Genomic DNA, 115,343 nt, shown 5'->3' with positions numbered 1-115,343 from the left:
ATATGGCGCATACGGCTCCTTCCAACGCCATTACCCGCATGACCACCCAGCCAGTTCCGCGAAATCAATGGATCCAGCTCACCATCACCTATGATGGTTCTTCCAAAGCCAATGGTTTAAAGTTATATATGAATGGTAATGAGGCTGCTATGGAGACTACCATGGATCAACTCACGAAAGATATTTTGTTCAAATCACCAGTTGAGCCTGGTTTACAGATCGGTGCCTGGTGGCGCGGACTGGGATTTACAGGTGGCAAAGTGGATGACATTTTAGTTTATAATCGTGCATTAACTGCCTTTGAAGCCGGAATTTTGGCTCGAAAAAAGACCTGGTCAGCGATTGCAGCGAAACCATTTGTTCAACTATCGGCAGCAGAAACCGGCCCGATACGAGACTACTATTTGTCAGTAGTAAATCCGGAAACCAGTTTGGCACGCCGGGAGCTGCAAATCGCGCGCACCGTGCAAGCAGACTCTACCGAGCGCATTCCTGAGCTCATGGTGATGCAGGAAATGCCAAAACCTAAGCAGGCGCACGTTTTGCTTCGTGGAAATTATGATGCGTTGGGCGAGAAGGTGTTTCCCGCTACCCCTCAGTCGATTCTGCCATTTCCCAAAAATCTACCCAAAAACCGCTACGGCCTCGCACAGTGGCTTACAAATTCTGATAATCCGCTCACGGCACGCGTGGAAGTGAACCGTTTGTGGCAAAATTTCTTTGGTACCGGGCTTGTCAAAACCACAGAAGATTTTGGAAACCAGGGAGAAATGCCAAGCCACCCGGAATTACTGGACTGGTTGGCGGTAACATTCCGAGAATCGGGTTGGGACATTAAAAAAATGAATAAACTGATCGTCATGTCGGCAACCTACCGCCAGGATTCCCGGACCAGCAAGGATGTTCGCGAGAAAGATCCCGAAAACAGATGGTATGCTCGTGGGCCAGCCAACCGAATGTCTGCCGAAATGATCCGAGACAATGCATTGATGGCCAGTGGCTTGCTCAATAAAAAAATTGGCGGTAAAAGCGTAAAACCTTACCAGCCGGAAGGATTATGGTCAATCAATAGTACGAACTACGAACCGGATTCGGGAGAAGCCGTGTACAGAAGAAGCCTCTATGTCATTGTAAAGCGATCGGTACCCAATCCTACATTGGCCACATTTGATGCGACTACCAGAAGTTATTGCGTCGTGCGCAGGCAAAAAACCAATACGCCTTTGCAAGCCCTGGTTACATTGAACGACCCAACTTTTATTGAGGCGGCGAAAGTGCTGGGCGAGCAAATGACCAGATCAGGAGATGAGAAAACAGCAATTATCGATACCTACAGAAAATTGACCGGCAGGAAACCGCCAGTTAAAGAGTTAGAGTTACTGATGACCTTGAAGAAAATAGAGGAAAACAAATTCAGAAAAAATCCGGAAAAGACTGCGGGCTGGCTGGACTCGGGTCAGTACCGTGTTACTAAAAAACTTAACCCGGCCGCGGTTGCTGCGAACAGCGTGGTAGCCAGCACGATCCTTAATTCTGACGCGAGTTTAACCAAAAGATAGGCGATGCACCACCACGACGAGGAGTACAGATTACATACCCCCGAGTTTGACCAGCTGCATAAAAAGCTGGACAGGCGAAGCTTCCTGACCAAAACATCATTAGGATTGGGTGCGATGGCCATGGGATCACTATTCGGAATCGATAAGCTGTACGGATCTGGTTCACGCCAGTCTCCCGCACCGGGTAATATGGAAGAGGAGATCCTGAAAGCATTGCCACACATTGCGCCAAAGGCTAAAAAAGTGGTTTACCTTTTCATGGCCGGAGGACCCTCGCAGTTCGAAACATTCGACTACAAACCTGGGCTGGTCAAAATGGCCGGACAAAACTTGCCGGACTCAGTACGAAAAGGACAGCGACTGACAGGAATGAGCGCTAATCAGAGCACATTGCCCATGGTACCGTCCTTTTATCAGTTCAACCAGCACGGCAAAAACCAGACCTGGGTGAGCGAGCTCCTGCCTTACACAGCCAAGGTCGTCGATGACCTCTGCATTGTGAAATCCATTTACTCCGAAGCCATTAACCACGATCCGGCCCAAACTTTTTTCCAGACCGGTAACCAGCTTCCCGGCAGGCCGTCGATCGGCTCATGGGTGAGTTACGGCCTGGGTTCTGACAATAACAATCTGCCTACATTCATTGTCCTGATTTCCAAAAATGCGGCGAAGGATCAGCCGTTGTACGCGCGGCTTTGGGGAAATGGTTTTCTGGAATCACGGCACCAGGGCGTGCAGTTTCGCTCGGGTAAAGATCCCGTGCTTTTTTTGAACAATCCGGAAGGCTACGACGGCGCCGACAGAAAGGAAATGTTGCAATACCTTTCCCAACTGAATCAGCTGCAAAATGACTCCTATGGCGATCCTGAGATCAGTAACCGCATTGCCCAGTACGAAATGGCCTTCCGCATGCAAACATCAGTGCCCGAGGTAATGGACACCTCCGACGAGCCCGACGAGGTTTTTGAACTTTACGGACCCGACAGCCGCGACTCAGGTAGCTATGCCGCCAATTGTATCCTGGCCAGGAAGCTTCTGGAAAAAGACGTGAAATTTGTGCAGCTATACCATCAGGGCTGGGACCAGCACGGCGACTTGCCGAAAGGTATCGCCCGGCAATGTAAAGACGTGGATCAGGCGACAGGCGCACTCATTATGGATCTCAAACGGCGCGGTATGCTCGATGATACACTGGTAATCTGGGGAGGAGAATTCGGCAGGACGGTTTATTCACAAGGCAAATTGACCGCCAACGATTATGGCCGCGATCACCACCCGCGCTGCTTCACCATGTGGATGGCCGGGGCTGGCGTGAAGGCCAGTATCAGTTACGGTGAAACGGACGATTTTAGCTACAATATTATCAAAAATCCGGTGCACGTACATGACTTCCACGCCACGCTCATGCATCTCATGGGCGTTGATCATGAACGGCTTACTTATAAATTTCAGGGTCGACGTTTCCGTCTGACGGATGTGCATGGCAATGTGGTCAAAGATATTCTAACCTAACCATATTATTTTTTCAATCGCCATGGTAGGTATCCCTGCTATTCTTGCGTCTTTGTTATGGGTTGCGTTGCTCCATCGAAGCACTTTTAAGCAGCGTAGCTAAACTGATTCATAATGAAACATTTAAAATACAACTTTATAATTTCCGCCTTGATCTGGGCAGCTGCTCCATTTGCATTTGCGCAGCAGGCCAATGTGAACCTGGACTGGGATCCACAAAAAAATACTGAGAAGCTTGTTCCCTATGGCGGTAATGTGATTTCTCCCGAAGTGCATGATGACCATACCATTACATTTCGTCTCAAAGCCCCGGAAGCACAAAAAGTAGAACTGACCGGCGGGCCCATTCTGCTGGCATTAAAAAGCAAGACCAATATTCCCTTTGTGAAAGACGGCGAAGGTTTATGGTCACTCACAGTTGGCCCGGTAATGCCGAATATTTATGTGTACCGGCTGCTGCTCGACGGCGTGGCGATTGCCGATCCGAACAATACATTAGCCGGTACTTCCAACCAGCCAGCGTACAGCAATGTGGTGGTGCACGATAAAAAAGGAGCTTACTATGATGCATTGAATGTACCTCACGGCAATGTTACCAGGCATATTTATCATTCCAAAGTGTTGAATGGCGAGCGCGAAATGTTTGTCTACACGCCGCCAGGTTACCTGCCTGTAAAAAAGTACAAGGTGCTGTACCTGCTTGGAGGAAGCGGTGAACTGGCCTCCGGTTGGACGCTGGATGGCCGAGCCAACTTCATTGCTGACAATTTGTTGGCGGAGGGAAAAATGCTTCCGACGATCATCGTGATGCCTAATAACCAGGTTATCCATAGAAATGACCCCAAGCACCTTGAAAAAACTTACCAACTGTTCGAGCAGGAATTGAGAAAAGAGATTGTTCCTTTTGTTGACAGCCATTATAGTACGGTTAAAAATAGAGACGGACGGGCGATAGCGGGCCTCTCGATGGGCGGGCGTCACACGCAGGCAGTAGGTTTCAATGCGCTGGACTTGTTCAGCTCTTTTGGAATCCTGAGCGCAGGCGATCTTGAACCTGAAAAACTCAATCCCTCTTTTTTCAATGATCCTCAGGTCAAATCAAAAGTGAATTACCTGCTCATCGGTCTGGGCAGTGGAGAACTTGATTTTGTAGGTAAGAGATCCGAAGCGACGCATAAGGCGTTAGAGAAAATTGGGGTCAAACATGAGTATTTCATTGGAGGCGAGGGTGCACATGACTGGGGAACCTGGCGCATGCTACTGCATGACAAGCTGCTTCCGAATGTGTGGCACATAGAGCCTTCCAGTAAGTAAAGATTTAATTCAGATATGGCAAATTTCAATATAGATTCAGTAAAAGAACGCACTTTTGATGCGATCGTGGTGGGGACAGGCATCAGCGGCGGATGGGCAGCCAAGGAGCTGACGGAGAAGGGTTTAAAGACGCTGATCCTGGAACGTGGACGAAATGTAGAGCATATTAAAGACTACCCGACCACGAACATGCAGCCATGGGAATTTGAGCATCTTGGGCAACCTACGCTGGCCATTCGCGAGGCTAACCCGATCGCCAGCTCGCATTACATTTTCAGAGAAGATGCGATGCATTTCGTAGTCAAAGATGCGGAACATCCTTATGTGCAGGACAAACCATTCACCTGGATGCGGGGTTACCAGGTCGGCGGGCGGTCGCTGCTATGGGCGCGGCAGACCCAACGTTGGTCAGATTTCGATTTCGAAGGTCCCGCAAGAGACGGTTTTGCCGTTGACTGGCCGATCCGATACAAGGACATTGCACCCTGGTACAGCTACGTGGAGAAATTTGCGGGTATTTCGGGAAATAAAGACGGTCTTCCGCAGCTGCCCGACGGCGAGTTTCTGACGCCCCACGAAATGAGCTGCGTAGAAAAGCATTTCAGCCAGCAAACTGCCAAAAATTACAACAATACCCGCCCCGTGATCATCGGTCGCGCTGCGCATATCACTGACCCGCAACCCATACATACAGAGCAGGGGCGCGCCAAATGCCAGCACCGGAATATGTGCCAGCGTGGCTGTCCGTTTGGCGGCTATTTCAGTACGAATGCCTCGACCTTGCCCTGGGCTGAAAAAACAGGCAATCTGACATTGAGGCCTCATTCCGTGGTACATTCTGTGATTTATGACGAGAAAAAGAAACGGGCGACGGGCGTGCGGGTAGTGGATACTTTGACCAAAGAAATGACGGAGTACTATGCTAAAATCGTTTTCGTAAATGCCTCGGCCATTAATTCGAACCTGATATTACTGAACTCAAAGTCAAGTCGCTTTCCGAACGGTTTGGGTAACGACAATGGTTTACTGGGCAAATTCATCGGGTTTCATAATTACCGTGGCAGGGTCAGCGCTGAATATGATGGGTTTCATGACAGTACGGTGGATGGAAGACGGCCTAATGGCGCTTACATTCCTCGCTTCCGCAATGTTTTCAAGCAGGACACTGATTTTCTGCGTGGGTATGCGACATCCTTTTCCGCTTCTAAAATGGGCAATGCAACCTCGGGATTAGGTGAATCTTTAAAGGAGTCATTATTTGGCCCGGAAGAAAGCGGATGGAGCCTGGGCGCACAGATGATGGGCGAGACCTTGCCGAAAAAGACCAATTTTATAACACTCGATCAAGATAAGAAAGATGCCTGGGGCATTCCGCAGCTTCGCATGTCGGTGGATTTCGATGAGAATGATATGAAAATGGTAAAGGATTTTTACAATGAGCTGAGTGAAATGCTGCAAAAATCCGGTTTTACCAACATTAAGACATCCGATACCAAACGTAACCCTGGCAGCGAAAATCATGAAATGGGCGGCATACGCATGGGTAACGACCCTAAAACATCGCTGCTCAACAAATGGAACCAGATGCACCAGGTGCCTAATGTATTCGTAACCGACGGAGGCTGTATGACTTCCACCTCTACGCAAAATCCGTCACTAACCTACATGGCGCTTACGGCGCGCGCGGTGGACTACGCTGTGAAGGAAATGAAGAAAGGAAACATTTAGAGCATCACGTAATTGGCGGGAAAGCCCGCTTAGGGAGCGTACTTAGTTTTACTATCTTTGTCCCGGAAATTAAAAACAGGATGGCAGTACAGAAATTTTTTGACCGTACCAAGGTCACAATCAAAGGACAAAAGGGGATTTGGGTGATTTTAAACCACGAATCCATTCAAAAAGGTGCGACGACCAAAATTACCGGAAAGGTCAAATGTAGGAATGAGGAGACTGGCGAGGTTAAATTTTGCAACGAGAAAAACTGTGAGCTGGCTTAGGAACACTAGTCTTCCACTTTCTCAAATTCATAGTTATTTTTAATGTGTGTATTTAAAAAAATCCCCTTGGAACCCGAGCTTTTCATGGCTTCGTATACTTCCCAGGGGACTTTTTTATAGTCATACACCATCCCTGAAACATATACGATTCGCAATGTTTCTGTTTCCTCTTTGTAAATGATTTTGGAAACAACGGATGATGGCATAACTACTTTTTTTAGTTCAATGCATCCAGCTTATCTCTGAGCTCGTCGATGGCGCCGTTTGAAATTTTAGAATTTTCAAAAACATTGTTAGCATTGGTAAAATCACTATAAAACGTACTGTTTGCCTTGGTATCCACGGACAATGCAGCCCCATTCAATGTAATTCCGGCAAACAGTCCTTTGCTTCTTGAATAGGAATAAACTTCTGCCTCCAACTTATAATCGGTACTAGCCGAAGAGCTTCTGCCCATCGGACCGGCTGCTACCGAAAGATCACCGCCCAACGTAAAGCTGCCCTTCCCGATCTCTGTAAGTGTCTTGCTGCTTTTAAAAACCAATACCAGGTCTACTGCCTGCACACCAATCTGTGCACCGAAACTGCCACCGGTAATGCTGACAAAAACAGGATCGCTCCATTCGCCATTGTCTTTCTTAACCATTGCAATGCCTCTGCCATGCTTCCCTCCTACTACCAGGCCCGCATTGATCATTTTCGGAACGATGATAATGCCTTTTGAAATAGCCAGTAATTGTGAAGGGATATTTTCCTGCATTTCACTGAAATCGTTGATCACAGCCGCCGCAGCCTTGATCTTGTCAACCTCTTTGTCCTGGGCAAACGATGCGCCAGACAAACACATCCCTACAATAAACATGAACTGAAACGGGAGTAATCTTAACTTTTTAATAAACATAACTGGATTGATTAGTGGGATTAACATCAGCCTCAAAGTATCGTGCCTGAACGGTCTCATCATTGAAAATGGACAACAAAAACGTGCATTCCGACAACTTTTAAGCCTATTCGCAAGAATTAACGTATATATCAGGTAATTCTGATTTTGTGGTATAGTTTTGGTGAAAAAAGATCAGTATATCAACCCAATTCAATAATACTATGGATGCCAAAGCAATCAGCCTGAGTGAAAAGGAAGTAAAACCCGTTGTGGATCTTTTAAACGATTACCTTGCCAACTACCACATTCATTATCAGAAATTAAGAGGATGTCACTGGAATATCAAAGGCCAGAACTTCTTCACATTGCACGTAAAATTTGAAGAACTATACACCAATGCACAGCTCACCATCGATGAAATTGCCGAGCGTGTGCTCACATTAGGCAAGCCGCCGCACAGCCGTTTTGCAGATTATATCAACGAGTCGTCGATCAAGGAGATCGATACCATTGGTTTAAAAGACCTGGATATGGTAGATGCCATTCTGGATGATATGGCGAAACTCATCAGCCTGGAAAGAGAATTACTGGAAGCCAGTGACAAGGCGAGCGACGACGGTACCAATGATATGGTAAATCGTTTTATGCAATTCAAGGAAAAGAACACCTGGATGCTGCGCTCGTTTGCAGGAAAAAAATAGCGTTTTTCTAAAACCGGAGATTACTCGAAAGAAACCATTCCTAAACGGGGTGGTTTTTTTGTGTGTTATCACTTATTTGCATAAATTCTCTTAAAAACCGGAACAATGCGTCCTATTCCCGAGTTCAGGATCGGAAAATTCAGTTTGCTGGCAGCCTTCAAATTTGCAGGTGACCCTTTGCATTTCCTCCAACAAGGCTTTGATAACTGCGGCGATACATTCCGTCTGAGATTGTTCCGCGAGTTCGTGGTGAGTCGTGACCCGGCTTTTTTCAGGCACGTTTTGCAGCAAAATAACAAGTATTTCAAAAAAGGAAATTCGGCCAAAATGCTGCGCCCGGTGCTTGGCAACGGGCTCGTGACGAGCGACGGCGATTTCTGGCTACGCCAGCGCAGACTGGTACAGCCCGCTTTTCACCGCGAAAGGTTGCAGGATCTTTTTATAGAAATGGGCAAGCTCACGGCTTCGTTTCTGGACGAGATGGAAAGTTTTAGGGGCCAAGAGGCGGTTGATATTGACGCCAAAATGATGAGCATTACCTCTGATATCGCGCTCAAAACGCTTTTTGGAAATATGACCACAGAGGATAAGGCGCAGATATACAAGCAGGTAAGCAGGACACAGACGTATCTGGTTACCCGCGTAAGAAAACCTTACCGGCGTCCATGGATGGCTGTGAATGGGGAAGACAAACGCTTTCGCACCGACCTGGCCTACTTCAACCAGCTGGTATTTGAGTTCATCAAACAGCGCCGCATTTCCGGTGATAGGCCCAATGACCTTTTGCAGTTGCTTCTGGATAGTGTTGATGAGGAAACCGGAGAGCAGATGAATGACCAGCAGATCCGCGATGAAGCGATCACTATGTTCGCGGCGGGGCATGAAACTTCCGCTACGGGGCTGAGCTGGTTGCTTTGGGAACTGTCCAGGCAACCCGATATCGTTACTAAGATCAGACAGGAAGCGGCGATATTCGACAATGTCCCCACATTTCAGCAACTCATGCAAATGCCTTACACGCGCCAGGTCATAGAGGAAGGCCTGCGCCTGTACCCGCCTGCGTGGACGATGACGCGTGAGGCTATTGTCGATCATGAAGTGGAAGGTTACCAGTTGGTCAAAGGAAATTCAGTGTTCATGTCGGTGTTTGAACTGCACCGAAATCCCAATCTCTGGAAAGACCCCTTGACGTTTAACCCTGCTAATTTCAACCCGGAAAATGTTAAAAACCGGGCTAAATTCAATTACCTGCCTTTTGGTGCGGGGCCGCGGATCTGTATTGGTCAGCAGTTCGCCATGATGGAAATGCAGCTGATCCTGGCTGCATTGGTGAAAAGGTTTACATTCGAAACAGACCCTTCCCATTCGGTGGGAATGCACCCGCAGATCGTACTTAAATCGACAAATGGTATTAAATTATACATCCGGTAAAACCAGTCTCTACCTGAACATTCTTTATGCATAGCACCATTATCCTTTACATTTCGCTGATCGTCGCAATTCTTTTTCTTGTCATGTTGGCGCAGCGTATCAAAGTTTCATATCCCATTGTGCTGGTACTCGGCGGACTCGCATTGAGTTTTGTCCCCGGCCTTCCTACCGTCGCTATCAATCCCGAACTGATATTTCTAATCTTTCTGCCGCCCCTGCTCTATGAAGCAGCGTGGCAGACTTCCTGGAAAGATTTCTGGAAGTGGCGGCGCGTGATCGGCTCGTTCGCCTTCGGGATCGTCATTTTCACTTCCTGCGTCATAGCCTATGTGTCCAATTCCATTATCCCTGGCTTCACATTGCCGCTGGGCTTTTTGCTGGGCGGGATTATTTCACCTCCCGACGCGGTCGCTGCTACATCCATTCTAAAAGACATTAAGGTTACCAAGCGGCTGATTACCATTGTTGAAGGCGAAAGCCTGCTCAATGACGCATCGAGCTTGATCGTCTTCCGCTTTGCGCTGACGGCCATTGTTTCCGGCACATTCGTTTTTGCAGACGCAGTGTCCAGCTTCTTTGTTGTCATCATCATGGGGTTTGCGACCGGAATGATCATTGCGCTGGTCTTCTACGCCATTCATCGATGGCTGCCCACTACACCGAGTATGGACACGATATTGACTTTCGTAGCACCCTACACGATGTACATTACCGCAGAAGAGTTTCATTTTTCAGGAGTGATTGCGGTGGTGACGGGCGGGCTTTTCCTTTCTAAAAACAGCCACAGCATATTGAGCCACCTCAGCAGGATTCAGGGCGTGAATGTATGGGATACCATTGGTTTTGTCTTAAATGGAATCGTTTTCATGCTGATAGGGCTCGAACTTCCCGTGATCGTGAATGGACTGGGGGATACCTCGTTATATGCGGCTATTAAGTACGGGATGATCATTTCAGTGGTCGTGATCATTACCCGGCTCGTCAGCGCATTGGGCGCTTCTGTTTTCACGGTACTGATCAGTAATGTGATCAAAACTGCCGACAGCAGGCCTGGTTTTCGCATGCCCATTATTTTCGGATGGACGGGTATGCGGGGAGTGGTTTCGTTGGCATCCGCTTTATCCATTCCCTTGCTGATCAATGGTGGCCAGTCATTTCCTCAGCGGAATATGATCCTCTTTATTACATTCGTGGTGATCTTGGTTACGCTTGTATTTCAGGGCCTTACCCTTCCATTGGTGATTAAATGGATGAATGTGAACGAATTGGATTATGCTGTTTCTTCCCAGGAGCAAGATATGATGATCCGAAGAAAATTAGCCGAAGAATCGCTGAACATGATCAATGAAAAGTACGCAGAGGAAATTCCGAAAAACGAGCTCCTGCAAAGCCTTAAATACAAACTGGAAAGTGACCTTGGTTTCCTGAACCACGTCCGCGAATCCGATCCGCTTCATTCAGGCCACGAATATGTTGAGAAGTATCAGCTGATTACCAAAGAGTTATTGGAACGAAAAAGAACCCTTCTTCACAAATTCAATAAAAAGGAAGCATTTGAAGAGGAAGTCATCAAGCAGCATCTTGCTCAGCTGGATCTGGAAGAAGAAAAGATCCGGCAGCAATTTCTGCACATGGACAGATCGCTGCCGGAATATTAAACCAGGCCGTACTCGTGAACAGGATACACCGAAGCGACCATTTTCTGTTTGCCAGAATCCCGGTTGAAAAAATAATCAAGTCGTCCTAGATTGATGCCTGCAAAACCTACCTGGTTGACAGTGGTGATCTTACCGTCCAGGTTCATAATATCCTCGGGTACCTTCATAAATGTATGGGTATGGCCGCCGATGATGAGGTCAATGTTCCGGGTGGATTTCGCCAGGATCTGGTCTGAAACCTTCTCCTCCTTGTATTTATATCCCAAATGCGACAGGCAAATAACCAGGTCGCAATGATGTTCGTTTTTTAGTAATGAAGCCATTTCATTGGCCTTGGCGATCGGTTCCAGGTAAACCGTTTCGCCATAATTCTTCTTGTTCACGATTCCTGAAAGCTCAATTCCCAATCCAAAAACACCAATTTTGATCCCCTGTTTTTTGAATATTTTAAAAGGCTGAGTCTTTCCTTTCAGCTCGGTATTGTCAAAGTTGTAGTTGCTGACGAGGAACGGGAAATTGGCGTGTGGAAGCTGTTTGGCAAAACCGGCCAGTCCATTATCAAAATCATGATTACCCATGGTCGCAGCATCATAACCCATGTCCGACATGACCGTCATTTCCACTTCACCGCCATACAAATTAAAGTAAGGCGTTCCCTGAAAAATGTCGCCAGCGTCCAGCAACAGCACATTTTTCTGTTCTTCCCTGATTTTCTTTACCAATGCAGCCCGCCTAGCCACGCCTCCCAGGCCCTGGTTACGAGAGCCGTCCATCGGAAATGGTTCAATGCGGCTGTGCACATCATTGGTATGTAAAATCGTGAGCTGTACGGCTGAATCTTTCCCAAAAGAATCGAATGGTGCCGAGCCCAATGCCAGTAATGCGGCACCAGCAGCGCCTTTTTGAAGAAAGCCCCTTCGGTCAATCCTTGACGATAATAATTCTTTCATCGAGTTGAGCATTTATTTTTTTACCCTGACTGGTCAGGTCCTGAATGTTTTCTAAAATAGCTTCCCTTACTTTCTGGTTGATTTCCCTTCTTTCAATCGGATTTCGCAGACATTCCAGATCGTCGCCTCCGTCAGCCAGATAATCGTAGGTCAGTAAGTTATAGGTTTTGTTAATATCAAAAGGCTGGCCGCCAATGGTGATGTCAAAGGCTTTGTGATCCTTGATTTTCATGCGGATACCCGAAACCGGCTCACCGTCTTTTTTCACAATGAAGTCGATCACCTGCTGCACATTCTGCCCGGTGAGTTTGAGTACAACCATCTCATTTTCAAACGGCATAAGCTCAAAGACATTGGAAACCGTGATATTACCTTTTGGAAAAGTAGTACGTAACCCTCCCTTGGTCGACAATGTAAACTGAATGGTAGGATCTTTTTTCAAACCTTCTTTCAGCATAGCATCCGAAAAGAAATTTCCCATCAGAGTCTCCGGGGTCGAAGGCTTAGTCAGCTCCTGCTCGGTTTGCCCGATTACCTTGCCCATTTCGGCCTGCATTTTCTCTTTGTAAGGCAGGTAATACTTCACAACCGCCGAATCCACAGCGAGTTGCGTATCCATGTTATATTGCTTGTAGTCACTTTTGGCGACTGACAAATGGCGATGGCAGGAAGGAAAAGCAAGCGGCGCTATGCTGAAAATCAGCGGCAGCGTCCCTTGCCAGCGTTTGAAGGAAATTGTCATAATGGCTATTTTGTGATAAAAATAGCGATTTTTTGCTCCCAAAAAAGGTGCCTTGAAACATCAAAGCACCTTTTTAAGAACCATGAATTGATTTCTCCTACCAGCCATCATTCTGACGCAAGTTGGGATTAGCGTCGATCTGCGACTGGGGTATGGGATATATTTCAAGCCTTTCCGAGTAGGGAACCAGCACATTGTCAACGATCTGTCCATCGGACATCGCCGCAATTTCTTCCTTTAATGTACCCCATCTCCTTATGTCGAAAACCGTGTTGAATTCCCCCGAAAGTTCCAGCCGTCGCTCATTGCGTATCGCTGCACGGAGGGCTGCCACAGTCGTTGCTTTCGAAGGAGTGGCTTTGGCCCTCGCGCGCACCCGATTGAGCAACGGAAGCGCCTGGGCTGTTTTACCGGTCTCGGTTAACGCTTCTGCCAGACTTAAAAGGACGTCTGAAAAACGCATTTCGATCAGGTCGGCGCTGTAACCTTGCACCGCTGCACCGGCTGGTCTGGCCGCACGCGCCAATTTTCCGAAGGCTATTCCGTATTTGAAATCATCGTGAGCGAAGGGTGCATTAGTACGCTTTACAATGTAGTTGCTAATAGTCGGGTTGTAAATAATGCTATCGCCCGGCTCCGCTCCTGCCCTTGCACCACCCTGAAAAACATACCTGTACACGAGTGTGAAATCCCGTCGGGTGTCTGTTTTTTCAAATAGTTTGTAAAAATCGTAGGTCAGACCATAATTGGTTTGCTCATCACCATTGACCAGCCCGGAAGGGAAAAGATTGAATGGAAGAATGTTGCCATTCGGATTAGAAGAATTGATAAAGTAGCCAAATGATAGTACTACCTCACGGTTTCTTTCATTGGACAATGTGAAGATGTCCGGAAAGTTAGGTATCAGCTCGAAATCGTACTTTTCTTCATTTTCAGCTCCTACCAGTTCAGCCAGTTTATCCGCAGCCTTTTGGTAATTAGCCGTCACATTCAATGGTTTTCCTGCCATCGTCAGGTATACTTTTCCGAGCATCGCTTTGGCTGTACCTGCGGAAACGCGCCCTAGCTCAGCTCCGCCACGGGAATCCGGAAGATTGGCTTCCGCAAATGTCAAATCCTCCAAAATCGCGTCGTAAACCTGCGCATTGGTAGATCTGGGGGCAAAAATTAGATCCTCATCGTCGAGTGAGTTGATTTCTTCCAATATCAGCGGCACTCCACCAAAGTACCTCACCAGATTGAAATAAGCATATCCTCTTAAAAACCGCGCTTCCGCAATGTACGGATCCGCTTCCTCCTCTTCACCTGGTACTGCCAGTTTTGCATTGGCGATCACCGTATTGGCCCGGAAAATAATTTTGTAAAACCTGGACCAGACCGATTCGAATGCGCCGGAAGTAGAAACGTGCCCAAACCTGTAATAAGGATCGGAGCCTGAGCCGGAAAGTCCCGCAGTTGCATAGCGATGGCCGGATTCGGTGAGGATAAACCTGCTGGTAATGTCCGTAAAATCCGGCGCGGTCCATGCGTGGTAAACGCCGATCGTGGCCTGGTTCAGGCCGTTTTCGTCTTTAAACACTACATCTTTGCTCAATGAAGAAAATGGTGATTCTTCCAAATTGTCTTTGCAGGAGAAAATTCCAAGCAAAAGCAGTACGGTAATTTTTATGTGATATTTCATAGGAATAATGCGTTGAGTCATGACTAAAAATTGCAGGAGAAACCAATGGTATAGGAACGTTGCGAAGGATAGGCACCGTAATCAATGCCCTGTTGCAGAAGCGATTGGCCATAGGAACTTACCTCGGGATCAAAACCTGTGTACCTGGTAAGCGTCCACAAATTGGTACCTGTTACAAAAAGCCGCGGATTTTGAACCGGTCCTAATCTTGGGAATGTATAGGCAAGACTGAGCATTTTGAGCCTTACAAAACTACCGTCTTCTAACATGGTCGAGTTAATGTCGCCGGAGGCAATTCCGCGCTGGATTCCCGGGTACTTGGGATCATTATGCGGATTGGATTCGGTGTAACGTTTGTCATACCATTCTTGCGACTGGTTGAAACCCACACCTCCGTAATCCACTACCCCATTCATAATGTAAAAATTAGTCAGGTTAAGCACATCATTTCCGACGGAACCGGTAAATAATGCATTGACCGAAAATTTCTTCCAGGTAATGTCATTGCTCCACCCAAATGTAAAATCTGGCGTGGATTTGCCCAATACTACGCGGTCATCGGCATTGATGAGGTTATCCCCGTTCTCGTCCGCGTAGATCCAGGCTCCATAGAAGGGTGTACCTTTCGTTCCGGGAGGCTTGGGGCCTTCGAAAGTTGCAAAGGTTGGGTTGCCATTGGCGTCAAAGTCGGTGGTTTGAGTTAATCCTGCTACTCTAAATCCGAAAAACCTTCCGATATCTTCCCCTGGCGTTAGAATGCCTGACACGCCTCCCAACAAATTACCATTGATGCTCACATAATCAGACTGCGTGCGATCTCCTAGATCGATCAATGTATTTACGTTCTTGGAAATGTTGAATCGAGACGAGAACGTTACATTTTTCTTTTGAATGATATTGGCCTGAATGCTCAGCTCTACACCCCGGTTGCGCATCGTTCCATAATTATCGATAATCGTCCCAACACCGGACTGGGTCGGCACTTTTCGTGGTTGCAGCAGATCTGAGGTTACCTTATTGTAGTAATCAAAGCTAAACACGAGCCTGTCTTTGGCCGTATTGAAATCCGCTCCGACATTGAACTGGCGCGTGCGCTCCCAGGAAAGATTAGGATTGGCAATGGTATTGGGATAAATGCCGGTATTGATCACGGCGCCGTCACCACCAGGTCCCATTTCGTAAAATCCGCTGCTGTATTGCGAAAGCGAAGAATAGGGCCCAATAGCCTGGCTGCCAGTTTCACCATACGACGCTCTCAGTTTGGTATTGGATACGAACGAGACGCTTTTCATAAATTCTTCTTCTTCCAGGTTCCAGGCCAATGCTACAGATGGAAAAACGCCGTACTTTCTATTGGCTGCAAATGGCGATGCTCCATCAATGCGTACCGATGTATTGAGAACATATTTGCCTTTAAATGAATAATTTGCCCGCAGAAATCCGGATTGCAGAATCCTTTTTTCTTTGAATGAACCGATGGCTTGCGACTGGGCGCTTCCTATATTATCTATTCCAAAAAACGGAACCGCGTAACCAGATGAATTGGTGTTGACGAATTCAACAGTCTGGTCGTTATATTCCACACCCAATGTCGAATTCAGGTAATGATTTTTCCTGAATGTCTTTTCATATTGCAGGTACGCATTGACATTATAACTGTAAGTGTTGGACGTATTGTTGCTCCCTTTTCCCTGAACGCCATTCCCTTCTGCTGTGGATGGCGGCAAAAATACCTTCCTGCGCGTCAGGTTCTGATTACCTCCCAGGCTCACAACGAGTTGCAGACCATCCACCAGTTTGAAATAGTTTTCCAGGTTAAGAATGGAGTAATCATTCTGGGTCACATCGGTTTTGGCCGTCAGCTCATTGTAAGGATTTGAAAAGTAATAACCCTGATAATTCGGAATGCCGAGACTATTATTGCCCAGATAGTCGAGACTAAGTGTAGGTGCAGCGCGCAGTCCGTCCATTAACCCGCCCGAGTTGGGCCAGGCGCGGGACGCGGTGACTGCCCGGTTTGACTTCTGACGTGTAAATGAAATTTGCCCTTTGACCGTGTACCAATCATTGATCTCGTTGTTCAGATTGACCCTGAGACTACCTCTGTTGTTATCTGAATTAATGATCGTTCCTTTTTCTTTGAGATAATTCCCTGAGATATAATACGATGATTTTGGGCTACCACCTGAAAGGCTCAATGTAACATCCTGTCGAAAACTTGGCTGCGTTACAGCCGCTACCCAGTCAGTATTCGTGAATGCACTGTCCAGATTTTCGAAAGGTGGATTACGGTCAGTTGCGATGAAACTTTCATTGATCGTCTCCGCGTATTGCCTGGAATTCATCATTTTAATGGGATTTCTGATCGAACCAAATGAAGTTTTGCTCACCAGATCTACACGACCTTCGCCCCGTTTGCCAGCTTTGGTAGTGATCAGAACAACGCCATTTGCTCCTCTTGAACCATAGATAGCGGTTGCAGAGGCGTCTTTTAATATTTCCATGCTTTCGATATCATTAGGATTGATACCGTACAGGCCATTTTGCGAAGATGCACCTGAGAAATTAGCCCCAGCCTCGCGGTAAGGTGGCATCGGGAAGCCATCAACCACATATAAAGGCTCATTGTTGCCGCTCAGTGAATTATTACCTCTGATCCGAACCACCGCTGCTGCACCGGGCTCGCCGGATGTTTCCACCACCTGCACCCCGGAAGTTCTTCCTTGCAATGCCTGATCTATCGTGTTAATCACAGCAGATTTGTATTCGGTTGCAGATACCCGGGAAGTGGAACTGGCAAGATCACGCTTGCTTTGGGCACCATAACCTACTACAACGACCTCTTTCAATGCTTTGGCCTCGGGCTGCAACTGTACATTGAATTGCGTTTTGTTACCGACCGCAATTTCCTGGGCTGTAAAACCCACAAAACTAAAAACCAATGTTCCTGACTGTGCCGGTACTTTCATTACAAAAGAGCCGTCAACCTCGGTAATGGCCTGTATTTGGGTGCTTTTTACCAACACACTTACACCCGGCAACCCGACGCCTTTTTCATCGACAACCGTTCCTTTGATCGCTTTGGCACCCGGTCCGGGGTCGCTGAGACCAGCTGCATTGGATTTCAAACCCTCGCTGTCCGCAGGTTGGGCGGCTGGTTGCGTGGTTTGAGCAGGAGCATTGTTTACAGGTTGACTCTTAGGAAGATTAGCGCTATCCGGCTTGCTGGCTGGTGTTACCGAAGAATCTGTCGCAGCTTTCGATTTTAATGTGTCAGGTTGCAAAGCAGGCTTCACCAGCGGATCGAAGCTTTGCGTCGGCTTGGCCAAAATCCCGGTATTGGCGGGTTTGGCTGTTGTGTCTGTGGTATTTTTAGGTTTGGGGAGGGTGTCGGTAGCCGGCTTGGCCGGGGTAGCAGTCGGTGGAGTAACCGGTCTGGGAAGCGTGTCCTGCTTTACTTTCCGGATGGTATCAGGTGCTGTTTGCTGCGCATAGGTAAAGGTGTAATTGCAAACGGTGAACAGCATCAGAAAGAAACCAATCCTCAAAAAAGTGAGCTTATCCGAACAGGGACCGGGCTCACTGGCTCGTTGAGTTTTTCGCATACTAATTTCTGGCTAGGTGATAGGACATTGTCCTGACTGAATTCTAATGAGCCTAGCCAGACAAAAACCGTACCCTATGTTTCCAACGGTTATAAATCGGGCACTTTCACGATCCATCCGCTAACCTGACCGACTATATGACGGCAGTTTGATACAGACCAAAAAAAATATTGGCATCTATTTGTTTATTTTCTAAATATTGATGAAACAGAAGTAAGAATCTTTGGAAACAACCTGCTTCCGATTACATTTGTCAAAATGCCAGAATGTGCTGGTGTTGAATTTTGAATTGAAAAAAGGAGCGCAAGAAAATAACTATGACCATGAGCCAGGAACAACTGCTAACCGCCGACTATATTGATTCTCAGATTGGAAATGTAATTGAGTACTACACTCGTTGGGAATTTGAAGAAGATCCTTTCTTCGGAAAAGCTAGGATCAAAGGCCTGGTGGACGATGATTTCGGCAAACTGAAAATAATATGTGATGTGATTGAAGGAAGCGATCTGGAACTGGCCTACGAGCTGGAAGAGGTATTTATGCTCTCCGATAACCACCCCATTTATTCAGGCACATTGCCGGAAATTTATTCGGCTAACTGGGTCAGCACGGACGGAAAAAAGAAAAAACAGATCTTCATTTCTCCACCTAATGAAAACGCAAAAGAATTCGCTATTGCTCAAACCAACAGCAAAGTCGTTGTCAAAAGGATCTATTAAAAAGAAAAACAGTTTAACCAATCCGACGATCTGAATTGGTTAAACTGTTTTTTTATGCCCTATTCTTAATTTTTGATGATTTTCTTCGTCAAAACCCTATCCCTGAATGTTGCTTTCACAATGTATAATCCGGCCGAATAATTGGTCAGGTTAAAGTCGTATACATTGGATGCCACATCTCCTGTGATTACTTTTTCAGTTACTTTTTTCCCTGTCGCATTATAGATTTCAACGGATTGCAACCCTTCCGGATGCGGATAGAATTGTACGGATACCAGTTCGCTGGTCGGATTTGGCGATACCAGGAAGCCTGCTTCTTTCAGGTTCGGATTGATGGTGACCGTCCTGATGTTAATGTCATCCAGGAATATATCGTTTTCGTTTCCATTGGTATTCAGGAATGCCACCAGCACTTCGCCCTGGCCTATATAGTTACTAATATTGATTTCCTCCCTTCTCCACTCATTCACAGTCGGCGTGAAGGCCGTGCGGGTGGCTGTGCTGCGGGTGACAAGGTCAGAACCCCATTTTTTGTAAACACTCGTGTAAGTCTGCCCGCAATCGGTACTGATCAGCACCTGCAATGTATCCCACACATTCCCCTGCGCCGAAGGTGTTGTGTAAGTAGCGGCTGCCACCTGGAACGAGACAAAAGCCGAGTCGGTACCGGCAATGGTTACTGTGGGTGATCTGAGGTAGTCTTTCCGGCCTATTTCCTGATTACCAAAGTTGGCGATTCGAACAGAAGCACTACCAGTTTTTGCGGCTGAGGTCGTTTTCTCCCAGGTTGTGCTGGCATCCTCATTCACAATGTCCCAGCCCTGGGGCGGGAATAAGCCTTCGAAGCTCTCGGTAACAGGCGCATTGAACGGTTTATAATAAATGAAGTCAAGGTTTTGCGAGTCATTGGACGTATCCTCATCGGATGCACCGTTGGGATTGCTGGTATAGATGCTTAAAATATGATTTCCCTCTACGGTAGACAGCTGTGGCAATGTAACGGTCGTTTCTGCAAAAGTGGCCAATGAACCTGTCCAGGTGAAATTCTGAACAGTCCCATTATCGATGACCGCATGAATGATCACCGAAGTAAGTGTTTCCTTTCCTTTGTTGACCAGCGTGACCTGCGGTGTCAGCGTATTGGTACAGATCCGCTGATCAGGCTGCCTGATCGATTTCAAGGACGCATCCTTATTTTTGACATCGACCGGCGTACAGCCATTGGACATGCTCAGCAGCGACCGGTAGGTTGTAAAAGCTGCTTCCATCCGGGCCACCTGCATTTTTGTAAACATTGACAAGCATCCGTCCGAAGTGTAATCCATGTAGTTTTGATACATGATACCGGGAGCAGTAGTAGTACATCTGTCTGTTACAATGCCTGTTGGGCATGTACCGGTACTATTGCTTTGGTTCGGCGTGTCATCCACCTGATCGCTACCAGAGCAGGTTCCGTTGTCGTCCCCCCATATATGGAAGAGGTTAAAATAATGGCCGATCTCGTGCGTCAGCGTTTTACCCTCATTGTAATTGGTGACATTGCCGCCAGGCAAGCTGCCATAGTCGACAGCCACTCCTTGCTCATCTTTTACGCCGTCGTCCGGGAAGGTCGCATACCCCAATGTTCCACCGGAAAGGTCACAGATCCAGATATTCAAATATTTATCCGTATCCCAGGCATCCGCTCCACCCGATTCGGCGTGCTTCACCTGATTGGTGGTATAATCAAAGGAAGTGCGTGTGGTCGTGTACCGCACGATACCGGTTGACGGCGCGTCCTCAGGTGTGCGTTGGGCGAGGCAAAACTGAATTCCTGATTGGCCGAATAATGATTTGAAATGAGAAGGAACTCTACTGGAACTGCCATTAGAACCCGCATAGTCTTTGTTAATGGTATCAAGTTGCGCCATAATCTGGGCGTCTGTTACCTGGGTTTGCCTGCTTAATACAACATGAAAAACAACAGGGATCGTCACCTCGGCATTCGTTTTGAGCGTTTTTCCTGATGCTACCCGTTGGCGGATCACTTCTTTTAATCGAAGCTCGCGTTGATCAAACATGATTTTGAGCGCGGGCTGTTTGCTAAATCTCTGGTTCAGCAGTTCCATCGTACCGCAACGTTCCTGCGCATGGGCCGGATGGGCAATAAAAAAGGCAATTGCTGCAAAAAGAACTAATATAGATGCTTTAAAAGAAGGTATAGTATATCGCATTATAAACGTCAGAAAGCTGTGTAATAGAATGGTTTCTATGTAAAATCAGAGAATGAACCGTAATTATTAGAGAACTACGAAAAAAAACTACTAAGTGATGCGAATTGTAAATTATTTAATTTGTTTTTAATTGAAATAAACGTTCCCGCATACGCACATAAAACAGGATCGCATGTCTGAAACTCCGCCGGTAACATTACGAAAGATCATTCACATTGACATGGATGCATTCTATGCGTCGGTTGAACAACGTGATTTTCCTGAGTACCGGGGCAAACCATTGGCCGTAGGAGGCTCTCCAACGGGTAGAGGAGTAGTAGCGACCGCCAGTTATGAAGCAAGAAAATTCGGCGTGAGGTCGGCGATGTCGTCCCGGAAAGCAATCCAGCTTTGTCCGGATATTATTTTTGTCTATCCAAGATTTGAAGTGTATAAATCCGTTTCGCGCAGTATCCGGGAAATTTTTTCCCGATATACGGATCTGATCGAACCCTTATCACTGGACGAAGCATTCCTGGATGTGACCGAGGATAAGTTACAGATCGGTTCTGCCATGGAGATCGCTTCCCAAATCAAAAAAGCGATCAAAGATGAATTAAATCTCACTGCTTCTGCCGGGGTTTCGGTTAACAAGTTCGTGGCCAAAATCGCATCGGACATTAACAAACCCGACGGGCTGACATTTGTTGGACCTTCCAAGGTGGAAAGTTTTATCAATAACCTTCCGGTTGAAAAGTTCTTTGGCGTAGGAAAGGTTACCGCCGACAAAATGAAAAGCATGCAGCTGTTTACAGGTGCGGATCTTAAAAAACTTTCAGAAAATGAGTTAGTAAAGCATTTTGGCAAGACTGGGCATTTCTTTTACAAAATCGTCAGAGGTATTGACAACCGCGAGGTGCAGACACACCGGGAAACCAAGTCGCTGGGTGCCGAAGACACATTTACGTACGACCTGACCACCCGGGAAGAAATGCATAAGGAACTGGACCGAATCGGAATGATCGTCTATAACCGCCTTACCAAAAACCAGTTGAAAGGGCGGACCATTACATTGAAAATTAAATATAGCGATTTCACTCAGATCACCCGAAACCTCTCCTTTGCTACGCCGGTAGGCGACATGGATACAATCACGGAAACTGCCAAGTCCCTGCTCGATAAGGTTGATCTGGCCGACAAACCCGTCAGGCTCCTCGGTATTTCGCTTTCTAATTTTCTGGAACCTGAAATCAGGTCCAGAAAGTACCGTGACCCTGAGCAGCTGGAACTGTTCCCTTGAAGCTAGGAACTATAAAAGCAATGCGTCGACCCTGTGCGCCTGCACTTTATTCTCGCATGGCGCCCACGAAAAAATCGTAAACCTGCCATCCTGAGAAGCGACCAATGCGATGGCGTCGCGCTGATCATAAACAAATTGGGCTGCCGACAAATGCCTCGTACCACCGTTTTGAACGGGATGTACCACCACTCCTTCATTGCCTATAATCGGCTCCGTTACCAGCATCTCCTCCACTGGCTGCCCTCCGGCTGCACGTCCTATCTTGGCTCCGAACGCCAGCAACTCGTAACTGTCATTGATAATGGTCGCACCGTCCACCGCCGTAAGCCCTGCCAGATTATTGATCGCCGAACTCAACTGACTTTGCCAGCTAATCGGATGCAGTTCGTTGATAAATTTACTATGCAGGTCAGCCAGTTCTGAAAAAGCAGGCTCCACATGATAAGTAATGGGGTGAATGATCGATTTGCGCCAGTTTTCTTTACCCTTCGGTACTACCAGCAAAATGCCGCCCCGTTCATGGCTACGCATCGAGACGGCAAGCTGAACGAGCAGATTGAGTGAATCATTCCACAAAGTAGAGGAAGTGAAGCCAATCATGGAATTGATCAGCGAGGGGCAATCCCTTACCTTTCCGCTCGCTTCATTAACGATCTTGACTTGATCACCTTTCAAAACCGCTACATTGACAAATTTCCCAAAACCATCGACCCTCCGATGCTTGATCACCAGCATACCCGGCTCGATCACTTCCAGCACGAAGCACAAACCCGGTATCACGCGTGTTGTTCCCCAGATCCTGAGCTCTCCATCTTCCAGCCACACGCCCAAATGAATCCCGGAACGCTCGACGGCAGGCGCAAGCTTGGTGAGCGTATTGGCAGTAAGGGATAATTTCTCACTAAATATCAGCGGGTGCTCGGCGCTTTCAGGCGGCAGAAAAGCAATGGATACTTTGGGTGATCTCCCCTCCTCTCTTCGCAGGCTTGCCCAGAAAGTGGTATCTATAATGGTCTCAATGATACGCGCATCAGGTTTGGGAGCGAGTTCTTGTTCATAGTGAACCTTTACCGAGTTATGGTGGCGCTCAAAATGGCCGGCAACAAACCCAGCAACCGAACGAGCTGCTTTGTAGGTAGTTACAGGAACTGTGTCGTGGGTCTGAATGTTTAAACGGGTATTATCAATCATTACAATGTGGTTTTATGCGCAAAATGCCAGGCTAAACTGATCAACAAAGTCTTTCTTTAAAAAGTTGGTGGAACATTCCGCGCTTTTAGATTCATGGTGACTCTCGCCATAATTTGTATACTTACCTGCGTATTTTTTTTCACACAACGAACATTTATTTTTTAATTCTGCGTTCACATTAGAAATTGATACAGAGGTATTTCCGTTTAATAAATAAATGGTCAATTTAAATTAATTACAAATTTTCAAAATTTTTTTCCAACCATTTTCCCCTAAGCGCATCTTATTACATGAAGCCGGATATACGATAGCCATGGAGCCAGCTCGCGAAAATAAAAAGGACGATAGTAATGATTGAACTGATAAATAATATATCTTGCCTGCAACGAAACCAGCATTTTTCAGGTACTGGAACACAAAATGGTTATAATCAAATAAAGTGTTTGGATAGTACTGAAAACAGCTTACCCATAATCTCTGAGAAGACCTAGTAGTCTCCGGACCTATTCTATTCCCCCCTCATCACTAAGATAAAGTTTGTAAGACAGGATCTGAGATCCTGAAAAAATTTTAGTGCCTAAACCAAAAAAGTTAACGTTTACAGTGCCTGCGTACCGCTCGAAGTGCTTGTGCTGTGACCAGCTCGAAACTGGCTCAATTATTGATATAAAGGCGTGGTTTTGCGCCTAAAACAATGAAGTAGGATTAACACCGTTTGAAATGCGGCTTATTTTTCTGGTTCTGACATTCAAATAACTAAAATTAGCATTATAGGAACACTATATACTCTACACTAAATTGTATAATTAATGAGAAGCATCTCAGTTGTAATTCCGAATTATAACGGAAAGCACTTATTCGAAAAGTATTTTGAGAATAATTACAAGATAATCAACGAGTTAGGAACAAACGTTCAGATCATTGTGGTCGATGATGCTTCCACAGATGATTCGGTGGCTTACCTTGAAAAACAGTATGGTAGCAACCTTACCATCATCCGCAAAGAGCAAAATTCGGGTTTCGCCCACACCTGTAACCTGGGTATCCAGCATGCTTCCAACGATCTTATTTTCCTTCTCAACACTGACGTAACGCTCGAAGAAGGCTATTTTGAAAAGCTATACAAATATTTTGAGCTAGAAGATACCTTCGGTGTCATGGGCCGGATTATCGGCATGAAAGACGACAACATTCTGGATGCGGCCAGGTCTCCACGGATTCTGGGCCGGAAAATAAAGCCTAATAACTTCTTTTATTTAAAGGATTCCGACGACAGTCTGACACCTACTTTTTATCTCTCCGGCGCTATTGCTTTGATGGATACGAAAAAGTTGAAAGAGATTGATGGTTTTAACGAAATGTTCAATCCCTATTACGGGGAAGATCAGGAAATGTCAATCCGGGCATGGAGATTAGGCTGGAAATGCTACTACGAGCACAATGCCGTGTGCCGTCATGAGGTTTCGGCTACTACGAAAGGTCACAAAAACCACTACTCCATCAAAAGGATCTATTTCCGCAACCGCTATTACATGCATCATCTGCATTTACAGGGAGCCGATCTGAAATTCTATCATGCTCAGGTCATTTTGAGTGATGTACTGCCCAGTATCCTCACCCTTCAGTTCTACAAAGCACAGGCTTACGTAGATTTTCTTAAAAATATGAGTGAACTGAAAGTGAAGAAGACTGCGTTTAAGAAGCAAATGAGTACGTATAAATCCACCATTGGTATCACCGACATCATCGAGAATATTCGTATCATGCTCAAATACAAGCAAGTCATTAAATTATAACCTCAAACTACACACTTTCCACCGATAAGCATTAATTTGCGTCCCCAACCGGAAGTTCTTTAATTTCCGGCTATTTTACTTTTAGGCATATGCAGTTATGCCATTTTTGGAATAATGAAAACATACTTCAGATTATTATCTTTTGCCCAACCCATTGCCAGATTTGCGTTTCCCTACATCGTTTTCACAGTTCTGGGGGTCATATTTAACACATTAAATCTGGCATTGCTCGCTCCCCTGCTCAGCACGCTCTTTACAACCCAGGGAGCGGAACTCATCGAAAAACCTGAAAGTTGGGTTGATGTTACAGGTTCTCTGAATTACTACGCACAACAGGTAAATCTTACCTATGGCGCGCATGGAGCGCTACAACTGGTCTGCGGGGTGATCGTAGGCTCGGTTCTTCTCTCCAATATATTCAAGTATTTTTCGCAGCGGGTCATGGAAAACCTGCGGATTCATACACTACTGAATTTGAGAAAAACCGTTTTCAACAATGTAATGAATATGCACGTCGGCTATTTCAGCAGCCAGAGAAAAGGCGACATCATTGCCAAAATTGCCTCAGACGTACAGGTAGTACAGTTTTCTGTCACGGGTACATTACAGGTAGTTTTCAAAGAGCCGCTGCAATTGATCGCGTACATCTTCATGCTCTTTGCCACTTCGGTAAAGCTTACCCTTTTTGCGATTCTGGTGATACCGGTATCCGCATTCCTGATTTCAAAAATTGTAAAAAGACTAAAAGAGCAGGCCACTCAGGCGCAACATCTTTTTGGGCTTATGATCAGTTACCTTGATGAGGCATTGTCGGGTATCAAAGTGATCAAGGCATTTAATGCTACTGAGGAAATAAAGGACAAATTCCATCAGGAAAACATCCGCTACTCAGAGTTGGGTAGAAAAATGGCGCGCAGGCAGCAGCTTAGTTCACCCGTTTCGGAATTCCTGGGTGTTACAATGGTAGCGATCATTGTACTCTACGGTGGTTCTCTTATTCTTGACAACCAGTCCGAGCTTAGCGTGTCCAAATTTGTGGCATACATCGCATTATTTTCGCAGGTAATGAGGCCGGCCAAAGCATTGACGGACTCTTTCAGCACTATTCACGCAGGTATCGCTGCTGGTGAACGTGTACTCGAACTGATTGATGAGAAACCTGAGATCAAGGACGCGCCGGATGCCATTGACATTCATGAATTCAACGACGCTATCAGGCTCGAAAATCTTTCTTTCGCCTATCCTTCCCGGCCGGTATTGAAAAATATCAATTTGATCATTCCAAAAGGTAAAACCGTCGCACTAGTCGGCCCGTCGGGTGGTGGAAAATCAACATTAATGGACCTGATACCCCGCTTTATCGATGCGCAGGAAGGAAGCGTGACGATCGACGGGATCAATTTGAAAAAGATCAAACAGGAATCGCTTTGGTCCATGTTCGGTTTCGTGAACCAGGAATCGATGCTTTTCAATGATACGATTTATCAGAACATTGCATTTGGTAATCCTGAGGCCACGATGGAGCAAGTTGAGGCTGCAGCCAGGGTCGCCAACGCTCACGAGTTCATTATGGATACTGAAAATGGCTATGATAGCAATATCGGCGACCGTGGAATGAAACTGTCGGGAGGCCAAAAGCAGCGCATTTGTATCGCCAGGGCAGTTCTAAAAAACCCGCCCATCATGCTTTTGGACGAAGCGACTTCCGCCCTGGACACTGAATCGGAAAAACTGGTGCAGGAAGCGCTGAACAATCTAATGCAAAACAGGACGTCGCTAGTCATTGCTCACAGGTTGAGCACCATTCAAAAGGCGGATACGATACTGGTTTTGGAGGATGGAAAAATTGTTGAACAGGGAAATCATTTGGAACTGATCGCCCACGAGGGTTTGTATAAGCGATTGATTGACATGCAGCAATTTACGGAAGCTTAAATGGAAGGTAAGCCGCTCATTTCCATCGCCTTGTGCACCTACAATGGCAGTGATTTTATCAAGGAACAACTGGACTCCATTCTTGATCAAAGCATCAATAACTGGGAAATCATCATTGTCGATGATTGCTCGCAAGACGAGACCCAGGCTATACTGAAATCGTATGCATTGCGTGACACAAGATTTATCATCCATTACAACGACAGCAATTTAGGCTATAACAAGAACTTCGAAAAAGCGCTGAAACTCTGTCAGGGAGAATTCATTGCGATTTGCGACCAGGACGATATCTGGGACAAGGATAAGTTAAAAATGCAGCTTGACGCAGTGAAAGAAAATCTACTGATTTACCACGATTCTGTCTTCATAGATCGCTCGGGTAAATCGATGGAAACTAAAATATCTGACAAATTCAACTTTTACCGGGGAGGCCGTCCCGAAGTGTTTTTGTATCTGAATTGTGTTTCAGGTCATAGCATTTTCATGAGAAATTCGGTTCTTCCGCTGGCATTACCATTTCCTGAAAAATTTCATTACGATCAATGGCTGGCTTACATTGCCACAACGCACGGTACCATTGACTTTGTTGATCAGGCGCTTGTCAGATATCGGCAGCATGGCAAGAACAATACGGATATACTCGCTTTGAAGTCGGTTTCAAAAAACAAGGATCAGAAATTGGAGGAGTTGGAAAGAGAAAGCGAATGGCTGTGGTTATGTGCTCAAAAAGCGAGCGGAGCAACCAAGGCCCTCATCACAAGGCTCTACACATTGAGTATTAAAAGAAATAAGTCGGTTGCTGGCATTTCCTACGGTCTCGCCATTTGGGACAATAAAGAATTATTAACCAGCCTGCTAAGAAAGTCTAACAAAAGTAAATTCTTTTGGATATTGAGGAAAATCTGGGGAGGCAAGACAAAGCAATGGTTATGAGCAAGTTAGTCAGCATTATCATTCCGTCATACAATTATGGTTTCGTCATTGACCAAACCCTTGACAATCTTCTCGACCAAAGTTATGAGAATTGGGAGGCTATCATTGTAGACGATGGCTCATCTGATAATACGAGTGAGATTGTCGGAAAATTTACCGCCAGGGACGCACGCATCAGTTATTTAGTACAGAAGAACAGTGGTGTTTCGGTAGCACGTAATTTGGGTTTCAAACATTCAAAAGGCGAGTACATTCAGTTTTTGGACGCTGACGATTTATTAAGCAAAGAAAAGCTGGCAATACAGGTTGCATTTATGGAACAACATCCTGACTGTGACATTTCTTATACCAATCACCTGTATTTTGAAACGGACAAGCCGGATATCGTCTACCCCGACTATGAAATGAACAATCATCACTGGCTCCCGAAGATCAATGCAGCTGGTTATGAGGTGGTGAATACATTAATTTATTCAAACATTGCGGTTGTTAGCAGCCCGATGCTACGTCGAAATACTGTTGAGAAAGTAAAAGGTTTTCCCGAATTCAGCAACTACACGGAAGATTGGGAATTCTGGTTTCTTTGTGCCGTTGAGGGCGCGCGTTACAGCTTTTGCGATGATGATGCCGCTAAAACATTAATCCGCATTCACCAAAGAAACACCAGCCGCAATATCCAGATCATGCAAGCCGGTGAATTACAGTTCAGGAAGCGAATGATAAATCGGATCAATGAATCGACTGTTCTCAGCCCGGATGAAAAGGAAAAATTGCTGGAAAGGAATGCCGCCAGCACGCAGAAACTTTACAAGTACATGATGTACCATGCAAACCTGGTCAGTATTCGTCAGCTGAAAATCTTACATGCCCTTGTTAACACGAAGACGTTTATTTCTTATTATTTCAAAGCGCTGAACTACAAGAGAAAGGCACTTTTCAAAAAATCCAGGTGATATGGCACCCACAGAAATTGACATTATAATTTTGAGCTATGCACGGAATGAGGAGCTCAAAAAAATCACATTGGACGGTATTGATAGCCTTGCTAAGTCAGAAGACCCGGAAAAGATCAAGTTCAATATCATTGTGATAGAATCTAATAAAAGCTTAAAACGGTATCAATACCCTCACTCGAAAACAGTTTACCCGTGGAAGAGATTTGGTTACCATCGTTATATGAACATTGGTATCGGAATGACCAAAAGTAAATATGTTTGCATTTGTAACAACGATCTGATATTCCATCAAGGCTGGGCGACCGAAATTTTAAAGGCTTTTGACGCAGATACAGAACTTTACAGCGCAAGCCCTGCGTGCAGTATTCACCATCCTGAACAGCGCATTGCGCTGGATGGCCGCGTGCATTATGGCTATGAAGTTAGAAAAGAGTTGATCGGCTGGTGTTTATTCTTCAAACGTGACATGCTAAAAATTACCGGAAAGCTTGATCCCTCTTTTAAATTTTGGTTCGCCGACAATGATTACAGCAATACACTCCAAAAATATGGCCTCAAACACGCCCTGGTAACTTCGTCCATCGTAGATCATTTGGAAAGCCGGACTTTGAAAACAAAAACGACAACCGAACAACTGGAACTCACCAGTCGTGAGCGGTTTTATTATGAATACAAATGGGGAGGCAGAAGCTATTTTTCCTACCTGAACCGGGTCAGAAAGTTTTACAAAGAACTCAAAAAGAATAGGTAGCAGGCTTCTTTTTCATTTTAAACAACCTGATCATCAATTTATAAGGAAAAGAAAATGTGGCTACCCGGGAATGCCGTGTTGTCCAGATCAATTTGATTAGCTCCCATTTTGAGTAGCGTTCCTGGTCCATACTTTGTTGTAGAAAAACTTCAAATGCGTCGCGTTCGACACGTTTCAAATGCGACTCCGGCACATTATCTGCATTCACTGGCAGCACTGCCGCCCACTTTTTGTGGACCTTCAAAATCTCGTCCATCCATAATTTGTCAAAATTCCCCTCGGAGAAATGTTTAAGGAGCAGTTCAAATGTGACCGCAGCTTCATATTCCCGACTGATCGAAATGCCAAAATCCAGGTCATAGCCATGAAACTTGGTTAGCAATTTTTCATCGAACGGGTATTTTAACGCAATGTGCTTTCTGGTGCAAAACCAGCAGCCATCTACACAAGCGACCTTCGACAATGCCTCATTTTTAGGGTTGCGGTAATCGAGCATTTCGGCTTTCCCGCTATGCTTGTAACCCTGAATCAGGTTGCAGTAAAAACCACCGTTTTCTTGCAGATAGTAATTATACCAGCTGGAAGGCGCCAGGGACTTATAGCCACCACCGGCTATTCCTAGTAATCCTATTTCGTTATTTGCATCAAATATCTCCAAAACCTTCCCGCCCCACCCTTCCGTCTTCATTTCAATGTCCTCATGCATAAAGCACAGCACATCATATTGCGCTGCACGTGCGCCTTCGTTGTAAACTTCACAAATCCCCTTTTGTCCGTCGCTATTGTCAAAAGCGATGATTTCATGAGGCACACCGACGGTTCTGCTGATGTTGTCTTTAACTTGCAAAAGATCAGCCGCATTCGCAGAGCAGATTATAATGGATATCATTTAACTAGTAAAAAAGGAGCTTCGCAAAGTTAGAATTTTAAGTAGAAACGGCACCCTATCCGTATTTTATAACCATTAATTCACTTAGAGAAGCGTTTATGAACCGTTTGTTTTTTGTTCTGTTACTTGTCGTCCACACCAGCGTCTTTGGCCAGGTCAAACTAGCCCGTTTATTTTCAGATCATGTGGTGCTGCAACGTCAGAAACCCATTCCGGTTTGGGGCTGGGCTACCGCTGGCGAAAAAGTAACTGTAACCCTGGCAGGACAGACTGCCAATGCAAAAGCAGACGCTTCCGGTAAGTGGATCGTGAGGATCAACGCTTTGGAAGCCGGCGGGCCACATACGCTCAATGTCACTGCTAAATCCGGCAAGGCGACCGTCAATGATGTGTTGATAGGCGAGGTTTGGCTTTGCTCGGGGCAATCGAATATGGAATGGCCGGTATCGGCTGCCAAAAATTTCAGCACTGAAAAACAAAATGCAGACTACCCGCAAATTCGCCATTTCAAAGTGGATCATGAAGTAACATTGCAACCTGAAAAAGACCTTAAAACAGGGGAATGGAAAATCGCTTCCTCTGAAACTGTTGGTGGATTTACAGCCATCGGCTTCTTTTTTGCAAGAGAATTATATCAGAAACTAAAAATACCTGTCGGCATATTGCATTCTTCCTGGGGAGGCTCACAGGTAGAGGGCTGGATCAGCAAAGAGGCTATGCTTACCGACGAAGGCCTGAAATCCTACGCCGAGCATTTGCCGCAAACATGGCAGGATGCGGACCTGATTATGGATACCAAACTCAGAAAGCAATTATTTAAAAATGCCGCGTTCACACCGTCTGTCGATGATGAAAAAAAATATGTAAGTGGTGCCACTGACTTTTCTGCCTGGCAAAAAACCGCTGATCCGGTAGGACAGTGGGACTGGAAAGGATTGATGGGTTTCCGTGGAATTGGATTCATGGCCAAAGAAATTACATTGACAGCCGATGTCGCCGCCAAACAAACCATTCTGTCGCTTTCCGAAAATGACAGTCCGAATGAGATTTACATTAATGGTAAACTCGTAAGTCAGGGCGCGGTGAAAGGTGTAAAAAAGATTACCGTCCCTGCTAATACCTGGAAAGAGGGAAAAAACCAGCTCGTGATCAAGCTGGGCAATCAAGTAGCCACTTCCTGGTTTGGTCCCGGACTGATAGGCTCTGCCAATGATATCTACATAGAGGACGGCGGCACTAAAATCAGCCTGGCAAAAGATTGGATGCTGATGCCTTCCTTCGCTGAAAAACATGAATTCGCTCACCTGATGAACAATGTGGGCACCAGCATTTACAACGCTATGATCGTGCCATTGATCCCATTTGGCATCCGCGGGGCATTATGGTATCAGGGTGAAAGCAATGCAGGCCGTGCATACCAGTACCGCCAGTCTTTTCCTTTGATGATCAATGACTGGCGCAAATTATGGAATGACGAATTTTCGTTTTACTGGGTACAACTTTCCAGTTTCGGCCAAGAAAACGACAGTAACAAAGGCAGCAACTGGGGAGAACTTCGCGAAGCGCAAAACATGACCCTTAGCCTACCAAAAACAGGTATGGCTGTCTCAACGGATGTTGGAAACCCGAACGACATTCACCCTACTAATAAGCAGGATGTCGCCCACAGATTAGCCACCAACGCATTGAAACTGGATTATGGCCAGAACATTCCCTACGCATCGCCATTATACGACAAGGTTCAGTTCGAGGAAGGTAAGGCGATTGTTTCGTTCAAAAACGCAGAAAACGGACTGATCGTAAAAGATAAATATGGTTATCTCAAAGGTTTTGAAATCGCCGGGGACGACAAGGTCTTCTATTACGCCCAGGCCGTGATCAAAGGAAATACCGTTGTGGTTTCGCATCCGAAAGTTACCAAACCCGCCTCCGTAAGGTATGCATGGTCGGATGCTCCTGAGGATGCTAATCTTTACAGTACCGATGGTTTTCCGGCAAGTGGTTTCAGAAGTGATACCTGGCCTGGAATCACTGTTAGCAGTAAATTTGAATAAGAGATACGTTTTACATAATTAACCCCAAAGGGCTGAAAGTATTATAGCCTGAACAATAATTCCAATTTTCAAAAAGCCCGAGGGGCTGATATTACTATTACCGAGGGAATCTGATTACTTTAACATTACTTAACTTACACACACAATGTCAGGTACATTTTCACAAGTTTACATTCAAGTAGTATTCGCCGTTAAGGGTCGGGAGAATTTAATTGCCAAAACATGGAAAGATGATTTACACCAGTATATGGCAGGCATTGTTAGGGGTAAGGAGCAAAAGTCCATCATAGTTAACGGTGCAGCGGATCACGTACATTTATTCATTGGTCTGCGCCCTTCAATGGCTATTTCTGACTTGGTTCGTGACGTAAAGAACAATTCATCCAACTTTATCAATTCAAAAAAATTTGTTCCCAGTAAATTCTCCTGGCAAGAAGGTTACGGATCATTTTCCTACGGCCACTCGCAAATCGAATCCGTTTATAACTACATCCTAAATCAGGAGGCACACCATCAAAAGAAGACTTTTAAAGAAGAGTATCTAGGAATGTTAAAGAAATTTGAAATTGAATATAATGAGAAATATCTATTTGAATGGATCTAGTAGTAGTTGTATTGATTAATTCTGTCACCCGTCCCGGGTTCTAAATTGATCTGCCGATTTTTCTCTATAATACTTACAGCCCGTCGGGCTTTCGTCTTCATTCATATATCCTTATCAATGTTCAAACCCATAATTTGCTGCATCGCAGCTTCCGCATTGCTGCTATCGGGCGCACGGAATGTATCTGATGATAAAAAAGACGAATGGACCGAATACCTGGGTGGCCCAGATCGGAACCACTACTCCTCACTGACTCAGATTAATCCTGAAAATGTAAAAACCCTCAAAGTCGCATGGACTTACGCCATGCCCGATTCGGGACAGACTCAGGTGAATCCGATCATCGTGGACGGCGTTTTGTACGGCGTTACAGCAGCTGTTCAGGCATTTGCATTGGATGCCGCCACCGGTAAGCAGATCTGGCTTTTTGGTGATAAATCAAAAAACGGATCTAATACCAGCCGCGGCCTTACCTATTGGAGTGAAGGTAATGACAAGAGGATTCTGCATGCAATGGGAGCCTACTTGTATGCGCTGGACGCACGTACGGGGAAAGTCATTGACAGTTTTGGCGACCATGGTAAAATTGACCTGCATACCGGCTTACCCGAAATTGCCAAAACAAAATACATGGTTTCCAATACGCCCGGGACGATTTTTGAAGATCTGATCATTATGCCGCTGCGCCTTTCAGAAGATTCTGACGCTGCGCCTGGGGACCTCAGAGCATTTAACGTAAAAACAGGAAAATTGGAATGGACTTTTCACACCATTCCCTATCCGGGCGAATTCGGCTATGAAACCTTCCCGCCTGACGCTTATAAAAATACTTTCACAGGCGCTGCCAATAACTGGGCTGGAACTGCAATCGATCGCAAGCGCGGCATTCTATATGTACCCACGGGCTCGGCAGGATATGACTTCTATGGCGCAAAAAGAAAGGGTACCAACCTGTTTGCCAACTCGTTACTAGCACTCGACGCCCGTACCGGTAAGCGTATATGGCATTTTCAGACCATGCACCACGATATTTGGGACCGTGATTTGCCTGCACCTCCAAACCTGATCACTGTTACTCAAAAAGGCCCAGACGGTCGACCCAGAAAGATCGACGCCGTTGCACAGGTTAGTAAGCAGGGTTATGTCTTTGTTTTCGACCGTGTGACAGGAAAACCGCTTTTTCCAATCAAAGAGGTTACTGCGCCGAAAACAGCTTTGCCTGGAGAATTCCCATGGCCTAGCCAACCGATTCCTAGCAAGCCTGCGCCATACGCACGCCAGGCGTACACATTGACGGAGAAGGATATCAGCCCATATGCTCCTGATAAAGATTCATTGATGATTAAATTCAAAGGGTATAAAAAGGAGCTTTTTGCAGCGCCGAGTAAAGAAGGAACGGTGATCTTGCCCGGTTTTGATGGCGGTGCTGAGTGGGGAGGTGCGGCAGCAGATCCTGACGAGGGCATCCTGTATGTGAACAGCAATGAAATGGCCTGGATCCTGACCATGAAAGATACACCCAAAGAAAGTGAACTTTCGAATCTCAGTCCCGGGGAAAAAGTGTACACCACCTATTGCGTTACCTGTCACGGGCCACAACGCAGAGGCAATGCTAAAAGTGGCTATCCGTCGTTAGTTGACATAGGAACGCGGCGCGACAGGCCATTTGTAAGACAGCTGATCACTTCCGGAAAAGGTATGATGCCAGGCTTTACCATGCTTACGTCGGATGAAAAGCAGGCTTTGGTCTCATTTCTTTTTGGTGATGAAAAAGTGGAAGCTGTATCTGCTACCCCAGCTTCGAAAAAGGTATATCTGCCTTACCAAAGCACAGGTTATAATAAGTTTCTGGATGCGAATGGTCTTCCTGCCATTTCACCACCCTGGGGAACATTGAATGCCATTAATTTGAACACGGGAGAATATTTATGGAAAATACCTTTTGGAGAAGTGGAGTCGTTGAAATCAAAAGGAGTACCTACTACCGGAACAGAAAATTACGGAGGGCCTGTAGTAACAGCAAGCGGCCTGCTTTTCATTGCAGCTACCAAGGACGGCAAGTTCAGGGCTTTTGATAAAAAGACAGGTAAACTCTTATGGGAAACTACGCTTCCTGCTGCCGGATTTGCCACACCGTCAACCTATCAGGTCAATGGCAAGCAGTACGTGGTTATTGCCTGCGGAGGAACCAAACTGGGAACAAAAAAAGGAAATAAGTACGTGGCTTTCGCTTTGGAATAATCAGACTGTCTCAATCCATTCTAGCATCTTTTTGCGCCCTTGTTCATCAGGGATCTTCCCCAGTCCTGCGCCGATGTTATCCAGTAAATGTTTAACATCGGACGTCCCGGGTATCACACAGGTAACTGCCTGATGACCGATAATGTATTTTAGAAAGAACTGCGCCCAGGTTTTAATGTCATAGTCGCTAGCCCAGGCCGGCAATTCCTTTCCTTTGACTGCCCGAAATAATGCGCCTTGTTCGAACGGTTCGTTGATAATCACAGCAACGCCGTTATCTCTTGCCGCATCAAGAAGGCTTCTTTCTGCATTACGCGACCGGATCGAGTAGTTAAACTGAACAAAATCAACGGCTTTGGATTTCACAATCTGTTCCAGGCGCGAATGCGCCGAGTCTGTGTAATGGGTAATGCCTATGTATTTTACTTTCCCTTGTTGCTTCCAGTCGTTTAGCGTTTTCAAATGAGTTTGCCAGTCCTGTAAATTGTGAACTTGCATCAGATCCATTTTGCTGCGTCCCATTTTTTTAAACGAATCATTCATCTGCTCGATCCCTTGCTGCTTACCTGTGGTCCAGACTTTGGTAGCAAAGAAAAACTGATCATTCAACTTCACTTCTTTCGTCAGATCGCCAATTACTTCCTCCGCGCGTCCATACATAGGTGAGGCATCGATTACTTTTCCGCCAGCTTCCTGCATTTTGATCAGTACTTCCTTCAAAGGCGTCCGCTCCGCTGAGCTTGAACCAACATCGAACTGCTGCCAGGAGCCTAGTCCAACAACGGGCAATGTCTCTCCCGACACAGGTATTTTTCTCTGTAAAAGCATGGGTTGGTTATTTTCGGCAAGGGTCGACAACGGGTTGAGCAGCAAAGTGCCGCTTGCGGCAGCGAGGACTTGTAAAACTTCCCGTCTTGAAAAAAGATGCTCCATTGGTTCAGATTAGCTGTTTTTGCTCTGACAAGTTACACAACAAATCATTAAAACTAAGGATAAAACCGCACTAAAGAGAAAAGGAGCCAGGTCTGAGCCTGACTCCTTTTACTTAACCTTCACACCAAATCTAAATCTACTACTTTTTCTCAATGGTCACATTTACCTTATAATCTTCCAGTTTAGGTGACTGTGTTGTCTCCGGATAAGGAAGCACTTCGCTCACTTTGAGCAGGTAAGTCTGGCCGCTTAATGTAAATGTCTGATAGTCGGTTTTACGATCTCCCTTATAAGTGACATTAACATCTGTCTGACTGGAAGCATCAGACACATTGAACTTCATTACAGCACTGCCCATTTGGATACAAACTGCATTTTTCGGGCAACGGCTGTCGGTAATTTCCTGTAAATCAACTTTCAGATCCGAGCCTGATGCCGCCACGGTAGTCATCTGCCGATAAGGTACGCTTGTGGTTTTCAGTTCAACTTGAGGGGTAGCATCCTGTTTCTGGTCGCAGGCAACTGCCGCTACCCAGATTAGTGCAAATAGAATTGTTTTTTTCATGACATAGTGGTTGTTAAATTTAATATAAGGATACAAGCGGGTTAAAAAAGGTTGTAACCATTTTTGAAAATTTTGATTTTTTGCTTCTTTAATATCACTATTCCCCAGACCTCTATACGTAATTCAAAAAATACCCTGAAATTCTTAAACTGATGATCAAATCTTAACGGATAGTTAATGTTCGAGGACTATATTTGGTTCTATAAACCGTTTCTTGAAAGACAATGATTTGGTATGAAGAAGAAGTCGTCAGGGTAGAAAAGGAATTTTCTAAACTAACATATCAACCTGAAACTGTGTTTTATGGAAGTTCCAGCTTTACTTTATGGGCTACGCTCTACCAGGATTTTGCAGACTTAAAACCTGTCAACCTCGGTTTCGGTGGGTCTACCCTGGCCGCATGCTCCTGGTTTTTTGACAGACTGCTTGCCCCGGTTGTTTCGGCCAAGGCCATTATCATTTACGCAGGCGACAATGACCTGGGGGATGGACGTGAGCCAGCAGAAGTTTGCCTTTTCTATCGTCAATTAATTTCACAGATCAGGAACAGCTTCGGTAGCATTCCTGTGTATTTCATCTCGGTCAAACCCAGCTTGCAGCGATGGGAAATTATTGACCGTATCAAGCTGACCAACTCTTTGATCCGGGAAGAAGTTAGCAAAGACGATTTTCAGCATTATATAGATATTTTCCCGTCAATGGTCAACTATCAGGGCTACCCGCGAAAATCCCTGTTTGAAGCAGACGGACTGCACCTAAGCAGCGATGGGTACGCATTGTGGAGGAAATTAATACTTCAAACTATGAATATCCCGGTCGGCACCGAGGAACTATCAAAAGCACCATAACTCAACTGGTCATGGAAAGAGCATATCACAAATGGTTCAGTCCAATTTTAGAAAGGTTTATGGAAATATTGGTCTTCGGCCAGTCCGGTACACCAGTCATCTTTTTCCCGACCCGTTCCGCGCATTTTTATGATTTTGAGAACTGGAAGATCATCGATGCGTTGAAACCTAAGATCGAAGCAGGGGAAATCCAGGTTTATTGTGTTGATAGCATTGATTGTGAAAGCTTTTATTCCAAGTCAGCTCCCGTGCAACGTATCGCCCGACATTTGCAGTACGAAAAGTACATTCTGCGGGAGGTAGTTCCTTTTATCAGAAAACAGAATAAAAAAAAGGGATTGATCGCTGCCGGATGCAGCCTGGGTGGTTATCACGCGGTCAATATTGCATTGAAGCATCCGACTATTTTTACCAAGGTTGTCGGCATGAGTGCCCGCTACGATCTGACGCAGCCCCTACCCTTTTTCGCAGACCTGTTTGACGGATATTTCGATGAGGATATTTATTACAACATGCCTAATCATTTCATACCAAAAATTTCAGACCCCGGGCTACTCAGGCAACTCCGGAAGATGGACATTACACTGGTAATTGGCCGGGAGGATACCTTCCTGGATAACAACCAGCACCTGAGCCATTCTTTAAATCTGATCCAGGTACCACATCAGCTGTATGTGTGGGATGAAGAGGCGCATCGGCCACGTTATTGGCGTGAAATGGTCAAAATCTATCTTTGATCGCCGTACTACCCGGTCAGTTTCACAAAACCCAATGCGCCATGCGGGTTGCTTGTCAGCAGCAGCATTTGCTCAGATGGGTGCAAAACCATTCTGTCTATGGCAAATGGTACAACTAGTGAATCCATTTTTTCCGTTTTCTCTCCAAGCTTAAACAAGTCAATCCCGTGCATTCCTTTGTTAATGATCAGGTAGTCCCGCAAAACAGCGAAAGATTTAGCAGCGGTTTGAATGGTTGAAATTTCGGAATAGGCGCCTGCTTTCCATGCGTATATTTTCAGGTAACCCATCCCGCAGGCAAGCAAGGTGTTTCCATCGTGTGCAAAACCAACTTGGTAGAGAGGCTTTTGTAGATTATCAATTTTTAAGGTTTTGCCAAAACCATTCTCATCAAAATACTGGCCATAAATCTCACCATAATTGGTTCCATAAACGATCAGATTCAGGTTCGTATGCAGATGAGCGTGTGCTGGGGCTTTTCCTTTCGTTTTGACCGTTCCCACACTTTTTAATGTGTTACCATCCATTTTACCGATTGAAATGGATTTACTCCCGAATGTGACAATACTTCCGTTATGCGCAAGCAATGGTAAGTCGCGATCAATGGGGCCATAGCGATTAACCATTTCGAGCAGTGAAGCGGACCCTGCCGGTGAATCGATGCTGTCATAAGCTTCCTTACCCAGCAGGTTGAAACCAGAGATTCCCAGCGAGCTGATTTCGTCATAGAGATGGTCGGGCAGTCGCTTATCATAAATTCCTTTCATCTGATATGCCTCTTCCTGATCAGCGGTTTCAGCAATTGTTTGGATTGCCAAATCATTGTGAGCTTCAATGCAGACTACTTTCCACCGATCCGTGATGAAAAAACCCCGGTCTTTTTCAGAAATCCAGATTGCCTGGTCCTTGCCGTCATCAGTAGATTGAATGACTTTTATCCAATGAAGTTTCATATCTGATCTGTATTAGAATGCCCCGGAAGTGTACATATTGTCCTTTTTTAATCTTTTCACCTCTGATCTGAAAGTATCCGAATTCTTGGCAGCGTCAATGGTGATCGCGTACTCTTCTTTCTGAAATGCTTTTACAGACTGATTCCAAAACTGCATACAGGGCTGAATTTCTCTCATATAAACGAACTCCGGCCCATGGCCCAGAATGCATTCGTAGATAACAATGCTAACGTATTTGGATTTTCGGGAAAGCAGCGCTGTTTGGAACTGGGATAACTCATGCGGCGTGGATTCGAGTGGTTTGGAAGTAAAAACCAGTGTTTTATACAAAAAGGAAGTGTCTGAATTGGCACGTCCAAACCAGCATTCCAGCTTTACATGGATCAGCGCATCCGTAGTGTTGACAATGTGGAGCGTTAGCAGGGCCTGGTCTCTTGCCACGGGAATCCAGGCATAAAGGTCTGTTAATCTGCTCCTTAAAAACGGTAACGCCAGAAAAATCAGCGGTATACATAGAATGACTAATCCTGCGACCTTATTTTGCCAAAACAGCAACGCCAGCACGATAATCCCGAACAGTCCAGCCAGGTAAAAGATGCCCAGCGCCCAGCCAACAGAACTGTCTCCCGAAGGAGGAGGTTTCCGCAGATAATTGTAAACGGTGATGCAAATGAAGATACAGAATACCGAAAGTAAACCGTAATAAGTGTATGTGATCATGGTGAATTTTAAACAAACCTAATGCAGCTGCGAATTATTGCCCAGTTCGGTGCATCCTTCCACGGTTACATTGATAGAAGAATTATCTTCAAGGTCTTTTACAGACCATTGGTCTACTACTGTTTTAACGTTTGCCATTGCAAGCCTGGTTTAACTTTTTGTTGTACAAATTAACTTTAACAACTTGTCATTAAGACTTAGCAATTATTTAACGGCAACTAAAAATAGCTGATCGAGCATCACGGAATCTTGTCGAAATAGGCTTTGGTAATCTTCCTGATTTTGCCGTCGCTTTTGGTCATAATGTACATTTGCTTCGAAAACAGATCATATTCTATTCTTAGGTCAACCCGTTTCGATCCCGACATTTCTACCAGATTGGTCTCCTTTGAACCTTGCATAATCGAGAGCTCATGTACAGGGGCGGGAGACAAATATTTATCTACCGGAACATAGAAAATCCGCCCACTCACAATATCGCCGAAAACGTATTGATGCTTCAAAGCTTCCAGCGATCCTTCATACACCGCCCCGCCACTGATCGCATTTCCGTCGACATGATCGTAAAGCGCAAAAGGTTTAACAAATCTGGCCGTATCAGAGGCAGGTAATTTGTATACATTTTTAAGATCCTTGTAAGAAATCCCATAGTTACCTTCCTGCAAATTCCAGCCATAATCCCCTCCTTTTACGATCACATTGACTTCCTCAAAGTTAGATTCTCCCACCTCCGCGCTGAAAAGTGTTTTTCCATGGGTCATATCCCAGTAAAGCCTGTGCGGGTTTCTGAAACCGTAGGCATAAATTTCCTTATAAGTCGCCTGATCAGGATGATTGACAAAGGGATTATCGGCAGGAATGCCGTAGTTGCCATTTTTACTATTGGTCCCTGACGGATCGATACGAATGATGGTACCTAGCAAAGAACTCAATTTATGGCAAAGCTCAGGATGTTTAGCAATCGTGGATCCTCCGTCACCGGTACCTATATATAACATCCCATAATCCGGATCATTTTTACCAATACCGGGCACAAATCCAATGTCCTGGGTGCCATGCACCCCACCTGGCACATTGATTCGGATAAGCTCGCGCCTTTTCCCTTCAAATACGGTACTTTTTACGTCATTGATTTTCCATTCCGATACCACCCATTGCATTGCTACCTTAATAGAATCCGGAAATTCATAATCTGCGCGTTGACCTTTGAAAGCCTCTGTATGAGTGATGTAGATCAAACCATTATTCTGATAGTCGGGGTGGAAAGCGAAACTTCCTAGGCCTGTACCCAGACCTGGTTCATTGACGTAGTTCTCTACCAATAGCCTGATGTCCAGAAACACATTAGCCTGCTTGCTGTCAATCCTATAAATAATGCCTCGCTGGTCACTGACAAACAATGTACCGTCGGCCGAAGGATGCGGCCGCATATTGGCAATACGCGTCCTTGGCATTTTATCGCTGGAAGGCGGTATCGTGATAAAATCTTCGGTTTCAATTTTAAGTCCGGCTTTGGTGACGGGGGCGGCAAGTCTCTCGGCTGGCGCATTATTGGCTTCGACCTTAACAACCAGCGGCTGAATGTGATGCTCATCTGTTTCCTCTCTGATATAAGCCAAAATTGATTTGATTTCGTCGTCTTTCAAAAAATCAAAAGGCGGCATGATCATTTTGTAACGCCGCGTCAAAGCAACGGCTCGTTGATTACCCGCTTCGATCGCTTTATTTGGGTTTTTAACGAAGTCAATGAGCTCCTTTTGAGATAGTAAACTGGTTACTCCTCCAAGTCTGGGGCCGATCTCCTCTTGTTCCAGGGCGTGGCAGGATACACAGTTGGTAGTGAATAATTCTTTCCCCTGAGTGCTGGTTTTGCTGTCAATTGCGACAGTTTTTGTCTTCTTAATGCCTGTGCAATTGAACAAACCAAATACCAAAACTGAAATAATGAGTGGGTAACGTAAAATTTGGAACATGTAAAGAGAAAAGAGGCTGTTAAGAGTTTAGATTTAATATGCTTTAAAGTTATAAACTGCCGGGTAACAAAAAAAGCCGGAATCGATCCGGCTTTTTTTACTTCAAAATGAGATCTAACTAATTATCCCACATTGTTTCCATCTTTATCCAATTTGACACGGGCACTTTCACTGCCTTTTGCAACTTGTAATTCATAGTATTGCTTTTTGTTTGGATCCGTAACAAGGAAAGCCTTTTTCACTGTCCAGCCAGAAAATTCATCTCCCTGGATCGTTTTCTTAATTCCTGCCGGCAGATCTTCCGGTTTCACGGCTACCTTATCTTCTTTATCGGCTTTTTGAGTAGTTGCCGCGTCTTTCTGCGTCTCCTGCTGTGTTGCCTGTGTAGCTGGTTCTGTTGTTTGAGCCTGAACAGAGGCAAATGAGATTAGCGTTAAGGTCAATGCTGATACTATTAGCTTTTTCATAATCTGTGTTCGTTTTTAACAATTGTAATAGCGTTATGTGCATTTGCACTGCTGCCATAGTTACCAACATGATTATGCCAAAACATTCAACCAATTGATTATCAATAATATATCAAATTTTTGTAGTGTGGACTAGTGTTTATTGAAATCCACGTTTTGTGGGAATGTATCCCATTGGATACAAAAAAATCCCTACCGTAGCGGCAGGGATTTTTTTCAGAAATCAGATCAAGACTACTTATCGTAACCCGGATTTTGAACCAATTTGGCATTTCTGTTGATTTCGTCACGACTGAATGGACGGAAATACATTTTGTCAACCCACGTACGGTTTTCGTGCGATTTCTCTTCCACCGGAGTGTAAGTATAATCGTAAACGCTCGTATCGTAATGGTATGGCTCCTTCATCGATTTTCCAGCTTTGAATTTACCCAAAACTGTAATGTACTGAAGAGGTCTTCCCAAAGTTGTCGGGGCGATTAACCAGCGACGTGCATCGTGGTAACGTTGTTCCTCAAAAGCCATTTCAATGCGCCTTTCCTGGCTATATGCTTCTTTCAGGGCTGCACCCGTCGCTTTCACTGCTGGCATACCGGCACGGAAACGTATCTTGTTCAACCAGGCAAGTGCCTCAGCTTCCTGACCTAATTCGATACTTGCTTCGATGTAATTGAAAGCAGTTTCAGTCACACGGATAAATGGCCATGGAATGTTCTGACGGTCGGTGTTATCGTACAATGCAGGGTTCGGGTCAATGAATTTACGCATGTAGTAACCTGTGCGGCTTCCATTCCAGTCTTCAATAGAACTGCTGCGGGTATCCAATCCTTTGCGGTTGATCAATGCTCCTTTGTCGTCCAAAAGGTCGTAAGCACCTGTCTGGATCTGGTTAGCTGGATCTTTCGCATCAGAAGGACGCGGTTTCCAGTTAGCACCGTCAAACATTACTGTGGCGTAGAAACGTGGGTCACGGTTTACATACGGGCTCGCTTTGTGTGCCGGATTGGTCCATGCGAACGGAGTACCGTCCATCATTTGATAGTCATCAACTAATAAACCGATCGGTGTGTTTCCTGCCCAGTTGTGGTACCCGTTGGGACCATTGTTCAAACCTGTCTGGCGTGCACCTTCGCTAAGGCTCGGCACAAAGTAGCGACCGAAAATGATATCGCTGGAAGCCGATGCATCCAATGTTTTATCGGCGCTACCGCCACCCATTGAAAGGGAAATGTAATTGAGCCTACCTTGTTCCGCAGTTACGGGAGCAGTCAGGTTCAACTTATAACCCCCGTTACTTGCGTCCAGAGCAGCTTTTGCAGCCACCTGAGCCGCTTGCCAGCGCGCTTTACGGTCTCCTGATACATATCCTAGGAACTCAGGATTGGTATAAGCACCGATGACAGTCGACTTTGCTTTTAAAGTAGGAATGTCATGCAGATCGCTCGCTGCATACAGCAACACCCTTGATTTCAATGCCAAAGCGGCAACTTGGGTTGCACGGCCCTTCACCTCCGTTTTTCCTTTCAGCAACAATGCTGAACTATCAAGGTCACTCACGATGAATTTCACACATTCATCATAAGTATTACGAGCTACTGAGTAGTCCTCATTCAGATTGTACACCTTTGTAATAATGGGTGCTGATCCGTAATAGCGTAATAACTGCTGATAATAGTAAGCACGAAGAAAATATGCTTCTCCCTGCAAACGGCCTTTCAGCGTTTCGTCAGTAAAAGTGGCAGTTTTCAGATTTTGAATAGCCAGGTTAGTCGCACGGATCCTGGTATACATAGGTCCCCATCCGTAGGTATCATCCACCCATCCAAGGTTGGAAGGGCTCAAACTACCTTCGTTGACCGTATTGATGTTCCGCCCCGTGTGGGTAAACACAGCTTCATCGGTAAGGGAAGCCAACATTTGCTCGCTGAAACCTCCTTGCTGAAGTCCCGCATAAATGCCTGTTACAAAACCCTCGGCAAGGGCACCGTCCTTCCAAACCTCTTCGGAGGGAATTTCAGTTGGCGGGGTCACATCCAGAAAATCTGTATCACAGGACGCAAGTCCAGCTGATGCAACCGCCGCAAAAAATATCCAATTTTTATAACTCAGTTTCATGTTTTATTCTTAAAAAGTTACACGTACACCTGCATTAAGCACTCGCGACTGCGGATAGTATTGTCCGTTTGTAGAAGTCGCTTCAGGATCCCAGATCTTGATCTTATCAATGGTGATCAGGTTCAATCCATTGACATAAACCCTGAAATTACCCAGACCTATTTTCTTACCTATTTCAGAAGGAAGGTTGTAGCCCAATTCTATGTTCTTAAGACGCAGGTAGTTATTGCTTCTCAGGTAATAGGTATTGGCGCCGGCGTTGTCGAAATTAGTATAATAAGTATTATTTCTGTTGGCAAGACGTGGCTCTGTTGAACTTGGGTTATCGATGGTCCAGCGGTGATCGTAAGCATATTGGAGGTAATTACCAATGTCGCCGGATTCGGTCTGCCCAATGTACTGAAGACCTCCAAGTGTCCCCTGGAAGAGAACGGAAAGATCAAAAGCTTTATAGCCAAGGTTGATCGAAGCACCGCCGGTGAATTGCGGACGGTTTGTTTTCTCCGAACGAACTTTGTCATCAGCTGTAATTTTGCCGTCTCCGCTCACATCCTTGAACTTCATATCGCCAGGACGAATCGATCCGGTGATACCTTTGTAATCAATGGTGTTGGCATCAATTTCTGCCTGATCTTTGAAAACGCCGCCATATTGGTAAGCCAGGAATGCATTGTAAGGCTTGCCGGTTGTGCGCTGATAAGAAGGAGCACCAGGTGTTTCGTCCCAATACTTGATCTTGTTCTTAGCATAACCCCCATTGACGCTGAACGAATACGTGAAATCATCGTGGCTTCCATCATAGCTCAGTTTGAATTCCCATCCTTTGTTTTGCAGTTTACCCAGGTTTTGAGGAGGAAGTTTTCCGTCAATACCAGCAGATGATGGAGTTGAACCTATTTTCGGGATCAGGATATTAGAACGGTTGTTCACAAAGTAATCGAATTCGAATGCAACTTTGTCGTGGAACAACGTACCCTCAATACCAAAGTTACTGTTGTTGGCAACCTCCCAGGTGAAGTTACTGTTAGCAACACGCGTTTCCAGCAAAGTTTTAGCCACCTGATCGTTGATAACGTACGAACCAAAGCCCATAGTAGACAGGTATTGATATTCTGCAAGGGTTTCTGTTCCGAGTAAATAAGGTTCTGCACCCATTTGTCCCCATGAACCGCGGATTTTTACATTGTTCATAAAGTTGATGTTACCCTTCCAGAAATCTTCTTCCGAAATTCTCCATCCTGCTGATACCCCCGGGAAGAAACCGAAACGTCCTTGTTTGGGAAATACATACGAACCATCCACACGCCAAAGGAATTCAGCAAGGTATTTTTCTTTGTAATTGTAACCCGCACGTCCAAAATAGCTCAAACGGGCACGTTTGAACAAATCAAAATTATCAATGTTTTGTTCAGCGTTACCACCTGCAAACAGCTGGTCAACCACCGGCGATATAAAATAGCGGCGGTATGCAAAAAATCCGTCTGCATCCACTTTCTCACGCTGGATACCCGCCATTACATTAAAATTATGCGAGTTGATGGATTTTTCATAAGAAACCTGACCTGTCAGCTGAACAGATTGTTCCTGTGAAGCATTCTCAGTCAAACGAGGATCGCTGAATGTAGAACGTACGGTTCCGGTCAACAATGGCGTCACACCATCTGCTTCGAATGTCTTCTTATCCCAGAAATAAAGTGTCCATGGTTTCTGAAAAGACTTCTGACGGCGTAGTTGCTTATCGATAGCAGCCATTCCAGTTACTTTCAAACCTTCCACTCCCGGAATCAGAATTTCAATTGTTCCATTGGTTTGAATGTAATCTCTTTTGTCATGATTATAACCAGTCGTATTGGTAGTGATCACCGCCGGGTTCTGACCATTTTCGATATCGGGACCAGGACGGCCGTCAGGCCAGATCGCAATTTCAGTTGGCTTACCACGCATCAACATCCGGAAGATATCCCCTGCTCCTCCACCATTTGGAAAGCGACGGAATTCTTCACGCAATGTCAAACCCAGGTTCGCGCTTACATACTTATTGATCTTCGTGTCAAGATTGATACGCATATCATATTGTTTGTAACCCGTCGCAGAATTAACATAGTTACCATCCTGATTGATATGGCCTAATGAAGCCAGGTATCGGATGTTGTCGCTACCGCCCGTCAGCTGCAAATTGTGACGCTGTTGTGGAGACCAGTTTCTAATCACCGAACCGTACCAGTCCGTGTTAGGATGTAGCAAAGGATCCGAGCCATCACCAAATTTCTTGATATCATCCGGTGTAAATACTGCGCTCAGTACATTGCCATTGTCAGTCCTTGTGTAAGCACCGTTTGTATTAAAGCCTTGCAAAGCACCACCCCATTGTCCTACCGGAAGATTGTCGTAGATCTGCAATTCATTACGGATCGTCGCATACTCAGCAGCATTTGACATTTCCGGTGTACGCGTAGGCTGTGCCATACCGAAGTTCATGTCGTACGAAAGAGTAGGCTTACCCGTCTTTCCACGTTTCGTGGTGATCAGGATAACACCATTACCAGCCCGTGAACCATAAATAGCAGCAGCAGCATCTTTCAAAACTGAGATACTTTCAATGTCCGCAGGATTAATACGATCCAAACCACCACTACGGTTAGGTACACCATCCACAACGATCAGTGCATTGCTGTTACCCAAAGAGTTAGTACCACGGATACGAATAGCCGAACCATCATATCCCGGTTCGCCGCTTCCCTGTACCGCCGAAACACCCGGAAGGCGACCACCCAATGTATTAGAAAGGTTAGCAGCAGGAGCTTTTTGAAGTTCAGCACCTTTTACAGCTGTCACTGAACCAGTTAATGTAGCCTTTTTGGCAGTTCCGTAACCTACCACAACCACCTCTTCCAATGCCTTGGTATCCGAAAGCATTTTAACGTCCAGGCTTGTTTTGCTTCCCAGGGGAATTTCCTGGGTAATGTAACCGATAAATGAAAAAACCAGCGTTGTAGAACCCGGTACGCTTACAGAATAATTGCCTTCCAGGTCCGTGACAGTACCCACTGACGTTCCTTTGGCCACCACACTCACACCAGGCAAACCCTGCCCCTGCTCATCGTTAACCTTTCCCTTCACCGTTACATCCTGAGCGTATGCACCGGCCATGACGAGCATGGTCAGGAAAAGAGAATAGAAGTACCGTGTTAGGCTCCGGTCCTTACTTCGTTTAGAAATCCTCATAGATTAAAGTATAGATAGTAGATAGTTAAAAAAAAATTAAATGAAAACTCTTAAAACTCCTTGTGCGTGATGCCAATTATCTGGTCGTCAATATCTCGTGTCGTTATTACACAATTTATTCTATAAAAAATCAGATCCGTCCTATCGTCCGAAGACCATAAAAATCCCTTCCATTTAAGTTTAAAAATCTGAGGGGGTAAGTGTAAATCAGGAAAATTTTACACTTTATTCTCCGGTTAGTACAGCACCAGGGTTCTTAGTAACCGGATGTACAAAAAGATATGAAATTATTTACATAAACAAGCATTCCCGCTTTCTGACTATGTTTTCTTAGAAAATAACCATAGGTTACTTGACGTATAGTCACTGTTGTAACCGATCAAAATGGCACGGTATATTTCTCGAAAAAGTTCAATAATTCCTGATTATTTTTTTGGTGACACAACACGATTCCAACTTGCACAAAACGATCACCTGAGATTCCCTGTCCACAAATGAAACAGGTCCCGAGGAAGGGACATTGACTATAGAACTCAAAGGTTACTTAGATTATTATGTTTTAAAAGAAAATAATCCCATAATAATTAGCTGCTTAGTTTAAGACTTCGTTTTCGTCTTTCATTCACCACAGGATAATCAAACCTACCTTTTGGTAAAGCCTTTCAAGATTCTCGATCATACCACTTTACTTCCCTGACAGTTAGCTCGAAACTGCAATCGAAATATTCTCACACTTTACCTTCATTTAATATGTTCAAAAAATTACTGACAGTTTTGCTGATTGGTTTGTTTTCCAATGGACTAAAAGCACAAAATCCCTGGAACGGTAAACTCGTTCTCCAAGGCTTTTATTGGGACTACGAAAATTCAAACTATGTGAACTCATGGGCCAACTATCTTACTGAACTATCGCCCCGACTTCGCGAATTAGGTATCGACAATGTTTGGATTCCCCCTACTGTTAAAAATGCCGGTACCAATAAAGTGGGCTACTCTCCGTTCGACCACTACGATCTGGGAGATAAATTCCAAAAAGGCTCAGTCACTACCCGTGTCGGAACCAAAGATGATTTGCTAAGAATGGTAGCTGTTATGCATGCAAATGGATTAGGTGTGATCCAGGATGTGGTGCTTAATCACGCCAGCGATGCCGGCGCTCTGAATGGTGAAGGAGGCCAGGATCCGGAGCCTGTTTATTCCCTGGCCAATGAAAGCGGCTACAAAAATTTTCGATATGTGTCCTACATCACTCCGGCAACGAGTGAAACTGCGGCCAATTATCTGGCGCGCTCAGGCAGGTGGCCTAAGAACTATGAAAATTTCCATCCGAACCAATGGACCAATACCACCTCGGGTAACTGGGCTATGGGTGGATGGGGGCCTGACCTTAGTTATGAAGATGGAAAATCATACGGTCTGAGCACCAATGCAACCTACAATCCACCTCAATATTTGAACTATAACCTTACCGAAGCCCGCAAATGGATGATCTGGCTAAAAAAGCAGACTGGCGTTGACGGTTTCAGATGGGACGCTGTAAAGCATTTCCCGCATTGGGTAGTACAGGATTTAAGCTGGAATGTAAAGTATAATGCCGGTTGGGCCAATGGCGGCGCCAGTATGTTTAATGTGGGTGAATATGTAGGAAGTGCCGGGGAAATGGATCAATACATTAATGATGTGAAATTCAGCAATGGCGGTTCAGAGGATTTGGTTGGAACATTTGATTTTTCACTCAGAGGCGGATTATATGGTATCGTCACCAGCGATGGCAATTACAATCTGGGAGATATTCCAGGGATTCAGCAAGGAAACCGGTATCGTACTGTGCCTTTTGTTAATAACCATGATACATTCAGGCCAGCCACATTTGACGCCAACGGAGATTACGTAACCTGGAACACAGGAAACGAGCTGGCAGCACATATCAACCCCGATGATGGCCGGATACAGGTAGCTTACGCCATTGCGATGGCCGTGGATGGATCGCCCCAAATATTCTTCGAGGACTTATTTGATATGTCTACAACGACCAGAAACAATCACTTGCCCGCATCCCTAGCAGACTTGCCCGTACGTGATTATCTGGCCAATTTAATGTGGTGCCATCAAAAGTTGAGCTTTAAAGCGGGAGCTTATAAAGTAAGATGGCAGGCGCAGGATGCGTTGGTCATTGAGCGATCGACAAAGGCCATCATTGCAGTAAACGATAATTGGACGGTGGGACAAACCGTGACTATTCAGACAGATTTCGGTAATAACATACAATTACATGATTATTCTGGCGCGAATGCGAGTGATGTCTGGACGGATAATACAGGCAAGGTCACGCTTTGGATACCGCCTTGTAATGGCTCCAATGTGCGAAAGGGGTATTGCGTATGGGGACCTGCGGGAGTCTCAGGAGGCTTCTCCCCTGCGGTCATTCCAACTACCCAGGAATGGGAAATGGCTGATGACCTGGGTGATTCTAATCCAAAATCATTGAAACAGGGAGGCGCCATTCCGGATTATGGTGTTTGGTTTAATTCCAGAACCGTCGGGAAAATTTATTGTGAAGCGGGTAAAAACATTCATTTGGACCTCTATCCAACGAAAACGGGAAAACTGGCTTCCAAAGTTACATTGGCCCTTTATAATCAGGACGGAACTACCCTGTTAAAGTCCGTTACCGGCAATGGGAATTTGATTATTGATTATGTAGCCAACCAAAGTAATTACTACGTACTCAAAGTCTGGAATGAGCAATTTAACTCAAAAGGCCAGAATGTATTTGTGAAAGCTACTTACACCGCTCCGCAAATTGTACCCAATTTACAGGCTTCCACAAAAAGGATGATGGCAACTTTTGATGAAAGGCTTGAAGAAAAAGAATCAAGCTTAAAAGTATTCGCTCGCCCAAATCCTGCCAATTCACAGACCCAATTTGTGTTTTGCTTGCCCGAGGACATGCCAGTCAAACTGGAAGTATTGGATATGCAAGGAAGTTCTGTGGGAACAATAGCTGATGGTAATTATTCCAAGGGAGAATACAAAGTAGACTTTGATACAAGACAATTGCCCTCAGGAGTTTTTGTCTATCAACTGATTACTCCTGCAAAAACCGTAACGGGAAAGCTCGTCAAACAATAGCCCTTGTTTTTGATGCCGCATCATCATTTTTGACTCACAAAAACCGCTAATTCATTGCTCTCTACCGATCAATAATCGGTTTTGAATTCAGTCTGAGAGATGGTTTACTTTCAATTCGAAAAACACCATCTCTCAGTTTATGAAAAAGTTACTACTCGTTTCCTTTTTTTTGCTCTCCTTCCTAAGACTTGCAGCCCAGGCACCCCAACAATTCAGTTTCCAGGGCGTGGCCCGGGATGCGGCGGGGAAGGTGATTGCGAATACGAATGTGTCGCTCAGGCTTACCATTCACGAAAATTTACCCCTTGGACCTAATCTCTATCAAGAAACGCACAAACCGCTGACTTCAAATGGAGGCATTTTCACAGTGTCGGTCGGAGCAGGAAACGACAAAACCGGAAGTATGTCAGACATTAAATGGTCAGCAGGAAGTTTCTTTTTGCAAGTTGAACTTGATGCGGCGGGTAGTAGCAATTACATTGATCTTGGCGCTACGCAGCTTTTGAGTGTACCTTATGCATTGCATGCCGGGCAGGCGGATAAGTGGAAGGATGGAGATCCGGTGGTGCAGCGGGGGAAAACGGGGGAGGGAGCAATCCTGCCTTCACTTCCGGATGGAGACTTGCTTTTATGGTATCCAAGAAAAGCGGCCCTCAGAGTAGGTAAAAATGACTCCGGCTTTGGTGCCTGGGACGAGTCAAATATAGGCAAATACTCCGTTGGCTTTGGGAATAATCCAAAAGCTTCTGGACAATCTTCTTTTTCGATGGGTACTACGAGCGTTGCCAGCGGCATCGCATCAATCAGTGTTGGTTATAATAATCAAGCTACTAATAACTACACAGCTGCGTTTGGAGAAGAAACGATCGCTAGTGGATTTGCAGCCTTCGCGATCGGGAACAGTTCAGTCGCAAGTGGAGATTTAGCATTTGCTTCAGGCAATTTTTCCGAATCGTTGGGCTATTATTCCTTTTCAGCAGGTACACATTCAATATCGAAAGCACTTTCATCGGCAACGTTTGGGCTATTCAACAATGATGACGACTCTCCCAGCCCTTTTAGTCCCTCATTACAAGACAGAATATTCCAGATTGGTAATGGATATCATGTTAGTAACCGCTCCAATGCGTTCACCATATTACGCAACGGTAATATTGGAATTGGGAATAATACATTGACTCCACAATTTCTTCTGGATATAGGAGGACGAGTACGGATTAAATATGCGCAAGGCAAAACCGCAGGTATATACTTCAATGATTCTCAAAATAATGCCGAAGGCTTTGTGGGCATGAAAACCGACAACGAAATTGGTTTCTACAATGCAAATAAATGGCTATTCTGGATGGACAATATAGGCAATAGTCACATCATTGGCACCAACTACAACACGTCCGACCTCCGCCTGAAACGAGACTTCTCCTCACTAAGCAACAGCCTTACCAAACTTAGTAACTTGAATGGCTACCATTATTTCTGGAAAGACAGTACGCTGGATCAGACACTGCAAACCGGGCTTCTCGCTCAGGAGGTTGAAGCCATGTTTCCTGAACTGGTGAAAACGGATGACAAGGGTTTCAAATCAGTTAATTACACTGGTTTGATTCCACATTTGATTGAGGCGGTGAAGGAATTAAAAGCATCCGTAGATTATCTGCAAACATTAAATACCGCCATTAAAGTACAAAATGAGGAGTTTAAGGCTCGGGCAAGTGATATGGATGGTTTTCGCAAAGACCTGAATGATCTTAAAGCTGCTGCGCAACTCATATCGAATTCTACTGTCCAACCTGGTCAACTGAATACTACTTTATCCAATTCAAACCATTCAGAAAAATGAAAATACTATCTCTTACCATCGCCCTGGCAATAACGGCACAATGGTCATATGCACAGCAAATTGTACCCTCAGGAATTTACGGAGCAGCAAATAATACTACCGTAGGAAATTTAAGTGTGAACTGGGTAATCGGTACCCTCACTCCTACGAGTATATCCGCATTGCCGGTGAAGCTTATTAGTTTCAAAGGATATTTGACTAAGACCGGTGACGCAGAACTGAATTGGAAAACAGCGCAAGAAGTCAATAACGCGGGCTTTGAAATTCAGAAATCGACGGATGGAAAACAATATGACGCCATCGGCTGGGTCGATGGCGGAGGAAATCATGAAGGCGAAAAAACTTATAGGTTTGTTGATCAATCTCTCACCACCACGAGTTATTATCGTCTGAAACAACTTGATCTGGACGGAAAATTTACGCTCAGTCGTATCGTCGCAGTAATTCCGGAAGCGGAAAGTTTAGAGCGCCTGAGTAGTTATCCAAATCCATCAAGTAATGGAACTGTCCATGTCCAGGTACCACGAAATACAGCACTTCTAACTGTCACCGACAAGCAGGGAAGAACTTTAATAGAGCAGGAAAACCCTCCTTTTCAACAAGCAATTCAGCTCCCAAACACAGGTGTCTACATACTCCGTGTACAAACAAAAGCAGGTGCAGGTACATTGAAGCTTGTTAGAAATTAAAAAACAAACAGATAAACACACCATGAAATCAATCTACTCTATTGCCTTTGCCATGCTGTTGAGCTTTCAGACCTGGGCTCAGTCTCCTAACTTATTTAGTTTCCAGGGGGTTGCCCGAAATGCCAGCGGTCAGGTGCTCGCAAATTCTACAATTTCTTTAAGATTAAGTATCCACATACCAATCAGTCTGGTTTATATGGAAACGCATGTCACTCAAACTTCTGCAAATGGAATTTTTACCGTGAACGTAGGCGGTGGGCAAGTTGTATCCGGTGGTGCGTTTGCCGACATCAATTGGCATGTCTATGATCATTACCTGCAGGTGGAAATCGATCCTGCCGGAGACAATAATTATATAGATCTTGGTAAAACGCAGCTTGTAAGTGTTCCATATTCCCTTCAGGCAACAAACTCGGATCACGCATTCCAATCGGACCGTTGGAAATATGATGACGCTATTGTTCAGAAAGGTGAAACTAATGTGGGAAGTGCTTTAGGTGCTGTGGGTACTGGCTCAAGGTTGATTTGGTATCCCAGAAAAGCGGCTTTCCGAGCAGGAGGAGTCACTAATGCCGCTTGGGATGATGTTGTTACAGGGAGGCACTCGGCTTCATTTGGATTAAATACAATGTCATCCGGTGACTATTCTGTTGCCATGGGTCAGAATACATTTGCAACTGGTAACTCTTCTCTGGCAATGGGGATTCAAAGCAGTGCAACGGGTTTAGCATCATTGGCAATCGGCGACAATAGCGTTGCCAAAGAATCAAATTCTGTGGCGATGGGCGAGCAGGTGAAAGCGGATGGACAAAGCAGTTTCGCAACCGGATCAAAAACATGGGCTGTTGGAGAATCTTCCGTTTCGCTTGGTCAGAATACCATAGCGAAAACATTCGCGTCAACAACTTTTGGCGCTTTTAATAATATTCAGGATAATCCGAGCGGCCCCACAAAGTTTTTCGCAAACTCGACAGACCGTATATTTCAGATTGGCAACGGGCTAAGCGATGTGAGTCCATCAAATGCGCTGACAGTACTGAGAAATGGGAACGTGGGATTAGGTAATAATGCTCTTGTGCCTCAATTTATTCTGGACATCGGTTCGAGAGCAAGAATTCGTCACAATCTGAACCTCACTGCCGGACTCTGGTTTAACAATTCGAACCAGGTAGCAGAAGGGTTCGTCGGGATGAAAACGGATGATCAGGTTGGATTTTATAACGGGAGCAACTGGAATTTCTGGGTTACAACGGAAGGTTACTCTTACACGCGGCTGGGCATTATCCTTACCTCCGATCGTCGCCTAAAACGAGACTTTTCAACATTAAACAATAGCCTAAACAAAATCACGAACATCAAGGGCTACCACTATTTCATGAAAGATCAGAGGACCGATCAGTCATTGCAAACCGGAGTGATCGCCCAGGAAGTGGAAGCAATATTCCCGGAACTAGTGAAAACGGACGGGGAAGGAATGAAGTCTGTCAACTACATTGGTTTCATCCCGCACCTGATCGAATCCGTAAAAGAACTGAAAGCGGAAAATGAGGGGTTAAGAAAATCTGTGAAACGTATCGAAAGTTTAGAAGCGAGCCTAAATTCATTAATTGGGCCTAATAAAACAGTTTCGGTAAAGTTTGAACAATCAAAATGATAGTTCTTTCACGCGGACAGACTTGCCAAGTTTTGAAAACGTGGCAAGTCTGAAACGCCGGCAAGTCTTCCTCATCGCGCCGTCCACCCGCCATCGACCGCCAGTATCGACCCTACCATATAACTTGCGGCGTCGCTGGCCAAGAAAATGGCGGCTCCCTGGATTTCGCGCAGATGGCCCCAGCGTCGGAGTGCGGTTGCGCCGAGGATAATATTTTTGGCTTCTTCGCTGTCCGCAATCGGAATGTTCATTTCGGTTAAGAATGGGCCAGGGCATATCGCATTGACCATAATATTGAATGGAGCAAGTTCAAGAGCAAGTGCCCGGGTCATCTGAACAACCGCACCTTTGCTAGCCGTGTAGGGTGTTCTGTTCGCCAGCCCCACCAACCCTAGCGTACTGGCCAGATTGATGATCCGGCCACTTTTCTGCGCCTTCATATACGGTGTGACGGCACGTGACGAAAGCCATGTGCCGTTCACATTTACCTCCATTACTTTGCTGAAATCACTGGCTGAAAGCTCATCAATCGGACCGCGAATATTAATCCCCGCACTGTTGATCAGAATATCAATCTTACCCAGATTATCTTTCGTAAACCTGGCCATTGCCTCGGTTTGTTCCTGACTCGTGATATCGGCAGCATAAGACAAAACCCTGGTTCCAAACGAAATACAAAGTTCGGCTGCACTGTGCTCTCCGTCCACTGCATTTCTATTGACCAGCACAATGTCTGCACCGGCAGAGGCAAGTCCTGCCGCCATTGCCAGGCCAAGACCCTTAGAGCCACCGGTGACAATCGCCACCCTTCCCGTGAGGTCAAACTGCTTGATTCCTGGCAAAATATCCTGTACCATATCTGCTAATACTGATGAAAAGCCTGGGATACAAATTCCAATACCTTGGGGAGTGATTCTCTCCAATAAGTCCAGTTATGGGCTCCCTCCCGGATACGGAACTCGTGTGGTACCTCTTTCTTGCGCAATGCGATATGAACAAGACTGTTTCCCTCATACAGGAAATCGTCATCGCCGCAGTCAATATACCAGCGTACCGCTTTCTTATTTGCATCTGGCATATTACTGACCAGTGCCAGCGCGCTATGGCGATTATAGTAATTGGTTACCGTAGAATCCTGAATGTCAGGATTGTTTCTGATTAGATTTTTCTTGGCATCTTCAAATGTAATCGGGCCGGTGGAAGCGCTTAATGGACAAGCGGAAGAAAAAAGCTCCGGATGATGCAGCGCATACATAAACGTACCACCACCGCCCATTGATAAACCTGAAACAGCACGAAAACGCTTCTCAGCTTTGATACGGTACTTCTTCTCTACAAAAGGCATTAATTCCTGAAAAAAGAAGTCTTCATAAGGCCAATCCCCTTTGACATCATTGAAATACCCTCTCCTACCCGTATCAGCGTCCGGCATGACGATGATCATGGGTGTAGCCATTCCTTCCCGGATCGCTTTGTCTGCAATGTTCAGCACTTCGCCAAATTGTACCCAGCCCGTATGATTGTCTCCCGCTCCATGCAAGAGGTACAGAACCGGATAGCTCCGCTCGGAAGTAGCGTAGTCCGGCGGGAGATAGATAGCAAATTTTCTTTCTGATTTCAGAAGCTTGGAAGGCAGCGATAGATTATCGAGCACCTTCCCCGTCTGTGCGAAAGTCACAGCTGACATGAACACGAAAAGCAAAGTAATTTTTATTTTCATAGATCTACCCGAATGATATGTTGAAGATTAGAATCGGTTAGAAAAGTAACTTGTCGTCACGCTTTACCCGCAATGTTGTTAATCATTCCCTTAAAAATAAAAGCATGAAACGGTAAAACTGAATACCAATAAAGCCGACCCAGGATTCCGAGCGGTCGAAATGTGGCAGTTTGCTTAAGAACATTGTTTTCATCCAGACAGAATTCCAGCCAGGCCTCTCCCGGCAGCTTCATTTCGGCATACAGTAATAAACGTTTTTCCTCTTTGCTGGCAAGAAGGACACGCCAGAAATCGAGCGAATCGCCCGGGTAAATATTCTGAGGATGTTTCCGTCCTCTCCGCAATCCCACCCCGCCGGTGAGCTTGTCCAGAAAACCTCTGATTTCCCACAACCAGGTTCCATAGTACCAGCCTGTTTTCCCGCCAATGGCCCATATCCGCGTCAAAACGTAGTCGGGGTCTGTGATTTTCAATTCCCGCTTGTCTATAAAGCAGCCATTCACCGGTACCTGCATGTAATGTGAAATTCCCTTTGCCAGCGCAGAACTGGTCTGAGCGTCTTTCCAGCTAGATAACACCTGATTTTGCTCGATTTTATCGAAAGCCATTGCAATGGACTTTTCGTAGCCAATCAGTTCTATTTTCAAAGTATCTGCGAGGTTGTTGGGCCGGCAGATCACTTCGACCTTCATGCTGTTAACCAGATTTTTAGCAAGCGTGTAGGAAGTAGACGTTACAAAGTAAAGCCAGTAGGAAGAGAGCTTCGGGGTCATGACGGGTACGACCAATATCCTCCTTTTCAACCCGCGTACCGCTGCAAATCTCAAAAGCATTTGCTTGTATGTCAGCACGTCGGGGCCGCCGATGTCAAAACTCTTATCATAACTTTCTTGCAGCAGTAAAACACCCGTCAAAAATTCAACTACATTTCGAATGGCAATGGGCTGGCAGGCCGTATGAAGCCACTTTGGCGTGATCATGACCGGCAGTTTTTCCACGAGATCACGTATAATTTCAAAAGAGGCACTACCCGATCCGACAATAATTCCTGCCCGTAACGTAGTGAGCGCGTATGCTTTTGAACTCAATATTTCCTCCACATTCTTCCGCGAAAGCAAATGCTTGGAGAGTTCCGTTTCATTGATAATGCCGCTGAGGTAAATCACCTGCTTTGCATGGGTAGCTTCTATCCTTTCCTTAAAATTCAACGCGCTCGTTTCTTCCAGTTCGCCGAAGTCCTGGCCCTGGGAAGACATGGAATGAATGAGGTAGTAGGCGGCATCAATGTCGTCCGGAATACTCCCCAGCGTCTCTTTTCTGAGGAAATCCACCTCTATGATTTTTGCATCGGGGAAAAGCTGGCTATTGAACCTGCCTCTGTCCCGCACGCAGCAGTACACCTCATGACCGTTTTCTAAAAGCACCGGGAGCAGGCGCTGAGCAATATATCCCGTTGAACCCGTAAGTAAGATCTTCATTTCTTTTTAAGCTTCATTTCAACCGGGTCCCATTTGATAATTTTCTGGCTGAAATAACTCTCATTGCAAGCCAGCACAGGTGCTGCCGCACGGAAGGCAAAAATCGGGTCTTCCACGACGCCGAGGCTTCCTTTTTTGATATTGTCAAAGAAATCACGGAAATGATTGGCATGGGCATCATCGGCTTTGGGCGCCTCGAATTTCACTTCCTTAGCAGGCTCTGCTTTTCTGGTATCGTCCGGATATTGAGCGTCGTATTGTTTTTTAAATTCCTTCTGCTCGCTTTCCGCAAATGTATTGTAGCTATCATAACCACCAAATCCAGGCGCTTTTGGAAGTTTTTTCTTGGTCAGAATGAGGTTATTTTCCGTAAATTCGATTTGTCCTTCAGTACCTATTAGACGGGTATTGTTGGCGATTGCTCCCGCGTTCGCGAAGTTCACGCGCAGTACCATCTGAAAATTGGAATGAATGTCTGTTTTAGGGTAATCAAGGATTGAAACCAGTACATCCGGCACATCGCGTCCGTCTTTCCAGTAGCTCAACTCACCCGATGAGAGAATCCGCTCTGGCCCCATCGAACCAGTCACAAAATGAACGCCGGTAATAAGGTGGACAAACAAATCACCGGCCACACCGGTGCCATAATCACGATAATTCCTCCATCTGAAAAAGCGCTTCGCGTCGAAAGGTACCTTTGGCGCATCCCCCAGGAATGTGTCCCAATCCAGGGTGGTCAGGGAGGCATCGGTGGGTACGGAATAATTCCAGGCGCCAATTGAATTGAACCGGTCATTGTTGGATTCAACGTAATTGATATCTCCAATTTCACCCGCTTGAAAAAGTCTTTTCGCCTCTTTAAACGAAGCCGAACTGATCCGCTGGCTTCCTACCTGCATAATTTTACCTGATTTTTTCCAGGCGTCAATCACCGAATGGCCTTCATTGATATGATGTACCATTGGTTTTTCGCAGTACACATGCTTCCCGGCTTGCAGGGACGCTTTGGTAATATGATCATGCCAATGATCCGGCGTTACGATTAAAACAGCGTCAATGTCCTTTCTTTCAAGAATCTGACGGTAATCTCTTGTGGTAAAAACATCCTTCCCGAAAACCTCCTTCACTCTTGTCAGACGTCCGTCGTACAAGTCAGCAGCAGCAACAAATTCTGCATCAGGAGTGCTCCGTAATGCTGCTTTGGTGTCGCTGTGGCCCTGTATCCCCATCCCGATCGTCGCAAAACGGATCTTGTCATTGGGACTGATCTTTTTCAGGTCTTTGATAATGTTAAAAGGTTTGGCAATACTTTCCGTTGCTAACAGAGCTGAGGCTGCTGTGACGTTTCTAAGGAAGTTCCGGCGGTTAGGATTCATTGTTAAATATGACTTAAATGTTACATTGTGACAATTGCTCTAAAATAGCGAATAATATTAATGCAGCAGAATGATTTAAAGAACGATTTATGGAAAATGATCAACGAAGGAAATTGGTAAGCGAACTCATCACGCTCATTGAAAAAGGCAATGCGCATGTCACATTCGAAGAAGCGACCGAGGGCTTGCCGCCCGAACTACGCACAGCTACTATTGAAACCCTTCCTTACAGCATCTGGCAATTGGTCGAACACATTCGGATTGCTCAAAAAGACATTGTTGACTTTTCAATATCTGCTGAGCATGATTCGCTGGTGTGGCCGGACGACTACTGGCCTGACCCTGTGGATGCTGTCAGCGATGATGATTGGGAAGCTTCATTGAAAGACATTAAGAATGATCAAAAGCGCCTTTTCGATCTTTTAAATGATAATAAAAATGACCTTTTCAGCCCCCTTCCCTGGGGTAGCGGCCAAACTCTTTTACGAGAGACCATGCTCATAGCCGATCACAACGCTTATCATACCGCAGAAATCATCATAGCAAGGCGTTTACTAAAAAGTTGGCGATAAACATTTAATGATACCGTCAGTACATCCCAACCTACTGGCGGTTTACAATTCTTCAATCCACAGGTCCTTATAAAACACTTTTGCCTTGCCGCCGCCGTGGATTTGCAGGCCAATTACGCCTTTTTGAGGAATGCTTTTATCCGTCTCCGTATAATCGACTGTTTGCGTACCATTGAGGTAAATCCTGATCCTTCCGCCCTCACTTTGCACTTCATAATCATTCCACTGGCCGGGTTTCAATATTTTAGTGACCGTAACGGAATCTGGGCCGGTCAGGGTTTTATTTCTTCTGGATTCATCGTAGAGGCTTGCCCAGTATTTGTCTCCCAAATCAGCCTGATAGCCAATCATTTCATAATTCGGATTTTGAGATCTTACGCTATGAAACTGCACGCCGGTATTGATGAATCCCTCGTGACCTGTTAGCTTGAATTTTGCTTTGAGTATAAAATTGGAATAAACCTTGCGGGTACACAAAAAATTATTGTGCGGAACAGTTTCATCAAGTGAACCGCCAGCAATCGCTCCGTCTTCTATTTTCCAGGTTTTAATCGTATCACCTTCCCAGCCATTGAATGTTTTTCCGTCAAATAACGAAACGGCTTTTTTAAAAGGAACAGCAACATAACCCGTAAAGCTCAGTAAGACAGCTGACAAAAAGAGTAATGATATTTTTAGCATGGCACATTCAGTTTTAAGACATTTGACTGGATTTCAAATTTAAAAGCCGTCACGGCAACCGCTATACTTTGCGACCAGTACAAAACCGGGTTGTGATTTGAAGCGTTTCCCGTAATCCGGTAAATCAGGCACACTTTTTTGAATAAAGCGTCCGGAACCCAGGCATTGCTTTTTCATTAATATCTGTATTTTTACAAAACTATATTTTCCTTTTTTAGCCGTAGAATAGCCATTTTTTGGCAGCAAAATTGAATATGATCGATACTCAGAATGACCATAAGGACGACCTGCTTCTCGCTATCGAACGCTTTGAACTTGTTGCTAAGGCTACCCATGATGTAATCTGGGACTGGGACCTGGTGAAAAACACGATATGGTGGAACGAGGGTATGCAACAAATTTTCGGGCACATGCCTGCCGACGTTGTAGAAGGCCCTGATTCCTGGTATGATCTCATACACCCCGAGGATCAGGATAGAGTTTTGAAAAAAATCCATCTTGTCATTGATCAAGGCGGCAGTAACTGGTCGGACATCTACAGGTTCCGCCGCGGTGACGGATCTTATGCGTATGTAAACGATCGAGGATACACCATTCTAAGCGAAGGAAAACCAGTGCGTATGGTGGGTTCGATGATGGACATTAGTGCACAGCTCAAAGCCGAGCAAGCCCGCAAAGAAAGTGAGGAGAAAATAAACTGGGCCGATCAGCGCGCGGCGATGACCATTGAAGGCTCAGGAGCGGGATCGTTTCTGGTAACAGTCGAAACCGATGAAATCATTTACTCTCCCACCATGGCTAAAATCCTGACTGGCAAGGATGACCGCGCCATCACACGCGATATTTTCGTTCAGCACATTCATCCTGATGACATACCGATCCGGAAGGAGGCGTATGCAAACGCCAGTAAAACAGGCCAGCTTAGATTTGAGGCCCGATTCGTTTGGATTGACAGTTCCATTCACTGGGTAAGGGTGATAGGGCAATACCTCCACGACAGTTCCGGAAAAGCCATTTCATTGTCAGGCATAGTCATGGACGTTACGGATCGTGTCCAGTCAGAACATCAGATTAAGAGCAATGAACAACATTTACGGACATTGATTGAGCAGGCACCGGTCGCAACCTCATTGTTTGTAGGGAAAGACATGATTATTGAAATGCCCAACGAAGCCATGTTGAAAGTATGGGGAAAAGGAGATTCAGTGATTGGCAAACCATTGAAAGACGCGTTACCGGAACTTATTAACCAGCCGTTTCTATCCATTCTGGACCGGATATATGAAACGGGTGTGCCCTACGCCGAGCAGGCAGCACGTTGTGAGCTGGTCATGAACGGCGTTCCGGAAGTATTCTATTTCAATTTCACTTATAAGCCGCTACGGGATTCATCCGGCGAAATTTACGCCATCCTGGACATGGCGGTGGACGTGACAGATCAGGTAATTTCGCGGCAAGACCTTGAAAAGAGTGAGGAACGATACCGGCAACTGGCCAGCGAACTGGAAAGAAGGGTTCAGCAGCGGACAGAAGAACTGCACTCGGCCAATCAGGAATTGGTGAACTCCAACAACAACTTGCAGCAATTTGCATATGCGGCCAGCCACGATATGCAGGAACCGCTGCGAAAAATTCAGGCTTTCAGCTCCCGGCTACAAACCGTATACACCAAAGAGCTAGACGAAAATGGTGTATTTATGCTGAACAGGATTCAGGATGCATCAAAAAGAATGTCGATGATGATTGATGACCTGCTGGCCTACTCGCGCTTAACGACGCGGGAAACTGAGTTCAAACCCGTGGCACTCAGCGACATTGTGACTAATGTAGTGGCTGATCTGGAAATAGCCATTCAGGAGCAAAACACGGAAATTTCAGTGCAGCCGTTACCAGTCGTTTGGGGTAATCCATTGCAGCTCACGCAACTAATGCAAAATTTGTTGAGTAATGCTATCAAATATAAACACCAGGACAAGCTTTCAAAAATAAAAATTTCCGCCACAGACGCTGATGCAGAAGTGATCAGCACATTGCCCAAGCTTTTGCCTGATCATACCTATATATGCCTGGAAGTATTCGATAATGGCATTGGTTTTGATGAAATTTATCTGGACAGGATTTTCCAAATGTTTCAGAGATTGCATGGTCGTGGTGAATTTTCCGGATCGGGAATCGGTTTGGCTTTATGCAAAAAAGTGGTACAGAACCATCACGGTTACATTACTGCCAGAAGCAGCCCTGGCAAAGGATCTGTCTTTATCGTGTATCTACCCAAGCCACTTTGATTGAATGTGGCCAGCATTTTGCGGCGACGCCACTATTTTTTCCAGACATCAGCAAATTCGTCAGGATGCCGACGGAATTGTAGATGAACATATTCACACAAAGGCACAACCTGCAAATGCTCCTTTCTGGCATAACTCACCATGGCGTCCAGCATTTGCCTGGCAAGCCCCTTACCCTCCATTTCGGGATCCACCTCGGTGTGATACACGGTTAATGCCGTTTCACTAATGCCGACTACCATTTCGCCCACTTGCTTGCCTTCATTTTCCAGGTAAAACGCCCCTCTACGGCGATTATCCAGCTTTAATTTTACTTCACTCATATTTCAGTTCTATATTTGCAGCCCTTCAAGAACGGACAAATTCAACATTATCAGTTAAAAAACAAACTAAAAAGAGAACAATGGACCATTTTCCGGTGACAAACTCAAATTTGTCTGCAACGCATCTTGCCCAATTCTTAAAAGAAAAATACTTCTCTGGCACCGACGTTTCCTGTCGATTGCTCAAAGCAGGCATCAACGATACCTATCTGGTCACCTGCCCTTACGATCAATTTGTGTACCGGGTTTACAGTTTCAACTGGCGGACTACCGAAGCTATCACCGAAGAACTCAGGCTACTGCGCCATTTACACGAAAACGGCGTATCGGTATCGTATCCGATCCAAGACAAAAATGGTGCCGACATTCATTATTTCAACGCACCTGAGGGAACCCGGCCTGCCGTGTTATTTTCTTACGCTCCCGGAGATAAAGTGCTCAATTACAGCCCGGAAATGCACTATAATGTCGGCACTTTAATGGCCCGTATGCATGCTGCGACATTGAATTTCCCCCTGAACCGCGTTACCTATACTTCTCAGGAACTGCTGATTGATTCGCTGGAACAATTGAAAAGATTTCTGGCAAATGATACTGAAGAAATGGCTTACATGAAATCCACGCAAGCCTATCTGGTCAGTGAATTTCAAAAAGCAGACACTAGTCAGTTGCGAAAGGGAGCGGTTCATCTGGATCTTTGGTTCGATAATATCAACATTACAAAGGACGGTGAGGTGACACTCTTTGACTTCGATTTTTGTGGAAACGGCTGGTTGTGCCTGGATATGGCCTACTACATTCTACAAATTCACAGCACCGAGAAAGATGAAGCTGAACGTTCACTTAAACTCAGCCGTTTCATGGCAGGTTACGAGTCGGTAACCAAGGTACCAGACGAAGAAAAGCGGATCATTCCAATGTTGGGCGTGAGTCTGTATTTCTTCTACCTCGGCATTCAGTCGCAGCGGTATGAGAACTGGTCCAATGTGTTTTTCAATGACGTTTACCTCAAAAGGTTCATTAACCTTTTACTCAAAAAATATTTTGATTTCCATCAATTAGGGCAGGAGCAAACGCTTTAATTAGCTATATTTCAACACACTATCTTTTAAAACCTCATGCTTTTCAAATTTCTGTTTCCAGTTCTGTTCATCGCAGGGCTATACTTTTTAATTAAAAGCATTGGCAGGATTTTAGCGGTTTACTCAGGCAAAAAAATCGAGTTTTCCGCGAGTGACACATCCATTGTTTGTCAGCTTGATAAGCCCGGAGCCTACGAGGTCGCTTATAAAAGACCAGGCTTATTCGGGGTCATTCCAACTGACATTGCATTCAAAATGCATAGTCAACCGGACGGAAATGAAGTGATCGTTTCGCCGGCCTTGAATGTGCTGGGATCGAGAAAGGATATGTCCGGCAACCGCATTGTCCCGGTTGCCGAATTTAGTATTGAAGTTGCGGGAAGTTACGAACTGTTTATCTCGAACATCCCGGCCAGAAAAGAAGGCGACAGGCTTATCATCACTGAAAAAACCGACACCAAAGCTTTCCTGATGCTATTCGCCATTTTGCTTTCAGCCATTGCCACGATCGCCGGGCTGGTTTTAAGCATTCTCGCTTTTTTGAATAAATTATAAAGAAGCTGCTGTTAAATACCTTCCGTCACCTTTTTCATTTTAGCCAAACCGGTTTTTGCTACTAATAACGGATCTTGCGCGTAGTAGTCTTTATTAAATACCTCAAACGACAGAATTACAGGCTTTTCAGGGTTTTTGAGCGAGATCAATAAGTCTTTCAGTGGAGCCACACCGTCACCGGCGTACACTCTATCGGCATCGGTAATGGTTTCCTTCGGAGGAGTAGCGGGATAATCATTCACGTGAAATATCTCTACCAATGGTTTGCCTACATCTTTCACAGCGTCCATTCCCGAACCGCCTTTATGCAAATGGTAAACATCCATTAAAACGCGAGCAGAAGGATGTCCCGATTCCACGGCAACATATAATATCTCTCCTACCCGGCTCAGGTTTTTTGAAAAACCCCACAGTTCCAAATGTGGTACCACTCCCGTTTTGTCTCCCAATTCGAGAATGGTACGATAGCGCTCGGCTACTTTTGCCAGGTCCAGTGATGCACCGGTAGTAGCACCCATCGGTGGTGCTGCCACACGCGGGCAACCAATTTGAGCCAGTTGCTCCATCTCCATTTTCAGCTGATCCAGCGCTTTTGCCCGGGCTGTTTCATCGTCGACAATCCAGGTCGCGAACCCAATGGCGTCCTCCACTTTGATCCCCAGGTCACCAATAATCCGTTTTGCCTCGGCCAATGTACCGCCGGTTTTGAGGTAATCCTGCAAGGTATTGATCCATATTTCCACTGAACCGTAACCTGCTTTGGCAGCCACTTCCAGCTCCTTCCTGAACCCCAGTTTATGACCACGCAATGTGCTCATGTTCAACGAGTAAATGAAAGAAGGATTTTTGGTTTTAGACAAATCAACAGGCAGGAGTCCGGCTCCGCTGACAGCCAGAACAGAGGATAATGCTTTTCGGCGATTCATTAATGCGATAAATTAGGATTACTTATTTCTTTGTAAAGGCTTTTCAGGGAATTTTTTACCGCAAGTAAATGTAAATTGACTGACAAATTAAGGATAAAGAAACCTTCCTATGGAAATTGCAGACTATAAAGTACCTGCATTAACGCGCATTGGTCACGTACATTTGAAAGTCGCCGATCTGGAAAGAGCGCTTGATTTTTATTGCGGCTTGCTGGGTTTTGAAGTGATGGCCAGGTATGGCGCACAGGCTGCATTCATTTCGGCAGGCGGTTATCATCATCACATAGGCCTCAATACCTGGTACAGTGAAGGTGCGCCTGCTGCTTCTCAGCGCGGAGTCGGATTGTTTCACACCGCTATTTTATATCCTACCAGAAAGGACCTGGCGACGATTTTGAACAGGCTCCTCAAAGCGGAGTACCCATTGTCCGGTGCCAGCGACCACGGTGTTTCCGAAGCGTTATATCTTAATGATCCCGACAACAACGGCGTCGAACTCTACTGGGACCGCCCAAAAGAAAACTGGAACATGCTCCCGGACGGCACGGTTGAGATGTATACTAAAAGCTTGAATTTACCGGGATTGCTCTCGGAATTGCGGTCGTGATGGCGTTCGCTAATTTCAATTTTCTCGGATAAATTGGAATAAACTAGAATTAAAATATATCGAGATGAATCAGGATCGCTTGTTCTATTTCTCTCATTTTAATTTCACTCAACTGTCCTAGTTTAGCTCCAAGGCGCCTTTTATCAATTGTGCGTATCTGATTTGCTTTGGCCTTCGATTCATTTCTGAGGCCTCCGTCATTTTCCATAATTCGTACCTCAAAAGGATATACCTTGGCGGTACTTGAAGTAATAGGTAATATCGTAACCGTTGAACTATATTCGTTGTTCAGGTCGTTGGAAACAATCAATACAGGTCTGATTTTAGCAATTTCGCTGCCGATCACGGGATTGAGATCGGCCCAGTAGATTTCACCTCTCAGCATTACGAAAGTTGTGAGTCGGCGTATTGGAAGTCATTGGAAATTTCAAGATCCTCTTTCGAAGTCGCTTGATATCCTTCCTTTAATAAATCTTTGAGATTGCTTCTTTGCTCTCTTGCAATTTTCTCTTCCACAGCCTCTTTTGCAAAAATCTCTTCTTTTTTCCGGACAGATTTTATATATGCAATGGCTGGATCGGGCAGTATCAGTTTTATCGTTTTCATGTGTGTCTTTTTTTCAAATTTACACAATATCTCTTTCCGAACAAACCCGATTTGCCCTCGACGCTCCCGCAAGCTCGACATAACTTTCCTAGTACTTCATCAACAAAGTCAGCAGCTTCCTATCCAACTTATGCCCGTGCCAATCCTCATAGGTAACGTCCTCTCGGCGGGAATCCAAGACGCCAAAATCGCCTGAAAATTCCCATAGCGAGAACCCAATGCCATTCGAGGTCAAAATATCCAGCACGTCACCAAACCAGGCCAGGAAGACATCGTGGGGCGTTTTGTTCCAGCAGCCACATTCCCCGCAATGTACGCCTACTCCCTTACCAACCAGGTCAATCCAGGGTTTATAGAATTTTTCAAGCATAGCCCGACTCAGATATTGGTCCCCTACCTGGCCTGGCCACTTGGGTTCAGGCACATTTTCCGTGTCCTTCATCGCCCAGGGTGCTTTATAATGTGAAATGATTCCGGGATGATAGCCGCGGCAGCTTTGCCCGATATCCAGATCAGCCAGTTCGGGAATGACGGAACTACCCACATCGTTTCCATCGGCGATGATCAAATGCATAGGGTTTTCCTTACGAATTGCCTCCGAAGCAGCCAGGGCCAGTTTTCGGTACCTTTCGCCGGGTACGCTTGTTCTTTTTGAATGCTGGTCATTCATATCAGCCCGCATGCTTGGCTCATTCAGCAGGTCGAAACTGATATTTTTGGCAGAAACACCTGCATATCGTTTCGCCCACATATTCCAGTGGAAGCAAAAAGCATCCAGCGCCTTTTGATCAGTCCAAAGGTTATAAGGCTCGTGAAATCCCGCATTGACACAGTAACCCGGCGCCCGGTGCAGGTTCAGGCTCACATGCATGTTGTACTTGTGCGCCATCGTAACTAGCTTATCAATGCGGTCTACTTCGCGCTCATCAATCTGGTATACTTCTTCTGGCGTGATATTTCGGCTTCTGTCGAATTTCACATAGGCCGGGTAAGCCATTGGAATACGAACAAAATCAAAACCCCAGTCGCTCATCCATTTGAACTGTTCCTCCGTAGTAGCCTTTCTGGCAGATGCCGGGTCGGGCGAGAAAAAATCCAGCAGGTTAAATCCCTTCCATTTGGGCAATTTATTCTTGGCTTTGGGAGCCGAAAAGGCCAATTCTGGTAAAATAGCAGCGCTAGCGGCAGCTATGGTTCCTGTATTTTTGATGAAAGTCCTGCGATGCATGGGTTACATGTTTCATTGCTACTTTCTATAAAATACAGAGCCGCTGCCGTTTTACTTAGTATAAATTAAACCGGTAGAGGTATATCCCGAACCGCTGCGGAAATTATATACCATTTCAACCGCCGTTTCCTTAATGTATTTGCTTTTCAATTTTTTGTGTAAATCCGCAGATTGTTTTACACCATTGACGATCAGTTCTTCCGGGCTAAGCTTGTAGGAAAGGTTTGCCTTATCTTTGACCACACCGCCTTCGATCAGGTCATTGATCATGCCAGTCTGCATTTTCTCATAGTCCTGTCTATGCTTGTCTGCTTCTTTTCTGTGAACGTTCGCCTCAGTGCGGTGAACTTCTGCTTCGGCTCTGTGCTTGTCGGCCTCGGTCCGATGTGCGTCCGCTTCCGCCCGATGCTTATCTGCATCCCTTCTATGCTGTTCTGCCTCGTCACGCATTTTCTCTGCCTGCCCACGTGCAGCGTCGGCCTGCGCTCTTTGCTCATCCGCTTTCTTTCTTTGCAGGTCAGCCCGATCGCGCTGTACATCGGCCTCCGCCCTCATTTTGTCTGCTTTTCCGCGTTCAATCTCGGCTTTTTCATGCTCCACCTTAATTTCAGCAATTATTTTGCCTATTTCAGGCTGATAGGAAGCCATTTCACGCTCCGGAATTTGTTTCCCATCCACTTTCAACGAGGTCGTTTTACCATTTTTTTGAACCAATTCATACTCCTTATCATTGGAATGAACATGGTAGGTACTGACTCCCTCCTCATTGGAATAAATGTTGGCCGAATGAATTTCAGTGTTGCTGCTGCGCTCTTTCTTTTTAGGCAAAGTGTCAAGAGCTGCTACAACCACATTGCTTTTCTCAGGTGCTGGACTGATGATCTCCGGTTTTTCCTGCCGAAATACAGCTGTCATTTCTTTAACAGGGACAGCCTGAGATACAGCGGCTGATAATGCGACAGCCGTCACCAGGCTGAATGTTACAAATAATTTTTCCATGGCATTTAGAGGTTTATTGTTATTATAAATAATTCGTTTAATCCTGTCCAGCAAATGGTTACGCTTTTTGGAAAAAGCCATTTCAAATCCGGACCCAGCCATATTGTACTCCTGAAACGACACCAGTGCATCTACAAATGAAGTCTTGTCTCCCGTCACAGACATCGCCAGGTCGTCGCAGCAATGCTCTCTTTCATCCCTGATCAAATACGAAAGCCATAGGACCGCAGGATTGAAGAAAAACACATTCTCGCAGCAAACCTGCAGGAGATTCACCAGGTAATCCCGGCGCTTGATGTGAGCTAATTCGTGTAAAATGATCGCTTCTACCTGAGCAGAAGATAGATTGGCTACCATCCCCACTGGCAAAAGCACGACAGGTTTCAGGATACCGATCACAATTGGAACTGAGATCCTAGCTGACTCCATCAACCGTGCTGGCTGGCTGATCCTTAACCGCTTGCACAAGGTACTGAAACGCAGGCCCCAATGTTCTGCCACTTCATTTACTTTAGTATTTTTGACCTTTTGAATGTAGATGAGCCCCGCCGCCGCTTGCATCGATTTGATACTGAAAACAAGCAACCATACCGTAACGATTATAGAGGCATTAGCATTGCAAAATGCGGTAATTGATGTAATCCAGCTACTTTCTTCTGCTTTGGTCAACAAGTAATGATCGCCCGTCACCGTTGGTACCTCACTTTTATTTATGAGCCAGATCAAGCCTGATTCAGTTTTACCAAGCAAATTATGCGCATTGAACTCCCACGCAAAAGTGACGCCATTGACAATCACAAAGGCAAATAAAAGAAACGACAACAGATTGTATCTGAGGGCCGGAGACGATTTTTTGGTTAACAGTAAAATCAATCCTGCAAAAACTGCTACGAATAGCCCCTGCCACAATGAATGCATGAGTGTAAGGCAGATCGCGTGAATAAATTTCTGTACAAAAGATTGGCTAATGATGTCGAAAAGCATGGCTAACCGGTTTGTTGGTTGACTATTGATCCAGTTTTTTCAAAAAATCCTTGATCTCATTCAATTCTTCCGAAGATGTGTTCTTATTGCCAAAAAGCTGCATCACCAGGCTCGACGCTGAGCCCTTGTACATCGAATCCACGAAGCGCTCGAGCAATGCCGTTTTGGTCTTATGCTCCGCTTCCGCTGGACTATATACGTGCTTCATACTGCTCTCATCACGGATCAGGATTCCCTTTTCTGCCATGATCTGCATCAATTTCAATGTAGAGGAATATTGCACCGCCCGTTTCTGCTCATTCAATTTATCATTCACGACCCGGACAGTCGTCGGCCCCTGTTCCCAGAGTACCTGCAATATTTCCAGTTCCGATTTCGTAGGCTCCATTCTTGCTATTTGTATTTGAACGGATCAAAGGTAGGAAATATTTCGTACGAAATAATGTTTAGGTAAAAAATATTTAAATTTAATTAATGTTCTTAACTAGAAAGTATGTTTACCAAAACCATTGTTCCCGATAGCGCTTCCATTACGATTGACCTGCCTGCCAATTACGTAGGTGAGCATGTGAGAGTTATTGCCATTATTGAGAAGGATGAGAATGTATTTTCCGAAGAAAAGAGAAGGAATATTCATACCTCGAATTCACGTTACCTCACATTTTCAACAACCAAATATCCGAGATCTTGGAATTTTTGCGCCAGTTCAGGTCTGATTCTTCCGGGCCGTCGAAAGTAACCGAAATCTTCCCGTCCTGCGTGAGTGACAAAGGGACGATCCATTCCTTTACAGAATCTAGTTCCTTGTTATAAACTACTGGCGAAAGCCTCTTGCCATCGACACGCAGCAATGCCTCGCCATAGCCAACAACCCGGATCATATAGCGCGAACCAGGATCCAGATTGTCATAATCCAATGCAGGTTCACGCTGGAACAGCTGCGAAGACAGGCGTTTGCGACTCATGCCACTATCCCACCAGGCTACATCGGTTGCGTCCTCGGAAATCGTTTTTACCCGGGGCCCTTTACTAACACTCGAAATATCATCGTAATAACTGCCCGCACCCGGATTTTCCCACGAGCTGACCCTTTTCAGCATAGCAAGCTGCTCGCCTGCGTCTTTTATTTTTCTGATTTTCTCAAATTCATCTGCAAGCCACCACCTATTGTTTAGCGGGTAATCGACAAAATCCATGATCGCCCCGCGTTCAGGGTTTCTGGGTTTGTGTTTGGCGGTGCTGGTTTGCAATCCGATCGAAACATATAGCGCATCGGTCAGCTCTTCAATGTGTTTTCTAATTTCTATCGCAATAGGCTGTTTATCAGCCTTATTCACAACGACCAATGCGTCAGTCATGGACTTGTCGATCGTTTTGAGATCGGCTTTCGCCAGAATCGCATTGGCTTGTTTTTCAAGCTCCTGCTCGTTGATCAATCTCAGACGCGTGTATTCATCATAATAAGCTCTCATCACCAGCATTTGCCAGCGCCAGTTATTTTTCAATGTAGGATTGGTGGTTTCCAAGTTTTTCCAGAAAGCGAAAGTCGCTTCAACGCCGCCGTTTTCAGCCAAAGGACCCTTCCAATTTTGTTCCAATGCTTCAATTCCGCTGGCTACCTGCTGGTCTATATTTTTGCCAAAGAAGAAACTGGCATACTCTTTCAGGATCTGATGAATGTTTTTCTGAGGATCCCAGCCACGCATACTCCATATTACTTTATTCACATCGTCGTGACTTCCGTCAGAATACGAGACAAAACCGTCGGTGAAAGGCGCGTATTTCTCATGGATCTTGGCAAAAGCGTATGGTCGCGGATTGACGGATTCCCTGCCCAAAGTGAGCGCGTAGGCCTGGTCAAATTTTTCAACCGGAAATTCGCAGCGAATGGCGTGGGTAATATCCGGATATTCGCGGTGCTTGTATTGTTTCGGCAATCGGTAACGTGTTTCGGCGATCGGGGGACTTCCCGGGCCCGAAACGACACCTTCCAGCCACAGTGGCTTTTCTTTTGCCAGATATTGGTAAAAATAGTCGATCTGTTCAACGCTGAACCCTTGCAGGGAAATCCACATTTTCCCATTCGGGTGATACTTGACCAAACGGCTCTGCAATTCTTTGAGAAACGGCATTACGTCCGAGGGATGATTCTCTCCCGGGTCACCGCCAGGGAAGAAAATATGGTCCAGCCGAGGTGCTTTTTTATAGAATTCTTCATGCATTTCGATTTCTGCCTTTCGCTTCGCTTCATCTTTAAGATCAAAAGTCGCAGGCGTCCATACCCAATAATCCATGTCATATTTCTGACACATTTCACTCATCCTGATGCGCATTTCAGCTGACGGAATCTTAAAATGGGGACTGGGCGCTTCTCCTTCCTGAAATGGAATCCCTTCAATGGCATTGGTGCCAAAAATCGCCAGCTCACGAATGTATTGATCCATTTGCGCTGTACTCCACGCATCGTAGGTATTGGCAGTGGTTCGGTACCCAATCTGATGTCCACGGATCGGGTAAGCAGGCGCGGAAGCAAAGTCTGCTTTTTCATCCAGCTGAACGATTCCCGGAGCGATCCGCAGGTTCCTCAAAAGCCAACCTGCTCCGAAAATCACACCGCGCGAATCAGAACCTATGATCCAGGTGATGCTGCCCTTATCAGAAACTTCTGTGAGAATACGGTAGCCTTCTTTTTTGAATTCAGGATTGCTACTTTCTCTTTTTGCAGGAACTACCCTTCCGGCTAACTCTGTGTCGGAAGACAAAACAAGTGCGATGACAGGCGTTCCGATTTTTGGCCAAACAGTGTTTATTCCAAAAACCTGGCCGCTTCGCCTGGCTATTTCTTCGGAAAGAATCGTTGCGGCCGTTTCTTTCATGGGCGACGGAATACCAGATGAAACGATGACAACCGCATTTTTTAAATTGATACTTTGAGCAAAAAGCAAACTAAAACTTCCTGAAAGCACGAGTAGCAAGCAAGCTGCGGCAATCAACCGAACGAATGTAAATCTGGCAAAAATATTTTTTTGACTCATGAGAATGTAGGACACTTTGCATTTAAAAACAAAACTGCTTTGTATACTCCGATTCAAACAAATGAGGCCAATTTGTAATATAAAACAAAAAAAAACCGCCACTGATCAGATCAGCGGCGGCAACGTCATTTGAACTTATGTACTGTATCAGGCGCCTAGTGCTTTTCTGGCGTATTCTACACATTTAGCGGTTTCTTTGATTGGATCCGATCCGGCCGGGATTTCGTATTCCAGCTCGATCGTCGCAGGGAATTTGTATTTTCTAGCCCGCATGAGCTCCAATGCAGCAGTAATCGGCGTGTCGCCTTCTCCCCAAACCACATTGGCACCACCATTGGCCTTCGACTTACGGTCTTTCACGTGCATACTCACGATATGATCATGTTTTGCTTCGATCAAAGGAATCGGATCGAATCCGGCAGCCACATAATGTCCCATATCAAAGTTCATTGCATTGTATTTCGACTGGCCCAATGCAGTATCCCACCAGGTTGGCGTTTGCTGGGTATGGCCGTGGTAGCCTACATAAACCTTGTTTTTAGCAGCAATGTCGCCCAGGCGTTTGGTTTGAGCCGGGTCGTTAGGTAGTTCAATATTGGCCTGGTTTGCCCCCAACGCCTTGGCAGCACGGAATGCATAATCAACTTCTGCATCGGTATTTTTCTCTCCCAATGCAGACGGTTTGAATGCATAAATGCTCACGCCGGCGTCACTATACATCTTGCGTAGCTGCACAAACTTATCCATAGAAACCTTAGAACGCCATTCAGCCATTTTGGTACCGTACTCCGCCATAGCAGCTTTTTGTTCCGCTGTCATTTCCGGACGCTGTCCGTTGGCAGCCGGGGCCATATTGGGACGCGGCGGAGCCTCGGGCGCTCCGGCAAACTGCTCTCCTGTGGGGCCCATTAACTCTATCGCGCTGATATTACAATCGATACAATATTTCAGAATGTCTTCGGCAGTGCCTGGCATGCTGCGCCAGGAGTAAGTTATCGCCCCTACCTGTACTCCGTTGAAGAGAGAATTAGGTTTGCCCAGATTTTTGATATAGGCTGGCGCGCCGAAAACAGGAACACGCACGAGCGCAAAGCCTGCCGCTGCCAATGCCGATGCACCCAGGAACCGGCGTCTTGAAATTTCTTGATTTTCCATTAGGTCAGGTTAAAGTTTATAAACGCTTAATAATATCTGCCAACATACTTATTTTCCACAATGATCTTCTTCATTTTATGCGGGTTGATAGGCCCCTGCCCGGCGTATACGATTTTACCACCCGGCTCCACCAGCAATGTATAAGGCAAAGCGCCCTGCCATTTGGGATCTACTGCTTCGATCAGCTTATACTTATCGTCTACATTAAAAATAAAATTCTTGTTGGAAGCGTGCTTGCCTTGCAGGAATTTGAGTGCTTTATCCTTCTTGTCAGGACTGTCCGCGCTGATTGAAATAAATTCAAAATCCCGTCCACGGTACATATGGTGCATGGTCATAAAGTCCGGAAACTCCGTGACACACGGCCCGCACCAGGTCGCCCACACATTGATCAGCCTAAGCTTGTCCGATTTATTTTGTATCAATTCTCTGATTCCCGCTTCATCAATGGTTTCCAAACTCACTGCTTCCTTGGCCCAGCCAGCCTGCTCGTCCTGCACGCCATGTTCTTTTGAAATCCATTTCATGGAGCACCCAAAGGTTTTGGTAGTGGGAGCGGGTACCGGTTTCCCAGCCAGTAACGCTTCAATTGCATTTCTTGCGTCAATGTTTTTAGGAGTACCTGACGGTTTTTCGACATCATCAATGCGCCCGTTGTATTGTAGTTTTCGTTCTTTGTCAAAAATGAAAATGTGCGGCGTAGCAACCGGCCCGTAAGCATTGGCTATTTTCTGATCATTGCCGTCAAAAAGATATGGGAAGTTGTAGCTCATATCTTTCGCCCTCAGCTTCATTTCTTCATAAGTATCGCTGAGATCGGTGTAGCCGAGTTCGTCCAGCCGGATCGCTTTCGGATCGTTGGAGGATATGGCGACTACTGCTACTTTTTGGGCCTTGAAATCAGCGGTTAGCTTTTTGATCCGTTCCTCATAAGCCTGAGCGGTGGGGCAATGATTGCAGGTAAAAATAATGGCCAGTACGGGTGAGCCGACAAAACTTTTCAATGTATAACGTTTACCGTCAGTACCCAGCAGGTTAAAATCCGGAGCCGCAGCCCCGGTTTTCAAAGTAGCGGGCTGCTCGGCAAAGCAAACATTGATTAATGATGCGAAAACAAACAGAGCAATTAAAATCTTGTAAGATGCACGCATAAGAAACTCCTTTTTGGTTTGAGTAGTAATTTAAACCAAAAGTAGCTACGCTGCAATAAATTACTGTTTTTATCCCATATTCTTACTTCTTTGGCACCTCAACCTGGGCGGAAGTTTTCAAATATGCGACCAGCTCACTTACTTCTTTGTCGCTCAACGATTCCAGTAGTCCCGAAGGCATCATGGAAGCCGGCGTCACTTCGCGGGTTTGAATGTCGGATTTATTGATCGCCACCGCGTCCTGCCCCACGATCCTAAGCGTTACCTGGCGCTCCGTTTCCTTGGCAACATTTCCTACATAAGTACGACCGTCACGCGTTGTGACAACCACCATTTTATAGTCGTCCTGGATTTCTCCGCTGGGGTCAAGGATGTTACCTAACAAATAATCCAGGTTAGCACGATTGGAACCAGTCAGTTCCGGGCCGATGATGCCGCCTTCGCCGTATAGTTTGTGGCACGGCGCACAGGTTTTTTGGAAAACCATTCGTCCATGGCTTTTGCTAGCCTCCGCAACGGTTTTGTCTGTTAGCAGGCCTTTGTATTTTTTATATGCCTTTTCATCAAAAGCTACATGGTCAATCGGCCCCCAAACCTCCACAAAACCACTTCCTACCACCCGGCGCAATTGCCGTGCAACGTAGGTAGGGACGTCCTTTTTGGGAATTGTATTTTTCGAAATGGCCTGAGTAAGCAGCCAACCCGATTTGGATCGAGATGCCAAAGTTTGAATGATTTCTGATTTTTCAGCCGCATTGAATTTGGGATAATTCTCGATCAGTAATTTGGCAAGTGGCTCATTATCGTAGCCCGCCGCCGCCCGGATCGCATCCAGCCGCAAATCATTGTCATTCAAAAGCTTCGGCAATTCAGCCAATAGTTCAGGCCGCTGACGACTGGCAAGTGAGCGCAATGCTTTGGTACGCTGGTCAACCGGCGCATTTTTGTTAACCAGAGCAGCCAGATCACTTTTTGCAGCCTCGGTATCGCCGAATTGTCGCGACAATTCCAATGCCAGCGCCGCCGATTTTTTATCTGATTGTTTCAATTTGGTATAAACCGCATTCCAACTCGCCGGGGTTTTAATGTCCGTCCTGCCCTCCAAACCATCGCGCATTCCTTCCAGCAAATTCATTCTGTTGACAGACGCTTTTCCAATGGCTGCCACCAATGTCGGAAGCTGGTCCGCATCCACGGCGCGTCTGGCGATGAACTGTGTAAGCATTGGGATTTTAGTTTTCGAAGCCAGTTCCAATGCTTTCGACGGGTTTTCTTTTACTAATGGCTCAATTCCATACCAAATCATTTTGGGAATGTTATGATCTTCCGTGTCTTCCGAATGGGCTACCAAACCGGCAGCAACATTCCATTTCGAAGCAGCATTCATTCTTTGCAGTGCCGATGCCAGGTACAGCCGCACAACAGGGGACGCATCTTTGATAGCCATTTCTGTGAATTTCGAAACTGTTTCTTGTGACGGTTTCTCGTCCTCGCACAAAAACTGAACTGCCCAGGCGCGAACATAATCGTCCTTATCATTCAGTGCAGCTAACAATGTTTTCTGATCCAGATTTTGAGTCACCTGCAATGCCCACATCGCCCGTAGCCGATAGTCAGCGTTTGCATTTGATTTGTAAATACTGGTTAGCTTATCCAATGCTGCCCGATCGGTTTTTCCTTTTGCAATCCGGTTTTGCAAGATAAGCCTAGCTCGTCGGGCGTGCCATTCGCTTTTGCTGGTCTGCAGGTCTGCCAGTTGCATATCAGTCATTTTGTTCAGGTCGTCATAGCGTCCCTTCCAGTTTTCTGCCAATGAACTTTTAGGCGTAATCCTGAATATCCGCCCCGTTTCTGAATTCAATACATCCGAGCCGCAAATGTCCGCATCGTGCCAGTCGAGTACATATAATGCCCCTTCCGGCCCCACTTCCATACTAAATCCTACCCATTGCGCATTGTTGGCCATCATAAAATCATCGCCATGCTTGCCGCTGAAACCCGATCCTTTCGGAACCAAAATGTCCGACAGAATACCATGCTCATGAATGTTAGCCATGAAAATCTTTCCTTTTTCCGACTCCGGAAATGCGTCGGACAGGTACACCCTCGCCCCGCCATGCGCCGACCGGTGAGTATGGTCGGCAATGGTTTTGATATCATTGTAAACATAAGGATTGAAATGCTGGCCGCCCTGCCGGTGGTAAATCCCGCCCGGAATCACATGCCACAAATGGGGAATAACGCAGGCCGTGATCAGCAACTGCCCTTTCGCATCATAGTCGATCCCCCAAGGATTGCTGAAACCATGCGCTACTACTTCAAACTTGTTTTTGGTAGGATGGTACCGCCAAACGCCGCCATTGATATCCACGCCATCCTCTACTTTCATGTCTTCTGGAAAAGCATCGTTGTGCTTATAAATCTTGCCCTTACCGATCGGTTTGCCAACTTTTGATGGTGTCGCAAAACCCTGTAATCCATACAGCCAGCCGTCAGGCCCCCAGTGAAAGCTGTTCAATGTCTCGTGCCGGTCGCGGATTCCCCAGCCAGTCAGGCGCACTTCAATTTGGTCCGTATCGGCTTTATCGTCACCATTTTTATCGGGTACAAAAAGCAGGTTAGGCGGCGCGCCTATGAACACACCATCAAACCCCACCGCCAGCGCGGAGGGAAACGCGATACCTTCCATAAAAACCTTTTTATTATCAGCCACACCGTCATGGTCAGTGTCTTCCAGGATCAGGATCCGACTTTCACCCGAGTTGGAAAAACCTTTTCCGCGCGATTCATAATCCTTGTTTTCAGCGATCCACATCCGCCCGCGGTCGTCCCAGCAAAACGCCATGGGCTGGGTCATCATAGGTTCCGAAGCCCAGGCATTTACCTGAAAACCGTCTTTGATGGTCATCGCAGCCACTGCTTCCTGTGCACTCAGAAACTTGGCTTCCCTACCCTCTTTTTGCGCAATCGCCCAGAGTGCAGCGGTGTTATAAGTACCATTATTACCTATAAATTCTCCAAAAGTTTTATTCAGCTTCACATCACTGAACTCGCCGCTGTAAATCACCAGTTCGTGCTTAATGACTTCGGTTTCGCCTTTTTTAATGTGCCAATCAGCCTTGCGCGCCCGCGCCGGGCCTGCCCCGAGCTGACCGTCCACACGCCAGGTTTGCGGATAACCTTTATTTTCGGGATGGTCTAGGATTGCAATGTGCGCCAGGTCATCTCTGCCTTCCACCTGCATGCCAATGTCCACCCACATGGCTGCTTGTCCTTCCGCTTTTTCATTTTTTTGCCGGGCGGCATTCACTACCTCCCCCTTGATACCTTCTTTCCAGGGCATTCTCACAAACAGCCCACCATAGTCGTATTTTCCGATAGTTACCTCCGCTTTTGCCTCCCCGTTCCATTCCAGATCCAGTAAATATTTGCCGTCTTTTTGTCGCATGGACCAGTTTTGAGTCTCGGTCAATACAGCAGCGCCAGTCGAGTCCAGCAGGTCGTAAACCGTCTGCCACTTCACTTCCGTACCTTTTGCTTCAATCACTTTGGCCGATACACGGCGCCAGTAATCTCCCTCGGGGTGGTGAAAATAATCTCTTCCATTCACCCTGGTATATCCCCAGTAAATGCCGGTTTGATGTTTATGATGCCCCGGGCTGTACTCGGTTAGTACACCTTTTCCGTCCGGCGCGACAATGGGATGCAGGTAAGGCCGAAAATTTGCTTTCGCATTTTGTGTCAAAATAGGCTTATTTTCACTACCCCGAAAGATGCTGATTGTTTCCTCTTTTTCGTTTTGAACAATGCGCAGCGGCACTTCCTCAGCGACAGGCAATGAGGCTTTCTTTCCGGATGGCCGGAAATCATAACCGAAATAAAGTAGAAGGAAAATAGCAAAAAGCGGGGCGGACCTGACAATATTCATACGCTGTCTGATAATGGGTTGATCAGATTTATCTTGATTTCAAAGGATATTATTATGGTTAGGATAAGTAGGAACAGCTACGGAAATACTCACAAATAGTAAATGTGCCCGGCCGTAGCGTCAGATTAGGACTTTTAGGAAAGATTTTTTTAAATTTATAAGGAAGCAGCCCGGTCAAAAATTCTGAAAAATGACTTCTGTTAAACTCATTATACTCTTCATCATCATTACCATGATGCAACATCATGGAATAATTTACCGCACCGGAAAAAGGGATGCGATCAGGCTTGGCAGGGATGCTTTGAAAGATGCTGTTTTGCCCAGAAGCAGCAATTTGAATGGTTCCTGGCGACTTACCGAAGTAAATGATTCTGATCCGGCGATGACAGGGCAAGCGCACGTGGAGTTTCAAAGGCCTCCCAAAAATCAGGACCTGATGATGTCCTTTTTCCAGGATGGGACATTTACGCAGATTAAGGACAATGGCGAGTATAGTTTTGGCACATGGTCATACGATAGCCTTACCGAATCGGTATTTTTAACTTCCAATAAGAAAACAGAAGAGATCAGGACCGCATTTGGAGTAGGTGTAAATGGACTACGAATGCTCACTTTCGAATTTTCGCAGGACAATTCCATCTCGCTCATTGAAAATGCACGACGATCCGACCAGTTTAAGGAAGATCCGTTTTATGCTGAAAATAATAAATGGCGCCTCAAACCCACCGAGAATGAGAACGAGCGCCAGATCCGGGACCGGTTGAAAAATTACATTCTACATAACATTCGTATCCTCAAAGCGGCGGGTGCAAGGGAACAGGTGTATGTTTCAAAAGAATTTTCGGAAGGCATCATTAAGTTTTACAATGTCGGTATTGGCGTTGTAGAGAGGAAAAAGATACCGCAGACGTGGATAAACAGCTTTTATTCGAGAGAAAACGCATTGCAAGCATACGGTATGTTTGAGGATTATCTCCGGTACAGCGACCATAAAAAGCACGCTACCGGAAACTGGGTAAGGGATGATTCCAACATCCTGACAGACATTCACAATGGTCTGAAATAGCAGTTGCCGCGGACTTTTACATCCACGGCATCCGTTTTGAACCTTACTACAGAATATAAAATTTGTCGGCCTGAAAAGCCATAGGTACCTGCTGATCCTGCATCATTTGTTTCAAATCACGCTCGATATTACGCGAAATGGAAAGCATTGGCGTGTCAGTCGGTTTGTTTTCAAACGGGTCCTGCAGATGAATGGCCATTTTCTCAATCAGAAAAAAACAAGCCGTGATCACGATCAATACCGGTACCATCAGAAATCCGAACAAATCAACCAGCCCAAATGGCAGCAGTATAATAAAGAAATGCAGCGCCAGATGAATGTAAAGGCTATAAGTGGCCGGAAAAACCGTATTCTTGATCCGCTCAGCCTTACCCATCGAGTCGCATAGTCGCGTTATCGTGCGATCGATCTCCACCTGCTGATATGGATTGATCCATCCTTGCTTCAATGCATTGTTCAGATCTCGTGCGTGCAGCTGGATCAGGCCCACGTGCTTGTTATCGTAGTCTTTCACAAATTCGTATTCTTCCTCAGAAACAAACTTGCGGATCAGCGGCATTGGATCGTCCCTACGCAGGCCTTTTCCAAGGGCATAACACCAGGCGATCTGGCGTTTGATCATGCGATGCTTGAAAGCTTCAATGTGGTCCGGCTCGAAAGGACTCTCCATCAGGGAGATAATCTGTCGGCCCAGTGTCCGGGAATCATTCACAATGGCTCCCCAGATAATGCGCGCTTCCCACCAGCGGTCGTAGGCCTGGTTGGACCGGAAAGCCAGCAACAAGGATATAATCGTCCCCAATACCGTCTGCACGGTTAAGGGAATTGAAATGTTAGTAATGTGAAAATTCTGGTAAATGATCTCAATCGCAAATCCGTAAATCGTTACAAACAGGATTTCATATTTGATCTTACCAAAAATATATCGGATCGGAATGTTCTTTTTAAGCAGCATATCTTAGTTTGTTCGTCGAATGAATGTTTTCTCAGCTTGCTCTCAATAACTAGTAACGATCTGAACCAGAAAGCTCCGACACTCGGATCAGGTCCGTGTTCAGCAATGGGATACCAGCCTTTTTGATCACTGGCAGCGCGTCAAGACTACTTTTGCTAAGCTTTGGAACGCCGTAGTTTTCGGAGTAGGCAATGCAATCTATTTCATTTGCATCCAGGAAATTCTTGAATGAAGCGAGCTTGTTGCCGTAGTAAAAAGCAACGCGGATGCTTTTCAGTTTGGGTTCGTTGCAACCTTTCAATACCCTGCATTCCCGCCAGAAATCTTCGGATACCAATTCATATTCCTTTTCGCGGTAATTCGAAAAAAGGAGATCCTGAATGTCGTCCGCAACGTGAAAAAGATGTGTAAAAACCAAACGCACCTCTTGTGTGGAATCTCTCACAAGCGCCTCCGCTATCTGAACTGACTCGGGGCTGAAATCACTGGGAACCATAACCGTTTTCATATTTCTATCTTTTTGATTAACAATACATTTACCATAAAATTTGATAATGCAATGTTAGCGCAGAGATATTAGCACGGGCTAAAAGCCGGGTTATAATACGGTGAGAGAGTTATTAGAATGAGATGAGAATATTAAGATCTGATGTGAATCACTGGTAGCGGATAGGCAGCTGAATGCTGAAACGGGTACCCTCGCCTACCTGGCTAAGCACCTGGATGCTGCCCTGGTGCATGCGGATAATGTTGTTGGCCAGAGGCAGCCCAATTCCATAGCCTTTGTACTTCACTGTATTCGAAGCGCGGAAAAAGGGTACAAAAATCTGCCCGATCTCTTTGTCTGGAATGCCGATGCCATGGTCAATAACCTCCACGATGATATTCGTTTGATTGGCACTGATCTGAATGTCAACAGGCTTGTTATCAGAGTACTTGCAACTATTAAGAACAATGTTGGTCAAAGCGGCCTTCAATAGCGTTTCGTTGCCGTTCAGGCTCAGTTTTTCATCATCGTCGGGCAGGTTATCGAAATCAATTTTAATGTGGTTGGCCGGCATAATCATGTCTGCTGCTTCTTTTACGGAGAGGATCAGCTCGTCGATCCTGAGAATGCCCCATTGCTCTTTTTTTCCATCAAAACCCGTCTGGGCCAGGCTTAACATACTACTGGTGAGATGTTCCAGTTTCTCAGCTTCATGCAAAATTGTATTAAATGATTCTCTGGCGGCAGGTGGAAGCCCAGATACAGCAAGACCTAGCTGGGCTTCGCCGCTGATCACCGTGAGCGGAGTTCTGAACTCGTGTGAAGCATTACTGACAAAGTTATTTTGTATTTCAAATGTAATTTCAAGACGATCGAGCATGTCATTGAATGTGCTCGACAAGTCTGCAACCTCGTCCTCGCTGCCGTCATTAACCAGCCTCTGATGCAGATTATGAGCATTAATGCCTTTCACATTCCGGATAATGCGCCGGATCGGATTAAATACCTGGGCTGAAAAGAGTTTTCCAAAAGTAAAAACAAAGATCATGGAAATCAGAAACCCAATGAGCAACAGATTTTTGAGATTATCCATCTCTGCCAGCCCGAAAAGGTCTACCGCCGAAGAAATGATCACTAATTTCTGGTCACCTTTACTTATTCCCAGGCCCACATAAGAAGTATCGCCCCTGAAAAAACGCGTGGGGGTACCTGCTACAATGTCTTTGTAAAATGATTCGGGCAGCTGCAATTTCTTTTTAAAATGCCGTGTCTTAACAGAATCTCCACTCCAAATAACCCGGTGCTTTTCAAAAGGGAGGTCGCCAAGGTGCTTTTCCTTGAAGTCATAATACATAGAGGTTTTTGACTTATTCTCCTCCGCCGCCGCATGCCCCACAATGTCCGAACGGACTTCCAGTCGGTGAAAAAAGCTGCTGGAAATGCTTTCAGAGCCGAAAATGTAGATAAAAACGCTTAGAGCCATGATAATAGCCCCTGACAGGATCGTGAAGATCAGCGCAATTTTATTTTGGATCTTCATAAGTTTCCCGGATTACATATCCCATCCCAAAAACCGTATGTATGAGTTTGACAGGGTGATCTTTATTAATTTTCTTTCTCAAATAGTTAATGTAAACATCTACTACATTGGTACCCAGGTTAAAATTGATATCCCAGACATTTTCAAGGATTTCCATCCGGTTCAGCACGCGGTTGGTATTGTTGAGCAGGTATTCCAGCAGCCTGAATTCCGTAGCCGTCAGATCGATCAGCTGTCCTTTGCGTTTAACGGTTTTCGTTACCTTATCCAATACAAGATCGCCAAGCACGAGTAAATCCTGATTTTTCTCTTTTTCCGGCTCCTTACCCCTACGTGCCAGCGTCCGCAGACGGGCTTCCAGCTCAGCCAGCTTGAATGGCTTGGTCATATAATCATCGGCCCCGGCGTCCAACCCCGAAACGATATTTTCAGTGGTCCCCAGCGCGGTAAGCATCAGTATAGGCGTGATTGACTGAGCGTTACGCAGCCGCCGACACACTTCCATGCCATTGATGACAGGAAGCATTAAGTCGAGAATAATAATGTCAAATGCATGTCGAAGCGCCATTTCCAGGCCCGATTGGCCATCCATAGCTACCGTAATTTCATGACCGGACGCGGAAAGGCTCCTTTGAATCAGCGATATCACACTCGGTTCGTCTTCGATAAGCAAAAGCTTCATGCATGCACTAATTTTAAAACAAATTGAAGGATCTGTCAGTGGAGTTAACGCCAAAAAACTGCATTATAATTCATACATACAACATTTACCATAAATCCAACCTTTACAACTGCCAAAAATCATGCTAACTTGTAAAATCATTTAACATTCAAATTCCGGGACTTTGCAAACACGTTTACACTCGACGTCTCCTCAAACATTTACGCTTCTACGGACGGTGACGACCTTTTTAGCAATGATTTTACTTGCATTTCAAGTTCAATCCGCAGATCTGAAAGTAGTGCTGACCGGCAATACGGCGGACCTCAAAAATCCTGACGAATTATTTGACTTGATGGATCAATACCTTGCCAGCAGTCCCGGCCCGGTGTTGTGGGTACTCAACGGCGATATTTTTCCGGAATCCTTTTCAACTGAGCAGATTATAAACTGGAAACTCAAAGCCCATAGCGTCCTCGACCGCAGTCCGCAGCTGCAAATGCTACTGAACCAAGGGGACCGGGACTGGCAGGATTCGGGCCACGACGGCTGGAAAAAAGTACAGGCACTCGATAAAGCATTAAAACAAAATAAACATAATCGTTTTCACATTTTTATCGAGCACGGCTGTCCTGGTCCATGGACGTTTTCACTGCCCACATTGGAAGTTGTCATCATCAACTCACAATGGTGGAATCACCCGCACGAAAAGCCAATTCCTTCCTCAGATGTATGTTCCATAGCCGATACCGACAATTTTATTGAAGAATTGGAGGGAACGTTGGACGAAGTCAATAACAAAAATGTAATGTTACTCTCCCATTTCCCACTCGAATCGTTAGGGAATTACGGAGGTAGGTTTCCCGCCACTTCCTATTTATTCCCGCCGCTGATAGGCAATGCAATGGTAGCGTTCCGGCAAAATGTGGGAACCCATAAAGACATTATCAATGAGCAGTTTGACGCATTCCGGTATAAGCTCGATGGTGTTTTGCAGGATTACTCTTCCCTGATCTTCGCGTCAGGGCACGAGCGCAATCAATCTATTTCTAAAAAAGGACAGAATTTCTACATCAATAGCGGGGCAATCGCGGAGGGTAACTATGTTGCCAAAAGTAAAAAAATACCGCTGGCATCATCGAAAACCGGTTTTATAGAAATTGATTACAAGAACAATGGGGCCGTAGCCTATCAGCATTTCATCATCAACAACGGCAAGCTGGAAAAGGAACACGGTAATATCTTAATGCAATCCGCCTGTGAAAATTCCGGCGCGAACATTAAAAATACATTGTTCCAACCCTGCAAAAATATAGCGAAACCAGCCGACAAAATGGAAGTAGCTCATCGTAACGACACCATCATAGCCGGCGGCGCCGAATATGCCAGTGGAAATTTCAAAGAAAGCTGGCTGGGTAAGCATTACCGCGACTCCTGGACAGTGCCCGTGAAAGTACCCTACCTGAACATGGACACTACTTTTCAAGGTTTGGTGATCAACGGAAAAGGTGGCGGCAGGCAAACTACCTCTCTGAAACTGGTAGCTGGCAATGGTAAGGAATATGTATTCCGGTCGGTTAACAAAGATCCGTTCCGCGCGCTGAGCTATGAGTTGAGGGGTACCATTGTGTCCCAGGTTTTGAAAGATCAAACTTCTACGCAACAACCTTACGGCGCAATGGCGGTCGCGCCCCTTTTGGATAAAATCGGCATCCTGCATGCTTCGCCAGAGTTATATGTTTTGCCCAAAGACAATAAGCTAGGCACTTTCAAGGATGATTACGGAAACCTGTTTGGCATGCTGGAAGAGCGGCCGACTGATAAAATTGAGAAAGATAAAATTTTTGGCCGCGCCAAAGACATTGAAAAAAGCTTCAAACTATTTGACAAGCTCTACCACGACCACGACAACCGCGTCGACCACCGGGAATTCGCGCGGGCCAGGATCTTTGATTTGTGGATCGGAGATTGGAGCAAACACGAGGATAATTGGAAATGGGCGGGATATAAAGATAAAGATGGCGAATTGTTCCGTCCGATTCCCCGGGACCGCGATCATGCGTTTTCAAGGTGGGACGGCATCATTCCCTGGCTTGCAGACCGTGAATGGGGTATGCCGAATGGTGAAAATTTCGGCGAGCGCATTGTGGGACTCCGCAGCCTGATGTGGCAGGCTCGTCACCTGGATCGGTTCGTTGGAAATGAGCTGACAAAAAACGATTGGGTGCTGGCCGCAAAAGAAATCCAGGACGCTATTTCAGAGGCTGATATTACAGCCGCCATCCAAAAAATGCCTGTTGAAATTTATGCAAAAGATGGAAAGGAAATCGAGCGGAAACTAAAAATCAGAATAAAGGACCTGCAAACCTACGCAGCGCAGTATTATGAGCTGCTTGCCAGAGAAGTGGATATTGTAGGCTCCAATAAGGCTGAATATTTTAAAGTTAAACGCTTTGCCGACGGTTCAGTGTCGGTTACTGTTTTTGATGTAAATAAAGATAGTAAGCAGCCGATACCTTCCAAGATATATTACCACAGAACATTTAATACAGATGAAACCCGCGAAATAAGGCTCTTCGGCTTGCTGGGTGATGATGTTTTCGAGATCGAAGGAGAATCTGCAAAATCGATCCTCGTACGGGTAATCAGCGGCGGTGGTGACGATTCCGTGACGGATCATTCTCATGTAAAAAGCGGCGGCACTGCGACCCTGGTTTATGAAAAAGATGAAAACGGCAGGTTGGACCTTGGGACCGATGGACGGAAAATACAGCCCAAGGATGAGCATTTATACGAATACGACAGGAAGGCTTTTAAATACAACACTTATCTGCCGATCGGGCTGGTAACCTACAATCCTTTCACAGGGCTCGCGGTGCACGGCGGCGTGACATTCACGCGCCAACGCTTTGCTAAGCCTGATTTTTCTTCCAAACATACATTCAAAGCGTCGGTCAGTATCAAGGGAAATTACGAGTTCAGCTACGCCAATCAGTTCCGGCAGTTGATCGGCAAATGGGATGGAATTTCTCAGATCGCAGTTTCAAGACCGCTGAACTATAATTTTTTCTTTGGAGTAGGAAACGACACGAAGAAAAACACGGAACGGCAAAGCAATTACTACCGGGCGCAATACAACTCGATATCAGCCTCCGCAGGAGCTCTCCGCCAGTTCTGGAAGCAAAGCAAGATCGAGCTGACGGCCAATTATGAAATCGACGAAGGGATCAAGAGAAACAACAGTTATTTGTTTGATAATCCCGATGTATTTGGAGTCCAAAAAGTTAATCTGCTTTATGCGAAAGGAATCCTGAACCTCGACTTCCGTGACAGGGCGTCATTACCTGAAAAAGGATTTCGGGTGCAGCTAACCCAGCACGTCGGCCATGTTTCCAAATCCGATGATAAGATATTCTCTATTTCCGACCTCGAACTGGAACAGTACGCTTCCACGCACAGCAAAAATCCACTGACCTTCGGCTTGCGGCTTGGCGGAGGCATTACCAGTGGCCAGCTACCGTTCTACAAGCTCTTCTCACTGGGGCAATTGAATGATCTTGGAGGTTATAAAAGAAACAGGTTTACAGGCGAATCGAAAGCGTTCCTGAATACTGAGCTGCGCTACCAGCTGACCGAAACAAAGAACACATTTATCCCCTTGAAGATCGGAATCCGGGGTTTTTATGACGTAGGACGGGTATGGGCTGATACGGACCCTTCGAGTGCCAACTATTGGCACCAGGGCTATGGCGGTGGTTTTTACATCACGCCGTTCCGCGAGCAATTTGCCTTCAATATCAGTGCAGGGACCTCCAAAGAAGAATCCCTGCTACTCATGATCTCGATCGGGAGCTTTTTTAGGTAGTCCCTTAGCCTTTTTATTATTCTTCACATAATCAGCAACAGCTTCTTTCGTAGTCAGCCAGTTACGCCCCTCTTTATAAGCATCAATTTTCCCCTGGCGCGCAAGCCAGCTTACGTATTCGGCCCCATAGGGAACCGCTTCCTCCATCACAATCCGGGTAATCGGCTCATAGTCCCGGTCATAGCCCGGCGATGCATTGAGGTAAATATTCAGGCTTCGTTCCAGCGCCTGCGTCATCAGCAAGCAAAGTTTATGATACTGCCCTTTATTGGCCTGATTGAGCGCATCATAGTATTTTTTACGATCATTTTTAAGGATAATAGCGGGAGGAAAACCCGATCGCATTAAAAGCAAATTCATCGCCAACCGCACAGTCCTGCCATTACCATCAAAAAATGGATGTATCCAAACCAGTTTATGATGAAAAATGGTCGACAAAACGATGTCGTTTAAACCCAATGGATTAGAATTAGTAAACTCCACAAGCTCGTCCAACAAATCTGAAACCTTTTTCGCATTAGGCGGTGTAAAATTCGCACCCACAATCCGCACCCCGGCATTTCTGATCCGCCCCGCAAAATCGTCTTCAATACTTCTCAAAACTAACCCGTGAAGAGACAAAATATCAATACTACGCATCGCATATTCCGGATTTACCAGACTATACAGGTAATTAATCGCCTTTTCATGATTGTGAGCCTCAAAGTGCTCCCTTAACGATTTCCCTTTGATTGTAATACCCTCTTGAAGTATCAGTTGCGTTTCCCGAAGATTCAGTGTATTGCCCTCGATACTGTTGCTATTATAAGTCCATTCCAGATTGAGACCTTCTTTAATTTTTCTCAATACCGATTCCGGAAGCGGCCGAAATCGATTGATTTGGTCTCTTTTGGCAAGTAACCTGTCAAAAACAGGTTGCAGTTCATTAATATCGGATAGCTCTAAATTAAACATCATCAAAGATACAATTTTCATTCTGGTCTAAGAAATCCCCCTTCCAAAAACATCCAGGCACAAAAAAAAATGGAAGAATATTCTCCCATTTTTAAATCAAATTGGCAACAAAACCTTCTAATCAAGGCTTATTTGAATTACTTCGTAACAGTACTTTTTAACTGAAGTCCTACGATAGCTGCTTTTTGTGTTGCACTATGTTTATTGGTGTCATTAGTTGCTTTTGCGTTTTGTGGCGCAGGGCTTTCCAAAACTGGAAGCGATGCTGGCAACGCTTTGTTCAAAACTGTAACCTTAACTTTCTCTTCAACTTTATATGTGGAGTTATTAGCGTTGGCATAAGTTGCGCTAGCGATTACCATCAAGGCTACGGCTAACATGTTTTTTGCATTTTTCATTGGTAATAGTGTTTATTGTTTTGTTCTTGTTCTTGTCTCTAATTGTGATACAAATATACTACAATATTCTGAATACAAACGTTCAGTGCCAGTAATAACAAAACTATATTCGGCCAAATTGGCCAAAAAATCATTAAAAACACACAAAGCAATGGTAAACAAAAATGGTATTATTTAAAGATACAAAATTTAAAAGTTACTTATTTTAACGATTTGTCGCTTAAAAAGATTTTGTTACGATAAGCGACCTTACTACCTTATTATTGTCCGTTGAGGAAGACTGTTATTAAATTTTACAATTGCCTTTGCTGACCAAATAATATTCGGAGTGTACAATACCAATAGGGAAATTCACCAAATTTTTCGCCCTGACACGTCTCTCACATCAAAAAATATTTTTAAAATTTTTTCAGAAAACCTTAAAATATTGAGTATTCGGTTGATTTTAACCGATTCGCATAGGATGTGGGATGCGGGAGACGGATCAATCGGCCCGCGGATTGCCCCGATCTGGTGCGATAGTTTCAATAAAAATCACAAACTTTGCCAACCTCAGTATCAGCAAAACCGGGTTTATCAAGCATGGCGGATCTCTGAGTAATGCCGTTTGTAAAGAATAATATGAAAGTTTGTATCGCTGAAAAGCCTAGTGTAGCAAAAGACATAGCGAATGTAATCGGAGCTAATCAGCGAAAGGACGGTTATTACGAAGGAAACGGATACCAGGTCACCTGGACATTCGGGCATTTCTGTACATTAAAAGAACCACACGACTACACGGAAAGATGGAAATCCTGGCGGCTGGAAGACCTGCCCATGATCCCATCCAGCTTCGGCATCAAGCTTATTGACAATCCGGGTGCCGTCAGGCAGTTTGGCGTGATCGAACATTTGATACAAGCCTGTGAAGAAGTGATTAATTGTGGTGACGCAGGCCAGGAAGGCGAGCTGATCCAGCGATGGGTGTTATTGAAAGCCAAATGTGCGGTGCCCGTGAAGCGGCTATGGATTTCGTCCCTGACAGAGCAGGCCATTCGCGAAGGTTTTGAGAAATTGAAGGATAGCGAGCAGTACAACAATTTATATGCTGCCGGAAGCGCACGGGCCATTGGCGACTGGTTATTGGGAATGAACGCCACGAGGCTCTTCACCAAGAAATTCGGGCAGGGAAAAGTAGTACTTTCAATAGGACGGGTACAGACCCCTACCCTCGCGCTCATTGTCCAGCGACAGAAAGAAATTGATGCATTCGTTTCCGAAGAATACTGGGAGTTAAAAACCATTTACCGGGAAACCGAATTTACCGCAACCATTGACCGGATGCGGAGCGCAGAGAAAGCCAATAAGGGACTCGCCTATCTGCTGCAACACGACTTTGAAATCACATCATTTGAGAAAAAGGAAGCCAAGGAAGGTAATCCAAGGCTTTTTGACCTGACTTCCCTGCAAGTTGAAGCAAACAAAAAATACGGTTATTCGGCAGAAGACACATTAAAACACATTCAAAATCTTTACGAGAAAAAATTTGTGACCTACCCCAGGGTCGATACTACTTACCTGTCCGAGGACCTGCACCCCAAGATTGAAGGAATCATGCGGGAACTGACTTACTACGCGCAGTACACTGCTTCCATTCTGGAAAAACCGATACCCAAATCCAAGACGGTATTTGATGATAAAAAAGTAACAGACCACCACGCCATTATTCCAACCGGCGTTTTACCGAACCATATCAGTCAGGATGAAAAACGCATTTATGATCTGATCGTCCGCCGGTTTATAGCCGCATTTTATCCTGAATGTAAGGTTTCCAACACCACTGTTTTGGGAAAAGTTGGGCAGGTTGAATTTAAAGCTACCGGAAAGCAGATATTGGAACCGGGCTGGCGGGCAGTTTATGCCAATGATGCCAGTGCGAAAAAGGAGGCCGCAGACGAGGAAAAAGTCATGCCCAATTTCGAGGTCGGAGAAACAGGGCCGCATGAGCCGCGTGTGCATCAGGGAAAAACGACTCCACCGAAAGCCTACACGGAGGCAACATTGCTGCGCGCAATGGAAACCGCCGGAAGACAGGTAGAAGACGAAGAAATGCGCGAGCTCTTGAAGGACAATGGCATAGGCCGACCTTCCACCCGCGCCAACATCATTGAAACGCTCTTCAAACGCAGGTACATTGAGAAAAAGAAGAAAAATATCTTCGCTACTCAAACCGGCATGGATCTGATTGATACCATTCAAAATGAGTTATTGAAAAGTGCGGAATTGACCGGAAACTGGGAGCGCAAGCTTCGGCTAATCGAAAAAGGTGAATATGAAATGGAAACCTTCAAACAGGAGCTCATTCAAATGGTGGTCGACCTCACTCAGGAAGTAAAAAGTAACCGTACCCGGGCGATCACGATTGCAGAAGAAGTACCCGTTGAAAAAGAGGAAAAATTAAAAAAGGAGGCCAAACCCAAAGAGCCAAAAGAAGAAATCTCCATAGAAACCCTCACCTGCCCCAAATGCAAGCAACATTTGCTCAAAAAGGGAAAAACGGCTTATGGCTGCGCGAATTTCCAGGTATGCGGTTTTAAGATACCCTTCGAGTTTTTGGGTAAAAAACTGACCGACAAGAATGTGTTCGACCTGCTGAGCAAAGGCAAAACCACTAAAATAAAAGGCCTGCAAATTCCGGGAAACCCAGAAACGATCGACGCCAAACTAATCATGAATGGCGAATTCAATTTTGAAGTCGGCAGCTAATGCCTCACATTGCCGTATTAGGCGTTTCAATGGAAGGCAAGTGAAACGAAATGCCTGATATCTGACATAACGCAATAAACTCGGAAAGGCTGGGAATACCTTTTTGGTTAATAAAATGATCAGCAGATTTTTCCGAAATACCTGCTTCCTGCAAAGCATTTGCCAGGTTCAATCCTTTCGCTTCAATAATTTGTAAAATTTCCGTAACCAGCTCGCGCGCCCGGTCTTCATATATGGTCGTAGTCATTGCAGTAATCCATTTGGTTACCTTACTTCGAACAAAACTATGCCAGGCGGTTAAATGGCAAATAATCGCTGGCGTGACATTTGTGACCTGAAATTAATATATATGACAGCCAAATAGTGAATGAATAATCGCAGCCATTGGTTTAAAATGAATAACCTTTAACAAAAGTAACATGAGTTCCACAACAGAAAGTGCGGCTACATTCAAAGTCGGCGGGGATATTGAGGTCAACAGACTGGGATATGGCGGAATGCAGCTGACCGGCAAAGGAGTCTGGGGAGACGCGCCGGACAGGGAAATCGCAAAAAAAGTATTGCAGGCAGCCGTCGAATCCGGAGTGAATTTTATAGATACAGCCGATTCTTACGGCCCGCATACCAACGAAGTGCTCATCGCAGACGCTTTGCACCCTTATCCGAAAAATCTATTAATAGCCACAAAAGGCGGTTTTGAGAGAACAGGGCCCAATAAATGGGTGGTAAATGGCGCCCCCAAACACATTAAGGAAGCCATCGAAGGAAGCCTGAAACGTTTGAAAGTCGATGTGATCGATTTATGGCAGCTGCACCGTTTCGATTCCAAATTTCCTATTGCTGAAACGCTTGGCCCCGTGGTAGACGCTGTAAAAGCTGGTAAAATTCGCTATGTAGGTCTTTCGGAAGTGGACGTCAGCCAGATCGAGAGCGCTGAGAAGGTTACACCAATCGTATCTGTGCAAAACTTATATAACCTGGGCAGCAGGCAGTGGGAAAGTGTGCTGGACTACACCATTCAGCGTGGTATGGCATTTATCCCATGGTATCCGCTGGCTTCGGGGCCGGATAAATTAAAAAGCAAGATCACCAGTATTGCCGAAAAACACCAGGCTACCACTGCGCAGATTGCATTGGCCTGGCTGGCCAAACGTGCATCCAATATCTTGCTGATACCCGGTACAAGCTCGCTTGAACATTTGAATGAAAATTTGGGAGCAGCAAGCATTGAACTGTCTGACGAGGATTTTGCATCACTTTCTGAATAGTACCGACTCGCATTTAAGCAAAATGAAATGTTAACCTACCAAAATAAAGTTGTGATCGTGACCGGTGCAGGAAATGGCATTGGAAGCGTCATTACCGAACAATATGCTCGTCAGGGCGCGACCGTCGTGATGTGGGACCGTGATGCTAACGGGCTGCGAAAGATTCAGGCGAAACTGGAAAAGGAAGGGTTCAGGATCATATCCCGGGTAATAGACCTTACCGTTCCCGGCGACATTGTCCAGGCTGTGAAGGAAGAACACAACGAGTTGGGTAATATCGATGTGCTCATTAACAATGCCGGTCTTGGAAGAAATGATTCACCCTATAATCTTTCGGTGGAGGATTGGGACTATGTCATTAATACCAATCTGCGCGGTACATTTTTATGTGCGCGGGAAGTTGCAAAAGTGATGAGTATGGGCAAAAAAGGCTCAATTGTCAACATTGCTTCAACACGGGCACTCATGTCCGAGCCGAACACGGAAGCTTATGCGGCCTCCAAAGGTGGAATTCTGGCCCTCACACATGCACTTGCGATCTCGCTGGGGCCTGACAAGATCACGGTGAATGCAATCAGTCCGGGGTGGATTGAAACTGGTGATTATCAAAAACTGAAACCGACTGACCACATTCAGCATCCGGCAGGCCGCGTCGGAAAGCCCGAAGATATCGCGAGGGCGTGTCTCTACCTGACCGACCCTGCCAATGATTTCATTACAGGTATCAATCTGGTTATCGACGGGGGAATGACCCGCAAAATGATTTACGAAGAGTAGTTACTGCTTTTCCAGCTTTTTCAACTCGGCTTGCAGGTAGGACTTGGGCAACCATTTACTACCGATCATCACGCCCTCAATATTTTTCGTCTGGCTGATATCTTCCAAGGGATTGCCATTCAAAAGCACCAGATCGGATACATTACCGGTTTTAATCACTCCTGAATCAACCTTTTTGAGATAGTCGGCCACATTCACGGTTCCGGTTTGCAATGCTTCAAATGGCGTGAGTCCTGCCAGTGTCAAATACTTCAATTCGTGATGCGTGGCAAAGCCGGGTACATTCAAGACCTGTGGCGCATCGCAACCAAGCATGAGTTGTACGCCCCCTTTTTGGCAAGCCAGGATCAGTTTCCTGTGAATATTGACAAAAGCCTCGGCGTGTTCTTTACTGAATTTCGCATTGTTAGCGTAGCCATTTTTTGCATTCATCCAGTTTTTTACATCTTCCGGTTTCATGTATTTCAAATCCGGATCCTTCTCGTAAGTACTGGCTGGCAGCGGTGACAACCAGCGCTCCGCAATGGCTTGTGTAGGCACTACCCTGATATTTTTCTCTTTTAATGCTTTTACCAGTGCAGGAATTCTGGTAGTATCAACAGAGTAGGCAATCCAGGTTCCGAAAAGACCGGTTTCCTGCTCCGCAAGCGTATCAATGCCCGGCGTGATCGCTTCCACAAAACCGTCCAAGTGATCAATGGAAGAATAACCGGCATCAATCGCAGCCCAAACTCCCACACTGAACGAAACGTGCCCGACCATGCCGATACCCAGTTCCTTGGAGGTTTTGGCGATACCGGGGAATGTTTCTTTCGTCAGACCGGGAAGCAACTTCAAGTAGTCGTATCCGGCAGCTTTTTCTTCTTGAACCAGTTCAATTCCTCTCGCCGCTGTTTTCACAGTCTGGCCGCTGAATGCAGGGCCGGTGGTGTAAAAATTAGGGCCGAGGATTACTCCTTTCCTAACCTTATCTCTTAATTCCAGATGCTTCGCGTTACCCAGCATACCGCGGATCGTCGTGATCCCGTTGGCAAGGTAGAGCATGAGTACCTCTTTCATAGGCCCAAGATCGTCCACGGCCGGCACGTGCGCATGCATTTCCGACCAGCCAGGCGTCAGGTACTTGCCCTTCGCGTTCACGATCAGCGCATTCTTTCCGTATTTTACCTTGGAACTTTCGCCCAAAGCTGTAATCCGTCCGCTCTTAACAACCACCGTCTGATCCTTCAGAACCGTCTCCCGGTCCATTGGAATTACATTGACAGAGGTGAAAACGATCTCCCGATCAGCATTACTGACAAGCTCCTGTCCGCAGGCTGTGCCTGCGAGGAGAATGCCGAAAATCAAACTCAGTTTCATAGTGAGATGGATTAAGTGAGCGGACGGATATTGATGGATTTTTAGCTCAGCGTAGCTACATTCTGCGCATTTTTCTGCGCTTTCAACGCCAGTTCCGTAGCCAGAAAACAATGTTCCTGCGACATCGCTGTCTCAGTTCGGTTCAGTACATCGTCCACAAGCTGGCGGCCATACGGCAATTCGGTCTTGCTGCAATCAATGTATTGTGTGTCTTTATTATTAACCAGGAAAAGGTGGTTTCCTCCTTCCCTGCCGGCTATGTCAATGTTTTTACGAATTTCAATGTAACCTTCCGTTCCCAGTACAGTCAAACGTCCATCTCCCCAGGTTTTAAGGCCATCTGGCGTAAACCAATCGACACGAATGTAGCCTGCTCCTCCGTTTCCTCTCAGCATTGTATCCCCAAAATCCTCGAATTTAGGATATTGAGGATGATTTACATTCCCCACCTGAGAAGCAACGATTTCCGCTTTGGTAGATCCCGTGAAAAACAGGAACTGGTCAAACTGGTGCGAAGCAATGTCGCATATAATACCGCCGAAGCGTTTTTTATCAAAAAACCATTCTGGCCTCGTGCTACCACTCATGCGGTGCGGCCCCAGCCCGATGGTCTGTACAACCTTCCCGATCGCCCCTTCCTTAATCAGCTCGCCGGCCTTGATGGTCGCGCGGTTTTCCAGGCGCTCGCTGTACATAATCGAATAGATACGCTTGGTCTCCTTCTGAACCTTCCTCACTTGTGCGAGCTGTTCCAGCGAAGTGATACCAGGCTTGTCAACCATATAGTCCTTTCCGCTCTTCATCACTCTCACACCCAATGGAGCGCGTTCGTCAGGGATACCCGAGCTCAATATCAGCTGAATGGATTTGTCTCCCAGAATTTCCGCCTCGCTCTGTGCTTGCTTCACGTTCGGGTAGCGTTTTGCAAATGCAGCCGCCAGGTCTGCTTCTTTGGCATAAAACGAAATCAGTTCGCCACCACCTCTGGTCACTGCTTCGACCTGACCGTAAATGTGGCCGTGGTTAATGCCGATCACAGAAAATTTAATTCTTGGCGGCATCGCCACCGCTGGAACCAGTTCAGTCGTTTCGGCAGGTACCGAAGCTAACACTTCATTGCTTAATACCGGTATCATCATTAGGCTGGCGGCGGTACCCACCGAATTTTTGATAAACTGACGGCGGTTATCCTGTGACTCTTTCATTGCAAGATTGGGAATATGATGGTTACTTAGTAAAGCACAAATTCTGAATATATAATGTGCTTTTGATAAGACATCATTATAAATGTCTCTCCCTTACAAATGTGGCGCTACAAACATTTATTTGTTCCCTACGGAGATACCGAAAGTTACCCGCGAGTCATTTCTTTTACGGGACGACTCGACCACGCTTTCGTAGGAGTTTTCAAAACTGGTGCGCAATGTGACCCATTTGTTGAGTGGGAGTTCCACCGACAATATCGTGTTCCAGCGCAGATTGGACAAGTCATTCAATGCAGGCTGAATGAATGTGAGGTGATTAAAACGGATCTTATCCTGCATCACGGAATGTTTTCCCTTGATTCTGAAAGAATTACGAATGGTCGTAACGGTCGAGATCTCCCTGAAATTCGTCGATTCGTAGAGAATGGCATTGGTCAGGCTCAGGTCGTTGTTTTTGGTTTTCACAACACGGTAACCGATCCCCGCACCTGCCATTTGCCTCAGATCGATTCTGCGTAAATTGCTCGTTTCTAATACACCCAGACCAAATACATAAGTCCTTCTTTTTTTAAAGAAGTCGACAAACAAATCGAGGTAACTATCCCTTTCAGCCAGTACGCCGTTCTGCTTTCCATAGGTGAACCTGGGATTGGTTGCCATATTGATGACCGGGCCGCTGAATAAGACTTCCGCCCTCAGTACCACCAGGCTGCGGTTCACATTACCCCGGGTGAAATTTCCGTCACCAATAAAACGGTACTTCACCGTATCGATCACAACATGTGACGGCGCGGGTGCCGTGTCGGATTTCACCACTTTGGCGGAATCCACAGATGCTGCTTTGAGCGAGTCAGCCGCTGTTTGAGCAAAAGCCGTTGAGACAGAAACAGAAAAAAGAAAAGCGGAAAGCTTTAAAAAACAGTGGCAGGTCAATTTTTTCATTAACGCGGTTTTGCAAAATAATAATGCCAAAACAGACTTGGTAAGTCTTAGAGACTTGCCAAGTCTAATTGCATTACTTCTCTATTGCCTTCACTTTTCCTAATCTGCGCATGTGTCTTTCCGCACCGGTAAACTCAGCATTCAAAAACGCCTCCACCAATTCCTGCGCGGCCATATTGCCGGTCACCCGACCTCCCAGACAAAGCAAATTCAAGTCATCGTCCTCCACTCCCTGATGTGCCGAGAAGTGATCGTTGATTAAAGCTGCGCGAACGCCGGACACCTTGTTGGCTGCTACTGAGGCTCCTACCCCGCTTCCGCAAACTGCAATGCCCCGCTCCACATCCTTACTGACAACTGCCTGAGCCAATGGAATAACAAAATCCGGGTAATCGTCCTGGTTATCCAGCTTAAAAGCGCCAAAATCCTCAATGCTATGCCCTTTTTTTTCCAAAAAAGATTTTAAGAATTCTTTTAACTCGTATCCTCCGTGATCCGCTGCTAGTCCGATTTTCATTTGGGTAAAATTTTAATTTGGAGTAATCTGTAAAATGCCTCTATGGTTCCGATTGCGGGCAATTTCGTTATTTTTATCAAATTATCGGCACCAAGTCTATGTTGATTTCTGCGCCGTTCAGCAATTGTTGACTATTTTGCCAAATGAAAAAGAATGAGCCGACGGAAGCCGTAATCACAGGACTGCACAATTTTACATTTTCCGATTTTAACCTATCCGACCTTTCTACAACCCATATTTTGCAAAACAGCGCTGAACTGCCGGAATCAGGCAGGCGGGGCTTTTTTGAGATACAACCCACTGATATTGACGTCAACTTCGGCCAATTCCAGATCCCTAGTTCGTTAACAGAATCATTGAAAGTAGTCGTGCGGCAAAATGCTCAGGCTGTAACATTGTACTGCGAATGCAATACCCCCAAGAAGAAACTTTGTGAGCATCAGATACAAGTCCTGTATAACCTGTTGAACCGAAAAGACCTGCGCGCATTCTTTGACCAAAAGTTGAGGTTTGAAAAAATAAGACAAGTCGCATTGGATTATGGCTTGGAAAACGAGCCTGATCCGGATGAGTATTTCAAGATGGAATACAGTAACCGCGAGCTGCTAATTAAGCCCAAAATGAAGGAACTTATTCCTATAAACCAGTCGTCGGTTGCCTTTTTTCAGGATCAGTTAATCGCAAAACCTACTTTTGACATCCCGGGCGCAAAAGCAACTTCCGAATACTCCAAAACCATCGTGGTACTGGGGCAAAACAAATATTACGACCATTTTTACCTCGAACTCTACGATGCTCAGGTCACCAAGGATGGAAAGCTAAAAAACCCGCTCACGGCTCAGAATCCATTGGAAACCGTGTGGCAGATGGACAATACTAACACTGTTAAATTTCATACAGCTGTTTCTGCATTCCAAAACAACTTTCGTAAAAAGAAAACAGATACAGACATTGCCGGCCTGAAATCCATTGTCAGAAACCCGCTTGACCTGGACTTTTACTACCATAACCCCAACGTTTCAGAGAACATTAGTGCCGCATCATTGGTACCGGTCAAATTGGAACAGTCAGCCATTGACATGCAGCTTACCATTGCGCAGAAAGACCAGTTTTTCCAGATCTCAGGTCACCTAGTACTCGACGGTGTGCATCTGGATCTTGAAAGGGTCAGGCTGGTTTACGACTATTTTGTGCTATACCTGGATTCGCTCTACCTGATCGATCAGGAGGAAATTCTCAAAACCATTGCGTTTTTCAGGCAGCACAATCAGAAAATTTTCATTCACAAAACCAAGTTTGAGGAGTTCAGGAAAAACCTGCTCTCCAAAATAGAGCACAAAATCGGGATCACTTATTCGTTCCTGAAACCTGCCACACCCGAGCAAAAAGAAGAACAGGGTTTTAATCAGGAAACCCAAAAACTCATTTACCTGGAAGACGTAGGTAATTATGTCATGATCACGCCAGTGATGAAATACGGCGACGTAGAAGTGCCGGTTTTTTCAAGAAAACAGATCTACTCCGTTGACAATCAAGGCTTTCCTTTCACAGTAGAAAGAGACACCGATACCGAAATCCGTTTCAGCAGCACATTGATCCGGCAACATCCTGACTTTGAAGAACAGTTGGGCAGGGAATTTTTCTACCTGCATCGTGAAAGGTTTTTGAGCGAAGACTGGTTTCCCGCCATTTTCGAAGAATGGAGAGACGAGGGCATTACCATACTAGGCTTCAATACACTCACCAAGAACAGATTAAATCCGAACCGAGCCAAAATATCCGTACACGTCGCCAGTGGGATCAACTGGTTCAATACCACTGCCAATGTCAAGTTTGGCAGCCAGAAGGTGACGCTAAAACATTTACATAAGGCTGTTAAGAATCGAAACAAGTATGTCGAACTCGGCGACGGCACATTGGGAATACTGCCAGAGGAATGGATTGAGAAATTTGCCAAATTCTTCGAAGCGGGTGAAATAGCCGGCGAGATGATCCAAACACCAAAAATCAATTTCGTTTCCGTAGCGGAAATGTACGAAGCCGGGGCATTGGCTCAGGATGTACAGGAACAGATCACATTTTATCAGTCTGCATTCGCCAGTTTCGACACCATTAAACCTATTAAAGTCCCAAAGGCGCTGAAAGCCAAATTGCGAAAATACCAGAAAGAAGGCCTTAATTGGCTTAATTTTCTGGATGATTTCGGCTTCGGTGGCTGCCTGGCTGATGATATGGGTCTGGGAAAGACGGTGCAGGTGATTGCATTTTTATTGTCTCAAAGAGAAAAAGAAGTCCGCAATACCAACCTGATCATCGTGCCTACCTCGCTGATTTTCAACTGGGAGGCAGAGGTACAGAAATTTGCACCGGACCTGAAAATCCTGACGGTTTATGGTTCAGGAAGAGTAAAAGAAATCACTGATTTTGATCGGTACGAGTTGATCCTGACCTCTTACGGCACATTGCTTTCTGACGTTAATTTTCTTAGAAAATATCAATTCAACTACATTATTCTCGACGAATCGCAGGCCATTAAAAACCCGGAATCGCAGCGCTACAAGGCTGCGCGCCTGCTGCAATCGCGCAACAAGCTGGTACTGACGGGTACGCCCGTTGAAAACAACACATTTGATCTGTATGGGCAGCTTTCTTTTGCCTGCCCGGGTTTACTGGGCAACAAAACGCAGTTCCGAAACCATTTCTCTATTCCTATCGATCGTTTCAAAGACAATGAGCGGGCGAGAGAGCTGCAAAAAAGGATTAACCCATTTATTTTAAGAAGGACCAAAAAACAGGTCGCTACCGAACTTCCTGACAAAACCGAAATGGTGATCTATTGCGAAATGGGTACCGAGCAGCGGAAGGTTTACAATGCTTACGAGCTGGAATTTTATACTTTTCTCAACACGCGCAATGAAGTGGATATCCCCAGGGATGCGCTCCATATTCTGCAAGGACTCACCAAATTGCGCCAGATATGTAACTCGCCGGCCCTGTTGAATGATGATCTTTTTTATGGAAATGATTCCTCGAAAATTGATACGCTCATTGAACAGATCGAAAGCAAATCTCCCCAGCATAAAATCTTGGTTTTCTCTCAGTTCGTATCCATGCTGGACCTGATCCGGCCAGAATTAAAAAAGAGAGGCATCGCCTACGAGTATCTGACCGGCCAAACGCGTGACCGGGCTGCTCGTGTCGAAAACTTTCAGAACAATGCGGACGTACGGGTATTTCTGATCAGCCTGAAAGCAGGCGGCACGGGACTAAACCTCACCGAAGCCGACTATGTGTACCTGATCGACCCGTGGTGGAACCCAGCCGTTGAAAATCAGGCCATTGACCGCAGTTACCGGATCGGGCAGAAGAAAAATGTAATCGCTGTGAGACTGATCTGCCCGGGTACCATTGAAGAAAAGATCATGGAATTGCAGGAATCGAAAAAAGACCTGGCCAATGACTTGGTCAAAACGGATAGTTCGATACTGAAAACGCTGACAAAGAATGACCTACTGGGGTTAGTAGCGCGGTTTTAATCAATCCAGATTCTTGCTGATCTCGTTAATAAGGTACTCTTTCGGGTCATTAAAATACTCCCAAAAGAATATTCCGGCCAACTTGTTCTCTTTCACATACTCACATTTCAGCTTGATGGATTCTTCATCCTCGTAAGTGATAAATATCCGGGTGGAATCATTGAACAGGTAAGGTGCCTTTGCTTTCTCGTCGTAATATTTCTTATAGCCGCTCTGATCTATCAGAGTGTCTTTCAGCTTGGTATACCCTCCGCCCTGAACTGATTTAACGCGTTTTTGACCCAAACCGTGGTTATTAGTTGTCTCAGCTTCAACTCCTTTTCCGTAAAAAGCTGCTCCCAGAACGATTTTGTTGGCAGGTACACCGGCAGCCATGAAGCTCTTCACGGATTTGTCAGCCGACGACGACTCGCCATCACTGTAAAGATTAGTATGATGGCCCACTGTTCCATTCCGCCCGCCATAGTCGTAGGTCATGATGAATATATAATCGGTATAGCGCTGCACAAGGCCCATTTCAGTATTATCTACGAATGATTGTGACCCACCGACCGCAGTGGTCAGCTGAAATTTGCGTCCCTTTTCTTTTTCCAATATATCCAGCTCCTGACGAATGGCTTTGAACATTAATGTAAAATTCTGCTTGTCCTCCGGTCTGAAAATATTCCCTTCTTCACCGCGCATCGCCGGGTATTCCCAGTCAATATCCACGCCGTCGAGGTTGAACTGGCGGATTATGTCGACGCTCGATTTGGCGAATTTCTGTCTGGAAGTTTCGGTAAGTACGGCATCAGAAAAATTCTCGCTCCATGCCCAACCGCCAATCGAAATCAGGATTTTGAGATCCGGGTTCTTTAATTTTAATGCATTGAGTTTTCTGAAATTGGTCGAATCCGTAGCCAGATTAGTGAGTACTGCAAGGCTGTCCTTGACATTCACGAATGCGTAGTTAATGTGCGTCAGCTTATCAGCGTCGATTTCCTCTGTATTAACCAAACCCCGAAAACCTCCCACATAGCCGTTGACAATGTATTTTTTCTTGATTTGTCCCAAACTGAATGAGGAACTGACCACGCATAGCATGAGCAGAATAAACAGAGGTTTACGCGAGAGTTTCATGCGCCAGGATTTAGGTTGAATTTAGTAAAGCGCTATTTTTCTGGTAATTACTTCTTTGTCTTTGCGAATGACGACAATGTATATCCCGGCATGCAAAATGCTCAGATCGGTTTGCGAAAACTGACCAATTCTTGCGGTTTTTCTTTCAGTACCGCTGAGATCATAGAGGTGAAGCGAAGCAGGAATGTTGTTTTTCAGATTCGAAATCAACGTTTTCCCGGATACATAGATCAGGTTGCCGTCTTCTGCGGGTTCCGTTGAAGTAATGATGGATGCAGCACGAACGATAGCGACCAAACTGTAAGGAGAACTTCCGCCTGCATTCACAGCCTTGATGCGGTAATAGTAATCATCGGTCGCAAGTGCTTCTTTATCTTCATACTGGATCACGCTCGCAGCCTGTTTGTGGATCTGAACAAACTGCGCATCCGAACCCTTGGAACGCTCTATCAGTACCTCGGCCGCGTTGCCTGTCAACGCGGACCAGCGCAACTGTATGAGATTTTTCGCCAGCGGAACTGCTGTAAAATTGATAGGCTGATCAGGGACAGGGATATTTTGGGTAGTAACCGAGATGATGTTACTATACGACGACACTCCGGCTGTATTCAGCGCTCTCACCCTGTAATAATAAGTAGTAGCGGTGCCAAGGCCTGTATTTTGGTAAGTAATCACATTGGCTGTCAGATCAGCGATTTTGGCAAATGCAGCGCCGTTTAATGACCTTTCCAATTGAAAACCTGTCTCATCCGTAGCATTGTCAATCCAGTTCACATTGATCTGGCTGATGGACACAGCGATACCTGCCAGGCCGGACGGTGCTTTTGGAATAGTGATTAGCGGCGGTTTGGTTGTAGCAGTAGCAATGTTGGAATAAGCTGAAAACCCGGATGCATTCTTGGCGCGAACCCGGTACCAATATGGCGTTGCAGCCGTGAGTCCCGTGCTTTGATACATGACAATATTGGCCGCTGGGGCTGCAATTTTTACAAAAGTCTTTCCATCTGTCGAGCTTTCTACTTCAAATCCCGTTTCGTCCAGTGACGCATCCACCCAGGTCAGTGTAATTTCTGAGGGAGAAAATGCGACTGCTTTCAATGTTTGCGGCACTTTCGGAATGGCAAGAGGAGCTGCCTGGCATGGAAGGAGCAAGAGAAAAAATAAGGCGTTCAAAAAGTAAAAAGCAGGCAGGGTAAAACTATTCCTCATAAAATTTAGAAATTCACAAAAAGCAAAAGTATGGGTTATAAAATAAAGCCACAATCAAGTTACAGCCATCCGCGTCGCTTAAACCAGACATAAATACCCAAGGTGATGGCGCCCATCACGATCATCACACCCGGGTAGCCCAGCCTGAGCCTGAGCTCGGGCATATAGTCAAAGTTCATCCCATAGATGCCCACAATGAAGGTCAGCGGCATGAAAAATACTGAAAATACGGTGAGTACCCTCACTATTTCATTGGTACGCTGTGAGGAAATGGAGAAATAGATCATCACCAGCTGGTTCATATTTTCGAAAAGTGTGTCATAGATATTAGAAAGCCTCACATATAGGTCCCGCGTGTCGCGCGTGAAGGTATTGCTGTGATTGGGCGCGTCCATCTTTTCGATGATGTCGTGGGAAAGCATAATGATCCTTCGGGTGACCTCTACTTTCCTGCGAAGATAATAAAGGCCTTCCAGCAGCGAGGCTTTGCGGTTTTTAAGGAACATGTTTTCCTCATAATATTCAATGTCGCGGGTTAGTTTGGCCGAGGGGCCGTCGAAGGTTGCCAGACAGCTTTTAACGATTTCATTCACCAGATGATGCGTGTTTTTACATTCATGCTGCGTGATCTGTTTATCTTTAATGGACTCCGGCCCTGACCATGGCTTTTTATGAAGTGTTACTACTGTCTGAGCATTCATAAAAATCGCCACCTTGTCGGTGAGTTCCGTGACTGTATCTGCCTCAGCTGATACGCATTCTGCATGAATCCTGAAAATGATGAAGGTATAGCTTCCAACGTCTTCGTACTTGGGTAAATGGTCGGTTTGCAACCAGTCCTTGATCGACGATTCATGCAAATCATATTTTTCGGTAATGCTTTTCAATTCTTCGTCATTGGGATCCAAGAGATCCAGCCATTCGAACGGATATTCGGATTTATCGGTAACAGTTTGAATCATAGGTTAATGATAGTGAAAATCTAACATCGTTAAATTGTGTAATACCGGCAACAAAGCTATTTATCCGGCTTGGCATCCATAATGAAGCGAAGAGATTGGTCTCTGGTAAAAAACAGCACCATCCAGTTGTAAAATGTTTTGACCTGATTGCGATAGCGGATCAATGAAAACAAATGCACTACCAACCACAGAAAGTACGCTATAAAACCCTTGAAATGCAAACCCGGCAGGTCCGCTACGGCCTTATTGATACCGATGATGGCCATCGTTCCTTTGTCTTTGTAATGAAAAGCTTCCAATGGTTTTGTATCCAGCATTAGCCCCATATTGCGCGCCAGGTTTTTCCCCTGCTGAATGGCTACCTGAGCCAGCTGCGGGTGTCCGTCGGGAAACTTTTCATCCGCATTCATCAGGCAAATGTCTCCCAAAGCAAAAATGTTGTCAAAGCCTATTACTTTATTAAAACCATCTACCAGTACACGCTTGCCTTTTCCAAGTGCGCTCTCTGGCAGCCCGGGAAGCTGGGTAGCCGTGACTCCCGACGTCCAGATCAATGTTTTAGTGTCAATGGTCCGGCCATTCGCCAATGTGACGACATCATTCTGATAGTCTTTAACAGTATGTTCCAGCAGCACATGAATGCCCAGTCTTTTAAGTTCTTCAAGCGTTTCCTGCTGTGATTTTTCGCTCATCGGCTTCAAAACCACGGGCAATGCATCCACGAGGTATATCTGCACCTCTTCCCGATCCAGCTCTGGGTAGTCTTTTTTGAAAATAGTACGGTGCATTTCCGCTAGCATCCCCGACACTTCCACACCTGTGGGCCCCGCTCCCGCTACTACGATCGACAGCAGTTTCTTACGCTCTTTCGCGTCCGTAGTTTTAGTGGCTTTTTCCTTATTGTTCAAAATGTGGTTTCTCAACGCCAATGCATCCTTAACGGTCTTCATTGGTACCGCATTCTTTTTCACGTTTTCCATTCCAAAGAAATTGCTCTCTGTGCCGGTTGCAAAAACCAGATAATCGTAATCTATGACACCACTTTCTGTCGCGATTTGTCTCTGGCTGGGAAACACCTCTTTGAAAGCGCCAAAACTGAAATGCAAATTGTCTTTATCCTGAAAAAACTTACGGAATGGGTAACTGATATTGGACGCTTCCAGAAAGCCGGTTGCCACCTGATATAGCAAGGGCGGAAAGAAATTGTAATTGTTTTTGTCGACCAGGGTGATCTGAAACCGCTTATCACCCGACAGCTTCTGAGCGAGGTTAATCCCTGCAAAACCTCCGCCAATGATGACTACTTTCTTTGATTCCATATATAGTGCTATTGATATCAGAAGCGACTAATATAATTGTGCCGCAAGCTTCCGGGGCATTTTCAATAGTCTATGGCATTCACTTTATATGCGTTGCCGTGTGAATTTTTTTACTCAGTTGCGCGATTAATACATTATTTCAAACATTCTCCAGGTCTCTGACGGTCGCTGAGACATTGGCATATGGTTTTTAAAAACACGGTTTTTCAAAATAACATCAACTAAACAAACGACGATATGAATTATGAAATGGATACGCGGGGACAAACGCAAAGTGTACAACCTGGGATAGAGCAAGTGATGGACCCGGCTCCTGTGATCATTCGGGAAAACTATAGGGGGAGCGGCAGGCTGCAAGATAAAGCCGCCCTCATTACCGGCGGGGACAGCGGAATAGGACGCGCCGTGGCTATACATTTTGCAAGGGAAGGTGCCAATGTTGCTATTGTTTATTTAGACGAAAATCAGGACGCTTCCGACACCAAAGCTTTGGTAGAAGCGGAAGGCAGGGCCTGCCTGTTGATACAAGGCGATATCAGAGACGAACAGTTTTGCAAAGATGCCGTTAGCCAGACCGTCAATGAATTCGGTAAACTAAATATTCTTGTCAATAATGCTGCCGAGCAACATCCCAAAGAAGATATCCGGGAAATATCCGCTGAACAGCTGCTTGATACATTCTCAACCAATATTTTCTCATTCTTCTATTTTACCCAGGCGGCTTTGCCTCATCTGGAAAAAGGAGACGCGATCATTAACACTACGTCAATCACTGCCTACCATGGCAGCCCGTCCTTACTCGACTACTCTTCTACCAAAGGTGCTATCGTAGCGTTTACCAGATCGCTGGCGGGAAGTTTGGCCGAACAGGGGATACGCGTGAATGCGGTGGCGCCGGGGCCGATCTGGACGCCATTGATCCCTTCTACCTTTGATGCCGAGCGGGTTGAAAAATTTGGGAAGGATACACCATTCAAACGACCAGGACAACCTGCGGAAGTGGCACCTTGCTATGTGTTTCTGGCTTGCGAAGATGCCTCGTATATGAGCGGACAGGTGCTGCATCCCAATGGCGGGCAGGTGATCAATGGATGATCAGGCGCGGGTTATCTGTCGGTATTTTGAAGGGCGACTTCAATGCTGTTGATTAGATTTAATTCGCGGTAAGGCTTGGTAAGGTACGCCGCCGGAGCAGTTTCCTCTGCGCGGCGTACCGTTTCATGGTCCATGTAGGCGGTGAGGTAAATAACGGGAATGCTGGCCAAATCCTTTATTTTCCAGGCCGTTTCAATGCCGTCCATATCGCCTTTGATGTTAATGTCCAGCAGTGCCAGGTCCACCGGTTCCCGGCTTATAAATTCCAAAGCTTCCTTGCCGTTGTCTGCAATGTAGGCCACCTCGTAGCCATGCTTTTCGAGAGTCTCTTCAAGTCCCATTGCCTGTATCCCTTCATCTTCCACGATGAGTATACGCACTTTTTTGCTTGTCATATCTTCCTATTTTCGCTTCCCTAGCCAGCTTCGCGGAGCTGAGGCAGAGGTATTTCCAATGTAAATCTTGTCCCTGAATCAACTGCCACGGTACACTGGCCATCGATCTGTCTGGATAAGACTTTAATTAATTTTATTCCAAAAGAACCACCGGGGCGTTCCCAAAGTTTCATATCCATCCCCCGTCCATTGTCGCTGATTTCCAGTTGAATGGCATCATTCATTTCCAGTTTTAATGTAAGCTCCGGATGCCTGACGTGCTGGTAGGCGTGTTTGAACGAATTGGTGATCCATTCATTGACGATCAATCCCAGCGGCATGGCCAGGTCAATGTCCAGTTCCTGTACGTCCACCTGCAAAATCAGTCTGAAACGCTCTTCACTGAACCCAAAACTTTGCATAACGCTTTCCACTAAATTGGTCAGATACTCGCGCATATCTACCATATTTACATTTTCCTGATTGTAAAGGCTCTTGTGGATCAGCGACATAGCTTCTATTCTCTGCTGGCCGGTCTTGATACTCTGCTTCGCATCCTCGTCGGTGAGCCTGTTCGACTGCAGGCTCAGCAGATTGGACACGATCTGCAAATTATTCTTGACCCGGTGATGGAGTTCTTTCATCAAAAGCTTCATCTGCTCGGACTGCTCGTTGATCTTCCGGTTATTTTCTTCCAAAATGCGGTTACTACGCGCAATGGTCCGGTATTGAAAGATCATAAACAGTGAAACTACCAGAAAAACCGCCAAACCGACGGTTATCCAAGCAATTTCTCTGGTTTTTACCTCATTAATAGTACCCAGCGACGCTATTTGCTGATCCTTTTTGTCAGCCTCATACTGCACCTGCAGTTCCCCGATCTGCCGCACATTATCCAGTACCCGCAGCGAATCACGAATGTCTATATAGCGGGTGTAGGCTGCTAACGTAGCCCTGTAATCGTTGGTGGGTTTGAGCGCCTGGTAGATGTATCGGTTCACCTCCATTTCCCGGAAAGGATTTTTGAGCTCCTGCGTGATCCGTAATGCTTTCAAAAGATATGTCCTGGCTTTCCCAGTCTCATTTTGCTGAAGGTAAATTTGTGAAAGCCAGGTATAACTGTAAGTCAATGATAGTAACTGGTTGTATTTTTTGGCGAGATCAATGCCTTTTGTAACATAAAACAAGGCCTTGTCAGCTTCCTTGCGCTTCACAAGGACCTGAGCAATATTATTGTAGTAAGCGATCCTATTACGCTCGAAACGTGGGGAGGCTTCTGCCAGTTTCAAACCCTCCAGATGCATATCCAGGGACCGGTGAATCATGGCCGTATCATTTTCCTGGGCCCCCAGCCCTTGCGTAAACATCGCTTTGAGCCTTATCATATAAATGATCCCCGCCGTATCTCCGATCGACTTTGCGGCCTGCATTCCCTTGCCGACCGCCTCAAAAGCCATCTTATAGTTTGCTTTTTCTTTATGCAGGTTCCCAATAACGGCATATATATCGGGAATTTCCGAAGTCAGTTTCCACTTCTCCGCACTAGAAAGGGCTTTGATCGCCGCTTTCATAGCTTCTGAATGACTGCCCAGCCGCCACAGTGCCAGTGCCCGGTAGCGCTCTCCCCTCACCAATGCAGTTTTGTCATGAATTCGGTATCCTTCCGATGCAATCAGGTTAGCGACAAGTTTCAGCGAATCGGGCCAGGCGTTGCCATATTCCTCTGCCTTCACATAAAAATTCGCTAGTTTGGAGGGAGTCATATCGGTAGCTTCCGGCAATTTTTCCGCGCGCTCTGCTATACATGTACCCATCACAAGCAGGAAAATCCAGAATTGCAAAGTAAGATTTCTGTGCATCAGGAAGTTTGATATTTAAGCAGCCATTTGTTTATCGTTTCCTGAAGTGTGTCTTTCAAAACGGGTTTGGTCAGGTAATCGTCCATTCCGGCATTGATACATTTTTCCCTTTCTCCCACCACGGTACCAGCAGTAAGTGCGATAATGGGTATCCTCCTACCGTCTTCGAGTTTCCTGATTTCCCTGGTTGCTTCGTAACCATTCATCTCCGGCATCTGAATATCCATAAAAATAATATCCGGATCGGAAGTTTTGTATTCCTGGATTGCATGCATTCCATTAACTGACTCAATGATGGTTGCATTTGGCAATATTTTGCCCAACATCGTTTTCACCAGCAACATATTGATCTTATGATCTTCTGCAATCAGTATCTTGGCATTACTTTCACCGTATGCAGCATTGGGTATAACCGACTCCACCCAGATTCGCCGGGGTACCAGCTCATTTTTAATGCCCAGCTGCGAAAGCGTGTGGAAAAGCTGCTGTATTTTCACGGGTTTCACCAGAAAATGCTGAACATTCAGTTCATCTCCCACTGAATTCAAAGTATCCTCATCCAGAGAATCATTGAGCAAAATGATGGGTTGGTCGGAAAAACGGCCGCTGTCATGCGTCCTGATCCGTCTGATTGTTTCAATTCCGTCCCACCCGGGCATCTGACAATCCACAAGAATCACGTCATACTGGTGATCGGCCGCCAGCAGTGACAAAGCCTCTTCGCCGCTTAGAGCATAGGTGGATGCAATGTCCTTATTGTCAAGCATATCTTTCAGGATCTGGCCATTGTTCACATTGTCGTCTACGATGAGAACGTTTTGAACGTTTTCTACATTTTCCCAGACAAACTGATCCTCTCCGGCGACAGTACCGAATACAACATCAAACGAAAAAGTGCTTCCTGTATCCGCAACACTGGTCAGGCTCAGCTCACTTCCCATAAGTCCAAGCAAGCTGTTTGATATCGTGAGTCCAAGTCCTGTGCCTCCGAAACGCTTGGTAGTAGATGAATCTTCCTGGGAGAATGCTTCGAAAATTTTCTGCTGATTTTGCGGTTCAATTCCAATCCCGGTATCTCTGACAGAAAACCGGAAACAATAATCGTATTGATTAGTTTTATGTAAAAGCTCAATTTTCAGCTCAATTTCGCCACACATCGTGAACTTGACTGCGTTGCTAAGCAGATTCAGCAGGATTTGCCGTAACCTGATCGAGTCTGCCCATACGTAGTGGGGAATGTCTGCCGGGATGTTCAGCAGCATTTCCAGATGTTTCTGATGAGCCTGGTAGGTCACCATGTCGGCGACCTGACCACATACTTCCAGCAAATCCGTTTTTTCCCGTATCAGTTCCAGTTTGCCTGCCTCGATTTTGGAAAAATCAAGAATGTCGTTGATAATGTCAAGCAGCGAATTTGCAGATTGAAAAACCATTGACATATACTGCTGCTGGGTTTCATCCAGGTTGGTTTTCATGAGCAGGTCCGAGAAGCCCACTACCCCGTTCAATGGCGTCCGGATTTCGTGGCTCATATTTGCCAGGAACTCCGATTTTAGTTTGCTGGCTTCTTCGGCGTGCTCTCTCGCTTCGAGCATGTCCAGTTCCGTTCTTTTCCTTAACGTGATATCTCGGATCACGGCCTGAATGATCTTCTCGTTGTTGACGTCGATCAAATCAAGCATTAACTCGGCGACGAATGTTTCCGCCCGATTACCTGTTCGCCTGTATGTCCATTCCAGATTGTGACTCCCGGTCTCATAAACAGTATCCAGATGTTTTTTAAAAGCGTCTACCCATTTCTCTGATTCCGGTGCGTTGATTCCCGGCAATGTGCCTACCCGAATAGGAAGTAATGCTTCCCGCGATTTTAACCCGAACATTTTCAAAGCGGCCTGATTGCAATCCAGATATCGTTCTCTGTTGAATAGGATCACCGCATCACTGGTAGAGTCGTACAGGGTCCTGAATTTCAGTTCAGAGTTCAGTATTGCCACTTCCGACTGCTTGCGACGGGTAATGTCCTGGAAGGCGCCATAAATTCTCACGCAAACGCCATCCTTGATTTCGGCCTGCCCAATGGACCTTACCCACAACTGGTTACCCCTGGCGGTGGTCAGTTCCAATTCACTGTCCCAGGGTGTGCCGTTTGCAATGCATTCTGTCACTACTCGTGTGATGGCATCCCGGCTTGCACCCTCAGTATAAAACAAAATGGCCGTTTCTAACTCAGGAAAGAAATCGGGCTCTACCTCATGTATTTCCTTGGTGATTGATGACCAGTACAGTTCGCCGGTTTTCGGATAAAGTTCCCACCCGCCTATCCTGGCTACGCCATTGGTCTGTTCGAGCATGTCCTTAAAGCGTTTCATTTCGTCATCCGATTTCTTTCGGAGTGTAATGTCGCGTTCTACGGCTATAAAATGGGTACACTTGCCATTTTCACCAAACACCGGAGTAATTTTAAGATCTACCCAATATTCCCCCCCCGTTTTGGTATAGCATAAAATTTCCTCCTGCACGATCCGATGCGCTTTGCATCCCTCATAAATTCTTTGAATGGTATTCCTGTCAGTATCTGGCCCGCAAAGAATTTCGGTGGGATCTTTTCCTTTGATTTCCGCCCGGGTATGACCGGTCTGCCGCTCATAAGCCTTGTTAACCCAGGTAATGAAGCCCTTACTATCAGTGATAACGATGTAATCGGTTGTATTGGAAGCTACTATGGCTAGCTCCTTTAACCTTTCGCGCGAATTCCGAAGTTCGGTAATGTTGTGACTGGTCAGAATGATCTCCTTGCTGCCCATGTCAATGTTGGCGTCAGTGTTGCTCCACGACCAGTTACCGTTTTTGTGCCTGATCCTGTGCTCCACGCCCCCCGGTACGGGCCTACCCGTTTCCACGGTTGTCCGCAGCGCCTTGTAACACACCTCGTGATCCTCAGGATGAACGAATTCCGTAAAGGACTGACCCAGTGTTTCCTCCACTGTATGCCCGTACATTTTTGTCCAGCTGGGCGATACGTAGGTAAAAAGTCCCTCGCTGGAAATGGTAAAGAGCACATCCTGCATATTTGAAACCAGCACTGACAAGTCTTCTTCAATTTTCAGCTGCTGGGTAATGTCATACCCGACGCAAAAAATCTCCTTGACCATTCCGGAGTCGTTGGCGATACCAGTAAATTCCCACTGAATACTCTTCAAGCCATGACTGAGTGATTTTTTCCTGAGAACAACGGAATTGGGCATTCCAGGATTAACAAAACATTGTTCTCCTACCATCAGGCATTTTTCAATGTCTTCGGAAACAACGCCTGCCAATGACGAGGTGCCCAGTAATTTTTCGCGGGTCAGGCCATAAAAGTTGCAGTAATGGTCATTGACAAAAGTGTAATTTCCATCGGTGTTAATACCTGCTGCGTAAATGGAGTTACTATGTAAAAAACTATTATAGAGCTGAGCGTTTGGTATAAAATCGTAAGGCTTCTTTTCGGTGTTGTCCTTGAAAATACGTTCAACCTGTTGCAGCATTTTGAACAGCTTCTTCGTGAGATTATTCATGATTAAAAACCTTCCAGATGTAGGACGTCATTTCTGCTTATTTTTATCCGTACAATATAGTCTTAATTTAAATATGTTACGGTTCCCAAACTATCCAATTGTAATACTTTTACCTAATATGACAAATTACTACTACGTCAAAATCCTTATGCGTTAATCCTTCTTTTTGCTCTTGCATGTGCTATTCTACCTGCTTAACGGCTTTTTTTTGAGTATTTTGCCATGGCTAACAAATTGACAGGATTGATAATTACCTATTTTTACAGCAATGGCTGGGCTGTCAATTAAAAATCCTGTACCCGAAATTCCTAAATGCTGATACCATGAAAAAATCATACTTTTTGCTTGCGTTACTCGCCTTTGTAACCGTTAATGTGCCCGCTACTGGCCAGCAGCCTGCCAGTGTATTGCTAAAAAATGCCACTGTGATCGACGGTACTGGTGCCGCTCCCAAAGAAAATACTGACATTCTGATCAGCAATGGACGCATTACCAGTGTTCAAAAGGGTATCAAATCCCGAGTAGATAAGGAAATTGATTTAACAGGAAAAACAGTCATTCCAGCACTCATCAGCGCGCATGCGCATGTGGGTACGCTGAAAGGCACTACGTCTTCTGCCGACAATTATACACGTGCGAATATTCTTCGCCAACTTGTCAAATATCAGGATTATGGAGTGAGTTCAGTACTGGTCATGGGTACCGACAGGCCCTTGATATTCAACGGCATGCGTGATTCGACAGTGGCCGGATTACTGCCCGGTGCCCGGCTGTTTTCCGCAGGTTACGGCTTCAATGTACCCGATCATTCGCCAGGCTCCTGGATGAACCTGCTACTGCGCCCTGCCTCACCGGAAGACGTACCGGCCATGATGGACAAGGTTGCTGCGGTGAAACCGACTGTTGTTAAAATTTGGGTGGACGACCACGGCAATGCTCAGAAAATGAAGCCTGAGATCTACAAAGCCATTATCAATGCGGCGCATCAAAGAAACATCAGGGTAGCAGCACATTTGTTCTATGCAGAAGATGCGAGACAACTTATTGAAGCCGGAATCGATATCATTGCACACAGTATCCGCGACAAAGAGGTCGATGCTGACCTTTTGAGGAAAATGAAACAAAAAAATGTCATTTACATTCCTACCTTGTCGCTCGATGAGTACCAGTTTGTATATGCAGACAATCCAGACTGGATTCATGACGATTTTTTTAAAGCTTCACTGGAACGGGGCGTCCTGGAAATGATCACTGATAAAAGCTATGCTGAAAAGATCAAAAACTCACCCGATTATCCACGCAATATGGCGGCTTTCAAAACAGCGAAACTTAACCTGAAGAAGATATATGATGCGGGCATCACCGTGGCATTGGGTACCGATTCCGGCGCATTTCCGATACGAACACAGGGATTTACAGAACATCTGGAAATGGAACT

At 45.6% G+C, this 115,343-nt stretch carries 90 protein-coding genes (2 of these 90 running past the window's edge); 37 read left to right on the top strand and 53 right to left on the bottom strand.

Annotated features, from left to right (window positions below; genetic code table 11):
• The 5 genes from ABIO93_RS31000 to ABIO93_RS30980 all read left to right on the top strand — a co-directional run.
• Positions 1 to 1,559, top strand: partial view of a DUF1553 domain-containing protein gene (locus ABIO93_RS31000; RefSeq protein ID WP_348073962.1) — the 3' portion only. It extends 1,663 nt beyond the left edge of the window; 1,559 of the gene's 3,222 nt are visible here — the last part of the coding sequence; its start codon lies off the left edge, out of view; its stop codon occupies positions 1,557 to 1,559.
• Positions 1,560 to 1,562: 3 nt separating this feature from the next.
• A complete protein-coding gene (locus tag ABIO93_RS30995; RefSeq protein WP_348073918.1) occupies positions 1,563 to 3,071 on the top strand; it encodes a DUF1501 domain-containing protein in 1,509 nt (502 codons plus the stop codon).
• 114 nt (positions 3,072 to 3,185) lie between these two features.
• Positions 3,186 to 4,385, top strand: coding sequence for an alpha/beta hydrolase-fold protein (locus ABIO93_RS30990; protein ID WP_348073917.1), 1,200 nt, complete (start codon positions 3,186 to 3,188; stop codon positions 4,383 to 4,385).
• Positions 4,386 to 4,400: 15 nt separating this feature from the next.
• Positions 4,401 to 6,113 (top strand): GMC family oxidoreductase, encoded by a 1,713-nt coding sequence (locus ABIO93_RS30985; protein WP_348073916.1) that lies wholly within the window; start codon positions 4,401 to 4,403, stop codon positions 6,111 to 6,113.
• An 80-nt stretch (positions 6,114 to 6,193) separates the two neighbouring features.
• Complete coding sequence (locus ABIO93_RS30980; RefSeq protein ID WP_348073915.1) at positions 6,194 to 6,382, top strand: hypothetical protein; 189 nt, start codon at positions 6,194 to 6,196, stop codon at positions 6,380 to 6,382.
• 5 nt (positions 6,383 to 6,387) lie between these two features.
• On the opposite strand, the gene ABIO93_RS30975 is transcribed toward ABIO93_RS30980, so the two are convergent.
• Positions 6,388 to 6,588: a KTSC domain-containing protein gene (locus tag ABIO93_RS30975; RefSeq protein WP_348073914.1), complete on the bottom strand. Its 201-nt coding sequence runs from the start codon at positions 6,586 to 6,588 to the stop codon at positions 6,388 to 6,390.
• A gap of 11 nt (positions 6,589 to 6,599) precedes the next feature.
• Positions 6,600 to 7,283: a lipid-binding SYLF domain-containing protein gene (locus ABIO93_RS30970; RefSeq protein WP_348073913.1), complete on the bottom strand. Its 684-nt coding sequence runs from the start codon at positions 7,281 to 7,283 to the stop codon at positions 6,600 to 6,602.
• A 203-nt stretch (positions 7,284 to 7,486) separates the two neighbouring features.
• Here ABIO93_RS30970 and ABIO93_RS30965 point away from each other — a divergent pair, with 203 nt between their 5' ends.
• From ABIO93_RS30965 to ABIO93_RS30955, 3 genes are all read left to right on the top strand, one after another.
• Complete coding sequence (locus ABIO93_RS30965) at positions 7,487 to 7,966, top strand: DNA starvation/stationary phase protection protein (RefSeq protein WP_348073912.1); 480 nt, start codon at positions 7,487 to 7,489, stop codon at positions 7,964 to 7,966.
• 105 nt (positions 7,967 to 8,071) lie between these two features.
• Entirely contained in the window at positions 8,072 to 9,397 is a 1,326-nt protein-coding gene (locus tag ABIO93_RS30960) for a cytochrome P450 (RefSeq protein ID WP_348073911.1), read from the top strand.
• Between the two features lie 26 nt (positions 9,398 to 9,423).
• On the top strand, positions 9,424 to 11,055 hold the full coding sequence (locus tag ABIO93_RS30955; RefSeq protein ID WP_348073910.1) for a Na+/H+ antiporter: 1,632 nt from the start codon (positions 9,424 to 9,426) through the stop codon (positions 11,053 to 11,055).
• On the opposite strand, the gene ABIO93_RS30950 is transcribed toward ABIO93_RS30955, so the two are convergent.
• From ABIO93_RS30950 to ABIO93_RS30935, 4 genes are all read right to left on the bottom strand, one after another.
• Positions 11,052 to 12,005 carry a metallophosphatase gene (locus ABIO93_RS30950; protein ID WP_348073909.1) on the bottom strand — a complete coding sequence of 318 codons (954 nt, stop codon included), beginning with the start codon at positions 12,003 to 12,005 and terminating at the stop codon, positions 11,052 to 11,054. The two genes, ABIO93_RS30955 and ABIO93_RS30950, sit on opposite strands and share 4 nt — an antisense overlap.
• Complete coding sequence (locus ABIO93_RS30945) at positions 11,977 to 12,747, bottom strand: 5'-nucleotidase (protein ID WP_348073908.1); 771 nt, start codon at positions 12,745 to 12,747, stop codon at positions 11,977 to 11,979. The genes ABIO93_RS30950 and ABIO93_RS30945 overlap by 29 nt, the downstream gene beginning before the upstream one ends.
• 97 nt (positions 12,748 to 12,844) lie before the next feature.
• Positions 12,845 to 14,428: a RagB/SusD family nutrient uptake outer membrane protein gene (locus ABIO93_RS30940; protein WP_348073907.1), complete on the bottom strand. Its 1,584-nt coding sequence runs from the start codon at positions 14,426 to 14,428 to the stop codon at positions 12,845 to 12,847.
• Between the two features lie 23 nt (positions 14,429 to 14,451).
• A complete protein-coding gene (locus ABIO93_RS30935; RefSeq protein ID WP_348073906.1) occupies positions 14,452 to 18,033 on the bottom strand; it encodes a SusC/RagA family TonB-linked outer membrane protein in 3,582 nt (1,193 codons plus the stop codon).
• Positions 18,034 to 18,356: 323 nt separating this feature from the next.
• On the opposite strand from ABIO93_RS30935, the gene ABIO93_RS30930 reads away from it, so the two are divergent.
• Positions 18,357 to 18,752: a hypothetical protein gene (locus ABIO93_RS30930; RefSeq protein WP_348073905.1), complete on the top strand. Its 396-nt coding sequence runs from the start codon at positions 18,357 to 18,359 to the stop codon at positions 18,750 to 18,752.
• 65 nt (positions 18,753 to 18,817) lie between these two features.
• On the opposite strand, the gene ABIO93_RS30925 is transcribed toward ABIO93_RS30930, so the two are convergent.
• The gene (locus tag ABIO93_RS30925) at positions 18,818 to 20,965 is read right to left on the bottom strand and encodes a M43 family zinc metalloprotease (RefSeq protein WP_348073904.1); all 2,148 of its coding nucleotides are present in this window, start codon (positions 20,963 to 20,965) and stop codon (positions 18,818 to 18,820) included.
• A 172-nt stretch (positions 20,966 to 21,137) separates the two neighbouring features.
• Between ABIO93_RS30925 and dinB the strand changes: the two genes are divergently transcribed.
• Positions 21,138 to 22,244, top strand: a complete 1,107-nt coding sequence (dinB, locus tag ABIO93_RS30920; protein ID WP_348073903.1) for a DNA polymerase IV — start codon at positions 21,138 to 21,140, stop codon at positions 22,242 to 22,244.
• A gap of 9 nt (positions 22,245 to 22,253) precedes the next feature.
• Here the strand turns inward: dinB and ABIO93_RS30915 are convergent, their stop codons facing one another.
• Positions 22,254 to 23,435 (bottom strand): putative sensor domain DACNV-containing protein, encoded by a 1,182-nt coding sequence (locus tag ABIO93_RS30915; RefSeq protein WP_348073902.1) that lies wholly within the window; start codon positions 23,433 to 23,435, stop codon positions 22,254 to 22,256.
• 809 nt (positions 23,436 to 24,244) lie between these two features.
• On the opposite strand from ABIO93_RS30915, the gene ABIO93_RS30910 reads away from it, so the two are divergent.
• The 5 genes from ABIO93_RS30910 (at position 24,245) to ABIO93_RS30890 (ending at position 29,806) form a co-directional block, all read left to right on the top strand.
• Complete coding sequence (locus ABIO93_RS30910; protein ID WP_348073901.1) at positions 24,245 to 25,231, top strand: glycosyltransferase family 2 protein; 987 nt, start codon at positions 24,245 to 24,247, stop codon at positions 25,229 to 25,231.
• 114 nt (positions 25,232 to 25,345) lie between these two features.
• Positions 25,346 to 27,166, top strand: a complete 1,821-nt coding sequence (locus ABIO93_RS30905) for an ABC transporter ATP-binding protein (protein WP_348073900.1) — start codon at positions 25,346 to 25,348, stop codon at positions 27,164 to 27,166.
• Entirely contained in the window at positions 27,167 to 28,099 is a 933-nt protein-coding gene (locus tag ABIO93_RS30900) for a glycosyltransferase family 2 protein (RefSeq protein ID WP_348073899.1), read from the top strand.
• Positions 28,096 to 29,052 carry a glycosyltransferase family 2 protein gene (locus tag ABIO93_RS30895; protein ID WP_348073898.1) on the top strand — a complete coding sequence of 319 codons (957 nt, stop codon included), beginning with the start codon at positions 28,096 to 28,098 and terminating at the stop codon, positions 29,050 to 29,052. The genes ABIO93_RS30900 and ABIO93_RS30895 overlap by 4 nt, the downstream gene beginning before the upstream one ends.
• A gap of 1 nt (position 29,053) precedes the next feature.
• Positions 29,054 to 29,806 (top strand): glycosyltransferase, encoded by a 753-nt coding sequence (locus tag ABIO93_RS30890; RefSeq protein ID WP_348073897.1) that lies wholly within the window; start codon positions 29,054 to 29,056, stop codon positions 29,804 to 29,806.
• Here ABIO93_RS30890 and ABIO93_RS30885 read toward each other — a convergent pair.
• The gene (locus ABIO93_RS30885) at positions 29,790 to 30,695 is read right to left on the bottom strand and encodes a glycosyltransferase (RefSeq protein WP_348073896.1); all 906 of its coding nucleotides are present in this window, start codon (positions 30,693 to 30,695) and stop codon (positions 29,790 to 29,792) included. The two genes, ABIO93_RS30890 and ABIO93_RS30885, sit on opposite strands and share 17 nt — an antisense overlap.
• A gap of 98 nt (positions 30,696 to 30,793) precedes the next feature.
• Between ABIO93_RS30885 and ABIO93_RS30880 the strand changes: the two genes are divergently transcribed.
• From ABIO93_RS30880 to ABIO93_RS30870, 3 genes are all read left to right on the top strand, one after another.
• On the top strand, positions 30,794 to 32,749 hold the full coding sequence (locus tag ABIO93_RS30880; RefSeq protein WP_348073895.1) for a sialate O-acetylesterase: 1,956 nt from the start codon (positions 30,794 to 30,796) through the stop codon (positions 32,747 to 32,749).
• Positions 32,750 to 32,894: 145 nt separating this feature from the next.
• Positions 32,895 to 33,353: an IS200/IS605 family transposase gene (gene tnpA, locus ABIO93_RS30875; protein WP_348073894.1), complete on the top strand. Its 459-nt coding sequence runs from the start codon at positions 32,895 to 32,897 to the stop codon at positions 33,351 to 33,353.
• A 117-nt stretch (positions 33,354 to 33,470) separates the two neighbouring features.
• Positions 33,471 to 35,594 (top strand): PQQ-binding-like beta-propeller repeat protein, encoded by a 2,124-nt coding sequence (locus ABIO93_RS30870; RefSeq protein ID WP_348073893.1) that lies wholly within the window; start codon positions 33,471 to 33,473, stop codon positions 35,592 to 35,594.
• On the opposite strand, the gene ABIO93_RS30865 is transcribed toward ABIO93_RS30870, so the two are convergent.
• Positions 35,595 to 36,527 carry an aldo/keto reductase gene (locus ABIO93_RS30865; RefSeq protein WP_348073892.1) on the bottom strand — a complete coding sequence of 311 codons (933 nt, stop codon included), beginning with the start codon at positions 36,525 to 36,527 and terminating at the stop codon, positions 35,595 to 35,597.
• A gap of 139 nt (positions 36,528 to 36,666) precedes the next feature.
• Positions 36,667 to 37,092 (bottom strand): hypothetical protein, encoded by a 426-nt coding sequence (locus tag ABIO93_RS30860; RefSeq protein WP_348073891.1) that lies wholly within the window; start codon positions 37,090 to 37,092, stop codon positions 36,667 to 36,669.
• A 224-nt stretch (positions 37,093 to 37,316) separates the two neighbouring features.
• Between ABIO93_RS30860 and ABIO93_RS30855 the strand changes: the two genes are divergently transcribed.
• Positions 37,317 to 37,940 carry a GDSL-type esterase/lipase family protein gene (locus ABIO93_RS30855; protein ID WP_348073890.1) on the top strand — a complete coding sequence of 208 codons (624 nt, stop codon included), beginning with the start codon at positions 37,317 to 37,319 and terminating at the stop codon, positions 37,938 to 37,940.
• A 59-nt stretch (positions 37,941 to 37,999) separates the two neighbouring features.
• Positions 38,000 to 38,677 (top strand): alpha/beta fold hydrolase, encoded by a 678-nt coding sequence (locus ABIO93_RS30850; RefSeq protein ID WP_348073889.1) that lies wholly within the window; start codon positions 38,000 to 38,002, stop codon positions 38,675 to 38,677.
• A gap of 8 nt (positions 38,678 to 38,685) precedes the next feature.
• Here the strand turns inward: ABIO93_RS30850 and ABIO93_RS30845 are convergent, their stop codons facing one another.
• From ABIO93_RS30845 to ABIO93_RS30820, 6 genes are all read right to left on the bottom strand, one after another.
• Positions 38,686 to 39,630: a hypothetical protein gene (locus ABIO93_RS30845; RefSeq protein ID WP_348073888.1), complete on the bottom strand. Its 945-nt coding sequence runs from the start codon at positions 39,628 to 39,630 to the stop codon at positions 38,686 to 38,688.
• Between the two features lie 12 nt (positions 39,631 to 39,642).
• Positions 39,643 to 40,350 (bottom strand): hypothetical protein, encoded by a 708-nt coding sequence (locus tag ABIO93_RS30840; protein ID WP_348073887.1) that lies wholly within the window; start codon positions 40,348 to 40,350, stop codon positions 39,643 to 39,645.
• A 239-nt stretch (positions 40,351 to 40,589) separates the two neighbouring features.
• Positions 40,590 to 42,323, bottom strand: a complete 1,734-nt coding sequence (locus tag ABIO93_RS30835; protein ID WP_348073886.1) for a PQQ-dependent sugar dehydrogenase — start codon at positions 42,321 to 42,323, stop codon at positions 40,590 to 40,592.
• Between the two features lie 122 nt (positions 42,324 to 42,445).
• On the bottom strand, positions 42,446 to 42,790 hold the full coding sequence (locus ABIO93_RS30830; protein ID WP_348073885.1) for a hypothetical protein: 345 nt from the start codon (positions 42,788 to 42,790) through the stop codon (positions 42,446 to 42,448).
• A gap of 234 nt (positions 42,791 to 43,024) precedes the next feature.
• The gene (locus ABIO93_RS30825) at positions 43,025 to 44,905 is read right to left on the bottom strand and encodes a RagB/SusD family nutrient uptake outer membrane protein (protein ID WP_348073884.1); all 1,881 of its coding nucleotides are present in this window, start codon (positions 44,903 to 44,905) and stop codon (positions 43,025 to 43,027) included.
• A gap of 9 nt (positions 44,906 to 44,914) precedes the next feature.
• Entirely contained in the window at positions 44,915 to 48,130 is a 3,216-nt protein-coding gene (locus ABIO93_RS30820) for a TonB-dependent receptor (protein WP_348073883.1), read from the bottom strand.
• A gap of 750 nt (positions 48,131 to 48,880) precedes the next feature.
• On the opposite strand from ABIO93_RS30820, the gene ABIO93_RS30815 reads away from it, so the two are divergent.
• From ABIO93_RS30815 to ABIO93_RS30800, 4 genes are all read left to right on the top strand, one after another.
• On the top strand, positions 48,881 to 51,262 hold the full coding sequence (locus tag ABIO93_RS30815) for an alpha-amylase family glycosyl hydrolase (protein WP_348073882.1): 2,382 nt from the start codon (positions 48,881 to 48,883) through the stop codon (positions 51,260 to 51,262).
• A gap of 139 nt (positions 51,263 to 51,401) precedes the next feature.
• Positions 51,402 to 53,102: a tail fiber domain-containing protein gene (locus ABIO93_RS30810; RefSeq protein ID WP_348073881.1), complete on the top strand. Its 1,701-nt coding sequence runs from the start codon at positions 51,402 to 51,404 to the stop codon at positions 53,100 to 53,102.
• Positions 53,099 to 53,791, top strand: coding sequence for a T9SS type A sorting domain-containing protein (locus ABIO93_RS30805; protein WP_348073880.1), 693 nt, complete (start codon positions 53,099 to 53,101; stop codon positions 53,789 to 53,791). The genes ABIO93_RS30810 and ABIO93_RS30805 overlap by 4 nt, the downstream gene beginning before the upstream one ends.
• Positions 53,792 to 53,813: 22 nt before the next feature.
• Complete coding sequence (locus ABIO93_RS30800; protein WP_348073879.1) at positions 53,814 to 55,445, top strand: tail fiber domain-containing protein; 1,632 nt, start codon at positions 53,814 to 53,816, stop codon at positions 55,443 to 55,445.
• A 71-nt stretch (positions 55,446 to 55,516) separates the two neighbouring features.
• Here the strand turns inward: ABIO93_RS30800 and ABIO93_RS30795 are convergent, their stop codons facing one another.
• From ABIO93_RS30795 to ABIO93_RS30780, 4 genes are read right to left on the bottom strand one after another with little or no spacing between them, the layout of a single operon-like run.
• Positions 55,517 to 56,302: a glucose 1-dehydrogenase gene (locus tag ABIO93_RS30795; protein ID WP_348073878.1), complete on the bottom strand. Its 786-nt coding sequence runs from the start codon at positions 56,300 to 56,302 to the stop codon at positions 55,517 to 55,519.
• 5 nt (positions 56,303 to 56,307) lie between these two features.
• Complete coding sequence (locus tag ABIO93_RS30790; RefSeq protein ID WP_348073877.1) at positions 56,308 to 57,165, bottom strand: alpha/beta hydrolase-fold protein; 858 nt, start codon at positions 57,163 to 57,165, stop codon at positions 56,308 to 56,310.
• A gap of 56 nt (positions 57,166 to 57,221) precedes the next feature.
• Positions 57,222 to 58,643 carry an SDR family oxidoreductase gene (locus ABIO93_RS30785; protein ID WP_348073876.1) on the bottom strand — a complete coding sequence of 474 codons (1,422 nt, stop codon included), beginning with the start codon at positions 58,641 to 58,643 and terminating at the stop codon, positions 57,222 to 57,224.
• Positions 58,640 to 60,019 carry a Gfo/Idh/MocA family oxidoreductase gene (locus ABIO93_RS30780; RefSeq protein WP_348073875.1) on the bottom strand — a complete coding sequence of 460 codons (1,380 nt, stop codon included), beginning with the start codon at positions 60,017 to 60,019 and terminating at the stop codon, positions 58,640 to 58,642. The genes ABIO93_RS30785 and ABIO93_RS30780 overlap by 4 nt, the downstream gene beginning before the upstream one ends.
• Positions 60,020 to 60,108: 89 nt before the next feature.
• Between ABIO93_RS30780 and ABIO93_RS30775 the strand changes: the two genes are divergently transcribed.
• A complete protein-coding gene (locus ABIO93_RS30775; protein ID WP_348073874.1) occupies positions 60,109 to 60,591 on the top strand; it encodes a DinB family protein in 483 nt (160 codons plus the stop codon).
• 42 nt (positions 60,592 to 60,633) lie between these two features.
• On the opposite strand, the gene ABIO93_RS30770 is transcribed toward ABIO93_RS30775, so the two are convergent.
• Both ABIO93_RS30770 and ABIO93_RS30765 read right to left on the bottom strand, forming a co-directional pair.
• Positions 60,634 to 61,272, bottom strand: coding sequence for a DUF1080 domain-containing protein (locus ABIO93_RS30770; protein ID WP_348073873.1), 639 nt, complete (start codon positions 61,270 to 61,272; stop codon positions 60,634 to 60,636).
• A 39-nt stretch (positions 61,273 to 61,311) separates the two neighbouring features.
• The gene (locus ABIO93_RS30765) at positions 61,312 to 61,449 is read right to left on the bottom strand and encodes a hypothetical protein (RefSeq protein WP_348073872.1); all 138 of its coding nucleotides are present in this window, start codon (positions 61,447 to 61,449) and stop codon (positions 61,312 to 61,314) included.
• A 77-nt stretch (positions 61,450 to 61,526) separates the two neighbouring features.
• On the opposite strand from ABIO93_RS30765, the gene ABIO93_RS30760 reads away from it, so the two are divergent.
• Entirely contained in the window at positions 61,527 to 63,557 is a 2,031-nt protein-coding gene (locus tag ABIO93_RS30760; RefSeq protein ID WP_348073871.1) for a PAS domain-containing protein, read from the top strand.
• Positions 63,558 to 63,589: 32 nt separating this feature from the next.
• On the opposite strand, the gene ABIO93_RS30755 is transcribed toward ABIO93_RS30760, so the two are convergent.
• On the bottom strand, positions 63,590 to 63,880 hold the full coding sequence (locus tag ABIO93_RS30755) for a GNAT family N-acetyltransferase (RefSeq protein WP_348073870.1): 291 nt from the start codon (positions 63,878 to 63,880) through the stop codon (positions 63,590 to 63,592).
• Between the two features lie 80 nt (positions 63,881 to 63,960).
• Between ABIO93_RS30755 and ABIO93_RS30750 the strand changes: the two genes are divergently transcribed.
• Positions 63,961 to 64,962: a phosphotransferase gene (locus ABIO93_RS30750; RefSeq protein ID WP_348073869.1), complete on the top strand. Its 1,002-nt coding sequence runs from the start codon at positions 63,961 to 63,963 to the stop codon at positions 64,960 to 64,962.
• Between the two features lie 36 nt (positions 64,963 to 64,998).
• A complete protein-coding gene (locus ABIO93_RS30745) occupies positions 64,999 to 65,517 on the top strand; it encodes a hypothetical protein (protein ID WP_348073868.1) in 519 nt (172 codons plus the stop codon).
• Positions 65,518 to 65,528: 11 nt separating this feature from the next.
• Here the strand turns inward: ABIO93_RS30745 and ABIO93_RS30740 are convergent, their stop codons facing one another.
• The gene (locus ABIO93_RS30740; RefSeq protein ID WP_348073867.1) at positions 65,529 to 66,443 is read right to left on the bottom strand and encodes a sugar phosphate isomerase/epimerase family protein; all 915 of its coding nucleotides are present in this window, start codon (positions 66,441 to 66,443) and stop codon (positions 65,529 to 65,531) included.
• A 109-nt stretch (positions 66,444 to 66,552) separates the two neighbouring features.
• Here ABIO93_RS30740 and ABIO93_RS30735 point away from each other — a divergent pair, with 109 nt between their 5' ends.
• Positions 66,553 to 67,050 (top strand): VOC family protein, encoded by a 498-nt coding sequence (locus ABIO93_RS30735; RefSeq protein WP_348073866.1) that lies wholly within the window; start codon positions 66,553 to 66,555, stop codon positions 67,048 to 67,050.
• A 49-nt stretch (positions 67,051 to 67,099) separates the two neighbouring features.
• Here the strand turns inward: ABIO93_RS30735 and ABIO93_RS30730 are convergent, their stop codons facing one another.
• The 10 genes from ABIO93_RS30730 to ABIO93_RS30685 all read right to left on the bottom strand — a co-directional run bounded on the left by ABIO93_RS30730 (position 67,100) and on the right by ABIO93_RS30685 (position 80,136).
• Positions 67,100 to 67,435, bottom strand: a complete 336-nt coding sequence (locus tag ABIO93_RS30730) for a type II toxin-antitoxin system PemK/MazF family toxin (protein ID WP_348073865.1) — start codon at positions 67,433 to 67,435, stop codon at positions 67,100 to 67,102.
• Complete coding sequence (locus ABIO93_RS30725; RefSeq protein ID WP_348073864.1) at positions 67,435 to 67,656, bottom strand: hypothetical protein; 222 nt, start codon at positions 67,654 to 67,656, stop codon at positions 67,435 to 67,437. The genes ABIO93_RS30730 and ABIO93_RS30725 overlap by 1 nt, the downstream gene beginning before the upstream one ends.
• A gap of 88 nt (positions 67,657 to 67,744) precedes the next feature.
• A complete protein-coding gene (locus tag ABIO93_RS30720; protein WP_348073863.1) occupies positions 67,745 to 68,884 on the bottom strand; it encodes a cellulase family glycosylhydrolase in 1,140 nt (379 codons plus the stop codon).
• Positions 68,885 to 68,935: 51 nt separating this feature from the next.
• Positions 68,936 to 70,867 (bottom strand): M56 family metallopeptidase, encoded by a 1,932-nt coding sequence (locus ABIO93_RS30715; protein ID WP_348073862.1) that lies wholly within the window; start codon positions 70,865 to 70,867, stop codon positions 68,936 to 68,938.
• Between the two features lie 22 nt (positions 70,868 to 70,889).
• Positions 70,890 to 71,255 (bottom strand): BlaI/MecI/CopY family transcriptional regulator, encoded by a 366-nt coding sequence (locus tag ABIO93_RS30710; protein ID WP_348073861.1) that lies wholly within the window; start codon positions 71,253 to 71,255, stop codon positions 70,890 to 70,892.
• A 96-nt stretch (positions 71,256 to 71,351) separates the two neighbouring features.
• Positions 71,352 to 71,504: a hypothetical protein gene (locus ABIO93_RS30705; protein ID WP_348073860.1), complete on the bottom strand. Its 153-nt coding sequence runs from the start codon at positions 71,502 to 71,504 to the stop codon at positions 71,352 to 71,354.
• A 19-nt stretch (positions 71,505 to 71,523) separates the two neighbouring features.
• Positions 71,524 to 73,902: a hypothetical protein gene (locus tag ABIO93_RS30700; protein WP_348073859.1), complete on the bottom strand. Its 2,379-nt coding sequence runs from the start codon at positions 73,900 to 73,902 to the stop codon at positions 71,524 to 71,526.
• A gap of 147 nt (positions 73,903 to 74,049) precedes the next feature.
• Entirely contained in the window at positions 74,050 to 75,057 is a 1,008-nt protein-coding gene (locus ABIO93_RS30695; protein ID WP_348073858.1) for a TIM barrel protein, read from the bottom strand.
• A gap of 26 nt (positions 75,058 to 75,083) precedes the next feature.
• The gene (locus tag ABIO93_RS30690; RefSeq protein ID WP_348073857.1) at positions 75,084 to 76,208 is read right to left on the bottom strand and encodes a redoxin domain-containing protein; all 1,125 of its coding nucleotides are present in this window, start codon (positions 76,206 to 76,208) and stop codon (positions 75,084 to 75,086) included.
• Between the two features lie 82 nt (positions 76,209 to 76,290).
• Complete coding sequence (locus ABIO93_RS30685) at positions 76,291 to 80,136, bottom strand: PVC-type heme-binding CxxCH protein (RefSeq protein ID WP_348073856.1); 3,846 nt, start codon at positions 80,134 to 80,136, stop codon at positions 76,291 to 76,293.
• 190 nt (positions 80,137 to 80,326) lie between these two features.
• Here ABIO93_RS30685 and ABIO93_RS30680 point away from each other — a divergent pair, with 190 nt between their 5' ends.
• The gene (locus ABIO93_RS30680; protein ID WP_348073855.1) at positions 80,327 to 81,202 is read left to right on the top strand and encodes a hypothetical protein; all 876 of its coding nucleotides are present in this window, start codon (positions 80,327 to 80,329) and stop codon (positions 81,200 to 81,202) included.
• Between the two features lie 46 nt (positions 81,203 to 81,248).
• On the opposite strand, the gene ABIO93_RS30675 is transcribed toward ABIO93_RS30680, so the two are convergent.
• From ABIO93_RS30675 to ABIO93_RS30660, 4 genes are all read right to left on the bottom strand, one after another.
• The gene (locus tag ABIO93_RS30675) at positions 81,249 to 82,157 is read right to left on the bottom strand and encodes a bestrophin family ion channel (RefSeq protein WP_348073854.1); all 909 of its coding nucleotides are present in this window, start codon (positions 82,155 to 82,157) and stop codon (positions 81,249 to 81,251) included.
• A 49-nt stretch (positions 82,158 to 82,206) separates the two neighbouring features.
• Positions 82,207 to 82,665 (bottom strand): hypothetical protein, encoded by a 459-nt coding sequence (locus ABIO93_RS30670; RefSeq protein WP_348073853.1) that lies wholly within the window; start codon positions 82,663 to 82,665, stop codon positions 82,207 to 82,209.
• A 148-nt stretch (positions 82,666 to 82,813) separates the two neighbouring features.
• Positions 82,814 to 84,184 (bottom strand): HAMP domain-containing sensor histidine kinase, encoded by a 1,371-nt coding sequence (locus ABIO93_RS30665; protein ID WP_348073852.1) that lies wholly within the window; start codon positions 84,182 to 84,184, stop codon positions 82,814 to 82,816.
• On the bottom strand, positions 84,168 to 84,866 hold the full coding sequence (locus tag ABIO93_RS30660; protein WP_348073851.1) for a response regulator transcription factor: 699 nt from the start codon (positions 84,864 to 84,866) through the stop codon (positions 84,168 to 84,170). Before ABIO93_RS30660 ends, ABIO93_RS30665 begins: the two co-directional genes overlap by 17 nt.
• Positions 84,867 to 85,029: 163 nt before the next feature.
• Between ABIO93_RS30660 and ABIO93_RS30655 the strand changes: the two genes are divergently transcribed.
• Positions 85,030 to 88,710, top strand: coding sequence for a BamA/TamA family outer membrane protein (locus ABIO93_RS30655; protein WP_348073850.1), 3,681 nt, complete (start codon positions 85,030 to 85,032; stop codon positions 88,708 to 88,710).
• On the opposite strand, the gene ABIO93_RS30650 is transcribed toward ABIO93_RS30655, so the two are convergent.
• The gene (locus ABIO93_RS30650; protein WP_348073849.1) at positions 88,675 to 89,667 is read right to left on the bottom strand and encodes a Fic family protein; all 993 of its coding nucleotides are present in this window, start codon (positions 89,665 to 89,667) and stop codon (positions 88,675 to 88,677) included. The genes ABIO93_RS30655 and ABIO93_RS30650 overlap by 36 nt on opposite strands.
• Positions 89,668 to 89,801: 134 nt before the next feature.
• Entirely contained in the window at positions 89,802 to 90,062 is a 261-nt protein-coding gene (locus ABIO93_RS30645; RefSeq protein ID WP_348073848.1) for a hypothetical protein, read from the bottom strand.
• A gap of 621 nt (positions 90,063 to 90,683) precedes the next feature.
• Between ABIO93_RS30645 and ABIO93_RS30640 the strand changes: the two genes are divergently transcribed.
• Positions 90,684 to 92,807 (top strand): DNA topoisomerase 3, encoded by a 2,124-nt coding sequence (locus ABIO93_RS30640; protein WP_348073847.1) that lies wholly within the window; start codon positions 90,684 to 90,686, stop codon positions 92,805 to 92,807.
• A gap of 4 nt (positions 92,808 to 92,811) precedes the next feature.
• Here the strand turns inward: ABIO93_RS30640 and ABIO93_RS30635 are convergent, their stop codons facing one another.
• Positions 92,812 to 93,054 carry a transcriptional regulator gene (locus ABIO93_RS30635; RefSeq protein WP_348073846.1) on the bottom strand — a complete coding sequence of 81 codons (243 nt, stop codon included), beginning with the start codon at positions 93,052 to 93,054 and terminating at the stop codon, positions 92,812 to 92,814.
• A gap of 172 nt (positions 93,055 to 93,226) precedes the next feature.
• Between ABIO93_RS30635 and ABIO93_RS30630 the strand changes: the two genes are divergently transcribed.
• Positions 93,227 to 94,075, top strand: coding sequence for an aldo/keto reductase (locus ABIO93_RS30630; protein ID WP_348073845.1), 849 nt, complete (start codon positions 93,227 to 93,229; stop codon positions 94,073 to 94,075).
• 27 nt (positions 94,076 to 94,102) lie between these two features.
• Positions 94,103 to 94,852: an SDR family oxidoreductase gene (locus ABIO93_RS30625; protein WP_348073844.1), complete on the top strand. Its 750-nt coding sequence runs from the start codon at positions 94,103 to 94,105 to the stop codon at positions 94,850 to 94,852.
• Here ABIO93_RS30625 and ABIO93_RS30620 read toward each other — a convergent pair whose 3' ends face one another.
• The 4 genes from ABIO93_RS30620 to ABIO93_RS30605 all read right to left on the bottom strand — a co-directional run bounded on the left by ABIO93_RS30620 (position 94,853) and on the right by ABIO93_RS30605 (position 98,875).
• Complete coding sequence (locus tag ABIO93_RS30620; protein ID WP_348073843.1) at positions 94,853 to 96,211, bottom strand: amidohydrolase family protein; 1,359 nt, start codon at positions 96,209 to 96,211, stop codon at positions 94,853 to 94,855. It abuts the gene before it with no gap.
• 41 nt (positions 96,212 to 96,252) lie between these two features.
• Positions 96,253 to 97,416, bottom strand: coding sequence for a Gfo/Idh/MocA family oxidoreductase (locus ABIO93_RS30615; protein ID WP_348073842.1), 1,164 nt, complete (start codon positions 97,414 to 97,416; stop codon positions 96,253 to 96,255).
• A gap of 117 nt (positions 97,417 to 97,533) precedes the next feature.
• Positions 97,534 to 98,358, bottom strand: a complete 825-nt coding sequence (locus ABIO93_RS30610) for a DUF481 domain-containing protein (RefSeq protein ID WP_348073841.1) — start codon at positions 98,356 to 98,358, stop codon at positions 97,534 to 97,536.
• A 73-nt stretch (positions 98,359 to 98,431) separates the two neighbouring features.
• On the bottom strand, positions 98,432 to 98,875 hold the full coding sequence (locus ABIO93_RS30605) for an RpiB/LacA/LacB family sugar-phosphate isomerase (protein WP_348073840.1): 444 nt from the start codon (positions 98,873 to 98,875) through the stop codon (positions 98,432 to 98,434).
• A 143-nt stretch (positions 98,876 to 99,018) separates the two neighbouring features.
• Between ABIO93_RS30605 and ABIO93_RS30600 the strand changes: the two genes are divergently transcribed.
• Complete coding sequence (locus tag ABIO93_RS30600; protein WP_348073839.1) at positions 99,019 to 102,411, top strand: SNF2-related protein; 3,393 nt, start codon at positions 99,019 to 99,021, stop codon at positions 102,409 to 102,411.
• On the opposite strand, the gene ABIO93_RS30595 is transcribed toward ABIO93_RS30600, so the two are convergent.
• The 4 genes from ABIO93_RS30595 to ABIO93_RS30580 are packed head-to-tail and all read right to left on the bottom strand — an operon-like array spanning position 102,412 to position 107,020.
• The gene (locus tag ABIO93_RS30595) at positions 102,412 to 103,530 is read right to left on the bottom strand and encodes a glycoside hydrolase family 18 protein (RefSeq protein ID WP_348073838.1); all 1,119 of its coding nucleotides are present in this window, start codon (positions 103,528 to 103,530) and stop codon (positions 102,412 to 102,414) included. It lies immediately after the preceding gene.
• A gap of 21 nt (positions 103,531 to 103,551) precedes the next feature.
• Positions 103,552 to 104,739, bottom strand: coding sequence for a T9SS type A sorting domain-containing protein (locus ABIO93_RS30590; RefSeq protein WP_348073837.1), 1,188 nt, complete (start codon positions 104,737 to 104,739; stop codon positions 103,552 to 103,554).
• Positions 104,740 to 104,798: 59 nt separating this feature from the next.
• A complete protein-coding gene (locus tag ABIO93_RS30585) occupies positions 104,799 to 105,701 on the bottom strand; it encodes a CorA family divalent cation transporter (protein ID WP_348073836.1) in 903 nt (300 codons plus the stop codon).
• Between the two features lie 56 nt (positions 105,702 to 105,757).
• Positions 105,758 to 107,020: an NAD(P)/FAD-dependent oxidoreductase gene (locus ABIO93_RS30580; RefSeq protein WP_348073835.1), complete on the bottom strand. Its 1,263-nt coding sequence runs from the start codon at positions 107,018 to 107,020 to the stop codon at positions 105,758 to 105,760.
• Between the two features lie 237 nt (positions 107,021 to 107,257).
• On the opposite strand from ABIO93_RS30580, the gene ABIO93_RS30575 reads away from it, so the two are divergent.
• Positions 107,258 to 108,115: an SDR family oxidoreductase gene (locus ABIO93_RS30575; RefSeq protein ID WP_348073834.1), complete on the top strand. Its 858-nt coding sequence runs from the start codon at positions 107,258 to 107,260 to the stop codon at positions 108,113 to 108,115.
• Between the two features lie 11 nt (positions 108,116 to 108,126).
• On the opposite strand, the gene ABIO93_RS30570 is transcribed toward ABIO93_RS30575, so the two are convergent.
• Genes ABIO93_RS30570 through ABIO93_RS30560 form a run of 3 tightly spaced genes read right to left on the bottom strand, consistent with a single transcriptional unit; the run spans position 108,127 to position 113,905 of the window.
• The gene (locus tag ABIO93_RS30570) at positions 108,127 to 108,510 is read right to left on the bottom strand and encodes a response regulator (protein WP_348073833.1); all 384 of its coding nucleotides are present in this window, start codon (positions 108,508 to 108,510) and stop codon (positions 108,127 to 108,129) included.
• Between the two features lie 20 nt (positions 108,511 to 108,530).
• A complete protein-coding gene (locus ABIO93_RS30565; RefSeq protein WP_348073832.1) occupies positions 108,531 to 110,348 on the bottom strand; it encodes a sensor histidine kinase in 1,818 nt (605 codons plus the stop codon).
• Entirely contained in the window at positions 110,348 to 113,905 is a 3,558-nt protein-coding gene (locus ABIO93_RS30560; protein ID WP_348073831.1) for a PAS domain S-box protein, read from the bottom strand. The genes ABIO93_RS30565 and ABIO93_RS30560 overlap by 1 nt, the downstream gene beginning before the upstream one ends.
• A 323-nt stretch (positions 113,906 to 114,228) precedes the next feature.
• Here ABIO93_RS30560 and ABIO93_RS30555 point away from each other — a divergent pair, with 323 nt between their 5' ends.
• Positions 114,229 to 115,343 carry the 5' portion of an amidohydrolase family protein gene (locus ABIO93_RS30555; RefSeq protein ID WP_348073830.1) on the top strand. Its footprint extends 226 nt past the window's final position, so the window shows 1,115 of its 1,341 coding nt (coding positions 1-1,115); the start codon lies at positions 114,229 to 114,231; its stop codon lies off the right edge, out of view.

Source organism: Dyadobacter sp. (genome assembly GCF_039919315.1).
Lineage (GTDB): Bacteria > Bacteroidota > Bacteroidia > Cytophagales > Spirosomataceae > Dyadobacter.
The sequence above is the reverse complement of the archived record's forward strand: the minus strand, read 5'-3'. Positions and strand labels throughout refer to the sequence as shown.

Bases quoted from the DNA above. Each gene is read 5' to 3' on its own strand.
- ABIO93_RS30755 (WP_348073870.1), bottom strand. From the start codon at position 63,880: ATGAGTGAAGTAAAATTAAAGCTGGATAATCGCCGTAGAGGGGCGTTT.
- ABIO93_RS30765 (WP_348073872.1), bottom strand. From the start codon at position 61,449: ATGAAAAAGCAATGCCTGGGTTCCGGACGCTTTATTCAAAAAAGTGTG.
- ABIO93_RS30830 (WP_348073885.1), bottom strand. From the start codon at position 42,790: ATGAAAAAGCTAATAGTATCAGCATTGACCTTAACGCTAATCTCATTT.
- ABIO93_RS30785 (WP_348073876.1), bottom strand. From the start codon at position 58,643: ATGAAGATCTTACTTACGGGTTCAACGGGATATATTGCTCAGCGCCTG.
- ABIO93_RS30630 (WP_348073845.1), top strand. From the start codon at position 93,227: ATGAGTTCCACAACAGAAAGTGCGGCTACATTCAAAGTCGGCGGGGAT.
- ABIO93_RS30895 (WP_348073898.1), top strand. From the start codon at position 28,096: ATGAGCAAGTTAGTCAGCATTATCATTCCGTCATACAATTATGGTTTC.
- ABIO93_RS30840 (WP_348073887.1), bottom strand. From the start codon at position 40,350: ATGATCACATACACTTATTACGGTTTACTTTCGGTATTCTGTATCTTC.
- ABIO93_RS30595 (WP_348073838.1), bottom strand. From the start codon at position 103,530: ATGAAACTCTCGCGTAAACCTCTGTTTATTCTGCTCATGCTATGCGTG.
- ABIO93_RS30940 (WP_348073907.1), bottom strand. From the start codon at position 14,428: ATGAAATATCACATAAAAATTACCGTACTGCTTTTGCTTGGAATTTTC.
- ABIO93_RS30575 (WP_348073834.1), top strand. From the start codon at position 107,258: ATGAATTATGAAATGGATACGCGGGGACAAACGCAAAGTGTACAACCT.
- ABIO93_RS30790 (WP_348073877.1), bottom strand. From the start codon at position 57,165: ATGAAAATAAAAATTACTTTGCTTTTCGTGTTCATGTCAGCTGTGACT.
- ABIO93_RS30795 (WP_348073878.1), bottom strand. From the start codon at position 56,302: ATGGTACAGGATATTTTGCCAGGAATCAAGCAGTTTGACCTCACGGGA.
- ABIO93_RS30990 (WP_348073917.1), top strand. From the start codon at position 3,186: ATGAAACATTTAAAATACAACTTTATAATTTCCGCCTTGATCTGGGCA.
- ABIO93_RS30695 (WP_348073858.1), bottom strand. From the start codon at position 75,057: ATGGAAAATCAAGAAATTTCAAGACGCCGGTTCCTGGGTGCATCGGCA.
- ABIO93_RS30835 (WP_348073886.1), bottom strand. From the start codon at position 42,323: ATGTTCCAAATTTTACGTTACCCACTCATTATTTCAGTTTTGGTATTT.
- ABIO93_RS30690 (WP_348073857.1), bottom strand. From the start codon at position 76,208: ATGCGTGCATCTTACAAGATTTTAATTGCTCTGTTTGTTTTCGCATCA.
- ABIO93_RS30710 (WP_348073861.1), bottom strand. From the start codon at position 71,255: ATGGAGCCTACGAAATCGGAACTGGAAATATTGCAGGTACTCTGGGAA.
- ABIO93_RS30560 (WP_348073831.1), bottom strand. From the start codon at position 113,905: ATGAATAATCTCACGAAGAAGCTGTTCAAAATGCTGCAACAGGTTGAA.
- ABIO93_RS30770 (WP_348073873.1), bottom strand. From the start codon at position 61,272: ATGCTAAAAATATCATTACTCTTTTTGTCAGCTGTCTTACTGAGCTTT.
- ABIO93_RS30705 (WP_348073860.1), bottom strand. From the start codon at position 71,504: ATGAATATTCCTTCTCTTTTCTTCGGAAAATACATTCTCATCCTTCTC.
- ABIO93_RS30935 (WP_348073906.1), bottom strand. From the start codon at position 18,033: ATGCGAAAAACTCAACGAGCCAGTGAGCCCGGTCCCTGTTCGGATAAG.
- ABIO93_RS30665 (WP_348073852.1), bottom strand. From the start codon at position 84,184: ATGAAGATCCAAAATAAAATTGCGCTGATCTTCACGATCCTGTCAGGG.
- dinB (WP_348073903.1), top strand. From the start codon at position 21,138: ATGTCTGAAACTCCGCCGGTAACATTACGAAAGATCATTCACATTGAC.
- ABIO93_RS30670 (WP_348073853.1), bottom strand. From the start codon at position 82,665: ATGAAAACGGTTATGGTTCCCAGTGATTTCAGCCCCGAGTCAGTTCAG.
- ABIO93_RS30685 (WP_348073856.1), bottom strand. From the start codon at position 80,136: ATGAATATTGTCAGGTCCGCCCCGCTTTTTGCTATTTTCCTTCTACTT.
- ABIO93_RS30610 (WP_348073841.1), bottom strand. From the start codon at position 98,358: ATGAAAAAATTGACCTGCCACTGTTTTTTAAAGCTTTCCGCTTTTCTT.
- ABIO93_RS30620 (WP_348073843.1), bottom strand. From the start codon at position 96,211: ATGAAACTGAGTTTGATTTTCGGCATTCTCCTCGCAGGCACAGCCTGC.
- ABIO93_RS30850 (WP_348073889.1), top strand. From the start codon at position 38,000: ATGGAAATATTGGTCTTCGGCCAGTCCGGTACACCAGTCATCTTTTTC.
- ABIO93_RS30890 (WP_348073897.1), top strand. From the start codon at position 29,054: ATGGCACCCACAGAAATTGACATTATAATTTTGAGCTATGCACGGAAT.
- ABIO93_RS30605 (WP_348073840.1), bottom strand. From the start codon at position 98,875: ATGAAAATCGGACTAGCAGCGGATCACGGAGGATACGAGTTAAAAGAA.
- ABIO93_RS30625 (WP_348073844.1), top strand. From the start codon at position 94,103: ATGTTAACCTACCAAAATAAAGTTGTGATCGTGACCGGTGCAGGAAAT.
- ABIO93_RS30955 (WP_348073910.1), top strand. From the start codon at position 9,424: ATGCATAGCACCATTATCCTTTACATTTCGCTGATCGTCGCAATTCTT.
- ABIO93_RS30980 (WP_348073915.1), top strand. From the start codon at position 6,194: ATGGCAGTACAGAAATTTTTTGACCGTACCAAGGTCACAATCAAAGGA.
- ABIO93_RS30590 (WP_348073837.1), bottom strand. From the start codon at position 104,739: ATGAGGAATAGTTTTACCCTGCCTGCTTTTTACTTTTTGAACGCCTTA.
- ABIO93_RS30800 (WP_348073879.1), top strand. From the start codon at position 53,814: ATGAAATCAATCTACTCTATTGCCTTTGCCATGCTGTTGAGCTTTCAG.
- ABIO93_RS30905 (WP_348073900.1), top strand. From the start codon at position 25,346: ATGAAAACATACTTCAGATTATTATCTTTTGCCCAACCCATTGCCAGA.
- ABIO93_RS30580 (WP_348073835.1), bottom strand. From the start codon at position 107,020: ATGGAATCAAAGAAAGTAGTCATCATTGGCGGAGGTTTTGCAGGGATT.
- ABIO93_RS30845 (WP_348073888.1), bottom strand. From the start codon at position 39,630: ATGAAACTTCATTGGATAAAAGTCATTCAATCTACTGATGACGGCAAG.
- ABIO93_RS30650 (WP_348073849.1), bottom strand. From the start codon at position 89,667: ATGATGTTTAATTTAGAGCTATCCGATATTAATGAACTGCAACCTGTT.
- ABIO93_RS30615 (WP_348073842.1), bottom strand. From the start codon at position 97,416: ATGAAAGAGTCACAGGATAACCGCCGTCAGTTTATCAAAAATTCGGTG.
- ABIO93_RS30680 (WP_348073855.1), top strand. From the start codon at position 80,327: ATGACTTCTGTTAAACTCATTATACTCTTCATCATCATTACCATGATG.
- ABIO93_RS30870 (WP_348073893.1), top strand. From the start codon at position 33,471: ATGTTCAAACCCATAATTTGCTGCATCGCAGCTTCCGCATTGCTGCTA.
- ABIO93_RS30950 (WP_348073909.1), bottom strand. From the start codon at position 12,005: ATGAAAGAATTATTATCGTCAAGGATTGACCGAAGGGGCTTTCTTCAA.
- ABIO93_RS30985 (WP_348073916.1), top strand. From the start codon at position 4,401: ATGGCAAATTTCAATATAGATTCAGTAAAAGAACGCACTTTTGATGCG.
- ABIO93_RS30885 (WP_348073896.1), bottom strand. From the start codon at position 30,695: ATGATATCCATTATAATCTGCTCTGCGAATGCGGCTGATCTTTTGCAA.
- ABIO93_RS30910 (WP_348073901.1), top strand. From the start codon at position 24,245: ATGAGAAGCATCTCAGTTGTAATTCCGAATTATAACGGAAAGCACTTA.
- ABIO93_RS30700 (WP_348073859.1), bottom strand. From the start codon at position 73,902: ATGAGTCAAAAAAATATTTTTGCCAGATTTACATTCGTTCGGTTGATT.
- ABIO93_RS30750 (WP_348073869.1), top strand. From the start codon at position 63,961: ATGGACCATTTTCCGGTGACAAACTCAAATTTGTCTGCAACGCATCTT.
- ABIO93_RS30960 (WP_348073911.1), top strand. From the start codon at position 8,072: ATGCGTCCTATTCCCGAGTTCAGGATCGGAAAATTCAGTTTGCTGGCA.
- ABIO93_RS30640 (WP_348073847.1), top strand. From the start codon at position 90,684: ATGAAAGTTTGTATCGCTGAAAAGCCTAGTGTAGCAAAAGACATAGCG.
- ABIO93_RS30725 (WP_348073864.1), bottom strand. From the start codon at position 67,656: ATGAAAACGATAAAACTGATACTGCCCGATCCAGCCATTGCATATATA.
- ABIO93_RS30565 (WP_348073832.1), bottom strand. From the start codon at position 110,348: ATGCACAGAAATCTTACTTTGCAATTCTGGATTTTCCTGCTTGTGATG.
- ABIO93_RS30865 (WP_348073892.1), bottom strand. From the start codon at position 36,527: ATGGAGCATCTTTTTTCAAGACGGGAAGTTTTACAAGTCCTCGCTGCC.
- ABIO93_RS30930 (WP_348073905.1), top strand. From the start codon at position 18,357: ATGAGCCAGGAACAACTGCTAACCGCCGACTATATTGATTCTCAGATT.
- ABIO93_RS30780 (WP_348073875.1), bottom strand. From the start codon at position 60,019: ATGAATCCTAACCGCCGGAACTTCCTTAGAAACGTCACAGCAGCCTCA.
- ABIO93_RS30740 (WP_348073867.1), bottom strand. From the start codon at position 66,443: ATGAATCGCCGAAAAGCATTATCCTCTGTTCTGGCTGTCAGCGGAGCC.
- ABIO93_RS30965 (WP_348073912.1), top strand. From the start codon at position 7,487: ATGGATGCCAAAGCAATCAGCCTGAGTGAAAAGGAAGTAAAACCCGTT.
- ABIO93_RS30820 (WP_348073883.1), bottom strand. From the start codon at position 48,130: ATGAGGATTTCTAAACGAAGTAAGGACCGGAGCCTAACACGGTACTTC.
- ABIO93_RS30880 (WP_348073895.1), top strand. From the start codon at position 30,794: ATGAACCGTTTGTTTTTTGTTCTGTTACTTGTCGTCCACACCAGCGTC.
- ABIO93_RS30925 (WP_348073904.1), bottom strand. From the start codon at position 20,965: ATGCGATATACTATACCTTCTTTTAAAGCATCTATATTAGTTCTTTTT.
- ABIO93_RS30815 (WP_348073882.1), top strand. From the start codon at position 48,881: ATGTTCAAAAAATTACTGACAGTTTTGCTGATTGGTTTGTTTTCCAAT.
- ABIO93_RS30995 (WP_348073918.1), top strand. From the start codon at position 1,563: ATGCACCACCACGACGAGGAGTACAGATTACATACCCCCGAGTTTGAC.
- ABIO93_RS30645 (WP_348073848.1), bottom strand. From the start codon at position 90,062: ATGAAAAATGCAAAAAACATGTTAGCCGTAGCCTTGATGGTAATCGCT.
- ABIO93_RS30720 (WP_348073863.1), bottom strand. From the start codon at position 68,884: ATGCATCGCAGGACTTTCATCAAAAATACAGGAACCATAGCTGCCGCT.
- ABIO93_RS30810 (WP_348073881.1), top strand. From the start codon at position 51,402: ATGAAAAAGTTACTACTCGTTTCCTTTTTTTTGCTCTCCTTCCTAAGA.
- ABIO93_RS30570 (WP_348073833.1), bottom strand. From the start codon at position 108,510: ATGACAAGCAAAAAAGTGCGTATACTCATCGTGGAAGATGAAGGGATA.
- ABIO93_RS30660 (WP_348073851.1), bottom strand. From the start codon at position 84,866: ATGAAGCTTTTGCTTATCGAAGACGAACCGAGTGTGATATCGCTGATT.
- ABIO93_RS30900 (WP_348073899.1), top strand. From the start codon at position 27,167: ATGGAAGGTAAGCCGCTCATTTCCATCGCCTTGTGCACCTACAATGGC.
- ABIO93_RS30675 (WP_348073854.1), bottom strand. From the start codon at position 82,157: ATGCTGCTTAAAAAGAACATTCCGATCCGATATATTTTTGGTAAGATC.
- ABIO93_RS30730 (WP_348073865.1), bottom strand. From the start codon at position 67,435: ATGCTGAGAGGTGAAATCTACTGGGCCGATCTCAATCCCGTGATCGGC.
- ABIO93_RS30760 (WP_348073871.1), top strand. From the start codon at position 61,527: ATGATCGATACTCAGAATGACCATAAGGACGACCTGCTTCTCGCTATC.
- ABIO93_RS30825 (WP_348073884.1), bottom strand. From the start codon at position 44,905: ATGAAACTGAGTTATAAAAATTGGATATTTTTTGCGGCGGTTGCATCA.
- ABIO93_RS30715 (WP_348073862.1), bottom strand. From the start codon at position 70,867: ATGCTTTTCGACATCATTAGCCAATCTTTTGTACAGAAATTTATTCAC.
- ABIO93_RS30805 (WP_348073880.1), top strand. From the start codon at position 53,099: ATGAAAATACTATCTCTTACCATCGCCCTGGCAATAACGGCACAATGG.
- ABIO93_RS30975 (WP_348073914.1), bottom strand. From the start codon at position 6,588: ATGCCATCATCCGTTGTTTCCAAAATCATTTACAAAGAGGAAACAGAA.
- ABIO93_RS30635 (WP_348073846.1), bottom strand. From the start codon at position 93,054: ATGACTACGACCATATATGAAGACCGGGCGCGCGAGCTGGTTACGGAA.
- ABIO93_RS30945 (WP_348073908.1), bottom strand. From the start codon at position 12,747: ATGACAATTTCCTTCAAACGCTGGCAAGGGACGCTGCCGCTGATTTTC.
- ABIO93_RS30775 (WP_348073874.1), top strand. From the start codon at position 60,109: ATGGAAAATGATCAACGAAGGAAATTGGTAAGCGAACTCATCACGCTC.
- ABIO93_RS30585 (WP_348073836.1), bottom strand. From the start codon at position 105,701: ATGATTCAAACTGTTACCGATAAATCCGAATATCCGTTCGAATGGCTG.
- ABIO93_RS30860 (WP_348073891.1), bottom strand. From the start codon at position 37,092: ATGAAAAAAACAATTCTATTTGCACTAATCTGGGTAGCGGCAGTTGCC.
- ABIO93_RS30915 (WP_348073902.1), bottom strand. From the start codon at position 23,435: ATGATTGATAATACCCGTTTAAACATTCAGACCCACGACACAGTTCCT.
- ABIO93_RS30735 (WP_348073866.1), top strand. From the start codon at position 66,553: ATGGAAATTGCAGACTATAAAGTACCTGCATTAACGCGCATTGGTCAC.
- ABIO93_RS30745 (WP_348073868.1), top strand. From the start codon at position 64,999: ATGCTTTTCAAATTTCTGTTTCCAGTTCTGTTCATCGCAGGGCTATAC.
- tnpA (WP_348073894.1), top strand. From the start codon at position 32,895: ATGTCAGGTACATTTTCACAAGTTTACATTCAAGTAGTATTCGCCGTT.
- ABIO93_RS30855 (WP_348073890.1), top strand. From the start codon at position 37,317: ATGATTTGGTATGAAGAAGAAGTCGTCAGGGTAGAAAAGGAATTTTCT.
- ABIO93_RS30600 (WP_348073839.1), top strand. From the start codon at position 99,019: ATGAAAAAGAATGAGCCGACGGAAGCCGTAATCACAGGACTGCACAAT.
- ABIO93_RS30970 (WP_348073913.1), bottom strand. From the start codon at position 7,283: ATGTTTATTAAAAAGTTAAGATTACTCCCGTTTCAGTTCATGTTTATT.